Source organism: Synechococcus sp. H60.2 (assembly GCF_047462315.1).
GTDB lineage: Bacteria > Cyanobacteriota > Cyanobacteriia > Thermostichales > Thermostichaceae > Thermostichus.
Map to the genome: position 1 here is coordinate 1 of NZ_JANSIZ010000001.1, position 93,086 is coordinate 93,086.

General features: G+C 60.4%; 85 protein-coding genes, 2 tRNA genes and 2 pseudogenes. 52 read left to right on the forward strand and 37 right to left on the reverse strand.

What is annotated here, in order from left to right; all coding sequences use genetic code 11:
* Positions 1–174 precede the first annotated feature (174 nt).
* Positions 175–579 (forward strand): cation transporting ATPase C-terminal domain-containing protein, encoded by a 405-nt coding sequence (locus tag NW845_RS00005; protein WP_414376135.1) that lies wholly within the window; start codon positions 175–177, stop codon positions 577–579.
* Positions 580–726: 147 nt separating this feature from the next.
* Here the strand turns inward: NW845_RS00005 and NW845_RS00010 are convergent, their stop codons facing one another.
* Positions 727–1,656 carry a TIGR01777 family oxidoreductase gene (locus tag NW845_RS00010; protein WP_414376137.1) on the reverse strand — a complete coding sequence of 310 codons (930 nt, stop codon included), beginning with the start codon at positions 1,654–1,656 and terminating at the stop codon, positions 727–729.
* Positions 1,657–2,133: 477 nt separating this feature from the next.
* On the opposite strand from NW845_RS00010, the gene NW845_RS00015 reads away from it, so the two are divergent.
* Positions 2,134–2,496 carry a hypothetical protein gene (locus NW845_RS00015; protein ID WP_414376139.1) on the forward strand — a complete coding sequence of 121 codons (363 nt, stop codon included), beginning with the start codon at positions 2,134–2,136 and terminating at the stop codon, positions 2,494–2,496.
* 9 nt (positions 2,497–2,505) lie between these two features.
* On the opposite strand, the gene hemB is transcribed toward NW845_RS00015, so the two are convergent.
* A complete protein-coding gene (gene hemB, locus NW845_RS00020; protein WP_414371267.1) occupies positions 2,506–3,495 on the reverse strand; it encodes a porphobilinogen synthase in 990 nt (329 codons plus the stop codon).
* Between the two features lie 24 nt (positions 3,496–3,519).
* Entirely contained in the window at positions 3,520–3,768 is a 249-nt protein-coding gene (locus NW845_RS00025) for a serine aminopeptidase domain-containing protein (protein ID WP_414376141.1), read from the reverse strand.
* Between the two features lie 265 nt (positions 3,769–4,033).
* Here NW845_RS00025 and NW845_RS00030 point away from each other — a divergent pair, with 265 nt between their 5' ends.
* Complete coding sequence (locus tag NW845_RS00030) at positions 4,034–4,150, forward strand: photosystem II reaction center protein I (protein ID WP_011431538.1); 117 nt, start codon at positions 4,034–4,036, stop codon at positions 4,148–4,150.
* Between the two features lie 111 nt (positions 4,151–4,261).
* Here NW845_RS00030 and NW845_RS00035 read toward each other — a convergent pair whose 3' ends face one another.
* Together NW845_RS00035 and NW845_RS00040 are read right to left on the reverse strand one after the other, a co-directional pair.
* Positions 4,262–4,702 (reverse strand): hypothetical protein, encoded by a 441-nt coding sequence (locus tag NW845_RS00035; protein WP_414376142.1) that lies wholly within the window; start codon positions 4,700–4,702, stop codon positions 4,262–4,264.
* 141 nt (positions 4,703–4,843) lie between these two features.
* Complete coding sequence (locus tag NW845_RS00040) at positions 4,844–5,476, reverse strand: biotin transporter BioY (protein ID WP_414376144.1); 633 nt, start codon at positions 5,474–5,476, stop codon at positions 4,844–4,846.
* Between the two features lie 63 nt (positions 5,477–5,539).
* On the opposite strand from NW845_RS00040, the gene hisN reads away from it, so the two are divergent.
* The 5 genes from hisN (at position 5,540) to NW845_RS00065 (ending at position 13,329) form a co-directional block, all read left to right on the forward strand.
* Entirely contained in the window at positions 5,540–6,334 is a 795-nt protein-coding gene (gene hisN, locus NW845_RS00045) for a histidinol-phosphatase (RefSeq protein WP_414376146.1), read from the forward strand.
* 1,068 nt (positions 6,335–7,402) lie between these two features.
* On the forward strand, positions 7,403–8,317 hold the full coding sequence (locus NW845_RS00050; RefSeq protein ID WP_414376148.1) for a radical SAM/SPASM domain-containing protein: 915 nt from the start codon (positions 7,403–7,405) through the stop codon (positions 8,315–8,317).
* 9 nt (positions 8,318–8,326) lie between these two features.
* Positions 8,327–9,103, forward strand: a complete 777-nt coding sequence (locus NW845_RS00055) for a hypothetical protein (protein ID WP_414376150.1) — start codon at positions 8,327–8,329, stop codon at positions 9,101–9,103.
* A gap of 363 nt (positions 9,104–9,466) precedes the next feature.
* Entirely contained in the window at positions 9,467–10,621 is a 1,155-nt protein-coding gene (locus tag NW845_RS00060; protein WP_414376152.1) for a class I SAM-dependent methyltransferase, read from the forward strand.
* Positions 10,622–10,635: 14 nt separating this feature from the next.
* Positions 10,636–13,329 carry a tetratricopeptide repeat protein gene (locus NW845_RS00065; RefSeq protein WP_414376154.1) on the forward strand — a complete coding sequence of 898 codons (2,694 nt, stop codon included), beginning with the start codon at positions 10,636–10,638 and terminating at the stop codon, positions 13,327–13,329.
* A gap of 389 nt (positions 13,330–13,718) precedes the next feature.
* Here the strand turns inward: NW845_RS00065 and NW845_RS00070 are convergent.
* A tRNA-Gly gene (locus tag NW845_RS00070) sits at positions 13,719–13,789 on the reverse strand.
* A gap of 95 nt (positions 13,790–13,884) precedes the next feature.
* Positions 13,885–14,343 carry a 2TM domain-containing protein gene (locus NW845_RS00075; RefSeq protein WP_414366426.1) on the reverse strand — a complete coding sequence of 153 codons (459 nt, stop codon included), beginning with the start codon at positions 14,341–14,343 and terminating at the stop codon, positions 13,885–13,887.
* A 154-nt stretch (positions 14,344–14,497) separates the two neighbouring features.
* Between NW845_RS00075 and NW845_RS00080 the strand changes: the two genes are divergently transcribed.
* A complete protein-coding gene (locus NW845_RS00080) occupies positions 14,498–16,462 on the forward strand; it encodes a DICT sensory domain-containing protein (protein ID WP_414376156.1) in 1,965 nt (654 codons plus the stop codon).
* 218 nt (positions 16,463–16,680) lie between these two features.
* On the opposite strand, the gene NW845_RS00085 is transcribed toward NW845_RS00080, so the two are convergent.
* Positions 16,681–17,238, reverse strand: a complete 558-nt coding sequence (locus NW845_RS00085; RefSeq protein WP_414376158.1) for an SRPBCC family protein — start codon at positions 17,236–17,238, stop codon at positions 16,681–16,683.
* Positions 17,239–17,343: 105 nt separating this feature from the next.
* On the reverse strand, positions 17,344–17,589 hold the full coding sequence (locus NW845_RS00090; RefSeq protein WP_414376160.1) for a hypothetical protein: 246 nt from the start codon (positions 17,587–17,589) through the stop codon (positions 17,344–17,346).
* A gap of 126 nt (positions 17,590–17,715) precedes the next feature.
* On the opposite strand from NW845_RS00090, the gene NW845_RS00095 reads away from it, so the two are divergent.
* Both NW845_RS00095 and NW845_RS00100 read left to right on the forward strand, forming a co-directional pair.
* Positions 17,716–17,832, forward strand: coding sequence for a cytochrome b6-f complex subunit PetN (locus NW845_RS00095; RefSeq protein ID WP_414376162.1), 117 nt, complete (start codon positions 17,716–17,718; stop codon positions 17,830–17,832).
* 47 nt (positions 17,833–17,879) lie between these two features.
* On the forward strand, positions 17,880–18,044 hold the full coding sequence (locus tag NW845_RS00100; protein WP_414376163.1) for a hypothetical protein: 165 nt from the start codon (positions 17,880–17,882) through the stop codon (positions 18,042–18,044).
* Here the strand turns inward: NW845_RS00100 and NW845_RS00105 are convergent, their stop codons facing one another.
* The 3 genes from NW845_RS00105 to NW845_RS00115 form a co-directional block, all read right to left on the reverse strand.
* Complete coding sequence (locus NW845_RS00105; protein ID WP_414376164.1) at positions 18,045–18,458, reverse strand: DUF309 domain-containing protein; 414 nt, start codon at positions 18,456–18,458, stop codon at positions 18,045–18,047. It abuts the gene before it with no gap.
* 4 nt (positions 18,459–18,462) lie between these two features.
* Positions 18,463–20,982, reverse strand: a complete 2,520-nt coding sequence (locus NW845_RS00110) for a GAF domain-containing protein (RefSeq protein ID WP_414376165.1) — start codon at positions 20,980–20,982, stop codon at positions 18,463–18,465.
* 125 nt (positions 20,983–21,107) lie between these two features.
* Positions 21,108–21,926: a TatD family hydrolase gene (locus tag NW845_RS00115; RefSeq protein WP_414376167.1), complete on the reverse strand. Its 819-nt coding sequence runs from the start codon at positions 21,924–21,926 to the stop codon at positions 21,108–21,110.
* A gap of 198 nt (positions 21,927–22,124) precedes the next feature.
* Between NW845_RS00115 and NW845_RS00120 the strand changes: the two genes are divergently transcribed.
* The gene (locus tag NW845_RS00120; RefSeq protein WP_414366415.1) at positions 22,125–22,715 is read left to right on the forward strand and encodes a thioredoxin family protein; all 591 of its coding nucleotides are present in this window, start codon (positions 22,125–22,127) and stop codon (positions 22,713–22,715) included.
* Positions 22,716–23,208: 493 nt separating this feature from the next.
* Here the strand turns inward: NW845_RS00120 and NW845_RS00125 are convergent, their stop codons facing one another.
* Positions 23,209–24,513 carry an NYN domain-containing protein gene (locus NW845_RS00125; protein WP_414376168.1) on the reverse strand — a complete coding sequence of 435 codons (1,305 nt, stop codon included), beginning with the start codon at positions 24,511–24,513 and terminating at the stop codon, positions 23,209–23,211.
* Positions 24,514–25,137: 624 nt separating this feature from the next.
* Between NW845_RS00125 and NW845_RS00130 the strand changes: the two genes are divergently transcribed.
* Both NW845_RS00130 and NW845_RS00135 read left to right on the forward strand, forming a co-directional pair.
* Positions 25,138–26,490 (forward strand): ABC transporter substrate-binding protein, encoded by a 1,353-nt coding sequence (locus NW845_RS00130; protein ID WP_414376170.1) that lies wholly within the window; start codon positions 25,138–25,140, stop codon positions 26,488–26,490.
* 109 nt (positions 26,491–26,599) lie between these two features.
* Complete coding sequence (locus NW845_RS00135) at positions 26,600–27,802, forward strand: carbohydrate ABC transporter permease (protein WP_414376171.1); 1,203 nt, start codon at positions 26,600–26,602, stop codon at positions 27,800–27,802.
* A 72-nt stretch (positions 27,803–27,874) separates the two neighbouring features.
* On the opposite strand, the gene NW845_RS00140 is transcribed toward NW845_RS00135, so the two are convergent.
* Together NW845_RS00140 and rpsO are read right to left on the reverse strand one after the other, a co-directional pair.
* A complete protein-coding gene (locus NW845_RS00140) occupies positions 27,875–28,309 on the reverse strand; it encodes a photosystem II biosynthesis protein (RefSeq protein WP_414366575.1) in 435 nt (144 codons plus the stop codon).
* Between the two features lie 35 nt (positions 28,310–28,344).
* A complete protein-coding gene (rpsO, locus tag NW845_RS00145; RefSeq protein WP_414366576.1) occupies positions 28,345–28,620 on the reverse strand; it encodes a 30S ribosomal protein S15 in 276 nt (91 codons plus the stop codon).
* 89 nt (positions 28,621–28,709) lie between these two features.
* Here rpsO and NW845_RS00150 point away from each other — a divergent pair, with 89 nt between their 5' ends.
* Complete coding sequence (locus NW845_RS00150) at positions 28,710–29,390, forward strand: HEAT repeat domain-containing protein (protein WP_414371228.1); 681 nt, start codon at positions 28,710–28,712, stop codon at positions 29,388–29,390.
* Positions 29,391–29,441: 51 nt separating this feature from the next.
* Here NW845_RS00150 and apcD read toward each other — a convergent pair whose 3' ends face one another.
* From apcD to NW845_RS00170, 4 genes are all read right to left on the reverse strand, one after another.
* Positions 29,442–29,927 (reverse strand): allophycocyanin subunit alpha-B, encoded by a 486-nt coding sequence (gene apcD / locus NW845_RS00155; protein ID WP_414371226.1) that lies wholly within the window; start codon positions 29,925–29,927, stop codon positions 29,442–29,444.
* Positions 29,928–30,110: 183 nt separating this feature from the next.
* Positions 30,111–31,406: a type IV pilus twitching motility protein PilT gene (locus tag NW845_RS00160; RefSeq protein ID WP_414371297.1), complete on the reverse strand. Its 1,296-nt coding sequence runs from the start codon at positions 31,404–31,406 to the stop codon at positions 30,111–30,113.
* 307 nt (positions 31,407–31,713) lie between these two features.
* Positions 31,714–32,403: a GTP cyclohydrolase I FolE gene (folE, locus tag NW845_RS00165; RefSeq protein WP_414335003.1), complete on the reverse strand. Its 690-nt coding sequence runs from the start codon at positions 32,401–32,403 to the stop codon at positions 31,714–31,716.
* A 109-nt stretch (positions 32,404–32,512) separates the two neighbouring features.
* Entirely contained in the window at positions 32,513–33,238 is a 726-nt protein-coding gene (locus NW845_RS00170; protein ID WP_414376172.1) for an SDR family oxidoreductase, read from the reverse strand.
* Positions 33,239–33,451: 213 nt separating this feature from the next.
* Here NW845_RS00170 and NW845_RS00175 point away from each other — a divergent pair, with 213 nt between their 5' ends.
* The 4 genes from NW845_RS00175 (at position 33,452) to NW845_RS00190 (ending at position 37,755) form a co-directional block, all read left to right on the forward strand.
* Positions 33,452–34,612, forward strand: a complete 1,161-nt coding sequence (locus tag NW845_RS00175) for an ABC transporter ATP-binding protein (RefSeq protein ID WP_414364569.1) — start codon at positions 33,452–33,454, stop codon at positions 34,610–34,612.
* 466 nt (positions 34,613–35,078) lie between these two features.
* The gene (locus NW845_RS00180; protein ID WP_414364571.1) at positions 35,079–35,963 is read left to right on the forward strand and encodes a Tic22 family protein; all 885 of its coding nucleotides are present in this window, start codon (positions 35,079–35,081) and stop codon (positions 35,961–35,963) included.
* Between the two features lie 11 nt (positions 35,964–35,974).
* Positions 35,975–36,856: a peptide chain release factor N(5)-glutamine methyltransferase gene (prmC, locus tag NW845_RS00185; protein ID WP_414376174.1), complete on the forward strand. Its 882-nt coding sequence runs from the start codon at positions 35,975–35,977 to the stop codon at positions 36,854–36,856.
* 128 nt (positions 36,857–36,984) lie between these two features.
* The gene (locus NW845_RS00190; protein ID WP_414364574.1) at positions 36,985–37,755 is read left to right on the forward strand and encodes a sensor histidine kinase; all 771 of its coding nucleotides are present in this window, start codon (positions 36,985–36,987) and stop codon (positions 37,753–37,755) included.
* A gap of 164 nt (positions 37,756–37,919) precedes the next feature.
* Here NW845_RS00190 and psb27 read toward each other — a convergent pair whose 3' ends face one another.
* On the reverse strand, positions 37,920–38,321 hold the full coding sequence (psb27, locus tag NW845_RS00195) for a photosystem II protein Psb27 (protein WP_414364576.1): 402 nt from the start codon (positions 38,319–38,321) through the stop codon (positions 37,920–37,922).
* Between the two features lie 72 nt (positions 38,322–38,393).
* Here psb27 and NW845_RS00200 point away from each other — a divergent pair, with 72 nt between their 5' ends.
* Positions 38,394–39,134, forward strand: coding sequence for an NnrU family protein (locus NW845_RS00200; protein WP_414371218.1), 741 nt, complete (start codon positions 38,394–38,396; stop codon positions 39,132–39,134).
* A gap of 1 nt (position 39,135) precedes the next feature.
* The gene (locus tag NW845_RS00205; RefSeq protein WP_414364580.1) at positions 39,136–39,561 is read left to right on the forward strand and encodes a thioredoxin family protein; all 426 of its coding nucleotides are present in this window, start codon (positions 39,136–39,138) and stop codon (positions 39,559–39,561) included.
* On the opposite strand, the gene NW845_RS00210 is transcribed toward NW845_RS00205, so the two are convergent.
* The 5 genes from NW845_RS00210 to NW845_RS00230 all read right to left on the reverse strand — a co-directional run bounded on the left by NW845_RS00210 (position 39,498) and on the right by NW845_RS00230 (position 45,424).
* Positions 39,498–41,084, reverse strand: coding sequence for a hydantoinase B/oxoprolinase family protein (locus NW845_RS00210; protein WP_414376176.1), 1,587 nt, complete (start codon positions 41,082–41,084; stop codon positions 39,498–39,500). The two genes, NW845_RS00205 and NW845_RS00210, sit on opposite strands and share 64 nt — an antisense overlap.
* A 5-nt stretch (positions 41,085–41,089) precedes the next feature.
* Positions 41,090–41,296 (reverse strand): hypothetical protein, encoded by a 207-nt coding sequence (locus NW845_RS00215; RefSeq protein WP_414364583.1) that lies wholly within the window; start codon positions 41,294–41,296, stop codon positions 41,090–41,092.
* A 132-nt stretch (positions 41,297–41,428) separates the two neighbouring features.
* The gene (locus NW845_RS00220) at positions 41,429–41,950 is read right to left on the reverse strand and encodes a PDZ domain-containing protein (RefSeq protein WP_414376177.1); all 522 of its coding nucleotides are present in this window, start codon (positions 41,948–41,950) and stop codon (positions 41,429–41,431) included.
* 289 nt (positions 41,951–42,239) lie between these two features.
* Positions 42,240–43,190: a prolyl aminopeptidase gene (pip, locus tag NW845_RS00225; protein ID WP_414376178.1), complete on the reverse strand. Its 951-nt coding sequence runs from the start codon at positions 43,188–43,190 to the stop codon at positions 42,240–42,242.
* A 26-nt stretch (positions 43,191–43,216) separates the two neighbouring features.
* Positions 43,217–45,424 (reverse strand): glycoside hydrolase, encoded by a 2,208-nt coding sequence (locus NW845_RS00230; protein ID WP_414376179.1) that lies wholly within the window; start codon positions 45,422–45,424, stop codon positions 43,217–43,219.
* Between the two features lie 175 nt (positions 45,425–45,599).
* Between NW845_RS00230 and NW845_RS00235 the strand changes: the two genes are divergently transcribed.
* The 3 genes from NW845_RS00235 to NW845_RS00245 all read left to right on the forward strand — a co-directional run bounded on the left by NW845_RS00235 (position 45,600) and on the right by NW845_RS00245 (position 48,784).
* Positions 45,600–46,142, forward strand: coding sequence for an HNH endonuclease (locus NW845_RS00235; protein WP_414364588.1), 543 nt, complete (start codon positions 45,600–45,602; stop codon positions 46,140–46,142).
* A gap of 47 nt (positions 46,143–46,189) precedes the next feature.
* Positions 46,190–46,753 (forward strand): phycobiliprotein lyase, encoded by a 564-nt coding sequence (locus NW845_RS00240; RefSeq protein ID WP_414376215.1) that lies wholly within the window; start codon positions 46,190–46,192, stop codon positions 46,751–46,753.
* 141 nt (positions 46,754–46,894) lie between these two features.
* A complete protein-coding gene (locus NW845_RS00245) occupies positions 46,895–48,784 on the forward strand; it encodes an AAA family ATPase (protein WP_414376180.1) in 1,890 nt (629 codons plus the stop codon).
* On the opposite strand, the gene glcD is transcribed toward NW845_RS00245, so the two are convergent.
* Positions 48,781–50,271: a glycolate oxidase subunit GlcD gene (gene glcD, locus NW845_RS00250; RefSeq protein WP_414376182.1), complete on the reverse strand. Its 1,491-nt coding sequence runs from the start codon at positions 50,269–50,271 to the stop codon at positions 48,781–48,783. The genes NW845_RS00245 and glcD overlap by 4 nt on opposite strands.
* A 71-nt stretch (positions 50,272–50,342) precedes the next feature.
* Here glcD and NW845_RS00255 point away from each other — a divergent pair, with 71 nt between their 5' ends.
* The 4 genes from NW845_RS00255 (at position 50,343) to NW845_RS00270 (ending at position 53,167) form a co-directional block, all read left to right on the forward strand.
* The gene (locus tag NW845_RS00255) at positions 50,343–51,569 is read left to right on the forward strand and encodes a class I SAM-dependent methyltransferase (RefSeq protein ID WP_414364593.1); all 1,227 of its coding nucleotides are present in this window, start codon (positions 50,343–50,345) and stop codon (positions 51,567–51,569) included.
* Positions 51,570–51,686: 117 nt separating this feature from the next.
* Entirely contained in the window at positions 51,687–51,887 is a 201-nt protein-coding gene (rpmI, locus tag NW845_RS00260) for a 50S ribosomal protein L35 (protein ID WP_414333811.1), read from the forward strand.
* 123 nt (positions 51,888–52,010) lie between these two features.
* Positions 52,011–52,367 (forward strand): 50S ribosomal protein L20, encoded by a 357-nt coding sequence (rplT, locus tag NW845_RS00265; protein ID WP_414361790.1) that lies wholly within the window; start codon positions 52,011–52,013, stop codon positions 52,365–52,367.
* A gap of 17 nt (positions 52,368–52,384) precedes the next feature.
* Positions 52,385–53,167, forward strand: coding sequence for a transporter substrate-binding domain-containing protein (locus tag NW845_RS00270; protein WP_414376184.1), 783 nt, complete (start codon positions 52,385–52,387; stop codon positions 53,165–53,167).
* Here NW845_RS00270 and purH read toward each other — a convergent pair.
* Positions 53,164–54,777 (reverse strand): bifunctional phosphoribosylaminoimidazolecarboxamide formyltransferase/IMP cyclohydrolase, encoded by a 1,614-nt coding sequence (gene purH, locus NW845_RS00275; protein ID WP_414376185.1) that lies wholly within the window; start codon positions 54,775–54,777, stop codon positions 53,164–53,166. The genes NW845_RS00270 and purH overlap by 4 nt on opposite strands.
* 401 nt (positions 54,778–55,178) lie before the next feature.
* Here purH and NW845_RS00280 point away from each other — a divergent pair, with 401 nt between their 5' ends.
* Positions 55,179–55,871, forward strand: coding sequence for a MotA/TolQ/ExbB proton channel family protein (locus NW845_RS00280; protein WP_414364612.1), 693 nt, complete (start codon positions 55,179–55,181; stop codon positions 55,869–55,871).
* A 3-nt stretch (positions 55,872–55,874) separates the two neighbouring features.
* The gene (locus NW845_RS00285; RefSeq protein ID WP_414376186.1) at positions 55,875–56,300 is read left to right on the forward strand and encodes an ExbD/TolR family protein; all 426 of its coding nucleotides are present in this window, start codon (positions 55,875–55,877) and stop codon (positions 56,298–56,300) included.
* Between the two features lie 20 nt (positions 56,301–56,320).
* Here the strand turns inward: NW845_RS00285 and argF are convergent, their stop codons facing one another.
* Both argF and ctpC read right to left on the reverse strand, forming a co-directional pair.
* The gene (argF, locus tag NW845_RS00290; protein WP_414364614.1) at positions 56,321–57,238 is read right to left on the reverse strand and encodes an ornithine carbamoyltransferase; all 918 of its coding nucleotides are present in this window, start codon (positions 57,236–57,238) and stop codon (positions 56,321–56,323) included.
* 156 nt (positions 57,239–57,394) lie between these two features.
* Positions 57,395–58,690, reverse strand: a complete 1,296-nt coding sequence (ctpC, locus tag NW845_RS00295) for a carboxyl-terminal processing protease CtpC (protein ID WP_414364600.1) — start codon at positions 58,688–58,690, stop codon at positions 57,395–57,397.
* Positions 58,691–58,942: 252 nt separating this feature from the next.
* On the opposite strand from ctpC, the gene NW845_RS00300 reads away from it, so the two are divergent.
* From NW845_RS00300 to NW845_RS00315, 4 genes are all read left to right on the forward strand, one after another.
* Entirely contained in the window at positions 58,943–60,310 is a 1,368-nt protein-coding gene (locus NW845_RS00300; RefSeq protein ID WP_414376187.1) for a glutamate-5-semialdehyde dehydrogenase, read from the forward strand.
* A 269-nt stretch (positions 60,311–60,579) separates the two neighbouring features.
* Positions 60,580–61,125: an RNA-binding protein gene (locus NW845_RS00305; RefSeq protein WP_414364604.1), complete on the forward strand. Its 546-nt coding sequence runs from the start codon at positions 60,580–60,582 to the stop codon at positions 61,123–61,125.
* Positions 61,126–61,215: 90 nt separating this feature from the next.
* Entirely contained in the window at positions 61,216–62,010 is a 795-nt protein-coding gene (locus NW845_RS00310; protein ID WP_414376189.1) for a DsbA family protein, read from the forward strand.
* A 23-nt stretch (positions 62,011–62,033) separates the two neighbouring features.
* The gene (locus NW845_RS00315) at positions 62,034–62,747 is read left to right on the forward strand and encodes an HNH endonuclease (RefSeq protein WP_414376191.1); all 714 of its coding nucleotides are present in this window, start codon (positions 62,034–62,036) and stop codon (positions 62,745–62,747) included.
* Between the two features lie 42 nt (positions 62,748–62,789).
* Here the strand turns inward: NW845_RS00315 and NW845_RS00320 are convergent, their stop codons facing one another.
* Positions 62,790–63,851, reverse strand: coding sequence for an SPOR domain-containing protein (locus NW845_RS00320; protein ID WP_414364994.1), 1,062 nt, complete (start codon positions 63,849–63,851; stop codon positions 62,790–62,792).
* Between the two features lie 224 nt (positions 63,852–64,075).
* A complete protein-coding gene (locus tag NW845_RS00325) occupies positions 64,076–64,492 on the reverse strand; it encodes a hypothetical protein (RefSeq protein WP_414376193.1) in 417 nt (138 codons plus the stop codon).
* Between the two features lie 97 nt (positions 64,493–64,589).
* Here NW845_RS00325 and recJ point away from each other — a divergent pair, with 97 nt between their 5' ends.
* From recJ to NW845_RS00365, 8 genes are all read left to right on the forward strand, one after another.
* Positions 64,590–67,052, forward strand: coding sequence for a single-stranded-DNA-specific exonuclease RecJ (recJ, locus tag NW845_RS00330; protein WP_414376195.1), 2,463 nt, complete (start codon positions 64,590–64,592; stop codon positions 67,050–67,052).
* A gap of 22 nt (positions 67,053–67,074) precedes the next feature.
* Complete coding sequence (locus NW845_RS00335) at positions 67,075–67,740, forward strand: metallophosphoesterase family protein (RefSeq protein WP_414365000.1); 666 nt, start codon at positions 67,075–67,077, stop codon at positions 67,738–67,740.
* 70 nt (positions 67,741–67,810) lie between these two features.
* Positions 67,811–68,404 carry an RdgB/HAM1 family non-canonical purine NTP pyrophosphatase gene (gene rdgB / locus NW845_RS00340; RefSeq protein ID WP_414365002.1) on the forward strand — a complete coding sequence of 198 codons (594 nt, stop codon included), beginning with the start codon at positions 67,811–67,813 and terminating at the stop codon, positions 68,402–68,404.
* A gap of 194 nt (positions 68,405–68,598) precedes the next feature.
* The gene (locus NW845_RS00345; RefSeq protein WP_414376197.1) at positions 68,599–69,717 is read left to right on the forward strand and encodes a hypothetical protein; all 1,119 of its coding nucleotides are present in this window, start codon (positions 68,599–68,601) and stop codon (positions 69,715–69,717) included.
* Between the two features lie 46 nt (positions 69,718–69,763).
* Complete coding sequence (gene tmk, locus NW845_RS00350) at positions 69,764–70,411, forward strand: dTMP kinase (protein WP_414371189.1); 648 nt, start codon at positions 69,764–69,766, stop codon at positions 70,409–70,411.
* Positions 70,412–70,578: 167 nt separating this feature from the next.
* Positions 70,579–71,532, forward strand: coding sequence for a CHAD domain-containing protein (locus NW845_RS00355; protein ID WP_414376199.1), 954 nt, complete (start codon positions 70,579–70,581; stop codon positions 71,530–71,532).
* 154 nt (positions 71,533–71,686) lie between these two features.
* Positions 71,687–72,751, forward strand: coding sequence for a spermidine/putrescine ABC transporter substrate-binding protein (locus NW845_RS00360; RefSeq protein WP_414376201.1), 1,065 nt, complete (start codon positions 71,687–71,689; stop codon positions 72,749–72,751).
* Between the two features lie 75 nt (positions 72,752–72,826).
* On the forward strand, positions 72,827–72,997 hold the full coding sequence (locus tag NW845_RS00365) for a high light inducible protein (protein WP_414361756.1): 171 nt from the start codon (positions 72,827–72,829) through the stop codon (positions 72,995–72,997).
* A gap of 223 nt (positions 72,998–73,220) precedes the next feature.
* Here the strand turns inward: NW845_RS00365 and NW845_RS00370 are convergent, their stop codons facing one another.
* Positions 73,221–77,795, reverse strand: coding sequence for a GAF domain-containing protein (locus tag NW845_RS00370; protein ID WP_414376203.1), 4,575 nt, complete (start codon positions 77,793–77,795; stop codon positions 73,221–73,223).
* Positions 77,796–78,197: 402 nt separating this feature from the next.
* On the opposite strand from NW845_RS00370, the gene NW845_RS00375 reads away from it, so the two are divergent.
* Positions 78,198–78,575: a hypothetical protein gene (locus NW845_RS00375; RefSeq protein ID WP_414333939.1), complete on the forward strand. Its 378-nt coding sequence runs from the start codon at positions 78,198–78,200 to the stop codon at positions 78,573–78,575.
* 108 nt (positions 78,576–78,683) lie between these two features.
* Here NW845_RS00375 and NW845_RS00380 read toward each other — a convergent pair.
* Positions 78,684–78,766 (reverse strand) — tRNA-Leu (locus NW845_RS00380).
* 119 nt (positions 78,767–78,885) lie between these two features.
* Between NW845_RS00380 and tgt the strand changes: the two genes are divergently transcribed.
* From tgt to NW845_RS00395, 3 genes are all read left to right on the forward strand, one after another.
* Positions 78,886–79,989, forward strand: a complete 1,104-nt coding sequence (tgt, locus tag NW845_RS00385; protein WP_414376205.1) for a tRNA guanosine(34) transglycosylase Tgt — start codon at positions 78,886–78,888, stop codon at positions 79,987–79,989.
* A gap of 101 nt (positions 79,990–80,090) precedes the next feature.
* Positions 80,091–80,702, forward strand: coding sequence for a hypothetical protein (locus NW845_RS00390; RefSeq protein ID WP_414365014.1), 612 nt, complete (start codon positions 80,091–80,093; stop codon positions 80,700–80,702).
* A gap of 63 nt (positions 80,703–80,765) precedes the next feature.
* Positions 80,766–82,007, forward strand: a complete 1,242-nt coding sequence (locus tag NW845_RS00395) for a hypothetical protein (protein WP_414376207.1) — start codon at positions 80,766–80,768, stop codon at positions 82,005–82,007.
* A 178-nt stretch (positions 82,008–82,185) separates the two neighbouring features.
* On the opposite strand, the gene NW845_RS00400 is transcribed toward NW845_RS00395, so the two are convergent.
* On the reverse strand, positions 82,186–82,983 hold the full coding sequence (locus NW845_RS00400; protein WP_414365018.1) for a response regulator transcription factor: 798 nt from the start codon (positions 82,981–82,983) through the stop codon (positions 82,186–82,188).
* Between the two features lie 97 nt (positions 82,984–83,080).
* Between NW845_RS00400 and fni the strand changes: the two genes are divergently transcribed.
* Positions 83,081–84,157, forward strand: coding sequence for a type 2 isopentenyl-diphosphate Delta-isomerase (gene fni / locus NW845_RS00405; protein ID WP_414365021.1), 1,077 nt, complete (start codon positions 83,081–83,083; stop codon positions 84,155–84,157).
* A 2-nt stretch (positions 84,158–84,159) separates the two neighbouring features.
* Here fni and NW845_RS00410 read toward each other — a convergent pair whose 3' ends face one another.
* Positions 84,160–86,667: a sigma 54-interacting transcriptional regulator gene (locus NW845_RS00410; RefSeq protein WP_414376209.1), complete on the reverse strand. Its 2,508-nt coding sequence runs from the start codon at positions 86,665–86,667 to the stop codon at positions 84,160–84,162.
* A gap of 62 nt (positions 86,668–86,729) precedes the next feature.
* Here NW845_RS00410 and NW845_RS00415 point away from each other — a divergent pair.
* Positions 86,730–87,959, forward strand: a pseudogene (locus tag NW845_RS00415) (RNA-guided endonuclease InsQ/TnpB family protein).
* 118 nt (positions 87,960–88,077) lie between these two features.
* Here the strand turns inward: NW845_RS00415 and NW845_RS00420 are convergent.
* Positions 88,078–88,446, reverse strand: coding sequence for a hypothetical protein (locus tag NW845_RS00420; RefSeq protein WP_414366664.1), 369 nt, complete (start codon positions 88,444–88,446; stop codon positions 88,078–88,080).
* Positions 88,447–88,842: 396 nt separating this feature from the next.
* On the opposite strand from NW845_RS00420, the gene NW845_RS00425 reads away from it, so the two are divergent.
* A complete protein-coding gene (locus NW845_RS00425) occupies positions 88,843–89,562 on the forward strand; it encodes a response regulator transcription factor (protein ID WP_414366665.1) in 720 nt (239 codons plus the stop codon).
* A 28-nt stretch (positions 89,563–89,590) separates the two neighbouring features.
* Here the strand turns inward: NW845_RS00425 and NW845_RS00430 are convergent, their stop codons facing one another.
* Positions 89,591–90,496, reverse strand: a complete 906-nt coding sequence (locus NW845_RS00430) for an ABC transporter ATP-binding protein (RefSeq protein ID WP_414376211.1) — start codon at positions 90,494–90,496, stop codon at positions 89,591–89,593.
* A 184-nt stretch (positions 90,497–90,680) separates the two neighbouring features.
* Here NW845_RS00430 and NW845_RS00435 point away from each other — a divergent pair, with 184 nt between their 5' ends.
* The 3 genes and pseudogenes from NW845_RS00435 to NW845_RS00445 form a co-directional block, all read left to right on the forward strand.
* The gene (locus tag NW845_RS00435) at positions 90,681–90,959 is read left to right on the forward strand and encodes a hypothetical protein (protein ID WP_414366670.1); all 279 of its coding nucleotides are present in this window, start codon (positions 90,681–90,683) and stop codon (positions 90,957–90,959) included.
* Between the two features lie 52 nt (positions 90,960–91,011).
* A complete protein-coding gene (locus tag NW845_RS00440) occupies positions 91,012–92,640 on the forward strand; it encodes a TM0106 family RecB-like putative nuclease (protein WP_414376213.1) in 1,629 nt (542 codons plus the stop codon).
* Positions 92,641–92,991: 351 nt separating this feature from the next.
* Positions 92,992–93,086 (forward strand): annotated as a pseudogene (locus NW845_RS00445) (IS630 family transposase); the annotation flags it as partial.

Sequence of the window (93,086 nt, forward strand, 5' to 3'; positions counted from 1 at the left end):
CAGCAACCGGGGCTGGGAACCCGCCTCGTGAGTCTTGGATGCTTCAGCTCTACTTCAGAGACCCGGTACACGGGATCGATGAAGCAACTGGGGCAGAGGAAGAGACAAAAATCTCGCCGTCAAGCGGGTGAGGAAACCCCACCCGCCTGCGCGGTGGGGTAGTTCATCTGGATCTTGATTTTCGGGGTTTTCGAGTACATGGAACAAACCACTGGCAACCTCAACCTGGCCCGCAGCATGGCCATTCAGGCGCTGGTAATTGGGCGCATCCTCTACTTGCTCAGCCTTAGCCAGGCTATCCCTACCCTGTTGGGCCGCGGGCGCGCCAGCCAGTTGGAGCGCCACGAACGCTTAATGGATGTGGCGGCTATTGCCATTGGCATTGGGGCGGCCATCCTACTGCAGATCCTCTTTAGCCAATGGAGCCTGTTCAACACTCTCTTCGAGACAGCACCCCTGAGTTGGGCGCAGTGGGGCTTCTGTCTACTGGTGAGCTTGCCGATGATCGGGGTTGCAGCGCTGGCCAACCGGGTGGATCCGGAAGGCGCCTCGCTGGCCCGCTCCCCTAGGAAAGCCTAAAAGGTGCCTCCAGCTGGCCTGAAGTCACCCTAGGGATGGCTACTGTCTCCAAGAGGCTTTCTAGGGCTGGGATCCAGAGAGTCTTCCCCAGATCTTTGGCAAGGGGCGGTGAGGGCCTGCCTCTCGCTTTTTGCCAGAGAGCTGCGCCTAGCGGTTGGCCTGGGGAATGAGGATTTGCTGCAAGGCTTCTTTTAAGTGAGGATATTGGAAGGTGAAACCCAGCTGCAGCGCGGCCTGAGGGATCACCCTCTGCCCCGTCAGAACCACCTGAGCTGCTTCGCCCAGCAGCAGTTCTAGGGCCAGCTCTGGCACCGGCAGCCACGAGGGGCGGGCCAAAACTTGCCCCAAAGTGCGGCAGAACTCTTCCATCTGCACGGGGTTGGGGGCAGTGGCGTTGAAGACACCGGATCCCTGCTGCAGTAGGAAGCAGACCAGGCTTACCCAGTCGTCGCGGTGGATCCAGGAGACCCACTGCTTGCCAGAGCCAAGGGGGCCGCCGAGGAAAAACTGAAAGGGGGCAAGCATTTGGGCCAGGGCTCCCCCAGCGGGCCCCAGGACAATCCCCGTGCGCAGGATGGCCAGGCGGATCCCCAGCTCCTCCGCCGGGCGGGCGGCGGCTTCCCAGGCTTGACAGACTTCTGCCAAAAAGCCCTGGCCTGGCGGAGCCGCCTCCGTTAGGGGATCCCCTTCGGGTCGGGAGCCGTAGTAACCCACTGCCGAGCTGTTGATCAGCACCTGGGGCTTTGGGTCGAGGGAGGCAAGAGCCTGGACGAGAGCCTGGGTGGTTTCCACGCGGCTGCGGCGGATTTCTCTTTTCTTGGCTTCTGTCCAGCGGGAAGAGGCCAGGGGCTCCCCGGCCAGGTTGACAACGGCCTCGTACCCTTCCAGAGCTGAGGCCCAGGCTTGCGGTTGGTAGGGATCGTACCCCAGCAGCTTAAGGTTGGGGGATGCTCCCAGAACGCGGCGGGCCTGCTCAGGGCGGCGGCTCAAAACCAACACCTGATCCCCCCGCTCCAGCAGGCGGGCCACCAAGCGGCGCCCGATAAAACCACTCCCGCCCGTGATGGCAATGCGCATAGGACTTCCCTTCTCCAACTCCCTGGGATCTGTGCAGAGCATTCCCCCCTTGAACCTCTAGCCTAGCGCGTCTGCAGTCTTGGCCGTGGTCGTCTTGGGGGAATGGCAAAACCAGCCCAGGCCATGCCGAGTTGGCGCTGAAAAGACGGAAAAGAAAAAAGTCTGGGGCCAGCCCCTGACATACCTGGGAAAATCGGCTTCAATAAGCCCTAGCTGCGCTTCCTGGCAGCAGCAGCGGTTCCTTATCCCCTTACCTTCTTCCCTTTACCCGTGGCACCCAAGTCTTCTTCCCGCACTCCGGCTCGCCCCTTGCCTCTACAGGTGGAGCAGGTTGCTGGGCCTGGGCTGCCCCTTTCCAGTCGCTCCCAGGGATCCCTAGTCCGAGCAGGGAGGCAAGGAGCGCTGGTTGCCAGCCAGCCAACGATCCCCGTTCGAGCTTCTCGCTCCAGAAGCTTGTCCTATCTGCGGAAACGGCCGGTGCCAGAGCCGCAAACCTGGGAAGTGGTCTGTCGCATCGGGGTAAACTTCCTCTTTACCGCGGCTGCCCTCGGCGGCCTATATCGTCTCTTGCCAGTACAGTTGGCCCAGCACCACCGCCTGCAGGTTTTGGAGCATCACATCGAAATTCTCTCAACCCGGCTTTCTCGGCTGCAGGAAGAAGTGGATCGCGGCATGGATCCCCTTCAACAACAGGCTCTGATCAAAGAACGTCTCAACCGCGTGCCGCCCGATCAACTCCAGGTGCGCCTGGTGGATCCCAGTAGCCTGGTGGCCGATGAGGAGAAGAATGTTTCCCCTGCCTGGATCGGACAATCTCCCCAGCCGCTTGGGAGACCGTAGCTGACCTAGCTAGTAGGACTGCTTCAAGAGCAAGGCCACCTCTTTGGCAAAGTAGGTGAGGATCATGTCAGCGCCGGCCCGCTTCATAGCCAAGAGCGATTCCATCATCACTTTCTTGCCGTCGATCCAGCCCTTTTGCTCGGCAGCCTTAATCATGGCGTATTCGCCGCTCACGTTGTAGGCGGCCACGGGCAGATCCGTCGCTTCCTTGACCCGATAGATGATGTCCAGGTAGGCCAAGGCCGGCTTCACCATCACCATATCGGCCCCTTCGGCCTCGTCCAGCTCCACCTCCCTGAGGGCCTCGCGGGCGTTGGCGGGATCCATCTGATAGGTTTTCTTGTCCCCCCACTTGGGCGCAGATCCCAGGGCATCGCGGAAGGGGCCGTAGAAGGCAGAGGCATACTTGGCGGAGTAGGCCAGGATGGCCACGTCGGTATAGCCCTGCTCGTCTAGGGCTTCGCGAATGGCGCCGACGCGACCGTCCATCATATCAGAGGGGGCAACAACGTCGGTTCCCGCCTCTGCTTGGGAGAGGGCCTGCTTGACCAACACCTCCACCGTCTCGTCGTTGAGGATCACCCCATCCCGCACAATGCCATCGTGGCCGTCACTGTTGTAAGGATCCAAGGCTACGTCCGTTACCACCAGGATTTCGGGGATCTCCTGCTTGATCCGCCGCACCGCCCGCTGGATCAACCCTTCTGGGTTAAAGGATTCCCGCCCCGTGGGGTCTTTCTTTTCTTCGGGCACCACCGGGAAGAGGGCCACAGCCGGGATCCCCAAGTTGGCCGCCTCCTCCACTTCCTTCAAGAGCAGATCCAGGGTGTAGCGGTAGCAGCCGGGCATCGACTCCACCTCTTGCCGCTGGTTCTCCCCTTCCATAACAAACAGGGGGTAGATGAGATCCTGCACCCGCAGGTGGGTTTCCTGAACCAGTTGGCGAAGGGCCTCGGTGCGCCGCAGCCGGCGGGGACGGTAGATCAGGTCTTGGCTCATAGGAGCAGGAGAAAGAGGGCGTCTCTATTTTGCCATGAGGTCGCTAGGGGCTGAGTTATCGTGGATCTCTCCCTGAGGTAGCCGGCGGGCAAGCTCCACGGCGCCGGTAGGATTGACAACGATATCGGCGGAGGTATAGAGCACCAGAACCGGCAGTTCTGGCCAATGGGCTTGGTCAAGGCAGCGCTGCCCACTGCCCGCCAGCTCGGCTGTAAATCTGGCCCGCGTTACACCCCTGTCGCTAAGGGAGCGCGATGTTGCTTTTCGCTTCAAAACATTTCTTAACAATTTTGCCCCTTGCCAGGGATCCTTATCTGGCCGAGCTTTGCGGCCCTTTTCCGGCAAGTGTCCGAGGCGTTTTCGGGACAAATCGCGGCCAAGGGCGGGAATAACGAGCTGCTGGGGGGTATGATCTTGTGAAGAACTTTTGCTGAGCCTCAGGGTTGACGGGATCCCGTCTCTGTGGCAGTCTGTCTTTGCTCTACCATTGCCTTGTGGCTTGTTCGCTTCATCCACTTGGAAACGGGTTGCTGAAACTATGCTGTTACTGAAAATCTCTGTTTACGCGGTGGTAATCTTTTTTGTGGGACTGTTTGTCTTTGGTTTCTTGAGCAACGACCCTGCCCGCAACCCCAACCGTCGGGACATGGAATGAGGGATCCCGCGCTTGGGCGTTCCTGGTGAGCATGGCTAACGCCTTAAGGGGGTGCTTGATGCACCCTCTGCTTTCGCTTGGCTCTCAACCCAAAGCAGCGACTTAGTTTGCCTATTGAAAGACTGTAATCAGAAGAGTCTGGGATCCAGAGCGGTTCTGCTGATCGAAAGCGGTGATGCGGAACTGCCAAACGCCGGCAAGATCGCCAGGAGCAACCCGGAAGTCGGTGTTGAAGCTACAGAAAGTGGCACCTGGGCTGCAGCCAACCTGCTGCGGGTTAAAGACCTCTCTTTGGACGCGCGTGCCAAGCGGGTTAAAGGTTTCCAGTTCCACAAACTGGGTTGAGCGGGCGCCGCCGGGCACACTCACCTGCACCGTGAAAGCCGGTGTGGAGGTGCCTATGCGCACAGAGGTAGGCGGATTGATAAAGGCAACGGTTGGGCTTTGGGGTGGAACGATAATCGATCCGCCAGAGCTGCCGCTGTTGCCGCAGGCGGTCAGAGGGGTGGCTAGAAAGCCCGTTGCCAAGAGAGTTAGCACAGCGCGTCGCATTCTTGTCTCTCCTCACAAAACTTTGCAGAAACTTGGAAACCCCTTGTCCCCTCGCGGGGGCAAGTTTGCCTCTAGGCTAATCTTTGCTGCTCCAGCCCTAGAGCAGATGCGCAATCGCGCAAAGATAGAGAATCTCTTGCGCTAAAACAACAGCAAGCGCCGCAGGATCAAGGCCATGACAGCAACAAAGCCGGCTACGATGAGCTGCCCCGGCAAGGTGTAGCCTGAGTAGAGGCCAATCAATCTCAGCAACTCCCCATCCCAAGGTTGGGTGGCCAAAAGATAGACAATTCCGGTCAGGTGAACCAAGGCCAGAGCTGCCAAGCTGGCAGATCCCAAGTCCTGCAGGCGCACTGGCGCAGAGATGCTGGGCAGCACGTAGGGGTTGCGGCGAGGGGGAAAGGAAGCGGTCGGCAAGTGAGGATCCGTGTGTCGAAAGGCCATTGTCCCGCAGGCCCAGGCCGCGGGCAGGAAGCCCAGCAGGTAGCCGAAGGCGGGCTGGTACAGGTATTGCCATCCGCCTCCCTGGGCAAACACCTGCAGCCCCGCCAACCCCAATCCCAGATAGACAATCTGGGCACACACTGCCGCCACCGGCCCCGCTAGACAGGCCGTCAGCAGCATGCCGCCAATTTGTAGGGAAAAGCTATACCCTCCCACCCCTGGCCACTGAGACGGCAAGCTTACCTGGGTTAGGGTGCCCAAAATGGTCAAGATCACCCCAATCGCCGTCCAAAGCCATTCCAGAGGGGTTAGAAGCCGGCCAGGGCGCATAGCCGCTGGAAAATCTTTCCTTATGCTAGGAGAGGATACAGCCCCGATAAGGTAGGTAAGAGAGTGGTTAAGCCAGAGTGGATTGCCTTAGCCCAGGCCCTAGCCGACGCGGCCGGAGCGGTGATTCGCCCTTTGTTTCGCGGGGAGCTGCAGGCCGAGTACAAAGAGGCCAGATCCCCTATCGTAACGATAGCCGACCGGGAAGCCGAACGGGCAATGCGGGCCCTGCTAGCCGCCCATGTGCCGGAGCACAACATTCTTGGCGAGGAATTTGGTTTCCACCAGACCGGTTCCTCTTACACCTGGGTTTTGGATCCCTTGGATGGCACCATTGCCTTTTCCGCTGGCAAACCCACCTTTGCCACCTTGATTGCCCTTTTGGAAAACGACCGCCCTGTCTTGGGCATCATCGATCAGCCAGTGTTGGGTGAGCGCTGGCTAGGGGTGCAGGGACAACCAACCCGATGGATGACCCCCTCTACCCAACAGCTCACGCGCACCAAAGCCACCACTGACCTCAGCCGCGCCTACCTAAGCTGCACGACCCCCGATTTGTTCACCCAGCCTGACCAGCAGCAGCGCTTTCAGCAGCTCAGCCGCTTGGTCCACATCACCTCCTACGGCGGCGACGGCTACCAGTACGGCCTCTTAGCCAGCGGCTACATCGATCTGGTCATGGAATGTGGCCTTGCCCTCTACGATTTTGCCGCCCTTGTGCCGGTGATCGAGGGATCCGGCGGTGTGATTACCGACTGGGCGGGGGATCCCTTAACTCGCACCTCCAAGGGAGAAGTGCTGGCGGCGGCCAACTCCAACTTACATCGCCAGGCCTTAGCGGCAATAAGCTCCAAGGGGTAGTTCCTAGCCTAAATTGGTTGCGAGCCTTGGAGAGCGATTGTTAGTTCATTGCCGGATAAAGCTCTAGCTAAGTTCTCTGTCCGGCACCTCCCTCGACAACCAGTAGCGCCAGCTCAAAAGCAAAATCCCACAGGGAATGTATGTGGCTACTAACTTTTTCCACCCCTTAGACACTCTATTGGCAGCTTTCGACCCCAATTCAGAACCTAAATCTACCCCCAGCTAAGGTTTAAGGCTGAGAGTGCTCATCTAGAGTAGGCTTGTTTTCTGGAAGCGGGCGGACGGAATCGAACCGACAACAGCAGTTTGGAAGCCGCCGGTTTTATACCCGCAAACGCTTGCTGCGTAAGGCTTTGCGGCGTTCCTTTAGTCTTGCGGGCAAGTTGCGGGCAGCAAGTCCTACTGACCAGATAAGCTTCAGAAGCCAAGCGTTGTTGCTGGAGAGGAATCGAACAAAGAGCTGGCCGCCTCCTTCGTCGTGACATACCTAGCCATACTGAACCTTGGCTACCCTAATCTTTCTTTCAGCGCAGCTCGACCTATTGCTGGCTAGGTCAACAAAACGCGCGGAGTGCCCCCCTGTATAGACGGTGGGAATGGACAGCGCCCCTAGATTGACTTTGGGTGTACCAGAGCACCGCCGCACGAAACAATACACTTAGAGTCAAGCTGTACCGCCATCATGTCTGTGTCTGCTTGTGGTTTTGCGATAGAGAGGGACAGGGGGTCGGTGAGAGTTATGTTCGATGTTGCTACCAACCAGGGCTGGGAACCCGCCTCGTGAGTCTTGGATGCTTCAGCTCTACTATGGCTAGCGCCACGCTTTGCGAACGCAGACTCGGTACACAGGATGGACGCCGTCCCGCTGCCGCAAACGATGAAACAACTGGGGCAGGGGAAGAGACAAAAGCCTTGTCGTCAGGTAGGCGGGGGAACCCCACCCATGCGCTGGGGTAGCTCATGACAGACACAGGCAGCAGCCTTCCCGCTAATGGTGCAGAGCCCCTACACTAGAGCTTGCGTGGAAGTGTTGTAATCAGTAGGGAAGATATTGCAGGAGAAAATTCCATGCTTCAAGAGAACGTTGAAATGAGCCCAATTCCGCCTAACTTACTGGACTATCAGAGAAGAGCTCTGGCCATGCGGGAGAGTTCATACATTGACTTTCCAGCCCACGTCCATCTGGAAACGATGGCGCGCTGCAACGCTGCCTGCAACTTTTGTCCCTATCCTTCGCTAGAAAGAAAAGGGACAAAGATGGACGATGCTCTCATAGAGAAAATCGTCAACGACCTTAAAGACATTCCACGTCTTCATCGCTTTCAATTAAGCCCCTTTAAGGTCAATGAGCCATTTTTGGATGCACGGATTTTTGATTTGCTTACGTACCTCCAGTCTGAGTTACCACACGCTACCATCACCTTGACTACCAATGCTTCGCTCATCAACGAGCGGATCTTGGAACGATTGACTCAGTTCCCCAATCTTGGCTACTTGTGGGTTAGTTTTAACGATCATCGCCCGAGCGAATATGAGGCAACAATGAGGTTGCCCTATAGACGAACCCGCGAAAGCCTGGACATGCTGCACAAAACAAAAGCTGAAGGACGTTTGCCAATGCGCATTGTGCTGTCGCGTGTCGGTGACGGCACGGCAGTTGATAAAGATTTTGCTGTCTGGGTAAAGACAACTTATCCCTTGTTTGAAGTGAGCATTTTTCCACGTATGAACTGGCTTGGCCAGGTTGACATGCCCCCTTCCGCAGTGCCGCCTGTAGCCTGCACCCGCTGGTTTGATATATCGATCACAGCAACGGGTATGGTAGCCCATTGTTGCGCCGATGGCCAGGCACGCTACCCCATAGGCAACGTTCGGGAGCAGCATGTCCTCGACATCTACAACAGCCCAAGCTATCGCCGACTGCGCACAACAGTGGACAACCGTCTGCGTGTCGAGCCCTGCCGCCGCTGCAATTTTCTCTGAGAGAGATTTATGGCTATTACCGCCATCGAATACACCCTATTTCGCCAAATGCGGGAGCAAAACGCCATTCCACTTGGAGGAGACTGTTTGGAACTGGGCGAAGCCAACTGGTATGGCGACGTGGCTGTCGAGCAGCTTGGCCAAGACATTTATCGCTTTGCCAAAGAGGAAGAACGTACTGCCCTCTTCCGTCAGCTCGATGAAATGACTCAAGCCAAGCGCCCCGGAATGCTGTTCGAGATTGCCAAGATCTTTTGGCGCACCTTCTGGCAGCCGCGCTCCATGACGGCGGTGGATCTTCACGGCACGGAGACAGCTCTCAAGCTGAACCTCAATTTTCCTATCGAGTTGCCCCAGCGTTATGATGCTGTTTTTAACCTTGGCACAGCCGAGCACATCTTCAACATTGCTCAGGTAATGAAAACCATACACGACTACACACTGCCTGGTGGCTTGATGATCCATGGCCTGCCCTTTACTGGCTGGTTCGACCATGGTTTTTACAACGTGCAACCGACTTTTTTCTGGGATCTAGCTCAGGCAAATGGTTATACGATAATGGCTTATCTCTACGTCGAATACAACCCACTGAAGTTTGTGCAGCTATGGAAACGCGAGGATATTCTCGAACTAGCCACCAAAAATCAGATTGGCCACAATGCCCTGCTTTACTGCGTACTGCGCAAGCCCGCTGAAGATCAACCGTTTCACTTTCCGATTCAGGGCTACTATGCTGGCACTCTCTCCCAAGAGGCAGCACAGTCTTGGAAAGCTCTACGATCCTGATCCGCTTCCCCTACGCGACGTGCATGTCATACGCCGTGCTGGAGTAAACTCCTCCACGGCCATAGCTTGCTTCCCTGAAGCAGTAGCCTGCAGAGGACAAGCCAACTACGGGCCTCTGGGCTGGTTTACAGCAGCTCCAGATGGGGCAATCAGGTTGGCCGCGTTGGACTCCCCATCCCCTTCCCAAGGCCTTTCTTGACCGCCTGGACTGGGGTGGGGGCTAGCTTGCAGACTAGGGTCAGGGTTTGTTGCAGGGTAATAGTACGATAGCCTCAGTGCTGCGCTTTTCTAATGACACCCCTTTACTCCGACTCCTGCCCGGCATGCGGCGAAGTAGCGGCCCACCCTTTCTTTGACGGAGGGATGGCGCCGCTTGCCACCCTAGGCTGGCCGCGCACTGAACATGAGGCGCGGTCAATGCCCCGTTATCGGCTTGACTTTGTCCAGTGCGTTGCCTGTGGCCATGTCTGGAATCGCGCCTTCTGCTATGAGGATGTTCCCTACCCCAGCCAGCCCAACCTCATGTTCAACGCTGGGATCCTGTGGAACCAGCACCTGGCACAACTGGCTAATGAGGCGTTGACCTACCTGCCCCAGAAGCCAACAGTGGTTGAGATTGGGTGCGGCTGTGGTCACTTTCTGCGCGCCTTGGCTGCGCGTCGGCAAGGACACTACATCGGATTTGATCCCCACCAACCAGACGACTTCCCCCGCGACTTCCAGTTTGAGGCGCGGCTTTTTGAGCCGGTTGAGGATCTGCTGCGCCTTCAGCCAGATCTGGTGGTGATGCGCCACGTGCTGGAGCACTTTAGCCAACCAGCAGCTTTCCTGCAGCAGTTGGCGTGGGCTGCGAGTCAATGTGAGAAGACTGTCCGCTTGCTCGTTGAAGTACCTTGTATCGACCGGGTCTTCTCTACAGGCCGATTGGTTGATTTTTACTACGAACACCCCCAGCAGTTCAGTACCGAGTCACTGCGCACCCTGTTACAGCGCGTGGGTGCCATTGTGAGCTTGTGGCATGCCTACGATGGGGAAGTGGTGCTGGCCATCGTGGAGCTCCGGCTACCCCCCGATTGGCGGCTACGAGCAGAAGCAGCAGCTCAATTCCTGCAGCGCAGCCAAGCGGCCCGGCGCAGGATTGCGGCCCAGCTTCACGAGCTTGCCCGCAGTGGCCTGCGGGTTGCTATATGGGGAGGTACAGGGAAAGGGGCAGCCTTCATGCACCACTTTGGGGTTAGGGCCGAGCAGTTTCCCTTGGTCGTCGATTCGGATCCCAACAAGGTCGGCACTCATGTGCCCGGGGTAGGTCAGAGAATTGTGAGCCGAGAGGAACTGGTCAAGCAACCGCCAGACGTGGTCATCATTCCGACGCAATGGCGCGCTGCCGACATTGTGACAGAGATGGCCAGCCTTGGGATAGCGCCAAAGCAGGTTCTCATCGAGCACCAAGGGCAGTTGGTTGACTACTGGCACGCGACCCATCCCTATGCCCTTCCGGAAGGGAAAAAGAGCACTTGAGGAGTTTCCCTGCAATGTCAGAGTTGGACGACCTGCTGCAGCAAGCCCTCAACCATCACCAGCAGGGGCGCCTGGAGGAGGCGGAGCGGCTCTACCGAGCTGTTCTACGGTCTGTCCCTCGCCACCCAGAGGCACACCACAAGCTGGGGCAGCTTACCCGCCAGCGGGGGCAGCCTCGGGCGGCCCTGCACCATTTGGTAACCGCCGTCAGCGCCAATCCAACGGTTGGTCAGTATTGGCTGTCCCTGGTTGAGGCGCTGACGGAGTGTGGCGAATATGCGGAGGCCGAGCGGGTACTTGCCGATGGGCACACCCTCGGACTCCTGGAAGAGGCAGTGGTTGTCGAGTGGAGCGCGCGGCTGGCCGCTACCAAGCTGGCAGGAGAGGCCCCCCTCTCCAGCCCGGTGCCAGCGACTCGAACCCTTAGCGAGGAGGAGGTCAGCGAGCTGCAGGCAGCAAGTGAGGCCTACAACTGTGGCAACCTGGCCCTTGCTTTGCAAAAAGCCCAGGAGGTGCTGGCCAGAAACCCCAACTCTGCCCTGGCCTGGGCCCTTGTTGCCAACGTGCGCTGGAAGCAGGGGGAGTATGTTGCAGCAGAAGAGGCGGCTCGCCGCGCTCTGGATCTTGAGCCCCAAGAGCGCAACGCCCTGTTTGCCCTGGCGCTATCTCTGCAAGAGCAAGGGCGCTACGTGGAAAGCGAGGCGACCTATCGCCAGGCGCTCCAGGCCTATCCAGAGGATGCTGAGATATACAGCAATTTTTCAGCTCTATTGCAGCAGATAGGCAAATGGTCGGAAGCGCAAGCTGCTGCCTTGCGGGCCATCGAGCTCCGGCCGACCTATGCCGACGCCTGGTTCAACTACGGGAGTGCGCTGCTGGGGGGTGGCGAAAGAACGCGGGCCAAGAACGCCTACCAAGCAGCGCTGCAGTTCAATCCCCAACGGGTGGAAGCGCTCCTCTTGCTTGGGAGAATGGAGGTAGGAGAGCGCAACTTTTCCCAGGCCCTGGATTACTACGACAAAGCCTTGGCCCTTCGCCCCGACTTCCCTGAGGGCTTGCTGGGCAAGGTAGAAGTCTACCTCAATTTAGAGCTCTTTCAGGAAGCAGAGAGCTTTGCCCGTCTTGCCCTTCAAAAAGATCCCCACCACTTTGCTGCCTATCTGGGTCTAGCGCTTGCCTTGGCAGCTCAAGAAAGAGATGCAGAAGCAGAGGAAGTGCTGCAGGCCGCGCGCCAATGCAGGCCGCAACCCCCTAATGCTGCCGAGCAGATCCTTGCGGCGCAGATTGAGGGCCGGCTTTGGCTACCCTCCATCCTAGAGTCACAGGCCGCTATCGCCCACTGGCGGGCACGCTATCAGGAGGGTCTGCGGAGTTTGCTGGCCTTGCCTGGAACCCTGGAAGACCCGACCCAACTCTTCAGACGCTCCCTTTCCTTCGAGCTTGCCTACCACAACGCCGACGACCGGCCACTCATGGAGATGCTCTGCCAGCTCTTTCGAGCCAAGGCGCCGCAGCTCAATTTTGAAGCACCGCATGTTGCCCGTTGGCACTTCCCTGCTGGTCGGCGCATCCGCGTTGGCTTTTGCTCAAAGTTTCTTGTCGGCCACACCATCGGCAAGCTCTACCAGGGCCTTTTGCGTCAGCTTGACCGCTCGCGTTTTGAAGTTATCCTCATCTACCCACCGCAAGCCCGTCGCGACTCGGTGCGGGCTATGTTAGAGGCTGCTTGCGACCGAGTGGTGGTTCTCAGCGGCCTACTGCCCCAGTGGCAGGCGCAGGTTGCAGCCCTTGAACTGGACGCTCTTTTCTATCCCGACATCGGCATGTCGATGGCCACCTACTTCCTGGCCTATGCGCGGCTTGCGCCGGTGCAGATGGTTAGCTACGGCCACCCGGATACCACTGGCCTCGATACAATCGATTACTTCCTGGGGGCCGATGCGCCAATGGAGCCAGAAGGGGCGGAAGCGTACTACAGCGAGCGCTTGGTGCGCTTTGCCCGCCTGCCCTTCTGCTACCAACTTTTCAGCTTGCCACGGCAAATTCCCCCACGCGCAGAACTGGGCCTGCCTGAGCGCGGCAGGCTCTACGGCTGCCCGCAATCGCTTTTTAAGCTTCACCCTGACTTCGACGCGGTGCTAGCAGCCATTGCCGAGAGCGATCCCGATGGCCACATTGTCCTCGTCGACAGCTGGGCCAAGACTTGGAACGACCAGCTTAGGGCCCGCTGGGCAAAGAGCGCCCCCATCCTCAACGAACGGGTCTGCTTTGTGCCGCGCCAGCCCCTTGCTCGCTTCATGACGCTGGTGGCCCATTGTGACGTTCTGCTGGATCCTATCCATTTCGGCTCAGGCAACACTCTCTACGAGGCCATGGCCTACAGCAAACCCATTGTCACCTGGCCTGGGCGCTTTGCCCGTGGGCGTTTTGTGGCGGCAGCCTATGAGCAGATGGGGATTGCCGAGATAGCGCCCATTGCCCCATCCCTCGACGCCTATGCGGCCACAGCCCTTGCTTTTGGCCGCGACAAGGAGCGCTGTCTGGCTTTTGCCACCAAGGCCGTAGAAGCAGCCGAAGCGCACCTGTACAACGACCTGCAGGTCGTGCGTCAGTTCGAGACCTTTCTCCTGGCGGCGCTGGAAGCGGCTGCCCGTGGAGAGAAGCTGCCCAGCGGTTTTCGGGTGCCACCCCCCGACCCTGGGAGCTGAAATTCCCAAGGGGTGCGGAGTTGCTGCCTCTGCTCGTGGGCAGAAAACAAGCTCCCCCGTATCCTTACCAGCTACTCAACGGGACACCGGAGCAGTGCCAAGCTCTAGCTCCCTGTCTAGGGCCACCACCTGCTGCCATGTCCGGCACCCCCATCGACGTGCGGTAGCGCCGGCCCTGCTACGTTCAAGTCAGACGCAGCCAACCCTTGTCTTGAGTCACGTAGACAACTTCCTTTGGCTCTCTCCTTGCGATCATTTTGCGATCACTCTACGCACCCAACTTACCCTCTTCTACCCCAAACTTGGCTTTACCCTCAACTGAGGTTTTAGGTCTGAAAGGGCTTATCTGGAGCCAGTTTTGCGGCTTAGTTCAGGATCTACCGGCTGGAAGCGGGCGGACGGAATCGAACCGACAACAGCAGTTTGGAAGACTGCGGTTTTACCATTAAACTACGCCCGCACAGGCATCTGCCTCTGCCAAGTACCTATACTAGCATTTGCCGCTAGCCTCTTTCTAAGACCACCTCTGCTCAAAGCAGAGAGACGAGATGTTTCTCATCGACGCTGGAGCTGCTTCTTACGTTTCTTCTGCCACTGGCGAAACTCTCTCTCGTAGCGTTCCCCCTCCGTCTGGTAGGCGTTCCAGCCTTTGAGGGAAACTGTCAAGCCCCAGCCCATGAGTATAAACAGCGACCAAGATAGCCCCCCGCCGGAAAGCCAGTCCAAGCCCAGCAGAAAGCTGTTGACAATTGCGTATCGGCCCAGCAACTGGTAAAACTGCCGACGGCGGTAGCGCTGGAACTCGCGATGCTGGTTGTTCAGCTCTTGCCAAGCCTTCCATTCCTGCTCGGCCAAGTCCAGCTCTTGGGGTGAGATCCCCAGTTCGGCGGCCATCTCCTGCAACTGGGCGCGGGTAAACTCGCCCAGGCGCGGCTGGCGGGCAATGGCCCGCTGGAGGATCTGCTGCACGTCTTCTTGGCTGTACCGGGATCCCGACATTGAGTCTACACGCAACTTTACAATTCTTAGTCCAAGTTAGCCAGATCTTGCAGCTCGTTAAGTTCGCCTTGCTGCAGAAGCCAACCGCTAGACTAAACCTAGGCCAGCCCGCCAGGCGCTTTCTCCACGGCTAAGTTACTCCTTGCCAACCGAACTTGCCAATAGGGCTATGACTTCTACCCGCCCTAGATCCCGCCAGAGCCGTCAGAGTCGGACTTCCCTATTGAGCGATCTGCTACAGGCCGTGCCCCATCTGCGCCCGCAGCTTTATTTCAAGTCTTCTCTGGTTGCCCTTAGCCATGCCATCGAGGATCAGGTGTTGCAAGGTCAGGGATCCCCGTGGGTGTTCGCCAATTTTCAAAAAGAGCGCTACTACCGCCAGGAGGCGCGGCGCTACCGTCGCATCAGCGCGGTTGCCCAAGATGTGTTTGTGCTGGCTACCCCCGATGGGGCTCAGGCTGACCTGCCCCCTAACTTTATCCCCCTGGATCCGGAGGATCCACTGGCTCAGGAGTGGCATTTGATCGTTATCGACGCCCACTATGCCACCTGCTTGGTGTGTCGGGAGCGGCCCTGGCAAGGCAGCGATATCGATGCGGCGCGGCAGTTCGACGGCATCTGGTCATTTGAGCGCCTGATCGCCGCCCAGGCGGCTTTGGCTCTGTTGCCGAAGATCCTCGCTTACCGTCCGGATCTGGCTCCTCGCTTGGAGCCGGCTCGCCAGTACCTGGAGGGATCCCCGCAAAACTCCGCCAGCCAACTGAACCCAGGGCCCTTTACAGAGCGGCTGATCACCTATCTTCAGGCAGGCCAATACAAGCTGCAGCGGGCCTATCGCACCATTCAGGCTCAAGAGCGCAAGGAACGCTTGATCAACCGCATCAGCAGCGCCATTCGCCAGTCTTTGCATCCCGGCGATATCCTGACCATTGCGGTGCAGGAATTGGGGCAAGCGGCAGGAGTGGGGCGCTGTTTGATCTACCGCTACGATGGCCAGGTTCCTGCTGTCCAGATCGAGCACGAGTATCACACCCTGAGAATGGGCAGCCTCAAGGGATCCCTTTGGCCCGTGCAAAGTAACCCTTTTCTGCAGGAGGCAATGGCCTCAGCACACCTGGTGTGTTGCGAGGACAGCCAGAAGGATCCGCGTCTGCATTGCCTGCCGGAGCTGTGGCAGCCGGCCCAAATTCGCGCTTGGGTGGCTCTGCCGATTCTCTATCAGGGGCGGTTGCTGGGCCTCTTGGAGCTGCACCACGAACACCCTCGCCGCTGGCAGCCGGCCACTCTGGAGTTGGCAGAAGCCATTGCCAATCAAGTGGGGGTGGCCCTCTTACAGGCAGAAGCCTACCAGCACCTGGAAGAGCTGAATCGCCAATTGCAGGATCTGGATCGGGCCAAGTCGGAGCTGATCGCTGTGATCGGGCACGAGCTGCGCACCCCTTTGTCCACCATTCAAGTGTGTCTGGAGTCGTTGGCCAGCGATCCTCATATGCCCTTGGAGATGCGCCAGGAGATGTTGAATGCAGCTCTGCAAGATGCCGGTCGGCTGCGGGAGTTGGTGCAGGATTTTCTCACCCTCTCCAAGCTGGAAAGCGGTCGCGTTCGCTGGCATATCGAGCCGTTGTCTGCCCAAGAATGCGTGGAGCTGGCCCTGAGCAACGTCAAAGCGCGACGGCGGCACGAGGAGTTACCCACCATCGAGCAGGCGCTGCCCAGACGGCTGCCGATGGTCAAGGCGGATGGGGAATGGCTGGTGGAGCTCTTGCGCAAGCTGTTGGACAATGCCTGCAAGTTTACTCCTCCCAGCGGGCGGATCTGGATCCGGGCAGAGGTGGAGCCATCAGCCGGCGAACCTGGAGAAGCGATGGTGAGATTTACTGTGGCCGACAGTGGACGCGGCATTGAACCGGAGCGCTTACAGGTCATTTTCGAGCGGTTTTACCAGGCAGAGGGATCCCTGCGCCGTTCCGTGGGCGGGACGGGCTTGGGGCTGGCCATCTGCCGGCTGATCATCGAGGCGATGGGGGGGCGCATCTGGGCCGAATCGGGAGGGATCAACCAGGGCAGTGCCTTCCACTTCACCCTGCCGATAGCCAACCCACAAACCCAAAGACAACCCTCGATGGCCGCCTGAACCCTAAGAAGTGAAGGTCTGCTGCGCTGACCTGGGATCCCAGCCGGCAAATGTAAACTGCCAATATCCAACAAATCAGGCTACCGCAAAGCTCTGGCCTAGATCCGTAGCTCCCCTCTCCCAAAGGGAGAGGGGGCTGGGGGTGAGGGCAATTTCCCTTAGGGAGAGGGGCTGGGGGTGTTCGCGTTAGCGGCGCGGAGCGCTTGGGATGGCACGCCCTATTGGGAACATAGACTCAGGCAGCGCTCCCGAATCGCCTGGAGGTTAAAGGCCAAGTCCCGGCGGAGGCGCCGTTCCACCAGGCCGACCGGCATGCGACGCGGCGGCTTCACCTGCAGGTGGTAGGTGAGCAAAGTTTGATGGTTTAGCCACTCGGCCAGTTCCCAAAACCCCTCGAAGAGGAGAAAATCCCCTTCCACCTCCTGGAAGCGAAGCTGGTGGGGAAAGATTTCCTCAATGGCCAGCACCACTGCCGCCGAAAAGCGGGCAAATAAAACCTTTTGGGATCCCACTTGGCGCACCAGTTTGCGGCCATTCTCGCTGCCGAGGAGGCGGCTTTCCACCAAGTTGGGAATGAACTCCGCCAGATGGTCGTAATCGGTTAAAACCTGCCAAACCCACTGTCGCTCCACCGGAATAAGGACGCGGCCCTGCACATGGCGGCGGCGCTCCCCCAAGTCCTCCACCTCCACCTGGATATCTTCGGGAACTGGGATCCCGTCTTCCGGAGCAGGGTCTGGGAGGCCTTGGGGATCCTGTGGGGAGTCGGAAGGCATGGCCAGCAATCGGAGCGCGTCAGGGTTACAGAACCAAGGGGAAGGGCCGGCAGCCCCAACCCAAGCCCAGTTCATTGTACGAGGAATTGTATAGCAGATAACGCACTAGGGGAAAAGGGCCTGGAACCAGGCGACGATCACCTGCCACACTTGATCCAGAAGAGCAAAGGGATCCCGCAGCTCCTGCAGCACCTGCCGCGGGCCAATCCTAAAGACCACGTACAGCACGGCCAGGAGAACTACGATCCCCACCGCCGTCCAGATGGCCTCTCGAACCACCCGCACCCAGAAAACCAGCATAAAAATGGCGATGGCCACCGCGGCCACCAGCGGCAATGTCTCCAGTACCATCGGATCCCCCCCGTTTGGCTCAGATGTTTTGGATTTGACCCCACTGTAGCCAGTTTGAACTGAGAATAAGGTGCTCGCAAATGCCCGCTGACAAGGGATCCCATCCCGTAAAATGGGATCACCCCGATGAGCCTTCTTTGCTTGGCTAAACGTATGGACATCATCACCTTTGGCTGGGTTGCTGTTGCTGCTTTCTTTGCCCTTTCCATTGCCTTTGTGGTCTGGGGCCGTAACGGCATGTAGCGGATCCCGCCTGGCCCTGTTGTTGCTAAAGGACTTCGTCCTGCTCTATGGAAATTGACTTGCCCTGGGTTGTCCGCCTCGTCTACGGCAGCATCTTTTTGCTCTTGACGGCTGTCACTGTGGGCGTTGGCTACATCACCTTTATCGACTGGCGGGATCGGCGGCGGCGCAGCGAGGCAGAACGGCAAGCTCGTCGCTCCAAGCGGCGGTAGCTACTGGGGTTCTGGGAGATTCCAAGAAGCCTCGCGATCGGGCCTGTCGTCAACGGTTCTCAGGGCAGGAGGGGCCACCCAGGGCAAGGGATCCTCAGGCTGGAGGCAAAAGAGCTCTTGCAGGAGACTCTGGTTGGCTTCCCAGAGAGCTTGCAGGTTGTAGCCGGCGTAGGTGGGCAGAAAGTCGGCCAGCTTGCGGTTGGCCTCCCCCAGCAGGATCATGCAGCCGCGGCGGTTGCCGTTTTGCAGGTGGTAGTAGGCCACGGCGGTTTGCAACAGCCCCTGGTAGAAGCGCCGCTCCGGATCTGTTGCCTCCATCCACAGCGCCTCCAGGGTGTCGTGGCAGGCGTAGAACTCCCCCCGGTTGAATTGCACAACGGCTAGTTGCAGCGCTTCTGGGTGGCCATCGCTCATGGGTCTAGGCACAGTTGCGACTCAGGGGCGGCTGCTGCAGGGATCCCTGCGGCAACAGCAGGGCAAAGCAGGTCTTACCGTGGCCGCTTTGTACACAGACGCTGCCCCCCAGCCGCTGCATCCACTGCTTAACCAAAGCCAGCCCCAGGCCGGTGCCGCCCCGCTTCCAGGGATCCCCGCTGGGGATGCGGTAGAACTTCTCAAAAATGCGCTCCCACTCGCTGCGGGGGATCTCCACCCCCTCGTTGATAACTCGAATTTGCACTTGTTCAGGGCTGAGGCGGCGCGCCGTCACCGTGATGCGGTGGTGAGGCGGGGTGTACTTGCAGGCGTTGTTGACCAGCTCCTGCACCACCCGCTCCAGACCCACCTGATCCGTCACCACCTTGCCCACCGCTGGGTCAATCTGCCACCGCAACTGTTGCTGATTGGCCTGGGCCCGCTGCACAAAGGGCTGGAGCACAGTGGGCAGCCAGGCGGCCAGGGACACTTCTTCAAGATGAAGGGGTTTGGATCCCTGCTCCAGCCGCTGCAGATCCAGCAGATCGTTGACCAATTCCGCCTCGCGCTCGCACTCCTGCTCCAGGATTTGCAAGTATTGCTCCCGTTTTTGCGGGGTGCGGGCCAGCTTCAGCAGTTGGATGGCCATTTTCATGTTGGTGATGGGCGTGCGCAGCTCGTGGGAGACGGTGCTCAAGAAATCATCTTTGAGGCGGTTGAGGCGTTCCAGCTCGCTGATTTGCTGCACCGAGGCCTGGTAGAGACGGGCCTGGCGGATGGCGATGGCACAGTGATCCGCCACCTGCTGCACCACCCGCACCTCCAGCTCATCAAAGCACTCGTCTGCCGGCTTGGCCAACCACAGATCGCCCAACACGGCCTGATCCTCCCGCAGCGGACATACCAGCAGGGTCAGCCCTTCCCGCCGCGGGATCCAGCTTTGCCCCGACAAATGGCACAGTTGCGCCGCTTGCCCCCTTTGCAGTTGCCGGTAGAGATCCGGGTAGTCGGCTAGGGTTAGAGCGATCCCGCCTGCAGGCGGCAGGGCGGCGGTGTACTCGTAGCGCACCGTGGCCTGGCCGGCTTCCGGATCGTAGAGACAGAGATCGCAGCCTTGGATGGGCAGCCCCAGAGCCAACTCCTGCACCACTGCCCGCAGGATCTGGGCTTCGTCCAGGGTGGTGCGCACCTGGTCGGTGACCCGCTGCAAGAGGGCATCCATAGCCAGAGAGCGCTGCAGGGCCGCCGTCCGCTCCTGCACCTCCTGCTCCAGACGGGCGTTGAGATCTTGCAACTGCCGGTAGAGCTGGTTTTGCGTGATCGAGAGGGCCAGGTGCACGGCAGCGCGGCTGACGAGCTCCAGCTCTGGGGCCGACCAAGCCTTGGGCTCGTCAATTTTCAGCTCCCGCCAGGCGGCAAAAGAGATCAAGGGCAGTTGTTGACGGGGATCCTCCCAACCTTCCCCTTGGGCGGGCCAGCGGTAGCCGGCCCAGTGGGTCTCTTGGCAGATGGCGCCACGAAACACGCTCAGCCAGCCCACCACCTGCTCGTTCCAAAGCAGCGGCACCGCCAGCAGCCCGCGGATGAGCGTCTGCTGCACCTGCGACCGCAGTTCTGGCCACTTCTCCAATTGCGAAAGCGACCAGGTTCTCACCCCGTTCCCTGCCGACTTGCCTCTTCCCACCTGCTCCTGCAGCCAGGCGTCGTACCCTGCCGGCGGCTGGATTCCATAGCAGTGGAGAGTCTCCAAGCCCATGAACTGGATGCGCAGCCGCGCCCCGATCCCTTGGAGCTGGGCGGTAAGCTGCTCCAGGACGGTGCTCAGGGTGGTTTCGGGGTGAAGCGGCGAGTACACCAGCGCCGCAATTTGGTTAATCAAGCGTTCCTGCTGCGCCTTCCGCCGCGCCTGCTCCAGCAATTCCGCCTGGGCAATGGCAATCGACACCTGATCCGCCACCAACTGCACCACCTGCAGCTCCTCAGCAGAGTAGGAGCGCGGCTCGGTGTGGTGGGAGACCAAGAGCCCCCACAATTGCTGGTGATGCAGGAGGGGCACCACCAGGGAAGAGGCCACCCCCATGCACTTGAGGTAATGGGCATGGCAGGGATCCACCGGCCGCTGCGGCACCTCTCCCAGAGGCAAAGGCTGGGCCTGGGCAAAGCGGCCCAGGGGCTCCGGCTGGCTGAGGGAGCGGGTTTGGCCCTCCACATCCACGATGACCCGCACCTGAGCGAGGCGAAACAGGTGCCGCGCTTGCTCAGGAATATCCCCCGCCGGAAAAGACAAACCCAGGAGAGAGGGCAGCCGCTCAGCTTGTCGAGCTTCCGCCACCACCGTTCCATGACCTTCCGGGTCGAAGCGGTACACCTTGACCCGATCCGTGCCCAAAAAGGCGCGCACCTCCTCCACCGTTGCCCTCAGGATCTGATCCAGCTCCAGGGATTGCCGGATCTGGTGGGTAATGCGGTTGATGAGGGCATCCCGGCTGGTGCAGGCTGCAGGGGCCAAGTTCTCTATAGCCATCTCTACATAAGGAAGCGCAGAAGTATTGGAAGCTACACTCCCTCTTTCACGATAGCGCCCCCTGCCGGGAAGTTACAGAGCCGCAAGGGAAAAGCTTAAGGAATTCAAAAGTTCTCCACTCTCCTTCACAAAGGGGGCTGGGGCAGGCGGAAGAGGCGGGCGGCATTTTGGCTGGTCTGTTGGGCCAGGTCTTCCAAGGGGATCTGCAACAGCTCCGCCAGGGTTTGGGCCACCCGCTGCACATGGGCTGGCTCGTTGCGCTTGCCGCGGAAGGGGGTGGGGGCCAAAAAAGGGCAATCGGTTTCCACCAAAAGTTGGGACAAGGGCACCTCCAAGGCCGACCGGCGCACGGTCTCAGCGTTCTTGAAGGTCACGATGCCGCTAAAGCTGATGAAGCAGCCCAGCTCCACAAAGAGCCGCGTCTCCTCCGGGGATCCGCTCCAGCAGTGCATCACCACCCGCAGCGGCCCCCCGGTGGCCAGGGCCTCCTTGAGGATTTCGTAGGTGGCTGCTGCCGCCTCGCGGCAATGGACGATCAGGGCCAAATCCTGCTCCTGGGCAATGGCAATGTGGGCGCGGAAGGATGCTTGTTGCCGCTCGATGTCCGCCGGGTCGGACTTGTAAAAATCTAAGCCCGTCTCCCCGATGGCCACCACCCGCGTGTCGCTGGCGGCCAACTGGGCGATCTTTTCGGCCAGATCCGGCTGCCACTGGCGCGCCTCCAGAGGGTGCAGCCCCACCGACAAAAACACCTCCGGATACTGGTCGGCAATGGCCTGCAACTGGGGAAATTCCGCTGGCGTTACACAGGAGTGCACCAGTTGCCGGATCCCGGCCTGGCGCCAGCGCTCGGCCACCTGCGGTAGATCTTCTGTAAAGTCGGGATAGTTCAGGTGGACGTGGGTGTCCACCAGGGGGGCAGCGGGCAAGACGGCGGTGCTCAAGGCTCAGCTCCCGAACAAAATGTTGCGGACTCTATCCAATTTTGACACTCCCCCGCCGGGAAACCGGTGGCTTTACGCGGCTATTCGTAAAAGCGGTTCTCGGCCCGGTCGGGATCCTAAGGATCCCTTCTTGCCGGCAAGCCTGGGGGAGCAGGATGATCCATGATGATTAAAGAAATCTGACGCTGGAGGTTTGTTATGGCCCGTACTCCCTCGACCATGCTGCCTTTGGGCACCCCGGCCCCTGACTTCAGCCTGCCGGATGTGGTGAGCGGCCAAACCATTTCCCTCTCTACTTTTGCCGACAAGCCCGCTTTGCTGGTGATGTTTATCTGCCAGCACTGCCCCTATGTGAAGCACGTGCAAGAAGAGCTGGCCCGCATCGGCAGAGATTACAAGGATCGCGGCGTCGGCATTGTAGCCATCAGCGCCAACGATGTGGAGAACTACCCCGACGACAGCCCCGAGAACTTGAAGAAGATGGCCGAGACCTTGGGCTTTACCTTCCCCTTCTGCTACGACGAAACCCAAGAGGTGGCCAAAGCCTTTAGCGCTGCCTGCACCCCCGACTTTTTCCTATTTGATGCGGAGCGTAAGCTGGTCTACCGGGGCCAACTGGACGACAGCCGCCCCAGCCTGACGGATGTGCCGGTGACGGGCAAAGACTTGCGGGCGGCACTGGATAACCTGCTGGCGGGCAAGCCCATTGATCCTGACCAAAAGCCCAGCCTCGGCTGCAACATCAAGTGGAAGCCCGGCAACGAGCCCGACTACTTCAAGCAAGCCTAAATCCGCCGGAAGTCCTTGAGTATAACCCGAAGTTGCCGACCAGGGGTACAGCGCCTACCCTCAGAAAAAAGCGGGCAGCGATGTTAAAAAATTGCGCTGGCTCGCTGGTTTAAAGCTGCAGGGAATTGGGCAGGTGCTCCTGCCGTCCAGCAAAGCCGAGGTTGGCAAAGGCAATTCTGGCCATGCTCTAACAGCTACTCCCACTGCCTCTGCTCAAATGGCCAGTGTAGCCCATCAGTAAACTACCCGCTTCTGGCCGCTAAGCGGTACGGAGCGGGCTTAAGCGCTACGCGCCGCTGACGCGAATGGCAGCCCTGCAGTTGGCAAGCTAACCACGGACTCCAGGCTGGTTTACAGCAGCCCCAAAACGCAATCCCATGGGCGCTCCGCCTCTGACCAAACCTACTGGGTTTCTAGGGATCCCTTAAACTTAGCGGGACTAGCAGCATAACCTTCAGCAGCAGGGCTCAGCGCTGTTTACTGCATGTTTTTGTCAGGCATCCGCTGGCAGCAGCTCATTAAGAAACTCATCCTGCACTTCACCAAGAGCAGCTGTTAGCTTTGCCCGTGCTGCCAACCCTAGCGCACCTAGGATCTGTGCAGGCGTCCGCATGGTAAACTTCAGCGTTAGCTTCTGTTCTGAAAGAGGCAACCCATCTGGCTGTCGGTCGAAGACTCCTGCCGAGATGAAGCACAGGAGCGCTCTCTTTGTAGCCTCTGAAGATACAGCACTACCAAGGGCGCCGGTTGCCGTTTCGATGATTGTTCCCAGTTCAACGTTGTGCGGTGACACTTCGGCAATCCAGGCTGCAACCCTACTCAGGTCGGCAGGAGCCGGCAGCCGAAAAATTGGCAATCCCGTGGCTAGCAACGACCGGTAGTTCTCGACCGAATGCACAAAGTCGCTACTCAGATCGGGCAGTGCCTCAGCCGCCAGTCGAGCATTGGAGCGGGTTGCCAAAACGACAGCACCACCGCTGGAGCGAAACACGCACAGCTTCGTACCTGCACACAAATACTGAAGCAGCTCGACAAATTTCGCAAATCCGACCCGGCTTGCCTCAAAATCGGGTACTGCGTGACGAATGGCCTCACTCACGACCGACAAATGAAGGCCCTGGCCACTCAGATCGCGTTGGGCTTCCTCATCGTTTTCCAGCCAGTGAAGAATCTCCTTGGCCTTTGCGATCACAGCCTGTCGGTCGCCTGTCCCAACACGCCTTATGGCTCTTGCCATACGAACAACGAGGGGAGTTGTGATCTGCGGCCCCTCCCCAAGGCCTTGGAGTGTGGATGTGGATTCCCGGTCACTTCTGTCCTCCGGATCTGGGATAGGCACGAATTCATCGCAGATGGCTTGGAAGACACGGTTCGCCGCGCTCGTGTATGCACACCCAATGACGACCTTACCGTACTCATGAAGCTTCTTCGCCAGGGAGGCAAAGCCGCCGTCACCGGAGACTATGACGAACACCTCGATTGATGGTCTGATATGTGCCAAGTCAACCGCGTCAATTGCTAGCTGGATGTCAGCAGCATTCTTTTTTTGATCTCTGGAAAAACCGAACACTTGTACGGGCTCGATACCCAACTCGTTGATCTCTCCACGCATGACGCCAAGTCGCGGGTCACTCCAGTTGGCATAAGCGCGTTGAACCGCAATTGCCGATAAGCGGCCGGTCTTGCGGACGGATTCCAGTATTTCTCGGAGTGACAAGTTGGCCAGCGTCTGTGCAGAAAACGCATAACCCTTCAGGAGATTCTCGATATCGTAGAAGATTGCAGTGTTGAACGGCATCGCCTCCCTCCATGCAACATTAACGCCTAAACTCGCTTGCCACAACCCTACCAGGATTTCAACTAGTGACCTGTTCTGAAGTCAGGTGCGGTACTCCCAAAAATCTACCGGATTCCCACCGACGTAGATCCCAACATAGCCACCAACTAGGTAGCCTGCCTTATCCCGACAATCTTGCTTTTATTTCAGCTTTACCGGATGGCACTCCTTGTTGCACAGCGAGGTTACTTCCGTGTGCAAAGTACCACTGCTCACCCATCTGCTCCCTTAAATTAGTGATTTCCCACGCCGAGCTTCAGTTCCTTCTGCTACGGGGTGGCCGCCTCAAGCCTCCCTCCAAAACTGTCGCTGACACCCAAGTCACCCAAGCCGTCTGCTATTGTCTAGAGCACAGGGATCCCCCGCTCATTGCCTGGACTAGGCCGTGCCTAGGCACTCCAGACCCGCTGAAACCTGATGTTTTTCAAGCTTGGCACCATCTCTGACTCCATCCTGAAGGTTCAATTGGGGCATAGACACCGACGACAGAGCCCTGGCCAAGTTGACGAGGGGAATTATAACCTGCTCTTAATGTCGGTGCAGTATTCTCGGATGTGCCTTTAGTGAATGCAACTGCCTTTTTCTATGAACACCCGTCGTACTTTCCTGGCTTTCGCCGCTGGCTTGGTGGCTGCCGCCGGCGCTGCCTTCCTAGCTGCCGACAGCTTTGCCCAGTCTCCTGCCAACGTCAAAGTTTGGATTGCCTTTACCGATAACCGTCTCGATTGGGCCCGCGCAAAAGCGGCGGAGTTTAACAAGCAATTTCCTCAATACAACGTAACTGTTGAGGGCTACGGCAACTACGAAGAAATTCAACAGGCTACCGACCTCGCTATTCAACAAAATGCCGCTCCGGCGGTGGTGCAGTGGTTTGAGGTGGGCACCCAACGGGCACGGGATTTCGGCTACTTCAAGTCCATCGCCGAGGCGCTGGGCAACCGCACCGAGGTGAACGGGATCCCGGTGAACTTCGACGATTTTATCGAGCCGGTGGTGAGCTACTACACCCTGGATGGTAAGTTCACCTCCATGCCTTGGAACAGCTCCAGCCCCATCCTCTACTCCAACACCGCCATTTTGAAGAAAGCTGGGATCGAGAAGCCACCGGCCACCTGGCAGGAGCTGGAAGCCGCCTGCGAGAAGATCATGGCGCTTCCCGATGCGCCCCAGGGCTGCGTCACCTGGCCCAACCACGGCTGGTTCTACGAGCAGTGGATGGCACAGCAGAATGCTCTCTTGGCCAATAACGAAAATGGCCGCGCCGCTCGGGCTACCCAGGTCTTTTTGGACTCGGAGCCCTCGGTAGCCATCGCCACCTGGTGGAAAGGGATGTACGACAAACGCTACTACATCTACAGCGGCAAGCAGCGGGATTGGGCGGCCACGGAGCAAGCCATCCAAACCGGTACCGTCGCCATGGCCATCACCAGCAGCGCCGATGCGGCCAACATCACCAACGCCGCCAAGCAGAACAACATCGAGCTGGTCACCACCCGCATGCCCTACAACGCCGACAAGGGTTGGACGGGGAACTTGATTGGGGGCGCCAGCCTTTGGTTGGTGAAGGATCTGCCCAAAGAGGTGGAAGAGGGGGCACTGACCTTCATGTTGTGGCTGAATAGCACCGAAAATGCTGCCGAGTGGCACAAGGTAACTGGCTATCTGCCCATTCGCAAAAGCTCGGTAGCCTTGCTGGAGTCGCAGGGCTGGTTCAAGGAAAACCCCAACTTCTTCACTGCCATCGACCAAATCAACAACTCCAAGGTCACCCCTGCCACCCGTGGGGCGTTGCTGGGAGCCTTTCCTGAGATTCGCAACGTGGTGACCCAGGCTATGGAAGATCTCATGCTCAAGGGCGGGGATCCGGCCCAGGCCATGGCCAAGGCCAACGAGGAGGCCAACCGCCTGCTGGCCGAGTACAACTCCCTCTATCAGTAATTGGCCGGTAGCTGGGATGCTGTCGGATTGACGGCGAAATCCGAAGATGGGGAGTGGGCAGCCGCCTGCCCCTTTCTTGGCTTTTGCAAGGTTAGAGGGGAAAGAGAACATGGGGGAATGGATGCAAGTGCTGGTGCCACTGCTGGCAGGGTTGTCAGGGGCCCTCTGGGTGGGATCCCGTTTTCGGCACATCGAGCGGCCTGTGCTGCTGGGGGCGGCTCTGGGGGGTCTGGCAGGAGGGTTGGGATCCCTGATCTTCATGGTGCCGCTGGATTTTTGCACCTTTGCGCCGGAGCGCAAGGCCATCGACCTCGCTTTTGGCGTGGGGCTGGTGGTGGCGGGCATGGCCATCCCCCTCTGGCCGCTGCTGGCGTGGATCCGCAAGGAACAGGAGCGCCGCCTGGGGATCCCCAGTGCAGCCCCCCAAGAGAGGGGTATCTTCAAGCAGGGGTGGCTGGCCTGGCTGCTCTTGTTGCCCACCTTCACCATTTTGGTGGTGTTTCTCTACTATCCAGGGCTGGATACCCTGCGCCTTTCCACTCTGCTCACCTTTGTGGGTGCACCGCGCAGCCGCTTTGTCTGTGTGGATAACTTTACCGCTCTGCTGACAGATTCCACCTATCTGCGCAGCCTGGGGATTACCTTTGCTATTTCGGCGGCTATCGTGGTGCTAGGGCTGAGCGGATCCCTGTTGATCGCCACGTTGCTCTACCAGCCCATTCGCGGAGCGGCGATCTATCGCATCTTACTGATCTGGCCCTATGCCATTTCGCCAGCAGTGGCCGGCATCATCTTTTTCATCATCTTCAACCCCTTGGGCGGTGTAGCCAACTACTTACTGGGGCTGGTAGGGATCCCACGTTTGAACTGGCTGAGCGATCCCAATTTAGCCCCTTGGGTGGTGATCTTTGCCAGCGTTTGGAAGCAGATGGGCTACAACATTTTGTTTTATTTGGCTGGGCTGCAAAACCTGCCTAAAGATTTGCAGGAGGCGGCTGCCATCGATGGGGCAGGGGCCCTTCGCCGCTTTTTTGCCATCACCCTACCGCTGCTTTCCCCCATCACCTTCTTTTTGGTGATCACCAACATGACCTACGCCTTTTTTGATATTTTTGGCACCATTGATCTGCTGACTGCCGGCGGCCCTTCCGGATCCACCTCGGTGCTGATCTACGAGATCTACAAAATCGGTGTATCGTCGGGCAATTTGGGCAGAGCAGCCGCCCAATCAATTGTGCTCTTCTTAATTGTGGTGGGCCTGACGATCCTGCAATTCCGCACCACCGAGCGTCATGTAACGTATGGAGGATGAGAGTTGAGAGCCCCGCTCCCAGAGGAGAGGGGCTAGGGACGAGGGCTGGCCTTTTTTGAGAGAGAGCAAAATCTAGGACTCGTCGGCGTCCGAAGGCTCAGAAGGGGCAGACAACTCGCGCCACTGCTTGAAAACATTGCCTAGGTTGCGGCGGAACTCGCCAATTCCCAGCAGGGATCCCGGCTCTGGATCCCAAGAAGCCGAGAACACGCCGTAGCTAATACCCAAAAAGCCAAGGCCGAAAAAGGCCAGCGACTCCACTAGGGTAAAGTAAGGTGGCAGAGCCACCACATGGTTGGTTAAGAGATAGTAATTGACAAAAAAGCTGCTCAAGCCAAGGCCAGAAGGGATCCCGGAAAAGACCAAGATCCGCCGCACCATGCGCCGGCTCACCTCCGGAGGGATAACAGCAACCGGCTCTCTTTGGGTCGGCTGCTTCTCCACCTGAGCAGGGGTAGGGCTGGAGCGGCGGCGGGAGGCTTTGGAATAGCGGCTGGACTTGCCCACGAAGGTAGCTCTCCAACAGCGATTTAGCTAGCTGCCTACTTTCTCACGCGGATGTTCAACCGTTCGGCCAGCTCCCGGAAGCGGTCGGGAGAACGTTTGGCAATGTAGTTGAGCAGACGCTTGCGCCGACCGATCATCATCATCAGGCCGCGGCGGGAGTTAAAATCTTTCGGGTTTTTCTGAAGGTGCTGCGAGAGTTGGTTGATACGGCTGGTTAGAAGAGCAACTTGTACCTCCGCAGAACCGGTGTCGGTGTCGTGAAGTCGGTAGGTCTCGATAATCTCCTGCTTTTCTTGCTGCAGTAAGGCCATAAGTTCACAAAAACTGGATGCACTGCCTCAGAATGATAACATCGGCTTTTCGTCCTTTGCTATAGCCAGGTTAGGGGGAGAATAAGGAGATGACGACAACTTCTGGGGATCTGCCGGCCTTGCTGGAGCTGTTGAGCTCTCAGAACTTGGGGGATCGGCTGCGCGCCGTCAACAAAGCCAGAGAGCTCCCCCCGACCGCAGCCTTGACACTGTTGCAGCGAGCTGTAACCGACGAGAATGCCCGCGTCCGCTATGCCGCCATCAGCCAATTGGGCACCCTCTCCGGCGAAGGTGTCGATCCGGCTGCCCTTTTGCCGATTCTGCGACGGTTTTTGCGAGAGGATCCCGAGTTCGATGTGCGGGCTGCCGCCGCCGCCGCCCTGGGGGATCTGAAGCAGCCGCAGGCCCTAGACGATCTGCTAGAAGCCTACCAGCGAGAGACGGAGTGGCTGGTGCGCTTTAGCATTGTCGCCGCCCTGGGCGAGCTGGGTAACCCCGCCGCCTTCGATACCCTAGTGCAGGTTTTGCAGGAAGAAGACGAGCTGCTGACAACAGCCGCCGCCGCTGCCCTGGGAGATCTAGGGGATCCGCGAGCCATCCCCCATCTGGAGCCCCTCATCGATTCGGACGACTGGCAGTTGCGCTACCGCGTCTGCATTGCCCTAGCCCAGCTTGGCACCGAGGCAGCTCGCCCTGGCTTGACCCGCTTGGCTCAGGATCCCCAAGAGCAGGTGGCCGCCCACGCCCGCGCCGCCCTAGCATCTCTGTAGGCAGCCCACCTCTTGACACTCAGACAGGCTTTGCTCCCCAGCAGATACGAGCTAGCTCATGGCGTTGATGATGTAATCAAAGTAGGGAGCGGCCTCGGCGGCGGAGTCGGGATCCAGCAGGCTGAGGGCTGCTTCCTTCAAGAACACGATCGCATCGATCATACCGGCAATGGGCACGTTGAGGGCATTGTACATCTCCCGCACCCCTATCAGGCCGATGGACTCGATCGGCTCCTTGCTGCCAGCAATGATGCCATAGGTCACCAGACGTAGATACCAGTCGTAGTCCCGCAGGCACTGGTTGTAGCGCTTTTCGCCGTAGGCATTGCCGCCGGGTTGTATATATTCGGGTCGCTTGGCAAATAGCCGCTTTTGGGCCTCGTCGATGATGCGCTTTTTATTTTCTGTTAGCACCTGAGCGATTTGCAGACGCCTCTCGCCGCTGCTCATGTAATCTTTGATAGCTTCCAGTTCGCTGACTGAGAGGTAACGCAGTTGGTCATCCGCAGTCTCGATGATCTGGTTGATCACGCTCACGGTAGGGATTCTCCTGTTTTGTAACGCTCTTTCAATTCACTTAATCAAGCCAGCCCAGCAACCCATCCCCCTAGCCAAAGGCTGGCCCAGAAGATGAGAAGACAACTTAGCAAGCTAACTGCTCCCAGTTTAGGATAGGACAGACCTTACCCTCAAGCACCTGGCCCAGCCGGCAGACCGGCTCTAAATCCGGCCCCGCAGCCATTGGGCCATCTCGTTGCGCCGTGGAGCCGCCTCCAGACACACCTCCTCAGTAATCCGTCCCTCCTGGTAGAGCCGAAACAAAGACTGATTCATGGTACACATGCCCTCGTAGGAGCCGTCGGCAATCAGCTCCTCAATCTCGTCCACGGCGCCCCGCTTGATGTAGTCGCGGATAGCATCGGTGTTGCGCATGATCTCGTGGGCCGCCGTCCGCTTACCATCGGTGGTGCGCACCAGCGTCTGGGCAATAATTGCTACTAGAGTCTCCGCTAGTTGCAGACGCATCGGCTCCTGCTCCTCCGGCCGGTAGATCCCCAAGAGACGCTCGATGGTGCGGACGGCACTGTTGGTGTGCAGGGTTCCGAAGACCAAGTGGCCAGTCTGACCAGCCTTCAGAGCCGTATCCACCGTTTCCCGATCCCGCATCTCCCCAATCAGGATGATGTCTGGATCTTCGCGCAGCGAGGCCTTTAGGGCGTTGGCAAACTCCAGAGTGTGGATCCCAACCTCCCGCTGCCGCACCATCGATTTCTTGCTTTGGTGGACGAACTCGATGGGATCCTCAATGGAGATGATGTGCTTGGCGAAGTTGGAGTTGATGTAGTCCACCATCGCCGCCAGAGTCGTGGACTTACCGGAGCCGGTGGGGCCAGTTACCAGAACCAGGCCCTTGTGCTCTTCGGCAATGCGCTTCAACACCTCCGGCGCTCGCAACTGCTCCAAGGTCAAGATCTTGAGCGGGATCAGACGCATCACCATCGCCGGCCCCAGCAGGGAAACAAAGCAGTTGACCCGGCAGCGCACCAGGCCTTCGTACTGGATAGCGGTATCCAGCTCCAGGCACTCCTCAAATTGCCGGATTTGGTTTTCCGGCAGGCTTTCCCGCAGCCAGCCATAGAACATCTCAGTAGTGGTGACCGGGTAGTTACTCAAGACCATTTGCCCCCGATCCCGGAAACGGGGCACCTCTCCCACCCCTAGGTGAATATCCGAGTAGCCTTTTTCGTAGGCTTCCTGCACCAGTTGGCGCAGCGTCGGGCCAGCGGGGGCAGACTTAGGAGCAGCGGCGGCCACCGGGATCCGTCCAGCAGCCGTTGGTCGAGCCGGCGGCCCAAAAGGCGGAGCAGCCGGACTGGGGCTGGGGGGAGACACCTGAGGCCGGGCGGCAGGAGCTGGAGCGGGCGGTGGCATCTGCGAGGCAGTTGCAGGGCCAGGCATGGGCACTGGCGTCTGAGGCGGAGCGGCAGCCACACCCGGTGGAACGGGTCGACCCAAGATGGGTTTGGGAGCACTGGTGGCAGGACGCGATCTAAGCCCTTGAGGGGGAGAGGCAGCCAGTACCGGATCCAACTGGGTTGGGGGCTCCACCGGCGGCGTCTGCGCAGCCTCCCGCGCGGGGCGCTGGATATCAGGCGGGGTCGGCGGCTTCCAACCGGAGTCTAAGTCAGTGGGAAATTGGTTCTCAGGGCTGACCTCGCTCATAACAGGCCTCGCTTCTGGCAGGATCTGCGTCGATTTTAAGCTAGTATGCCCAGCTTGAGCAGAGGGTTAGCTTTCTTGCCGGCAAAGCGCTGCGGGATCCTTAAAAGTTGGACGGGTGGCGAATGAGGCTCAAGAACTCCTCCCGCGTGCGGGGATCCTCCTGAAATACTCCTACCATGGAGCTGGTGACCGTCCAAGAGCCGGGCTTTTGCACCCCCCGCATCACCATGCACATGTGGGTAGCCTCGATAACTACCCCCACCCCATAGGGATCCAGCATGGTCATCAAGGCTTCCGCGATCTGGCGGGTAAGACGCTCCTGAACCTGCAGGCGGCGGGAGTACATCTCGACAATGCGGGCAATCTTGCTCAGGCCAACCACTTTTTGGCGGGGGATGTAAGCCACATGGGCCTTGCCGATAAAGGGCAACAGATGGTGCTCACAGAGGCTAAATAGGGTTACGTCCCGCAGCAGCACCATCTCGTCGTGGCCCTCGTCGAAGATGGCGCCGTTGATGAGATCTTCCAGGGACTGCTGATAGCCGCTGGTCAAAAACTTCAGCGCGGCCACCACTCGCTCCGGGGTTTTCTTGAGACCCTCCCGCTGGGGATCTTCCCCAATTCCCCGCAGCAACGTCTCCACTGCGGCCACCATCGCCGGATCCAGGCTTTCTGAGCCCCTGGGCTCTTGCTCTGCCGAGTGGGACAGATCGCGAATAACCCGAGACTTGAGGTTGGCTTTGTCGTTGAGTCGCAATTCGGCACCGGATCCAGGCTTGGCAAGAGTCATAGCAGGATATTCCTTTGGTTGAACGAAGGGTTGAAGGAACTTGTCGAGGGAGACAGGGCCGGGAAACCCTCAAAACTGGGCTAGCAAGGCCACTCCAGGAAGAGCCAGCCTAAAAGGCCCCCGCCGCCGGCATGAGGGTGAGATCTTCCACCACAGCACCCCTGGGCAGGCGAACGATGTGGGCAACCAAGTCCGCCACCCACTCCGGCGAGAGCATTTGGGAACGGTCGAAATCGACCTGAACTGTGTCCCAAAGGGGGGTATCCACAGCTCCGGGACACAGGCTGGTCACCCGAATGCCATGCTGCCGTTCCTCTGCGGCCAGGGCTTGAGAAAAGCCCAGCAGGCCAAACTTGCTGGCGCAGTAGGCCCCCCAATTGGGAAAGGCTCGCTTGCCCGCAATGGAGATAATGTTGACAATCGTGCCGCAGCGCTGCTGGCGCATCCCGGGCAGAACGGCTTGGGCACAGAGAAAAGCTGCCGTCAGGTTCAAGTCGATCACTCGCTGCCAATCGGACAAAGATAAGGTGGCCAAAGGCCCAACCTGGGCTATGCCGGCGTTATTGACCAAGACATCACAAACACCAAATCGATCCAAAAGAGCTTGCAACCGCTGCGGTAGAGCGGGCAAGTCGGCCAAGTCGATGGGAAAAACCTCCGCCTTTCCTCCTTTTGCCTGGATCTCCGCCTGCACTGCCAGCAAATCGGGGTGGGAACGGGCAACCAAAGCAACCGCTATCCCTTCCTCGGCCAGTCTCAGAGCTACCGCTTTGCCGATCCCTCGACTGGCCCCCGTGATCAGGGCACGTTCAGGGAACTTTCTCTCAAAACTCATCCAGAACAGAGACCCTGGAAGGCGCTATCGAGAGCAAGCGCCGCCAAAGTCTGGGAAACTTCGTTAACTAAGTGTAACACTGATTTCTGCCACCCAAAACAAATGGTCGAAGCTGGGATCCCGACCCCTCTCTATCCCGAGCCGACCGGCCTCAACACAACTTGGGGTATGGTAGTCTACTAAAAGTAGTGAAAATCTTTTGCAACAATCGCCATGGCCGAGTTCTTGGTTTCCTCAACGTCCACTGCTGCCCGGGCGGATTCTCCCTACATTCTTCAGGTTGAGGGCATTAGCAAGAGGTTTCCTGGCCAGCGGCAGTGGGTTTTGCAGGAGGTGGAGTTTCGCCTGCCTCAGGGAGACATTCTGGGGATTGTGGGCCCGTCGGGCTGCGGAAAAACCACCCTCTTGCGTACCATTGCCGGTTTTGAGCAGCCAGACAGCGGGCGGATCCTGCTGGGAGGACAGGTTGTGGTTGGGGATGGGCAGTGGATCCCGCCGGAGCGGCGGGGAGTGGGGCTGGTGTTTCAAGATTTTGCCCTGTTTCCGCACTTGGACGTGTTGGCTAATGTGATGTTTGGCCTCCGGTCCACCAACGCGACTGCGGCAGGGGCGCAGCGGAGCCATCACCCTCCCTTGACGGAGTGGCGAGGTACTGCCCAACAGGCGCGGGAACGGGCTTACGAGGTGTTGCGCTTGGTGGGCCTAGAAGGCTACGTCCACCGCTATCCGCACGAGCTCTCGGGCGGTCAGCAGCAGCGAGTGGCTCTGGCCCGGGCTTTGGCCCCCAGGCCCAGCCTGATCCTTTTGGATGAGCCGCTGAGCAACTTGGATGTGCAGGTGCGCTACTACTTGCGGGAAGAAATCCGCAAAATCCTCAAGCAAACCCAGACCTCGGCCATTTTCGTTACCCACGACCAAGAAGAGGCCCTCTCCCTTTCCGATTGGGTGGCGGTGATGCGGGAGGGCCGCATCGAGCAATGGGGATCCCCGGAGGAAGTTTACCGGGAGCCGGCTACCCGTTTTGTGGCAGAATTCATCGCCCAGGCCAACTTTCTGCGCTGTGAGCGGCGGGAGTCTGGTTGGCAAGCTAAGGAGCTGCTGCAGATTCCCTCCCAGTTTCTCCGAGATCAGCCCGATCCCCATCTGCGCGAGGGAGAGTTGATGATCCGGCAGGAGGAGTTACGTCTGCATCCGGATCCGCAAGGGAGAGTTACCATTCGGGATCGTCAGTTTTTGGGGCGGGAGTATCGCTATTGTCTGGTCACAGAGACGGGCAAGGAATTGCACGCCCTGGCGCGGGAAGCTTTGCCCGTGGGCACGCGGGTTCAAGTTACCGTCGAGCAGGGCCGTCTGTTCCCCCTTTCCCAACCTTAGGCAGTAGCGGTCCCCCAGCAAAACCGATCGGGAAGCAAGAGCTTTGCCTAGTGGGAATTGGCCTTCTCAGCCCAGACTCTGCATCCAGAGGATGGAGGGGCGATCTGTATTTGGTGTGGATCCGCTTTGTTGGACTCCGTATATAGTAGGAGGTGATGCGGGATCCCCACCCAAAACAGGGGCTTTACCCCTCGACAGGGGTTGAGCAAATGCTTTAACCTTGCCTTCTAGGGTGGCCCAGGGGCGCTCGTCAAAAAGGGTAGAGGGGGGGTAGTGTCAGCAAGGGCCAGTTCGCCAGGCGCTGTCCCCAAAGTCCCAAGAGTGTGCCGCATCGCTCGCCCGAGCTGTGTTGAGCAAGGTAAGCTTGGTCAGCTCTTCTTGGGCAGAGGCCGTCGGTTAGGGTCTTAGGGATCTGACCCCATAGCAACGAAGACAAGGCGCAAGGCCGGGAGTAGAGATGAAAAGGATGCGCAGTAATGCAGTGCCGCTTTTGGGATCCCTTTGCCGCCGCGCAGCTCAGGCAGGTGGGCGGGCTGTGTTCGTAGCAGCAGTTCGCAGCACTCTCCTGCTGGGGGTGGCGGGGGTAATTTGGGGGGGAGTTCCTATTTTTGCTCAAGGGGGGCTCCTCTTGACTCAGGCAGTGGCAGCTCCCATGAGTCGTCAAGAAGTGGCGGAGCGGCTGAATCTGGTGCCGGTTTTTGCCATCGTGTCTCAGAACGGCACCCCTGTGGTCGCCAACGTAGAGCGGGAGGGGCGCACCATCCAGGTGGCTTCTTTTTGGCTGGATCAGAACCAAGCCCAGCAAGCGTTGCAGCAGGTGAAAGCCAAGAACCCTGAGGTGGGTCAGCAGGCCCAGGTGGTGCCCATTCCCTTGGGCTACGCCTACGAAAAGTCGGAAGAAGAGCGGGCCAAGAATAGCGATCTGTACTTTGAGGTGGTGCCCCGGGCTGCTGATGTAGAGGCGGCCAAGCAGGTGCTGAAAGAAACGGGTCAGGAGGTGCCGCCGGAAGTGATCGGCGTGCCGCTGTTCTATGGCCGCTCGGGAGAGGGGCTGCTGACCATCGAGCAGGATGGCCAGGAGGTGGTGCCTTTCTTCTTCGACCGCAACGACCTGAAGGGGGCTTTGGATCGGGCGGCGGCGCAGAACCCAGAGGTGGTCGGCAAAACCCAGATCGAGGTCACTTCCTTGGCCATCGTGGTGGAGCGCATGTTAGCCCCTGACGCCCAGGAGGATGTGCAGAAGATTGCTTTCATCCCCCCGCGCGCGTCGCTGGAGTACGTGCAATCGTTAGTTCGCTCTGCCACTCCTCAGCCCAATTCACCTGCCACTCCCCAGCCTCAGCGGCGCTGACCTAGCTCCTGATGGGATCCCCGCTGGTGCAGCAATTGCTGGCCTGGCGTGCCCAGGCTTTGCGGGCGGCGCAAGCTGCCGGCATCTCTCCTCAGGAAGTGGAACTTTTGCTGAGGGAACGGCTGGGCTGGGGATCGTTGGAGCGCTTGCTGGGTCGGCCCCCGACGGTGCAGGGGGATCCCCTGGCGGAGGTAGAGGAGCTGTGGCGGCGCCGGCTGACAGAGCGCATCCCTCTACAGTACCTGCTGGGAAGGGTAGAGTGGGCGGGTTTGAGCTTGCGGGTAACGCCAGCGGTGTTGATCCCACGCCCGGAGACCGAGCTACTGGTGGAGCAAGCCTCCCTTTGGTTGAGGTCTAACCCGCTGCCGCCGGGATCCCTTTTTGCCGACCTGGGCACCGGTAGTGGGGCAATTGTCATCGCTTTGGCCCAGGGGCATCCCCAGTTGCAGCTTCTGGCGGTGGACGTGAGCCCAGAGGCTTTGGCCGTTGCGGCAGTCAATGTGGCGGACTATCATCTGCAGGAACGGGTGAAGCTGTTGCAGGGATCCTGGTTTGCGCCTTTGGATCCCTGGCGAGGCCGGCTGCGTGGCCTGGTTTCCAACCCGCCCTACATCCCCACTGGAGAGCTGGCCTACCTCATGCCCGAGGTACGGCTACACGAGCCACGACAGGCCCTCGATGGGGGGGAAGATGGGCTGGTGCACTTGCGCCTTTTGATTCAAAAGGCACCGGATTACTTGGCCCCCAACTCCTTTTGGGCGGTGGAGGTGATGCAAGGCCAAGCTCCTTGGGTGGTGGAGCAGTTGCAGGCCAGAGGCGGCTATCAGCAGATCCAAGTCCACAAGGATCTGGCTGGAATTGAGCGGGTGGTCAGCGCCCATTTCGTCGGCTAGAAAGTTGGAAAGAAAAAGGTAGGATCCAGGAGCGCGCTGCTGTCAAATTAGCTAAAACCCAAGGCTCTCCATCCGAACACATCACCAGATCTCCTACCTTTCGTCCAAAGTACCTCTTGAGGAAACCCTTGCCTGCAGCAAAACCCGATCCTCCCTCCCAGCAGGCCGCTGCTGCCGCCGGGCAAGAGGCGGTGGACTGGCAGTTTGCGTTTGAGCGCTCGGAGGTGATGCGCGCCTTTCAGCAGGAGCTGCTCGTCAGTATTGGCCACGAGCTGCGCAACCCCCTCAGCAGCCAGATGGGATCCCTGCAGTTGGTGCTGTCCGATCTGTGCGATTCCCGCGAAGAAGAGCGGGAGTACCTGCAAAGTGCCAAAGAAGCGGTGGAGCGCCTGATCAAGTTGCTCGAGGAGTACACTCGCCTGGCTCGCCACGACCTGCCCATTCAACCCTTGCAACCGGAGCCGACCCGACTCCGCCCCCTCCTTCAGGATGTGTACAGCCTAACTCGCCTACAGGCCCAGGATCAGGGCATTCGCTACGAATGGCCGACCCTACAACCGCCTTCTGCCTCTGAGCTGCCCGCCTTCTCGGAGAGCCTTATGGTTTGGGCAGATCGCCACGGTTTGGTGCAGGCCCTGCTGGGGGTGTGTCGCTGGGGTATTCGCACCCTACGCTATGGTTCGATGACTCTGCACCTCTACCCCATCGCAGCAGCAGAGGGGCGCCTTTGCCTAGAGTGGAATCTGGAAGGGCGGTGCCATGTGCCCATCCAAACAAAGGGTTGCGCTGCTTGGCGGGTGAGCGAGCGGCTCCTGAGAGAAATGGGGGGCGATCTGGAGCTTTGCGAAAGCAGCCTCCACCGGGTTGTTATCAAAGTAACCCTGCGCCTTGCCCAGTAAATCTCAGACAAAAGAAGATACCCTTTCCTGCGAGGGAGAACTACTCTTCCTCCTCGCCTTTGGAAAGAGCGCCGTGGACGACCTCGACTTTTGCAGGCCGACAAGAGCTTGGCTGCACTAGGGGCAATTTGCCTGTGACTTGGATCTGGGATATCTAACAAAGCTTAACCTTCGCGGCGCAGGGCCAGCTCAGCGCGATCCAGTTGCATCAGCACCCGCTCCACCTTCTCCGGGTCAAGAGGCCGGTTGGAGGTGCGGTAGTGGGAGGCCACGGTGTTGAACACGGTGCGCAGAGTAGTGAAGGATTGCAGCTTGTCGTAGCGATGGCCATGGTAGCGCCCTGCGAATTCTTGCATAGCCTCCATCACTTCCGCCCGCGCCTCTGCCGGGTTCATCACGGGATCCGCTTCCGAAAGGACGGTGCGCAGCGTCTGAATCAGAGTCATGCTGTCTTCGTAGTACTTGCCGGTGAGACGGGCCGCCTGAGCACTTGCGGTCGTCCAGCCCAGCACCAGGATGACCGAGAGCAACAGGCCGAGAAGGCGTAGAAAAAAAGTTTTCAGCATGGGAAGCTTGCCTTATGTAACTTATCTTTAAGCATAAGTCACAGCGACGCCGGAAGAGGAGCCATTGAGAAGATGCCGTCCACCTTCTTCAACCACTTGCTGCCGGAGCTCGCCCAGTACAGATCCCACGCGATCATGTTGGCCCTGATTTTGGGGTTTGCTTGTGCTCACAGTGGGCTGGCCTACTTGCGCCCCTGGGGAGAAGCTTGGCTGGGATCCCGTCTGTACCGCCTTCTTTTTGCGCTGGTCAGCCTCAGCTTGGCGCCGCTGCTGCTGATCTACTTCTTTAACCATCGCTACGACGGCGTGATCCTTTGGGATCTCCATGCTGTCCCCGGCATTCACACCACCGTTGTTCTTTTGTCGGCGCTCTCGTTTTTCTTTTTGTATCCGGCCACCTTCAATTTGCTGGAGATCGCTGCCATTCAGAAGCCGGAGATCCACCTGTTTGAGAGCGGGATCATCCGCATCACCCGCCACCCTCAAATGGTGGGCCAGGTGATCTGGTGTGTGGCCCATTCCCTTTGGATTGGCTCCAGTTTCATGCTGGTCACTTCCCTGGGGTTGGTGGCCTATCACCTGTTCGCCGTCTGGCACGGGGATCACCGGCTGGAGCGGAAATACGGTCAGGCCTTCCGCGATCTCAAGGCCCGTACTTCTGTGATCCCCGGCTTGGCCATTCTGCAGAAGCGCCAGCAACTGCAACCGCGAGAGTTTCTACGCTGGGCCTACCTGGGAGTGTTCAGCTTCGTAGTGATTCTTTACGCCCTCCACCCGCAAATGATATCTGCAGCCAGCAGAGTTGCCTGGTAGCATGATCCCAAAGAACTTCTTTAGTTTGGGAGTGGCGATCTTGCAAGTTGCACTTGATGCTTTTAATCAAGAACTTTTGACAAGCGATGGATGGGTTTTGGTGGATTTTGGCGCCCCTTGGTGTGGCCTGTGTCGTTTCATTCAGCCGATTACCGATCGCCTCGCCTCCGAGTGGGGAGGGTCGATCAAGGTGCTGCGGGTGAATGTGGACGACAATTTTTGGCTGCCGCGCCGCTATCGGGTGCGCTCGCTACCAACCTTAATTTTGTTTGAGAAAGGTCAAGAAGTGCATAGGTTAGAGCACTTCGCCAGCCGTGATGATGTGCTCCGCCGTTGCGAGCAGTTGTTTCTCGCTCATCTGCGCTATTTGGGCCCGCCAGGCCCCTCTTCTTCCCTAGCTCCCCAGGCACCGCCGCCAGGGGTGTAGAGGGTGAGCACATCGCCGGCTTTTAAGGGGCGGCTGATCTTGCTGGGCAAGGGATCCCCGTTGACGAGGTTGATCCCCACCTGGCCAGGCTCGCCGCCTTCTTCCCCTTGGGGGGCATGGTGACGCCGGTCGGTGAGCAGGGAGAGGGTGCAATCTTGCAAGGTCTGGAGGGAGCGGATCAGCCCCCAGCCGCCCCGCTGGCGGCCATGGCCGCCGGAATCCGGGCGTAGCTCATAGCGCAGCACCCGCAGGGGATACTCCAGCTCCAGAGCTTCGATGGGGGTGTTGAGGGTATTGCTCATGCCCACGTGGACACCGTCCAGGCCCGGTCGCTGCCGGCTGGCTCCTTGGCCGCCCCCCAGGGTTTCGTAGTAGGTGAAGTGGCGGTTGCCCAGCACACAGTTGTTCATGGTGCCCTGCCCCTGGGCAATGGCACGGGATCCGGCCACCGGGGCTAGGGCTTTGAACACCACATCGGCAATGCGCTGCGAAGTTTCTACGTTGCCCGCCACCACCGCCACCGGAAATTGGGCGTTCACCAGGCAACCAGGCGGGGCCACGATCTCGATGGGATCCTCCAGGCCGACATTGCTGGGCGCCGTGGGATCCAACAGGCAGCGCAGGGCAAAGAGCACTGCCGAGCGGGTCACAGCCAAAGGTGCGTTCAGGTTCCCCGCGGTGGCCGGGGCTGTGCCGGCAAAGTCCACCCGTAGCCTCTCCCCCCTTACCTCAATCTGCACCTGGATGCGGAGCGGCTCGGGCGGATCCCCGTAGCCCTCCAGGTAGTCGCAGGCGGTGTAGATCCCAGCGGGCAGAGCCTGGATCTGGGCCTGCATCCGCCGCCGGCTGTAGGCGATCACCCCGGCAATCAACTGCCAGGTCTCCTCCTCGCCAAAGCGGGCCAGCAGCTCGCGAAACCGGCTCACCCCCACGGCGCTGGCTCCCACCTGGGCCTGCAAATCCCCCTGCCGCTGCTCAGGGTTGCGCACATTGGCCAGGATCAGGCGCAGCAGATCGCCCTGCCAGCACAGCTCCCCCGTCAGGGTCATTTGGGCCAGCCGCAGCGGCGGGATCACCAGCCCCTCCTGCCAGATTTCCGTGGAGTCGGCCGGCATGGAGCCAGGGCGCATCCCCCCAATATCGGCATGGTGAGCCCGGTTCACCGCGTAGGCGCAGACCTGCTCTGGATCCCGCAGGCCGGGGATGGCTGTAACCACCGTGATATCCGGCAGATGGGATCCCCCCTGGTAGGGATCGTTGAGGACGAACACATCACCCGGCCGCGGGCCGGTTGCCACCACTGCCCGCACTGCTTCCGCGAGAGCTCCCAGGTGCACCGGAATGTGGGCCGCCTGGGCAATACAGGCCCCTTGGGCATCGAACAGGGCCGTCGAGCAATCCCGCCGCTCCTTGATGTTGGCCGAGTAAGAACCGCGGATGAGGCGCGCCCCCATCTCCTCAGCGATCCCCGCCAGCGCATTGGCCATCACCTGCAACCGGATGGGATGGGAGACGCTATCCATGCTCCTCACAGCCTGCGCCCCAGCCAAACAGCCACCCTGCGGATCCCTTGCCAAAACTGGAGACGCCGCTGCCAGCGGTCGAGGTTAGTGCGATTCTCCCGCAGCCGATCCCGTAGGCGCAACAACTCAGCCGGCGTGGGAGCCAAAGCCCGCTCAGCTGCTTCCCGCCAGTCGGCCATGGCCCGCTCCGTAATCCAAAGCGCCGATCGCAAGCTCAAGACAGTAGGAATAAGAGCAACCAGAGCAAGAAACAGCAGCCCATTGAAGCTGCAAACCGCCCAAACTGCCCACTCTGTCCCTGATGCAGCAGTCACAGAGAGCTCAGCAAGGGATCCCGACAAAGCTTACTGCTGCTGCAGCATCAAGGGGCGCAACACACGGCCATCGCCGACCACCACCACCGTGGACAATACCTGTCTGCCGCGCCGGAAGGTAATGGGTACCCGCTGGCCCACCGGGGTGTTTTGGATAATTTGCTGGACGTGCTGCACCGAGGTGACCCGCTGCCCGTCCACCCCAATCAAAATATCTCCCTGGGCCAGACCCGCTTGTTGAGCCGGGCCATCCTGGAGCAGACCAACCACCTGTACCCCTTGGATTTGAGGCGCGGGGCCAAACAGGCGACGACTGATGGCGCCTTGAGCTGGCTGTCCATCCACCGTTTCGATGGCAACCCCGATAAAACCGTTGCCTGCAACAGCAGGCGACGCCTGAGCCCCGAAACTGTCAACCTGAACCGTGGGGCTGTAGAAGTTGTAAGCTTCACCCCCAACCGAGTCACAGGGGTAGGCCACAACTGCATCTGCCAGCAGGAGGGAGGCGGGCAGGGCAAGGGCAAGCTTGAACAGAGTGTTCGGTTTCTGCATAGTTCGACCCTGGAAACGGCGAAGAATGACAAGTTGGGATCCGCAAAAGCACTGGGATGGATCGACCAGCCCGCGGGAGACAGCGGAAGTCATCAACCGGGCAGCTTGCACCGCCCTTCCCTCAGTGATAAACCCAAAATCCGCAACTGTCGATAGGTTGGGGCGCTTTCCTGGAAGGTATCCCAGTTTTCAAGGTGTTGCCAACCAGTCCAAAACCGTCTCCCTGCGCCCCAGCCTCTCTCCCGAAGGCTGCAAGTTGAGCTCCTTCCCCAAAGGTGAGCGACAAGACCTAGAGGTCAGCGCAGCGATCCGTGGCCTGCACCAGGGCGGTGCGGATCCCGGGCTCGGTGATGGAATGGCCGGCATCGGGAATGAGGTGAAACTCTGCCTCTGGCCAGGCCTGGTGCAGCTCCCAGGCGGAAATGGGCGGGCAGACCACGTCGTAGCGTCCCTGGACGATCACAGCCGGCAGATGGCGCAGGCGCTCCACCCCCCTAAGGAGCTGGTCTTCAGGATCCAAAAAACCCCCATGGACGAAGTAGTGGCACTCGATGCGGGCAAAGGCCTCGGCAAAGGTCTCCTGGCCAAAGCGCTCGATGAGCTCAGGGCTGGGGATCAACTTGCTGGTGCTGGCCTCCCAGATGGCCCAGGCGCGGGCCGCTCTCAGCCGCACCTGGGGATCCGGGTCGTTGAGGCGGCGGTGGTAGGCTGTCAGCAGGTCATCCCGCTCTTCGGGGGGGATGGGCTCCAGGTAATGTTCCCAAGCATCGGGGAACAGGTAGCTGGCCCCCGACTGGTAAAACCAGCGGATCTCAAAAGGGCGTAGCAGGAAAATGCCCCGCAAGATAAACCCCAGGCAGGAGTGGGGGTGGGTTTGCCCATAGGCCAAGGCAAGGGCGCTGCCCCAACTGCCCCCAAACACCCACCAGCGCTCAATGCCCAGGTGTTGGCGCAGCTTCTCGATATCGGCCACCAGATCCCAGGTGGTGTTCTCCCGCAGCTCGGCGTAGGGGCGGCTCTTGCCGCAGCCGCGTTGATCGAACAGCACCACCCGCCAGCGGCTGGGATCAAAGTACTGCCGGTAGAGGGGATCGATCCCACCCCCTGGCCCCCCATGCAAAAACACCACCGCCTTGCCCGCCGGGTTGCCGCACTGCTCGTAGTAGAGGGTGTGCAGGGAAGAGACGGGGAGAAAGCCGTGATCGTAGGGCTCGATGGGCGGGTAGAGATCGCGCTGCATAGGCAGATCTGGAAACAAGCAGCTCTCTAGGGCCTGCGCAGGGCGATGGTGGCCTTGGGGGGGATCCCTTCTTGGAAGGTCTCGCCATCGGCGGCCACGATGATAAATTGCAGCTCCTGCCCCGGCTGGGCGCCCAAATTGCTCCAGGGAATGGCCACCTCCAAACAGGCATCCACCACCGCCTTCACCTGATGGTTGATGGGGTGCCAGCTATGGTACTCCCCTGCCTGCAAGAGCTGAGCCTCGACGGGTGCGGGATGCTGGCCGGTGCCAGGCGGCGGCAGCGACAGCTTCAACAGGTGGCGGTAGAGATAGTTGAGGGGGGCTTCTGCCGGCAACCCCTGCAGGGGAATGGGGCTGTTGACGGTAACGCGGTTGGGATAAAACCACAGCACCTGCAATTGCTCGGGCCGCTGCACCACCGAGTTAAAATCCAGCCGCAGATAGAGGTTGAAGTGATCGAACCCGTACCAGAGGCGGCGGACGACGCTGTTGCGGTGCATGGTTCCTCGGGCTGCGCCGATCTCCACCCGCCCGGCCTGGCTCCACTCCCGTTCGGCGGGGCGACCGTTGATGGTGGGATGGATAAACCCCTGCGGCAGGCGATCCCCCAGCCCGTCGTGATCCTCGAGGGGAAACTGCAGCGCCGCCGGCACCGCCTCTCCCAAAGCGGTGTAGAGGGCCTGTAGATGTTCCCGAAACAACTGGTCAAAAACGGCATCGTGGGCGGAAGAGTGGCCTGCCCCAAACCACCAGAACCAATCAGATCCCTCAGCGGCCCAGAGGGCTTCCCAGGCCTGGGGGGTGGCGTGAGGGTGATCCTGGATCACCTGGCGGGCTTGGGCAAGGAGCTCCCAGGCGCGGTTTTTGACGGGATCCCCAATCCAAGTGGTAAAGTCGGCCTCAATCCAGGAGCCGCTGTGCAATTGTTCGGCTGGCAGAAACTCCGTGGGGGGAAACTGATCCAAAAACTCCGACACCTTCACCAAGCGCAACGCCGGGTGCTGGCTGAGGCGGGCATAGAGGTTTTCCAGGAAGGGGCGGCCATCTTGGGGGTAGTACTCCCAGCAATTTTCCCCATCCAGGGCAATGGTGACCAGCCAGGGCTGGTCTTGGGGTAGGCGGTTGCGGATGCTCTCCAGGTGGCCGATGAGATCTTTGGCGGCAGCGTCGGCAGGCATGGCGCTGTAGCTAAAGCCAATGAGATCGGAAAGGCGGTGATCCCGAAAGATGATGGCCAAATCCCCTGCCTCGCTCTCCAGACGGTAGGGGCGGTAGAGCTTTTCCGGCTCGAGGATATGGCCCTGCCCGTCGCGATGAAAGGGTTGGCCCAAGCTCCAGCCCAGCACTCCCTCGTCGGAGATGATCCAATCAAAGCCTTGTTTCTGGATCAGGGGCACGATGGCGGGGCTGACCGCCTGCTCTGAAGGCCACAGACCCCGCGGATCGCGGCCAAAGCGCTCCCGGTAGATCTGCTTGGCCCGCTCCAGTTGGCTGTGGACATCCTGCTCCCAGTGGAAGGGGTAGCGGGGCAGGGGCAAGCCGGGCCGGGCCACCCGCGCCGAGCGCTCGCTCACCAGCAGGGGCAAGATGGGGTGGGTGTAGGGGCTAGTGGTCAACTCCAGTTGGCCGCTACTTTGCAATTTGGCGTGCTGGGGCAGGATGGCGGCCAGGATCTGCTGTTGCTTGGCGTAGATCCGCTGCCGATCCGCCAGGGTAAAGCCGGATCCCATCTTGATCCAGCTCTCGATCTCAGGATCCTCCTGGAAGAGGGGATCGAACCAGGAGAGGTTGTGCCAGGCCAGCAGGTCGCTGAAGTCTTGGGGCGTCCAGTACTGTAGGCACCAGTTGATCCCTTGCGATTCCCGCTGTTCGTAGAGCTGGCGGTAGCGGGGGTAGGGCTCAATCATGGTGGGGTAATGGCTGTCGAAGAAACGCTCGACAATGAAGCGCCGCTGCTCCGGGGTCAGCTTTTCGACAGGAGATAAAGTCAGCTCCAAATAGGGATCGAAGGCCGAGCCGGCCACGTAGTCTTCGATTTGCACAATGAGAGAGGGCACTAGGTTAACCGTTTGGTGCAGGCGGGGATAGCGCTCCAGCAGCAAAATTAAGTCCAGGTAGTCTTTGATCCCGTGCAGGCGCACCCAAGGCATGCGATATTTACCCGCCAGCGGGCTTTTGTAGAGGGGCTGGTGTTGGTGCCAAACCAGGGCAACATGCAGCGGGTAGGTCATGGGAGGCACGGGATCCAACCATCACCCGGATACTAGCCCATCTGTCCGGCTCCCGATCGTAAGAAACTCTGGAATGTTGAATGGTGGGGCTCCACCTGGATGGTGCCCACTGCGGGAAAACCTTGTCATTTGCCAGATTTCTCAGGACAATGGCGGCAAATGGAAGAGCTAAGTCATGACTGCTGCTACCCACGTCCTGGAACAGTCGATTGTTGTCTTTTCCCAAAACTACTTGCCCATTAGCCGGGTCAACATTAGGCGGGCGATTGTGCTGCTGCTGACGGGCAAGGCAGAGCCGCTGGCGATGATGAATGTGCCGGTATGGAAAGTGCGCTCCCCCAGCCAGGTGATCGAGGTGCCCGAGCACATCCGCCTGACCATCAAAGGCAAGGAGCGATCCTGGCGGGTGCCCCCTGTCAACCGGCGGGAGGTTTTGCGGCGGGACCACCACACCTGTCAGTACTGCGGCAGCACCCATAACCTAACCCTGGATCATGTCGTGCCTCTTTCTCGCGGGGGATCCCACACTTGGGACAATGTAGTCACGGCCTGCGAGCGCTGCAACCAGCGCAAGGGCAACCGCACTCCTGAAGAGGCCAATATGCCTCTGCGCAGCAAACCCCGCGCCCCCCTCCACCCGACGGTGGCTTTTGCCGAGCAGTTTTGGCGCGAACAGCAGAGCCGGCAAGAGCAAATCTACGGCTACAGCACAAGCTAGAATCAGCAAATCCCGGTTGTTATCGATGAGGATCCGCGTCGGCCATGATGACCGTAATGGAGTTTTTTGCCCTCAGCGCTGGCGAGTGGATGTGTCAGCGTACCAGCCATCACTTGGCCTTTCGCCGCTCTGAGGGGGGGAGATCGCGGGTACAAATTGCCACCCTTTCGCCCGCCGATCCGGCAGTTATCCGGGTTTGTGAGCTGTTCAAGGTGGATCCACGGCGGGCCGTGGGGGCGGCGCGAGTGCAGTGGAATGGGGAGCAGGAGTGGGACAACGAAGAGTACAAAGGCGATGTGGTGCTGGTTCCCATCCCCGATCCCGATAATCCCATGCGGGGGCAACTGTTGCGGGACCAGGGCTATGCCGAGAAAGTGCCGGTGGCCGGCACCTACGTCATGGGATCCGACGGCGCCCTCACCCTCTACACCGAATATGAGATGACTGAGTCAGAGGAGCGCATCTGGTTTGCCAGCCCGAACCTGCGCCTGCGGGCCAGCACCGTCAAGCGCTTTGGCGGCTTCAGCATGGCCTCTTTCTGCTCTGAGGTGCGCAAGCTCTCCGCCAGCCCTTCCCCCCTCTCGGCCATGGCCGAGTCCCGCTCTCCCTAGGTGTGTGCTGACCAGAAAGCTTGCCGGCGTCGGATCCCTGGCTGAAAGTTGCCTGCTTTTGGGTCGGGGGAGAGCCTCAGCCGGCAAGGGATGGGCTAAAACCTCTGTTGGTGGGTTATTTGTAGACGGAAAACCCCGGCTGTGGCGGATCTAAGCGATTTTATCCAGGGTATTGAGCAGCTTATCGAGCTAGCCCAGAAACTGGACGAGAAAAGAAACACGGGGGAGCTGCGAACTGAGGTGCGCATCCAGGCCCGTCCTTTGGGCAGCTCTATTCCCCCTTCCGGCTCCATCCCCCGTCGCCGCAGCAGCGCCCAGACGGGGGATCCCTCCTGGAGCAGCGAGCCTCAGGTGATGTCCACAGCAAGCTGGCGCGAACAGCCCAAGGCTGCTCCCTCGCCTGATTTGGCCGCCGACCGCCTCAGCGGGACGGAATCCGGCCCAGGGCCGCGCCTCAGGGATGTGGGGGGGCTGAGGGAACAGCTCCAAGCTTTGCGGGAAATGGTCGAGATCCCCCTCAAGCGGCCCGATCTGCTGGCCAAGTTAGGTTTAGAGCCGCCCCGTGGCGTGCTGTTGGTAGGCCCCCCTGGCACCGGCAAGACTCTGACGGCCCGCGCCCTGGCCGAGAGCCTGGGGGTGAACTACATCGCCATTGTCGGCCCAGAGCTGATCGGCAAGTACTACGGGGAGGCGGAGGCGCGCCTGCGGCAGCTTTTTGAGAAGGCGGCTAAGTCGACTCCCTGTCTGGTGTTCATTGACGAAATCGATGCTCTTGTCCCCAACCGCGCCGCCGTTGAGGGGGAGGTAGAAAAACGCCTGGTGGCTCAAATGCTGGGGCTGATGGACGGGTTTGCGGCTCAAAAGGGGATCGTGGTGCTGGCAGCCACCAACCGGCCTGAGGCCCTGGATCCGGCGCTGCGGCGACCGGGGCGCTTTGACCGGGAGATCATCTTTAAGGTGCCGGATCGGGAGGGGCGGCGGGAGATCTTGGCCATTCACACCCGTGGCATGCCCCTGGCGGAGGATGTGGATTTGGACAGCCTAGCAGAGCAAACGCTGGGCTTTGTAGGCGCGGATCTGCGCGGCCTGTGCCAGGCGGCCGCCTATGCAGCTTTGCGGCGTCAGGTGCCGGATTTGGAATCCCCCATTCCCGAATCCCTAAAAGTTACGGCAGCGGACTTTCAAGAAGCTCTGCAACAGGTAAAGCCGGCGGTGTTGCGCTCGGTGGAAATTGAGTCGCCCCAGGTGAGCTGGGATCAGATCGGCGGCCTGGAGCACGCCAAGCAGATTTTGCAGGAGGCCATCGAGGGATCCCTGCTGCACCCGGAGCTGTACGAGCAGGCCCGGGCCCAGGCCCCCAAAGGGATCCTCCTCAGTGGGCCCCCCGGCACCGGCAAGACGCTGCTGGCCAAGGCCATCGCCTCCCAGGCCAAGGCCAATTTCATCGCCGTCTCCGGCCCGGAGCTTTTGAGCAAATGGGTGGGATCCTCCGAGCAGGCGGTGCGGGAACTCTTTGCCCGCGCCCGCCAGTGTGCCCCTTGCGTCATCTTCATCGATGAGATCGACACCCTCGCTCCCGCGCGAGGCAGCTACTCCGGCGACAGTGGCGTCAGTGACCGGGTTCTGGGGCAACTGCTGGCCGAACTGGACGGGATCCGTCCCAGCCAGGGGGTCTTGCTAGTGGCGGCCACCAACCGCAAAGCCAGTTTGGATCCCGCCCTCACCCGCGCTGGCCGGCTGGAGCTGCACCTGAGTGTGGAGCTGCCGGATCGCGCCGGGCGGTGGGAAATCTTATCTGTACATAACCGCAAGCGTCCCCTGGGGCCAGATGTAAATCTGGAGGTGTGGGCCGAGCGCACCGAAGGCTGGAGCGGCGCCGACCTGGCCCTGCTCAGTAACCGTGCCGCCATTGCTGCTATTCGCCGCCACCGCGCCACTGCCGAGACGGTGGAGGCCAAAACCTTGGTCATCTGCCAGGAAGACTTTGCCCAGGCCTTTGCCGAGCTGCAGCAGCAGCGGCAGGCCAGCTAGAAGACAGGGATCCCTTGCCATTCCGGCCGCCGGTGGGCATGGGCCGCCTCGCCGCAGGTGCGGGGAGTGGGAAAGATCTTGTCGGGGTTGGCGATGTGCTGCGGGTCAAATACCTGCCGCACCCACTGCATGCTCTCCAAATCCGTGGGCGTAAACATCTCCGACATGTAGCAGCGTTTCTCCGCCCCGATGCCGTGCTCGCCAGAAAGGCTACCCCCCAGGCGCACACAGAGTTTGAGAATCTCGCCCCCCAGTTTCTCCACCTGCTCCAGGGATCCCGGCACCGACTCGTCGTAGAGGATCAGCGGATGGAGATTGCCGTCGCCGGCATGGAACACATTGGCCACCGGGTAGCCGTATTCGCGGCTGAGGCGCTCGATTTCTTTGAGGACGTAGGCTAGCTGGCTGCGGGGGATCACCCCATCCTGGACGTAGTAGTTGGGGCTGAGCTTGCCCATTGCAGCAAAGGCCGCCTTGCGCCCCTTCCACAGCCGCGCCCGCTCTTCTGGGCCGGCTGCCACTTGCACCTGGCGGGCCCCGTTTTTGAGGCACAGCGCCCTCACCTGTTGGCCGGCTTCCTCCACCTCCAGCTCCAGCCCGTCCACCTCCACCAGCAAGATGGCCGCCGCATCCCGCGGGTAGCAGCCCAACTGCACCACATCCTCGACGGCGTTGATGCTGAAGTTGTCCATGATCTCCAGGCCGGCGGGGATGATCCCGGCAGCGATAATGTCAGAGACGGCGGATCCCGCTGCTTCTACACTGTCGAAGTCCGCCAGCAAAACCTGAACCTGGGCCGGGGTTTTCAGCAGGCGCAGGGTAATCTCGGTAGCGATGCCCAGGGTGCCCTCGGAACCGACAAACAGACCTACCCAGTCGTAGCCGGGCATCTCCGGGATCTTGCCCCCCCAGCGCACCACTTCCCCATCCGGCAGCACCACCGTCAAGCCGAGGATGTGGTTGGCTGTTACCCCGTACTTGAGGCAGTGGACGCCGCCGGAGTTTTCCGCCACATTGCCGCCGATGGAGCAAACCGACTGGCTAGAGGGATCCGGCGCATAAAAATAGCCCTGGTCGGCCACCGCTTGGGTAATCCAGGCGTTGATCACCCCCGGCTGCACCACCATGCAGCGGTTGTCTAGGTCAATCTCCAGGATCTGTTTCATCAGGGTGGTGGCAATGACGACGCTATTTTCCAGGGGTAGCGCCCCTCCCGAAAGGCCAGTGCCGGATCCCCGCGCCACAAAGGGCACCTGGTAGTGGCTGCACAGCTTCACCACCTGCGCCACCTCTTCTGTGGTGCGCGGCAACACCACCAAAGCCGGCCTTTGCCGGTAGCTGGTCAGCCCGTCACACTCGTAAACCAACAGCTCCTCCGGCTTGCTGATCACTCGCCGGGGATCGAGAATTTTTTTGAGCTCAGCCGTCAGCTTGATCCAGTTAAAGGTGAGGCCAGCTTGCAGAGGATGGGAAGCGCGGACAACCATAGAGCGTTGGCGAGAAATGTCCTCAGGGGAGATATCGTCACTATAGTCTGGATAGTCTGGCTGGAGAGCCTATGCAGTCCCGCAGCGCCGAACAGATTCTCAAACAAGTGCGGCAGCTCTACGACCTCTACCCCTTCCCGCCACAGCCCATCGGCACCGTTCCCCCGCCGGGGTGGAACTGGCGCTGGAGCTGGCCCCAGGCCTATGCCTTTTGCACAGGTGCTCATCCAGGCCGCCGCCCAGTGCGCATCCTGGACGCCGGCTGCGGCTCTGGGGTGGGGACGGAGTATATCGCCCACCAAAACCCCAACGCCGAAATCTGGGCTTTTGACCTGAGCAGCCGCGCCCTGGAGATTGCCGAGGCCCGCTGCCGGGCTTCCCAGGCACCACCGGTGCACTTTCGCCAGCTCAACGTTTACGACATTGACCAACTGCCGGGGCAGTTCGACTTCATCAACTGCGTAGGCATGCTCCACCACCTCCCGGATCCGGTGGCGGGGCTGCAGGCTCTGGCAAACAAGCTGGCTCCCGGCGGGATCCTGCATCTATTTGTGTACGGCGAGCTGGGCCGCCACGAGATCCGCCTGATGCAGAAGGCCATCCGCCTCTTGGTCACTGGCTCAGAGCATCAGCCGCTAGCTTCCGCAGAACACCTACAGCAAGGGCTCCAGGTGGGCCGCCGCCTTTTCCAGATTTTGCCAGACAGCAACCGCATCCAGCAGCAGGAACGCGCCCGCTGGGCCATCGAAAACGTGGACGACGAATGCTTTGCCGATATGTACCTGCACCCGCAGGAAGTGGACTACACCATCGAGACGCTGTTTGAGCTAATTCAGGCTTCAGGGCTGCAGTTTTTGCGCTTTTCCAACCCAGAGTTCTGGCGGCTGGAGCGGGTGTTGGGCAAAGATGAAACCCTACTGGCCCAGGCAGCTCAACTGCCGGAGCCGGAGCGCTACCGCCTAATCGAGCTGTTGGATCCGGTGGTGGCCCACTACGAGCTCTTTCTCGGCAAGCCCCCTATTCGCCGCTGGGAATGGACCCATCCAGAGGATGTGGCCGCGGCAGTTGCCCACCTCAGCCCCTGCCTGGGCCTGTGGCCGGGGCGGAGCCTCTTCAACTACGCCTATGAGGCCATCTCCCTCAGCGAGGAAGCCTTCGCCTTCCTGCAGCAGGTGGACGGGATCCGCACCGTCCAAGCCCTCCAAGAAAGCCTAGACTCTCCCCTGAGCTGGCCGCAGTTGCAGCAGTTGCTGCGCTGGCAAGTGTTGCTTTTGGAGCCGCAAGAGAACAGTTTTTGAGGGCTCTTGGCGGCTTTGAGACAGGAAGAGGCCATTGCGGCATTTGCTTTCTTGGTCTTCCCTAGCTTATGCTAGGAGACTGTGACCTTTCCCCTGGCCATTTCTGGGGTTATTGCCATGCCCAAAATCAAAACTCGCAAGGCAGCCGCCAAGCGCTTTCGCCTCACCGGCAGCGGCAAGTTCATGCGTCGCCGGGCCGGGCACAACCACTTGCTTGAGCACAAAACCACCAACCGCAAACGCAAATTGGCCGGCGTGGCCCTGGTGGATGAACGGGATCTGGCCAACGTGCGCCTGATGCTGCCCAACACCCACTAGGTGGGATCCCGTTGCGCCGCTTCCTCCACTCCCTCAGCCTAGGGTGAGCCGATCGCCACGACAGGCCAAAAGTCTCAAGGCTTGTTCGCCCTTGTATCCATCTGTCTGTATTGAGTTACCGCCATGAGAGTCAAACGGGGCAATGTTGCCCGCAAGCGTCGCAAGAAGATCCTCAAGCTGGCCAAAGGCTTTCGCGGAGCCGGCTCTAAGCTGTTCCGCACCGCCAACCAGCAGGTGATGAAGGCCCTGCGCAGTGCCTACCGGGATCGCCGCCGCAAGAAGCGGGATTTTCGCCGCCTCTGGATTGCCCGCATCAACGCCGCCACCCGTGCCCAGGGCCTGCGCTACAGTGAGTTCATCGACGGCCTCAAGAAAGCCAATATCCAGCTCAACCGTAAAATGTTGGCCCGCCTGGCTTTCCTGGATCCCGAAGCCTTTACCCAAGTGGTGGAGGCAGCCCGCCAGGCTCGCGCCTCCTAATGGAAGCGCGGTCTCCGTTGGCCACGGCGGTCGGGAAGGTTTGCTTGGCGGCCAGCCTAGCTTTAGCTGGCGGGGGGATGGGGATCCCTGCTGCTGCCCGCCCCTGGCTGGAGATTGTTCGGTCGGGGCAGTTGCGAGTGGCGGTCAAAGACAACCTCCGGCCCTTGGGGTTTCGCGATGCCGAAGGCAAGCTGCAGGGGTTTGAGATTGACCTAGCCCGCGAGCTGGGGTCCCGGCTGCTGGGATCCCCGGCGGCGGTGGAGCTGGTGCCGGTGAGCAATAGGGAGCGGCTGCAGGCAGTGGCCACTGGGAGGGTGGATCTGGCCATTGCCCAAATTGGCATCACGCCGGATCGGGCGCGCCAGGTGGAGTTGACCTCGGCCTACTACCTGGATGGCTCCAGCTTGGTTGTGGCCCGTTCCCAAAACTGGACGAGCTGGTCGGATGTGGGCGGCGCGCGGATTGCCGTCCTGCGCGGATCGGCTGCTATTGCTTACCTCCAGCGCTACCTCCCAGGGGTTGAGTTGGTGGCGGTGGATTCCTACCGGGAAGGGGCGGAGTTGCTCCTAAAAGGAGCGGTACAGGTCTGGGCAGCGGATCGCTCGGTGCTGGCGGGGTGGCTGGCGGAGCACCCCCAGTTTCAGTTTTTGGGATCCCCGTTGGCGGCGGTGGGGCTGGGCATTGCCCTGCCCAAGGGGCTGGAGCATGCTGAATTGCGGCTGCGGGTGCGCCGCGAGCTGGAAAACCTGCGCGCCGAGGGCTGGCTGGCGGACCAGGCCAGAGCCTGGGGTCTGCCCTAGTGCAAAAAGTGACGGATGCCAGTGCAGACCATGGCGATGCCGGCAGCATTGGCAGCAGCAATGGAGTCGGCATCGCGGAGACTGCCTCCCGGCTGGATGATGGCGCGGATCCCGGCACGGGCTGCCGCCTCCACGCTGTCGGCAAAGGGGAAAAAGCCGTCGCTGGCCAAAACCGCTCCTGCCGCCTGTGAGCCGGCCTGGCGAAGGGCAATCTCGACGGCACCCACCCGGTTCATCTGGCCTGCCCCAATGCCGAGAGTCTGCCCCTGCCGGGCAACGACGATGGCGTTGGATTTGACGTGTTTGCAGACTATCCAGGCAAACTCCAGATCCGCCCACTCTTCCAGTGTCGGCTGGCGCTCGCTCACCACCCGCCAGGAGGGTTGGCGAACGGATCCCTGCAGCCGGTCGGCTTCCTGCACCAGAAAACCCCCAGCCAAGGTGCGGAGGCTTTGGGTTGGCCCAACCTCAAAGTCCGGCAAAACCAAAAGCCGCAAGTTCTTTTTGGCTGCCAGTTGCTCAGCCGCCTCAGAGGTGCAGTCCGGGACAACCACGCACTCCAAAAAAGGCTCCGCCAGGCGCTGGGCAGTCTCCCTGTCCAAAGTTTGGTTGAGGGCAACGATGCCCCCAAAGGCGGAGACGGGATCGGCAGCCAAAGCCGCCTCAAAAGCGGCAGCCAGGGTTGGGCGAACGGCTACCCCACAGGGGTTGTTGTGCTTGACAATCACCGCCACCGCTGGCTTAGGGCCGTTGCCAAGCCCTAGGCTGAGTTCTGCTGCCAGGGCGCGAGCCGCCTCCAGATCCAGCAGGTTGTTGTAGCTCAGCTCTTTCCCCTGCAACTGTTTGGCCCGATGCCAACCGGGAGCAGCCGCATCCACCACATACCAGGTGGCGGCTTGGTGAGGGTTTTCTCCGTAGCGCAAGCGCTGCCAAGGGATCCCTTGCAGTTGAAAAACCTCTGCGGCAGCGGCTGCAGGAGCTGGAGGTGGAGAGGAGTGGGACAGCTCGGAGCAGGCCAGGTAGTGGACAATGGTGCGGTCGTAGGCCAACACCTGCTCAAAGGCGCGGCGGGCGCACTGGAAGCGAAAGGCCAGCCGCTCCGCCTCGCTGGAGGAGCTAGAGAGCAGTTGCAAGTACTGAGGGTACTGGCTGGGATCCGTTAGCACGGTAACGTGGGGATAATTTTTGGCTGCCGCCCGCGCCAGCGTGGGCCCGCCGATGTCAATCTGCTCGCAAGCCTCCTCCAGCGACACCCCTGGCTGAGCCACCGTCTGCTCGAAAGGATAGAAATTGACCACCACCAGTTGGATGGGAGGGATCCCCAGGGCCTCCAGATCCGCCCGGTCTTCGCGGCGCTCCAGGCGGGCCAAAATGCCCCCGTGAATGCGGGGGTGCAGCGTTTTCACCCGTCCCCCCAAGATTTCCGGGGCGCCGGTATGGTCCGAAACAGGGGTGACCGGGATCCCGGCCTCTAAAAGCGCCTTGGCGGTGCCTCCGCTGCTGAGCAGTTGAAAGCCGTGCTCCTGCACGAGGGCCTGAGCCAGCGGGATCAGGCCAGTTTTATCGGAGACACTTAGGAGAGCCAAAGGGGGGAAGGACTGAGCAGACATCGGTTTTGAGCTATCCCAAGAGATCGAGATCAGAGTTGCCTAACAAACCCCAACAGGTTAATATCCCACGCCCCAGCATAGCGCCCTTACCAGAAAATCAGCAGCGCAGGCCCAGGTATGGATGCCGACTGCTCCGCGTTCCTGCGGCGAGGGAGATAGGAGGCTGTTGCCAGTGCCAAGAGTCAGAGAAATGGCTGGGGTTGACTTGGGAGAGGCGCACCTGGCTGTGGCTCACCCCAGCAGTCAAACCGTCAAGAGATGGTTCAGGATGCCAGGAGGTGCAATCCCAGCCGCTCAAAAGGGATCCCAGCCCTGCTGAGAAAGTGCTATGACAAGATGAGCGTGAGTTGCCGCTAGAAGGGGGTAATCAGGATCGCATGGATAGAGTCTTGCAGCTCATGATCCAGGGTTGGTACTATTCCATCCCCCTGTTGACGTTCTCGGTCTTCTCGGTTGCCTGTTGCATCGAGCGGGCCTTGTTTTGGTGGAAAGTCACCCATCGGCAGGAGGAGGTGGTGCGACAAGCCCTGAGCCAGTACCGCCGCAACCCCAGGGCCGCCCAGTACCTGCTGGAGCAAAATGCCGACCTGCCTATTGCGCGCATCTTTTTGGCCGGCCTGGAGCTCAACGAAGCCAGCCCCGAGGATTTTAAATTGGCCCTGGAGACAGCCCTGGCGGCAGAAGTGCCCCTGCTCAAACGCTTTAACACCCTCTTCGACACCGTCATCACCGTTGCCCCCTTCCTGGGCTTGCTGGGCACGGTTACCGGCATCATCCAGATCCTCAGCTCCATCCAACTGGGGGATATTGGCGGCACCAATACTCAGGGGGTAGGGCAGGGGATTGCCGAGGCCCTCTACTCGACCGCCTTTGGGCTGATCGTGGCCATTCCCACCTTGTTGATCTCCAACGCCTTCCGCTCCCTGTACCTGCGGCAGCTCTCCAAGATTCAGGAGTACGGCGGCGAGCTGGAGTTGCTGCATCGCCAGCGGCAAGAGATGCAAGCCCAACAGCTTTCCCAGTACCCCTACGCAAAGTCCAGCCCCAGCGGCAGCTCCACCCTTCCGCCCTACTCCTCGCTTGATCCCTCCTAGCCTATGCGCATCCCAGAAGAAAACTTTCGACCCGCCGAGATCAACATCGTGCCTCTAATCGATGTCATCTTCTCGATCTTGGTGTTTTTCGTCATCGCCAGCCTGGTGCTTACCCGCTCCGAGGCTCTGGAGGTCAATTTGCCAGAGGCCTCCACAGCCGAAGCCCGCCGCCAGCCAGACGTTACGGTGAGCATCACGGCTGAGGGCCAAATTGCCGTCAACCAGGAGAAAATTGCCGATCTCTCCGCTCTGCTCCCGGCAGTGGAACGCATCCTGACCGAGAAGCCGGCTGAAGGGCGCCGCCTGGTGGTGATCAACGCCGATTTGGCCCTCTCCCACGGCAAAGTGGTAGAGGTGATGGATAGCCTGCAGCGGCTGCCCAACGTCAGCCTGGCCATTGCCGCCCGCCGCCCCGCCAATAACCGTTGACACCTCCCCTGTCTCTGGGGTCACCCTGCCCCCAGCAGTTGGATCAGCAGTGCCTTTTGCACGTGGAGGCGATTTTCTGCCTGATCCCACACACGGGACTGGGATCCCTCCAAAACCTCGGCCGTAATCTCCTCTTCCCGGTGAGCGGGCAGGCAGTGGAGCACGATGGCCTCGGGATCCGCCAGTTTCATCAGCGCGGCGTTGACCTGGTAGGGCAGAAAATGGGCTTTGCGGGCCTCGGCCTGATCCTCTTGGCCCATGCTGGCCCACACGTCGGTATAGACCACCTGGGCTCCCGAGACGGCCTCATGGGGATCCTGCAAGACCCACACCTGGGATCCCTGGGCCAAGGCCTGTGCTTCTGCTACTACTGCTGCATCCGGCTCGTAGCCGGGGGGCGTGGCGACGCGGATGTGAATCCCGCTCATGGCACAGCCCAGCAGCAGGGAATGGGCAACATTATTGCCATCACCGCAATAGGCCAAGGTCAGGCCTGCCAGTTGGCCGAAGTTCTCCTGGATGGTGAGCAGATCGGCCAAAACCTGGCAGGGGTGAAACTGATCCGTGAGGGCGTTGATCACCGGGATCTCGGCATATTCGGCAAAGGTTTCCAGCTCCCGCTGGTCGTAGGTGCGAATGGCAATCGCGTCCAGGTAGCGGGAGAGGACGCGGGCCGTATCCGGCAAGGGCTCGCCGCGGCTCATCTGCATCGCCGTCGGCACCAGATCCAGGGTGCTGCCCCCGCACTGGGCCATGGCAGCGGTAAAGCTGACGCGGGTGCGGGTAGAAGCCTTCTGGAACAACAGCCCTAGCACCCGTCCGCGCAGATCCACCCGATAGGGATCCCGCTTCAGTTCCGCCGCTTGAGCCAGCAAGGCCGCCAGCTCCGCCGGGCTCAGGTCGCTGAGTTTGAGCAGATCCCGCCCGGCCAAGTTGATGGATTCTACAGCTTGCAACCCCGCCATAGCGCTTCACCACCTCCGCCAACAACTTCCAGCCCCGCGTCGCCTCAACCTGCCTGCCGAAGCTGCTGCCTGCTCACCAGCGCAAGGTCGCTACTCAGCAAGGTCTCGCAGCCTGGGCCCCCACACTGGCTAGAGGGAAGAGGAACGCATTGGCTCCTTGGCCTGTTGCTGGCGGGCCGAGATCTGTGCCTGGAGGGCCTGGATGGCGGCGGCATATTGCGGGTCGGCGGGAGTGGCCACCAACTCGCGATCCCGGCTGAGGCGATTGAGATCTTCTTCGGACAGTTCCACGACAATATCCGGGGTGATGCCTTTGTGATCGATATCGGTGCCTTTGGGGGTGCGATAGCGGGCAATGGTCACCGCCAGGCCCGACCCATCGGAGAGGGGATGCACCGACTGCACCAGGCCCTTGCCGAAGGTTTGCGTGCCGATGATCACGGCGCGACGGTTATCTTGCAAGGCTCCCGACAGGATCTCGCTGGCGCTGGCGGATCCCCCATCCACCAAAACGGCCAAAGGCTTGTCGGTAAGGGCGGTGTTGTTGGCCGTGAGGCGATCCTGCTCCCCTTGCCGGTTCACCGTCGAGACAATGCTGCCTCGGTCGATCCACATGCGGGCAATCTCGGCGCTGGAGTAGAGCAGCCCCCCTGGGTTGGCCCGCAGATCCAGCACATAGGCAACTACGCCTTGCTTTTCCAGCTCGCGAATGGCCTGGCGCACCTTGTCGGCGGCATTGCCGGAAAACTGGGTAATGCGAATGTAGCCGATGGGCAGGCCATTTTCCTGGTGAACCGCATAGCGCACAGTGGCCAGCTCAATTCTCTCCCGCACCAAGTCGAATACCTTCAGCCCTTCCCCCTCGCGACGGATGGTCAGCCGCACCCGCGTGCCCGGCTCGCCGCGAATGAGGCTGACGGCGGTGTTGGTGTCCATGCCTTCGGTGGATTTGTCGTCGATGCGCACGATCACATCTTTGGACTTGATCCCAGCGCGATCGGCGGGAGACCCTTCGATGGGGGAGATCACCACCAGCTCGTTGGTCTCTTGATCCAAGCCAAGGGTAATCCCCACCCCCGTCAGCTCGCCAGAGGTGTCGATCTGCATGCTGGCAAACTGATCCGGATCCAAGAAGCGGGTGTAGGGATCGTTCAGCTTCTTGAGAGCCTCTCGAATCGCCTCGTAGGCCTCCTCGCGGGTGGCATACTCGCGGCTGAGCAGATCGCGGCGCACCGCCTCCCAGTCGACGGAATTAAAGGAAGGATCGACGTACTCCCGATTGACAATCTGCCAAACTTCGTCCACCACCTCTTTGGGATCCCGGCGAAACCCTGCCCAACCCGGCATGGATAGCTGCACCCCGACAAGCGACACGGCTGTGACCACCGCAGCCGTTGCACTAACCACAAACCCGCGCTTTCTCATTGGCTCTCCTGGCAGACAAGGTCTAAAAGTCGAGGTTGATCTCCAGCCTCTAGGGGTTTCGCACAGAGGCCTTTCTCTGCCCCAACTTTATCTCAGGGACAGAGCAATGCCCCCTGCCACGGCAGGTGGGATCCAAAGTTTGGTAGGCTGCAAATGGTACAGCCCAACTGTGCCCAACGTAGCACAGGGATCTCTGCAAAGGTGCTCCCGGGATCCCATTTGCAGGAGCGTTTTCGTCTTCTTCTGGAGTCTATGTCTCTTGTAACCGACTCTCCCAGCCTGCCGGAAGCTGCTGCTGACTCGCCCCTGCTGGCCCAGGTGCAGTTGGCTCGCGCTGCCGCTCGACGCACGGCTACCTTGCCCACTGCGGTAAAGAATGCCGCCCTAGAGGCCATGGCCACCGCTTTGCTGGCGCAGCAGGAGACTATCTTGGCAGCCAATCAAGCGGATCTGGCCCGGGCAGCGGAGCAGGTCAAGGCCGGCGAGCTGTCCGCCTCGGCCTACGCCCGCTTGAAGTTGGACGCCCAGAAATTGGCCGAGATGGTGGCTGGGGTGCGGCAGGTGCTGCGGCTGCCAGATCCGGTGGGGCAGGCCTTGCTGATCCGGGAATTGGACGAGGGGCTGGTGCTGGAGCGGCGCACCTACCCTCTGGGAGTGCTGGGGGTGATCTTCGAGTCGCGGCCCGATGCCTTGGTGCAAATTGCTGCCCTGGCCGTGAAGACAGGCAACAGCGTCCTGCTCAAAGGCGGATCGGAGGCGCTACTCTCCTGCCAGGCCCTGATGGCTGCCATCCAGGCGGGGCTGCAGCAGATCCCAGACTTTCCCCAGGGATCCCTGCAATTGCTCACCAGCCGCGAGGAGATCAAAGCCCTGCTGCAACTGGAAGGGCTGGTGGATCTCATCATCCCGCGCGGCTCCAGCAGCTTTGTCCGCTACATTATGGAAAATACTCGCATCCCGGTGCTGGGCCATGCCGATGGCCTGTGTCACCTGTACGTGGATCGGGCCGCCGATGTGGACATGGCGGTGAGGCTGACGCTGGACAGCAAAACCCAGTATCCTGCCGCCTGCAACGCCATCGAGACCCTGCTGGTGCACGCGGCCATCGCCCCTCGATTTTTGCCCCTGGCTGTGCAGGCGCTGCGCGAGAAAGGGGTAGAGCTGCGCGGGGATCCCCGCTGCCGCGAGCTGGTACCCGATCTGATCCCGGCCACTGAGGCCGACTGGAGCACTGAGTACGCCGACCTGATTCTAGCTATCAAAATGGTGGATTCCCTCGACGAGGCCATTGCCCACATCCAACGGTACGGATCCCGGCACACCGAGGCCATCGTGACCGAAGACGCCGCCGCTGCCCAGCGCTTTCTCGACGAAGTGGACGCAGCAGGGGTCTTTCACAATGCCTCCACCCGCTTTGCCGATGGCTTTCGCTATGGCTTCGGGGCGGAGGTGGGGATCAGCACCCAAAAGCTGCCGCCGCGCGGCCCGGTGGGTCTGGAAGGCCTAGTAACCTACCGCTACCAACTGCGGGGGCGAGGCCATCTCGTAGCCGACTATACCGGGCCCCAGGCCCGTCCCTTTCTCCATCGGGATCGCTTGAGCAGCGCTGGTTGGACCTAGGCAGGAACCGCCGGCCAACGCCGCTCCCTGCAAAAGCTGCCTGGGTCAGCCAGCCAATCGACAAAGCCGTTTTGCTCAGCTTTTTGGCTTTGGCCTGAGGTAAATTGAAAAATAGCTTTATGCTTTGCAAAGGTTGCGGTTTGTGCTGCGCTGGGATGGGACAATGAACTACTGAGTTCTGGGTTTCCTAATCTGGCAGCCTCAATGCTTTTGGATTGACCCGTTGCATTTTGGCCTTCTGTTATTTCGATAAGGAGCTTCGCTGCATCATGCCCGTTCGTCTGTATGTCGGAAATCTGCCGGAAGAGGTGGATCGTCAGGCATTGGAGAAGCTCTTTAGCTCTGCAGGTGAGGTCATTTCCACCAAGGTGATTCGGGATCGGCGGACAGGCAAATGTCGCGGCTTCGGGTTTGTAACCGTGAGCACCGAAGAGCAGGCGCAGCAGTACATCGAGAAATTCAACGGCCATAGCTTTGGCGATGTCAACTTGCGCATCGAGATTGCCCAGCCGCGGGAGAAACGGGAAGACGCCGAAGCCAAAGCAGCAGCCTCCGGCTCCCCAGCTAAGGAGTCTGCCAAAGACGCTGGCAAGGATTCCAGGGCGCCCGGGGATCCTGAGCCCCGAGGTTCTTCCAAAGGCTCCAAAGAGTCGGGGGACAAGTCCGCCCCCAGCAAGAAGCAACGCCAGCGGGGCCACAAAGGCGGCGGAGGCAATGTCGTTGCCGAGACCGAAGGGGCCTCTGAGCCGGATCCCCGTTGGGCCAGCCAGTTGCAGCGGATTAAGGAGCAGCTTCTCCAAGCGACCAACTCCTGATCCCCCCGAAAGCGTGGTAGACATCGCCGCCATCTGGCGTTAGCTTGGTTGAGCTGTACAGCTCTGGGCATACCTGGAGGGGGTTTTGGAATGGATAGGCTGGCAAGGGTTTTTCGCGTGTGGGGACAGCACTTGGCCAAGGCTGGGTTCCTCGGCGCGCTGCTGGTTTGGCTGGGGATGAGCAGTGTTGTCCAAGTTGCCCTCGCAGCTCCAGCCGATTTGGAGGAGCAGGTGCTGCAGATCATTCGCAAGAACCCCCAGGTGATCCTTGAGGCTGTGCAGGAGTACCAGCAGCGGCAGTACCAAGAGCAGCAGCAACAACAGCAGCAGTTGGCGGAAGAATTTGGCCGTCAGTTGCGGGAGAACCCGCGTGCTGTCATCGGAGACTCTCCTCAACTGGGATCCGACACTTTGCGGCTGGTGTTGGTGGAGTTTTCTGATTTCCAATGTCCCTTCTGCGCCCGCGCCCACGACACCCTCAAACAGTTCATGGCCGAGCACGGGAAGGAGGTGACCTTGGTGTATAAGCACCTGCCCTTGACCAGCATCCACCCGGAGGCGATGGCGGCGGCTCGCGCGGCTTGGGCTGCCCACCGCCAGGGCAAGTTCTGGGAGTTCCACGACGAGCTCTTCGCCAACCAATCCCAGCTTGGAGATGCGTTTTATGTGGCCACTGCCGAGAAGTTGGGCCTGAACGTGGAGAAGTTCAACCGGGATCGGCGCAGCCGGGCGGCAGAGCGCGCCATTCAGCGGGATATGGAGCTGGCCTCTCAACTGGGCATCAGCGGCACCCCTCATTTCATCTTGAACGGCATTGCCTTCTCGGGGGCACAGCCGCTGGAGGTGTTTGAGCAGACGTTGCAACAGGCCAAGCAAGCTCTTTAGCCCGTTCAGGGCCTTAGATCCTGATGTCGAGTCCCTATCGTTGCCCGGAGTGTGGGGATGAGTTCCTGTTTCGACCGGATCCCTGCCCCACCTGTGCAAGACGACAACGCCAGAAGCGACAGGCCGCTCGTGCCAAGGAAAAGCGGGGCAGCTACGACCTGACGGGCCAGGTGGCCGCTGCCGAGTTCTGGCAACTGTTGCGCTGGTACCCCTGTTGCCCCTGCTGTGGCAGGCCATGGTCACAGGTGGGATCCGCCCCTGTTCAGGATCACATTATCCCGCTCAGCCGCGGAGGGCCCAACACGGCTGCCAACTTGCAGCCCCTCTGCCCGGCCTGCAACGGCTGGAAGGCAGACTTTCTCATCTATTTTGACAGGGCTGTGCCGGGTCAGGTGCGGGCTTTGCCCCCACAACTCTGGCCCAGCTTTCGGTGTTGGCTCCGCCTTACCGGGGCCGATCCAGGGGTGGAGGATATCCACAGCACCCCGTCCAACCCCTGCGAAAGGCAACTGGACTGGTTGGATCCCAGCCTAGATCTTGGCGGTGGGAATTGCCCCCAAGTGATGCAACAGTTGGCCTATCCCCTGGCCAGCCCGGCCCAGTTACAGGCGGAAACCCTGCGCCTCACCCTGGCGGCGATCTCACTTGTAGAAGGATCCCTGGTGATTCCAAGAAGTGGTGCAAAGGGCAACGAGGCCCAATGGGGCTATTCTCAACAGCCGCGAAACGGTTTCTGACCTCCCCTCTCCCTCAGGGAAAGGGGCTGAAGCCGGCTGCTGCTACTCGACGGGCAGGACGCGGGCGTCAAACCCCGCCTCGGCCAGGGCACGCCGCGCCTGTTCGGCATTGGCCCGCTGCCGGTAAGTGCCCACCTGAATCACAGAGCCGCGCACAAAAGCGTCAGGGGCAAACTGCTGCAGCTTAGGCAGCGCCTCTGCCCCGGCGGATACCACCACCCAAAATCCACCTGTGCCTTCTTCGCGCAGGGATGCGGGAGAGGGGGTGGGATCCTGAACCAGAAGCGGTCGAGAGCGGCGCAGGTCGGCGGGGAAGATCCCGGCTTCGTAGCCTTGGCCGGCCAGGTACCGCACTTGTTCGGCGGCAGCAGCCGGGTCGGCAAACCCGCCCGTGCGCACCACCCGCAGGTCGTCGTAGATCAAGGGCAGGGATCCCTCTAGCAGTTGTTTGAGTGCAGGCCATTTCTCCCCCCTGGGATCCGCCACCAACACCCAGTAGCGCTCCCCCTGAGGTGGCTGGGAGTCGGGATCCCTTCCGGATCCCCCTTCAGCCAGCGACACCGCCACCGCCGGCAAGCCCTGGGCAGTTAGCCAGCGGGCCTGATCCTGGGCCAACGACAGGCGGGAGAAGGTGCCCGTCTGCAAGGCGGCCTGGCCGCGGTATTGCACCACAGCAGCCCCTGGAAAGAAGCGGCGTACCCGCTCCTCTAGCCGGGGATCCCTGCTGGGGTTGGGCACATAGGTGGCAAAGGGCCGCTGGGGATCGGAGGGGGGAGCCGTTGGCGCCGGTGGGACAGGGTTTTCAGAACTGGCGGAGGGGCGGTCGGGCGCTGTTTGGGCGGGAAAAGCGGGCGGAAGGGGCGGATCCGTATCTTGACGGCTCACCACCCGCACCGGCAAGCCCAACCGTTCCAATTCGGCCTGGCGGCGTTGGGCGTGGTTGCGGTTGATGAAGGTTCCTGCCAGAATGAATACCTGTCCATCCCCTTGCACGAAATAGGCGTCCGGTACCTGGGCACGCACCTGAGCCAAGGCGGCTGCCTCGGCGGCCAAGACGTGGACTTGGTAGCGGGTTAAGGCCAAAGCAGCGGGCAGGGCAAGCATGCCAGCCGCCAGGGATCCAGCCAGGAGGGCTGCCGTCCTCCCCACTTGGGGCCATGGGGCGGCAGGGATCCCCTGCCACCCTGGAGCAGCCCTTGGGTTTATAAGCCATCTGTGGCACTGACACAGCCCAGCGTTCACGGGAGAAGCACAGATTTAGCGCATCTCTAGTATAGACAGGTCGGCAGAACTCCACTGCTGGTCGGAACGGTTTCAGCCAGGGGTTTTTAGAAGCGGCGGCGACGATAGCTCTGGCGGCGCGGCGCTCCGAGGGCGCGGGATCCTCCCAGGGCAAAGCGGAGGATCTCGGTTTTGTAGTGCTGGGAACCTTCGGTGTAGCGGGCAAGCTGAATGGTGGATTCCTGGCCGGAGGGGAGGGCCGGCAAAGACTGCTCCGGCGTTGCAGCTTCGATGGCGATGAAAAACCGCAAGCGCAGCAGCACCTCCAACTTAGACAGGCGCTCGCTCTGTTCGGGCACGAGGCGGCCCAGAGAGATTTGGAGTCGCGGCCTGCGGCGCCGGGATCCGGGGCGGCCCCAGAGCTGCTGGATCAACGTCCACAGGGAGGCCTGCTCAGGGGATTTGACCAACAGCTTCAGTCCCGTCAGCGGGTTGAGGCCATAGGTAAGCAGCAGAGAATACATGGGCAGCGCACTGAGGAGCAGAGAGGCGTTTTTAGGTTAGGGTCAAAAGATAGCTTACAGGCCAACTGTAGCACTGCTACCCGCTAGCTGAAGACCAATGGCCATGGCCGGGATCCCCGACCAACGCTGGCTGTTCCATCCTGTGGATGAGCCGACGGCCCGGCGTCTGGCTGAGGTCGTGGGGATCTCGCCCCTGTTGGCCCAGATCCTGCTCAACCGCGGCCTGTCTGGCCCCGCCGAGATCCAACACTATTTGCAGCCGGATCCCACCTACCTGCCCCCGCCCAGCCATGACTTTGCCGAGCTGCCCCTGGCGGTAGAGCTGTTGGAGAGGGCGATTTGCCGGCAGGAGCCCATCGCCATCTGCGGCGACTACGATGCCGACGGCATGACCAGCACGGCCCTGCTGCTGCGGGCTTTGCGGGGCACACCGGTGGTTTACCGCATCCCCAGCCGCCTCAGGGAGGGCTATGGCCTCAACAGCCGCATGGTGCAAGAGCTGCACCGCGAGGGGGTACGCCTCATTCTCACCGTAGACAATGGCATTGCTGCCCACGAGCCCATCCAACTGGCCAAAGAGTTAGGGCTAACGGTGATCGTGACAGATCACCACGACTTGCCCCCCCAGTTGCCCCCTGCCGATGCCATTCTCAACCCCAAGCGGATCCCGGCATCGTCTCCCTATCGGGGGATGGCCGGGGTGGGGGTGGCCTACCTCCTGGCCCAAGCCTTGGCAGAGCGCCGCGGCGACGAACAGTTGGGGCGGGTAGCCCTGGAACTGTTTACCGTGGGCACCATTGCCGATTTGGCGCCGCTGACGGGGGTGAACCGTCTTTGGGTGCGGCAGGGGCTGGCTCTCTTGCCCACTTCGCCGCTGGCCGGGATCCGCGCCCTCTTGGCAGTGATGGGAATGACAGGATCCCTAGAGGAGCTGCGGCCAGAGTGGGTAGGGTTTGGCTTGGGGCCCCGCATCAATGCCATTGGGCGAATTGGCCGACCGGAGATGGGGATCCGGCTGCTGACCACCGACGACCCGCAGCAGGCAGAGAAACTGGCCCGCCGCTGTGAACGGCTCAACCAGGTGCGGCAGCAGATGTGCAGCCGCATTGAGGCGGAGGCTTTGGAGCAGATGGCCCGGCAAGAGCGGGATCTGGCGCAGGAGCGGGTGTTAATCCTTTTGGGAACTCCCCAGCAGCGCTGGCACAAGGGGGTGATTGGCCTGGTGGCTTCGCGGCTGGCGGAGCGCTTTGGCTGTCCAGTGTTTATCGGCAGCCAGTCGCGCCAGGGGGAGATCACTGGCTCGGCGCGGCAGGGGATCCCGGAGTTCGACGTGTTTCAGGCCCTGGAGTTTTGCAAGGATCTGTTTATCAAACATGGCGGCCACCCGGCGGCGGGGGGGTTTAGCCTGAAAGCGGAAAACTGGCCTCTTTTGGAAGAGCGGCTGCGGCAATTGGCCCAACAGCGTCTGCAGCCGGAGCAAATCCGGCCCCTGGTGCAGATCGACGCGGAGGTGGCGCTGGCGGATCTCACCCTCGACCTCTACCGAGAGCTGCAACGGTTGCAACCCTGTGGCATCGGCAATCCTGAGCCGGTCTTTTGCAGCCGCAACCTGCAGGTGCTGCAGCAGCAGCGATTTGGCCCGCAGCCTGCCCAGGGGGAGGAGGATACCGCCGGCCACCTAAAGCTGCTGCTCCGGGATCCCGTCAGCCGGCGCCTGGACGGGGCAGGATCCTCGCTTGCCGCACCAGCCAAAGTCCCCAGCCGTCCCCTGTGGGCCATTTGCTGGCGAGGGGCCGCCGCCTATCCCCTGCCGGAGCAGATTGACATCGCCTACACCCTCAAGGCTAAAAGGTGGGGGGAAGAAACCCAACTGGAGCTGGAAATTCTTGGGATCCGGCCTGCCGCAGAGGCCAGCTCTGCCAATCTTTCGCCCGCCGCCGTTGCTCCCACCATGTCCGATGCCAAAGCTGGGGCCCAGACAGCACCCTCGCCCCTGCTGATCTATCGCCCTGCCCCCCAGCCCACCCAACCGCTGCGTTGGCAGGCTGCATCTCGATTTTCTGCCCTCCTGCCCCAGGCGCGGGGAACGATCCTCCTCTACGGCTTCCGGCGCCCTACGTTTGTCCTTCTCCCGAAGCAGCATCCCTCCCTAACCCTCCACTACGACCGCCCCCAAGCTGGCCATCGCTACGACCAACTGTGGCTGTGGAGCTGGCCTCCCTCTTTGGATCACCTCAAGTGGCTGCTCTACTGCACCCCTAGCGACGCGCTGCTCGTTGTCCTGCACCACCAGGCGGTGCCTCTGCCCTCCGCCGCTGTCTTACAACGGCAATTGCGCCACTACCTGCAAAACCAAGCCCAGGTGGATCTGTTACGCTTGGCCCAACAATGGTGGCTGTCGCCAGCACTGTTGGTGGCGGGCCTGCGCTCCCTGGGGTATGCCTGTCCGGAGTTTGGCCCGACAGGATCTTTAGAAGAGGAGCTGGAGGCCCAACGGGCCTGGTACCGCAGCTCCTGGCAACAGGTGGCTGCCCTGCTGCAGGGATCCCGTCCGCAATAGACCCTTTGCTTCCCGCCAGCCTATGGGGATTAAACTGCTCCTCGGCTCCGACTACCACGGCAGCAACCGGCTGATCCAGCAGGCCCTTGACCATCTGCCCCAGGTGGATGCCTACATCAACTGCGGCGACTTCTGCTCCAAGGCTGGCAAGCCCTCCCTCAACGCCACCCAAGGCTTTTACCCAACAGCCGAAGCTGAGGTCATCCAGTTGCAATCTTTCCTGGCGGCAGTAGACGGCCTGGGCAAGCCCTGGCTCTTTTTGCCCGGCAACCACGACCCAGCCGCTGCCGTGTTGGATGCCCTAGCTGGCAGGTGGGGACGGGCCATCACCCAGTCTTGTTACTTTGAGTGGCTAGGGCTGCAAGTGTTGGCGGTGCCCTGGACTCCCCCTTGCGGCTGGAGCTGGACCCTTACCCGCAGCCATCTGCAGGAGCTGCTTACCCTCTACAGCCAGCCTCCTCGCCCCATTGACCTGCTGCTTAGCCACGCGCCGCCGCGGGGCCTGTTGGACGAAGGCGGCAAATGGTACCACCGCCGCATGCCCACCCTGCGCCCCCTGTTGGATCACCTACAGCCGCGCTACTACATCTGCGGCCACATGCACTGGGACGGGGGAAAGGTGGAACGCTGCGGCTCCACCCTGGTGATCAACACGGCCTTGCACAACATGGTTCTGGAAATCCACTGAGGACCTGGGCAGCCCTCTGCTGTCTGCTTTCTTCCGCTAAGATACCTGTGTTTCCCGCGATCCCCAGCCTATGGCCCGCCCCTTGATCTTGGCCAGCAGCAACCCTGGTAAATGGCGGGAGTTCAACACCTTCTTCCAGGCCCATGCTCCCAGCTGGGATCTGCGTCCCCTGCCGGCGGCGATAGAAGTGGAAGAAAGCGGCAGCACCTTTGTCGAAAATGCCCTTCTCAAGGCCAAGGCTGTAGCAGCCGCTCTGGGGGAGTGGGCCATTGCCGATGACTCTGGGCTGGCGGTGGCAGCCCTTGGCGGCGCCCCGGGGATCCATTCGGCCCGCTATGCCCCTGACGATGCCGCCCGCATTGCGCGGCTGCTGCGGGAGATGGAAGGGATCCCCAACCGCCAAGCCAGCTTTCACTGCGCCATTGCTGTGGTGGATCCCCAGGGGCAGGTGCGGGCCTTGGTGGAGGGCATCTGCCACGGGGAGATCCTGGCTCAGCCCCGGGGAGCAGGAGGATTTGGCTATGACCCGCTCTTTTGGGTGCCGGAGGTGGGGCTGACCTTTGCCGAGATGAGCCCGGCGCAAAAGGAAGCCGTCAGCCACCGCGGCCAGGCCCTGAGGGCCTTGAAAGAACAGCTCCTGATCTTGGAGCGCAGTCTAGGCTAGCTTGGAGGTACGGCGGCATTTGTCCACGACAAGAGCCCGAGATCACGGCAGCAACCTGGGCCAGAAAAGGCTGCACAATGCCGCTGAGGGGATCCCTTGAACCCCAAGGCTGCAGCTCTGTGGATCCTACCTGCCAAAAGGTTTCCTCGGTACAGGAAGATGGGAATGCCAGTTTTGCGTTGGGAGCCTGAAGAATGACCTTCTCTGAGGAGCGCGATCCAAACCGTTTTCCAGACTCAACGGCTGCTGCCGGTGAGGGAAGCCGCGGCCAAGCTCCCAGCAGCTCAGAGTCCCAAGGCCGGCGTTCCCCGCCCCCCTTGCCGGAGGACAGTTCTGCCCCCTCCGCTGGCGGTGCCCAAGACTGGCTAGAGGATGAGGAGAGGCAAAACAATGGGAAGGCGTCTTCTGCTCGTCTCTCTGGGCGCGCCCTGCAAGCGGAGGATGCCAGGAGAGAACAGAGGGCTAGCTCAGCCCGAGAAGCTGCCGCCGGATCTTCGCGGGGTGAGGAGACAGAGTCCTCTCGGCCCCGGGCCAGGCGTGCCGGACAAGCCTTGGTTCCCCGGCGCTCTATCTCCAGCAACTGGGGCTACGACGGATCGGCCCGCTCTTCCGCCTATGCCGGCTCCTCCCGGTCTGCAACTTACGGCTACACCGCCGGCTCCGGGGGCAGTGGGGGATATGGAGGTGGAGGGCGCAGCAGCAGCTCCTCAGGGGAAGTCTCCTCTTCGGATCTGACAATCTTGCTGGTGGTGGCCCTGCTGGCTTTCTTTGGTGGGTTTGCCATCCGCAACCTCTTCGCGGAGTCGGGCGGCTTTGACGATGAGCGTCCCATCCGCGCGGCCAACGTGCCGGCGGCCTTCCGGGACTTTTGCTTTGCCTACAACGGCACGGCTTCCTTTACCGTGGTGCAACTGACCAGCGTTTCCGCCCTCACCATGGCCTCGGTGCCCATTTACAAGATGGACACCTGCACCATCCCCGTCAGCCAAACCGCCAACGCCCTGCAGGCCTTGGGCATCCGTGGCCGAGCCAACACCTTAGGCCCGCAACTGGGCGGATCCAACCTCACCCTCATCCAGCTCCCCTTGGCCAGCGGCTTGGCCCGCGCCATCTACAACCAGTTTCCTAGCTTGGCCAGTCAGGGTAATGAGGCCCAGGTTCTCTCCCAGCTGGAAACCACCATCAACGACGCCCTGCGCTCCAACGTGGAGGGGCTGGCCCTGCAAGGCCTGGAGCCTACCAACATCCCCGACGTGTACGTGGTGATCCCGGGCCACTCCTTCAATTTGCAGCCTCAACTCAACCTGCGCTAGCCATGCCCCTCAAACAATCCTTTGACACACTCTCCTGGGCGAGGACGTGTTCATCACCTTAGAAGGTGGAGAAGGAGCGGGCAAAACCACTCAGCAGTCCCTTTTGGCCGAGCAGCTTCAACAAGAGGGCTATGCTTGCCTGTGTACCCGCGAGCCAGGGGGCACAGCACTGGGAAAGGTGCTGCGGGAGCTGCTGTTGCACGGGGATCCCATAACGCCGCTGGCTGAGCTGCTCCTGTACGCGGCGGATCGGGCTGAACACGTGCAAAGATGCCTCCTTCCCGCCCTGGCGGCAGGGCAGGTGGTGCTCTGTGACCGCTTCACCGACTCTACCCTGGCCTACCAGGGGTATGGTCGCGGGCTGGACCTGGAGAAGATCCGCCAGCTCAACCACTTGGCTACCGGCGGGCTGCAGCCGCACCTTACCCTGTGGTTGGATCTCCCCCCTGAGGTGGGGCTGGCGCGTTCGCGTCAGCGTCGCGTAGCGATTACCCGTTCCCTACAGTCAGAGGCCGACAAACTCGAGCGAGAACACCTGGAGTTTCACCGCCGAGTTTACCGTGGATTTCAGGCTCTAGCCGCCGAGTTCCCGCAGCGGATTGTCCGCATCGACGCCATGGGATCCCCGGCAGAGGTGGCCACCCGCATCTGGGCAGCGGTCAGGCCCCGCCTACCAAAGGCTCCGCCCTGCTAGCTCGAAGGGCGGTCTCAACCGTTTCCCTGGCCATACCCTGCTCAGAGGTTAAGATTAGGTTAAAAAAGAAGAGGGCGCGGGTGACCTCAGGGTAAGGTAAGCAGGCTATGCAGGGAAAGCCTTCTGCCCTTTTTAGGCCCCGTTTTGAGAGGTAGAGGAGATTTGCCGTGAATGCCATTGCTGCTGAGCAGAAAAGCGAGCACTCGATCCTGCTGGCGTCTTCCCCTTCACCCACCGTGGCCGCTTGGGCTCACCAACTATTGAGCCAGCAATGGCAGCGGCTGCAGAAGCACGTGGGGCGGGTTCTCAACCAACACCCCGACGCAGCAGAATCCCTCCATCAAATCCGAGTGGGCCTGCGCCGCATCGGCACCTGGGTGGAGGTGTTTCAGGGATCCGTGCGCCTGCCCAAGCCGCTCAAGCCCAAACGTCTGCAAAAGTTGACCAGAACCCTGGGCCAGCAGCGGGATTTGGACGTGTTGCTGGAAATCCTCCAAGAGCCCTATTGGCAGGGGATCCCAGCAGCCGAGCTGGAGGAGCTGGAGGAAGACCTGCGGCAGCGTCAGGCCCAAGCCGAGAAACGTTCCCGCCGCATTTTGGAAGATGCAAACTTCCAAGAGTTTCAGGCAGCCTGCGCGGAGTGGCTGGAGCACCCCCGCTACCGGCCTGCGGCCCAGCTTCCCCTCCAGGAGAGCTTGCCTCACCTGTTGGCTCCTTTGCTGGCCGCCTGGTTCCTGCAGCCGGGCTGGCGGATCCCGTCTTTTCCCGAGACAGAATCTCAGGCCAAACAGCTACACGATCTGCGCAAAGCCACCAAACGCCTGCGCTACCAGGTGGAGTTTTTCGCCCCCTTTTACGGGGAAACTGTGCAGGAGTGGATCAAAACTCTGAAAGGCCTACAGGAGCAACTGGGCCGCTTCAACGATTTACAGGTTTTGCAGGCCAAGTTGCCCGCCGACTCGGCCCTACAGCCTAGGTTACGTGAGCAACAAGAGCTGGCTTTGCAGGATTGGCCGTTGCAGCAACAGCGCTACCGCAACCCTGCCGAGCAGCAGCGGCTATATCAACTGCTATTCTCGGCTGGGGAAAGCAGCAACGGGGAAGCCCAGGTGGTAGGCTAGGGCGTAGGGTTGGACAAGCCTGCTCTAGGTCTAGGGGAGGGACAGCGGTGAGCTCCGCTTTTGCCTCAGGGCTAGAGGGAAGTCGGCTATTGTCTAAGTCTTTCCCAGAGCAGGAACTCCAGCCCCTTCACTGCTGCTCCTGCCCCTCCTGCCTATGAAAAAGGGAATTGCCACGGCCATCGCTTTGCTTTGCTGTTTGCTGCTCCTGCTTTTCTTCTGGCCCCTGAGAACGACTGCCCAAAAACAAACCCTTCAACTCTACATCTGGTCGGAATACATTGACCCGGCCATTCTCACTGCCTTCGAGAAAGCCACCAACAGCCGCGTGGTGGTGAGTGTGTACGAGTCCAACGAGGACATGATCGCCAAGCTGCGGGGGGGCGGCGTGAGCCAGTACGACGTCGTTGTGCCCACGGACTACGTTGTGCCCAACATGGTGGAGCTGGGCCTGCTGCAGCCTCTCAACAAAGCCCTGATTCCCAATCTCCGCAACTTGGGGGAGAAGTTTGTCGGCTTGCCCTTTGACCCAGAAAACACCTACACAGTTCCCTACCAGTGGGGCACCACCGGCATCGGCTACCGCAAAGACCGCCTGCCGGAAAACTTTGAGCGCTCCTGGGGTCTGATTTTCGACCCGCAGCAGCAGTACGGCCCCTTTGTGATGATCGATGAGATGCGCTCCATGATTGCCGCGGCGGCCCTCTACCTCGGCTTCGATATCAACACCACTGTTCGCTCCGAACTGCAGCAGATCCAGCAGCTTCTCATCGACACCAAACGCCGCAGCGCCGGCCTCATTGGCGGGGTGGGCGGCAAAAATCAATTGGTCTCCGGAACAGCCAACGTGGCGGTTGTCTACAGCGGCGATGCCCTGCAAGCTGCTGAGGAAAATCCCAACATTGGCTACTTTGTCCCTCGCGAGGGCGCTCACATCTGGCTAGATGTGATGGCCATCCCGGCCAAAGCTCCTAACCCGGAGCTGGCCAACCGCTTCATCAACTTCCTTCTGGAGCCGGAAATTGGCGCCCAACTGAGCAACTACAACCGCTTTGCCACCCCCAATGCTGCCGCCCTGCCTAAGATTAACCCGCAGGATCGCCAAAACCCAGCTATCTATCCCGATGAGGCAACCTTTGCTAGGCTGCAGTACCTCAAAGTGCTGTCGCAGGAGGAGCTCCGTCTCGTAGACGCTGTCTGGACTGCTGTCAAAAGCAGCTAGGGATCCTTGTCGACCTCGCCTTGTTAGCTCTCGACACAAAACTTGACACTTTTTAATATCTGAGCCACATTGGAGATGTCACCCCTTGATGGAGTTGCAACCATGGAAAACCAAGAAGCTAAGTTTGGCTTTACCACCTTCGCCGAAAAATGGAATGGCCGTCTGGCAATGTTGGGCTTTGTGATTGGCGTTTTGACCGAGCTGCTTACGGGCCAAGGCATCCTCTCTCAAATTGGCCTGATGTGATCCCAGCCCGCCTGATTGGGTAGAAGCACTAGCTAGACACCTTTTTGCCCGGCTGTCCCCTTGCAGCTTGCTCAAGCAGCCGGGCTTTTGCTGCGGTTCCGAGCCAGAGCGAAGCCAAACAGCCGCGCCAATTTGTTCCTCCTACCTCCAACGGTTCGCCGCTTGATCCCCATCTCCTTTTGGGAGAGGGGCTGGGGGTGAGGGCGACAAGTCTGGGATTGCCCTAGCCTTCCAATTCCTGCAGGTACTGGCAAATGTCGGCCAAGATGCGCTCCAGCTCCTCCAGGCCCTGGGAAGCGCTTGCCCATTTTGGGTCATCAGCCGGGGATCCCGGCTGCGCCAGTTGCACCCCCAGGTGTTCTAGCTCGCGGGCTACTTGACAAAAGGCATTGGCTCCCACGTTGGCGCTAGCTCCCTTGAGGCGGTGGGCAATTTTCCTCAAGTCTTCGGCATTACCCGCTGCAAGAGCTTGGCGCAGCCGCGGCAACTGGTCCTGGCCATCTTGGACAAACACCTGCAGCAGCTCCCGCTGAAACTGGCGGTCACCTCCCGTAACCCGCTCCAAGTAGGCGGCGTCGATGGGGTAGGGCAGCGTGGGAGCAGGGTCACCGCCGGCAGCTTCAGGAGAAGGCGGATCGGACGAAGCCGCCCCGTTGGCTGCTCCTGCTGCGGAAGGGGCGATCCTTTGGCTCCAGTGGTTGAGCACTTTTTCCAGATCCTCCTTTAGCACCGGCTTACTGAGATAGTCGTCCATGCCCGCTTGCAGACAGCGCTCCCGATCCTCCTGCATGGCGTTGGCCGTGATGGCAATCACCACGGTGCGGTGGCCGGATCCCCGCTCCTGCTGGCGCAGGCGGCGGGTGGCCTCGTAGCCATCCATCACCGGCATCTGGCAATCCATGAGGATGAGGTCGTACTTGACTTGCTGCAGCAAATCCAGCACCTCCTGGCCGTTGGCCACTACATCCGCCAGGTAGCCCAAGCTCTGCAGCTGGCGCAGGGCCACCTTCTGGTTGACGGGGTTGTCCTCGGCCAAGAGGATGCGCAGGGGTTGCTGGGGGCGGCTGGCCGAGGGCGCACTCTGCGAAAGGGGTGGGCCCATGCCCAGCAGCGCGGTGGCCAGGCCGGAAGACTTGCCCAGGGCCATGATCAGAGCTTCTTGCAATCGCGTTTGCTTGACCGGCTTGGTTAGGTAGGCAGCAAAGCCAATCTCGGCGGCGCGGCGGGAGTGCTCCCCCAACCCCAGCGAGGTCATCATCACCAGTTGCGTCGGGGACAGTTCGGGATCCGCCTTGATCCAGCGGCCCAGGGTTTCCCCATCCACCTCCGGCATCTGCATGTCCAAAACCGCCAAGGGGAAGGGGATCCCTTCCCGCACGGCCTGGCGCAGTTTGTCCAGAGCTTGGTAGGCATTTTCGGCTTCTTCCACCACCATGCCCCAAGCGGTGGCCTGGCAGCGGACGATCTTGCGGTTGGTGGCGTTGTCGTCCACCACCAACAGCCGCTTGCCCTGGAGATTGACAGGGATGCGGGCAGGGTGCTGGGAGATTTGTCGGGCGTAGGGTTGTCTTTCCAGGGTAAGCTCGAGGCTGAAGGTGCTGCCGCGGCCCACCTCGCTCTCTAGGAAGATCTTGCCCCCCATCAGCTCTGTCAGTTGCTTGCAAATGGCTAGGCCCAGCCCTGTGCCCCCGTACTTGCGGGTGGTAGAAGCATCCACTTGGGTGAAGGGCTGAAACAGCTTGGCTTGCGCTTCCTTGGGGATCCCGATCCCTGTATCCCTTACCGAGAGCCGCAGTTGGACATGGGTGGCCGTTTTTTGCAGCAGCTCGGCCTGGATGACCACCTCCCCTTGATGGGTGAACTTGATGGCGTTGCTCACCAAGTTGTTGAGGATTTGGCGCAGACGCGACGCATCCCCCCGCAGATAGCGGGGCACTTCCGGCGGCATGAGCACCGCCAGCTCCAGGCCCTTGGCGTGGGCAGTGGGGGCAAAGAGATCCGCCACCTCCTCCAAACAGGCCCTCAGGTCGAAGTCCAGGATCTCCAGCTCCATCTCCCCGGCTTCCAGCTTGGAGAAGTCCAGGATGTCGTTGATGAGGGTCAGCAGGGCATCGCCGCTGATGCGGATGGTCTCGACAAAGTCCCGCTGCTCGGGGGTCAGGGGCGTCTCCAGCAACAAGCCCGTCATCCCCAGCACCGCGTTCATGGGGGTGCGGATCTCGTGGCTCATGGTGGCCAAGAAGCTGCTTTTGGCCTGAGAAGCCTGCTCTGCCGCTTTGCGGGCTTGTTCTAGCTCAAGGCTGCGCTGGCGCTCCCGCTCCAGGAGCTCTGCCTGGGTGAGGGCAATGCCGATTTGGTTGGCCAGTTGTACCAGCAGCTCGATCTCAAACGGCTGCCACTGGCGGGGTGCAGAACACTGGTGGGCCAACAACAGCCCCCATAGCCGCTGCTCCATGAAGAGGGGCACCACCAGGTTGGCCTTCACCTGCATTGTTTGCAGCAGCTCCAGGTAGCAGGGCTCCAGCCCTTCGGCCTCCACGTCGCTGATGGCGCGAACCCGGCCCTGGCTGTAGAGCTCAGCGTATTTTTCCTGAAAACAGGGATCCTCAATCACCTCGCCCAAAAGGGAAGGGATGCCGGGCTGGGTTTTCTCGTTGGAGATGATCCCGGATCCATCCGGCTGGAAGCGGTAGACCAAAACGCGATCCGCCCTGAGCAGGGCTTGGATCTCCGTTACTGCCGTTTCCAGGATCTCGGCAATATCCAGCGATTGGCGGATCTTTAAGCTGAGATCGGCCAGCAGTTGGGCCCGCCGGCTCTGCCGCTCCAGCTCCTCGGCAGCTTTTTTGCGCTCGGTGATGTTGCGGAAAATGCCCCGCGTGGAGACCATCACCCCATCTTCAAGGCGGCAGTTAACACTTCCCTCCACCCAGATGGTTTCGCCCTTGGCAGTCACAAAGGCCGTCTCCACCTTGTCCAGAGGTTGGCCAGCCAAAAGCTTCTGGAAAGCGACCTGGCAGTGCTCTCGATAGTCGGGGTGGATGATGTCGAAAACCCTCATTTGGTGGATTTGAGCTTCGTCGTAGCCCAGGGTCTCTTTCCAGGCGCGGTTGACGTAGAGAAAGTACCCTTCGGCATCGACAGCCTGAATGAGATCGCTGGCATTTTCAAAGAGATCCCGGTAGCGTTCTTCGCTTTCTTTGAGAGCCAGCTCCGCCAGCTTGCGCTCGGTGATGTCGATGCCGGTGCCGATGATAAACTCCACCTCGCCCTCGGCGTTGACCAGGGCGGTGTTGGTCCAAGCAATGAGCCGCAGCGCCCCCTGCTTGGTGCGCCAGAAGTTTTCATGGCGGTTTAAGAAAAGGGAGCGACTGCCCTTAAGTTGTTGAAAAGCTTGCTCCACGCCGGCCATCTCCTCCGCCGGGATCAAGCCCAAGTCCCAGAGCAGTTGGCCCTTGACTTCTGCCAGCGAATAGCCAGAAAGCTGCTCGGCAGCGCGGTTAAAGCGCAGGATGCGCCCCTTGGGATCCATGACCACCACCACAGCGCCTGCCGTGTCGAGGATGGCGCTGGTAAAGTCCCGCTCCTGCTTGAGGAAGGTTTCCGCCCGCTCCCGCTCGGCAGTTTCGCGGCGAATGAGGGCATAAACTGCGGCCAACAGCAAGTAGGTAAAAGCCAGCCCCCCCAGCAGGATGGCATTGGTTCTAACCCAAGCAAGCTGGAACTGCTCGCTGCGCTGCTGCAACAGAAGCCGCTCTTGCTCCTGGATCGCCTCCACTAGGTTGGCGATCCGCTCCATCAACCTTTGCCCTTCGCCCTTCTTCAAGGCTTCTTGAACAGCGGCCAGCCCCTCTTGATCCCGGAGCCGGATAAGATCTTGGGCAAGGTTCAGACGCTGTTCCAAAAGCAGCTCCAGCCACTTCAGGCGCCCTTGCTGGAGAGGGTTGTCGGCTGTCAACTCTTGCAGCCGGCTGAGGCGAGTGGGAATGGCCTCAAGGCTGGCCTTGTACTCGTCGAGGTAGCGAGTCTCGTTGGTCAAAAGGTAACCCCGTTTACCTGCCTCGGCAGCACGGATCTCTGAGAGCAATCCTTCCAGGTTCTGGATCACTTCCAGGGTATCGGCCACTTGCTCCGTCAGTTGGGGCAGGCGACTGGCGTTGCGCTGGGCAGAGTAGGCGATCCCGCCCAAGATCAGGGCAGCCAGGCCCAGGCCAGCACTGACCTTGAGGAGAAAGCGGTTTTTGCGAGCAGGCTTGCTCTCGCCAGCTTTGGGAAGCAAGGGAGCCTTGGCCAACTCCCGCAAGGTGCGGCGCAGCTCCAGTTGGGCTGTCACCTGATGGGCCAGGGCCTTGAGCTGCTCCAATTGCTCCGGGCTGAGCTGGCGGGGTTGGTAGTCCACCACGCAGAGGGTACCCAGCGCCTGCCCTTCCGGCGTTACCAAGGGCACACCGGCGTAAAAGCGAATATGCGGCTCTTGGGTTACAAAAGGGTTGTCGGCAAAGCGCGGATCCTGGGTGGCATCCGGCACCACCAGCGGCTCTTTGGGCGAGAGAATGGCGTGGGCACAGAAGGCCACATCCCGCGGCGTTTCCTCGATACCCTCAATGCCGAACTTGGCCTTAAACCACTGGCGATGCTCGTCAATAAGAGTTACTAGCGAAATGGGCGTGCCGCAGATGTAAGCAGCAAGCCGGACGATCTCGTCAAAGGCAGTTTCAGGGGCTGTATCGAGAACTTGATACTCTCGTAGGGCAGCCAGCCGCTCTTCTTCGTTAGGGGGAAGGGGAGCCTTGGGCATGGGTCAAGCTGGAGAGACGGGATCCCGCGCTGCCGTGGGTGAACCTCAGCAGCCTGGTAAAAGAGACAACCCCAGCATAACTCCCCGACCGCCTTGCCGAAATCCTCAAGGATCTATGCCCCCAAACGAACCAAGCGGGAGCCGTACTGCCTGCCTTGGGGGAGATGCCCTTGTTTTCATAGAAAGCCAGCGTGATCTCAGGGACTTGGCTTTCAAGAAGCTATACAGATACACGTAAAGGCAAGAAAATCTCGACGACCCTCGCTTAACACATTTAGCATTTAGTTTTACTTATCTTAAAAATAAGCAGGTTCTAGTACTTTTAAGTTGAAACTTTCCAATTAGAGACTTATGATGGTCGGACAGACTTCAGGATCAGGCTTTTGGGGATAGGGCAGTCTTATGAACAAGCTTCAAGACAGTCTGGTGAAGGCTCTCACCATTGACGGAGCACTGGGCGTGGCTTTGGGGGACTGGAAGACCGGAATGTGTCTGGGGTTTAAGGGCACCAACAGCCCTGCCTTTCCCGAAGCTAATCTGGAGTTGGCCATTGCCGGAAACACAGAGGTGATCCGCGCCAAGATGCGAGTTGCAGAGTCTCTTAAGTTCACCGACAGAATCGAAGAGATACTTATTATTCTGGAGACTCAGTATCACCTGATGTATCTACTTAAGCACATACCTGGGCTATTTTTCTATCTGGCTTTGGATCGAGAGAAAGGCAACTTGGCTCTTGCTCGTATCAAGCTCTCCCAAATCGAAAAAGAGCTGACTCTCTAAAAGTTACGGCCTTTTCCGGCCTCACAGGAGTTGCGCAGCCAAGCAAGATTCTTTTAGGGCTTGCTCTACGTTGAGGTGATGGAGTAGTTAGCAACCAAGCCAAAAGAATGCGGAACCGGGGACTTGAACCCCGATGGCATTGCTGCCACTAGAACCTGAATCTAGCGCGTCTACCATTCCGCCAGTTCCGCGGCGATCTATAAGAATGCCCAAGAAAGGGGATCCCTGTCAAGGGCTGGGGGGTTTTAGAAGGGGATCCGACTCTTATGCTAAGCTCGGCTGCGCACGCAGTGGATCCAGAGCGCTAACCTTGGCGGCTTTTACTTTTGTTTGCGAGGGCACCTGCCCCAACACGCAGGCACGGGCGGGTTATTTCATTACCCCCCACGGCGAGATCCCAACCCCCTGCTTTATGCCGGTGGGAACGCTGGCCAATGTGAAAACCCTCACGCCTGCTCAACTCAAGGAAACCGGCGCCCACATTATCCTCAGCAACACCTATCACCTGCACCTACAGCCCGGCGAAGAGATCATTCAAGGGGCGGGGGGCCTGCACCGCTTCATGGGCTGGCCAGGCCCCATCCTCACGGATTCAGGCGGCTTTCAAGTTTTTAGCCTCAGCGCCATCCGCCAAATCGACGAGGAAGGGGTAACGTTTCGCTCGCCTTACGATGGGCGAATTATTCACTTCACTCCTGAGCTCTCCATCCAGATCCAAAATGCTTTGGGGGCAGACATCATCATGGCTTTTGACGAGTGTCCGCCCTATCCTGCCAGCCCTGAGGCGGTGGCAGCAGCGGTGCGGCGGACTACTCAATGGCTGAAGCGCTGCGTGGAAGCCCACCGCCGCTCCGATCAGGCTTTGTTTGGCATTGTTCAGGGGGGGGTTTACCCGGAGCTGCGTCGGCAGGCAGCGGAAGAAGTCTGTCGGCTGGATCTACCCGGCTATGCCATCGGCGGCGTCAGCGTAGGAGAGCCGGTGGAGCTAATGCACGCGGTGGTGCGACAAACAGCCCCCCTCTTGCCAGCCGATCGCCCCCGTTATCTCATGGGGGTGGGCACCTATGCCGAGATGCGGGCGGCAGTGGCTGCCGGCGTGGACTTGTTTGACTGTGTCATTCCCACGCGCTATGCCCGCCACGGCACCGTGATCAGCCGCGGCCAACGCTGGAACATCAAGAATGCCGAACACCGCCGCAGCCTGGATCCCATCGATCCTGAGTGCCCTTGCTACACCTGCCGCCACTTCAGCCGCGCCTATTTGTGCCACCTCATCCGCGCCCAAGAGATCCTGGGCTACACTCTGCTTTCCATCCACAACATCACGGAGCTCGTGCGCTACACCCAAAGAATGCGCCAGGCCATTCTGGAAGGCAAATTTCACGAGAACTGGGATCCGTGGCGCGAGGGCTGAGCCTCCTCGGGGAGCTTCGTTAACATCAGTAAACATTCGTAGGTTAGGCTTCCTAATCGCTACAATAAGGGGATAACCTAGTCTTAACCTCAGAGGAGAGCATGGCTGTCCGCACCCTGCAAAGTGTAATTGAGCAGCATATTGCTGGACTCCCTGGCCTCATTGCCGTCTTGATAGGGCGGGTCACTGACGGTGCCACAGTAGCCAAAGTAACCTATGCCAGCGACTCCCAAGAGGAGCAAGCCCTAGAACGTTTAGGCACCTACGCCGGCGACTTGTTGCAGGCCAATAGCCGCCTTTGTCAAACCGTTAGCCCCGGCCAAGAGGCGGACTACCTTTTGGCAGGTACTCCGGCGTTGCGGGTTGTCATCAAAGCCTTTCCCAAAAGCCCCTACTTTGTTTTGTTTCTGACCCGTTCCATCACCGACCTCAAGGCGATTTCAGACCGGATTAAGGCCATCCTCATCGACGGCAAACCACTGCTGCCCCCTGTTCAAGACGACACTCTATCCACTGCTCAGGCTTTGATTAGCTACACCAAGCGCTACGCTCCGGATCCCAACTTTGTCATGCTGCGCTTGTCTCTGAAAACGGGCATTGACCGCAACCGCCTTGAAAAAGGCACCCTGAACCGACAGGAGCTGCGCATTCTCTACAAAGCGGTGGCCGATCTTTTGGGCAGAGAACATCTGCCGATTGCCTTGCCTAGCTAAAGGCTAAAGTTGTGGGAGTTGTTAACTGTTGTCCCTTCCTATCCCCTCGAGATCAGGCCATCTATGTTGGAGCATTTACGCCTTGACCGCGCTCGCAAGCTGCTCTCTCTCTTTGGCGAGCCGGTGATTTTCCACTGCCACCACTACAACCTATTTCTGCAGCAGACCATTGAGGATCCCGACTGGATCGATGGGGTGAGCATCCTGCGTACGGCAGCTCAGGAGATTTTCTACAGCTTGCTCCAGGGCGCTTTTAAAACCTTGGGAGTGCAGCAGGCAGCGGAGCGGCTGGCGGTGGCGTGCCAGTTATTCGGCTTTCTCGGCTTGGGGCGACTGGAGCTGCAGGCCAGCCCCAGCGGCGGCGAAGCCCAGCTCACCCACTCCCACTACGCAGAAGGCTGGCTGAGCAAGTACGGGGATCAGGCTAACCGCACTCGTCCCATCGATCATCTAGCCGTGGGCTATGTGGCAGCGGCGCTGGATGCCACTTTTGGCGAGCTGGGCAGCTACACAGCAGAGGAAACGGAGTGCATGGCGGTTACGCGCAAGGATCGCTGCCTGATCCAGGCTACTCGGCTGCCACGGCCTCAGACTTTGGTTCCTAGCCCCGGCATGGGCAAGCTCATTGAACGTCCAGCCGATCTGCCCAAGCCGATAACAGCGGTGGACTATGACGCGGTCAACGAAGCTCTGTGGAGCCTGCCTTTGGCAGGAGATGAACGGGGGCAGATTCGCGCCTTCAACGTGCTGCTCACGCGCATGCCTGCCAATTACTACAACCGCATCCAGTACCGCTTTTTGGAAGAGCTGAAAGCAGTGCAACCCGGTCTGCAGCAGGTGGCAGAGGATCTAATTCGCGAATCGGGCCATGTCTGTGTCTTCTACACCTTGGGCAACATCATGGAGTCGCTGGAGTGGGAAACCCTTGTGGGGCCAATGCTGGAAAAGGATACCGACTGGATCCACGGGGCCTATGCCGTAACCAGCAGCTTGGGGTTCGGTCGTTGGCAGGCTTTGGAGGTGGTGAGCGATCATTCCTGCCGGGTGGCTATTGACGGCAACTACGAGACCAACTACTTTTTGGCTTCCTACCCACGGGCAGACTATCCGAGCTGCTATTTTGCCCAAGGGGCGGTGCCGGCGCTGATGAACCTGGTTTACAACGGCAACATTCAGCAGAAGCCGATTCTGGATCAAGTCTTCTACAACCGCCTCTTCCAGCGGGGTGGGCTGTTTTACGGGAAGGAGACCAAAGCCAGAGAGAAAGGGGATCCCTGGTGTGAGTTCTACGCCGAGCGGATTTAGGGATCCATGCAGGTGCGCATCCTGAGGCGGCGAGAGTGTGGAAGGGGCTGGGCCACAGACCTGCTGCTGCCGCGCTGCCTGAGCTGGCCGGAGGTGGAAGAGCTGGCGCAGGAGATAGGGGCCACCTGCCGCTGCTTTCAAAAACAGCTGGTGTGGTTGGATCTGCCGGCAGGGCGAATTACCGCTTCCTTGCGGGTGCCTCGCCTAACTTTGCGGCTCTACGACGCCGCTGTGGAAGCCCAGATCCTGGAGCAGCTGCGCCGCTGGCTCGACTCGGCTGCTGCGACGGAGGAGGCGGCTTTAGGCCAAAGCAGTAGCCAACCTGGCGCACAGTGTGAATGAGGCGGGGTTGGTGCGGATTCCCCTCTAGTTTTTTGCGTAGGGAGAGGATGTGGGTATCGACGGTGCGGGGGTTGGCGGTGGAATCGGGCCAAGCCCGCTCCAGCAGCTCTTGCCGCGAGAGAGGATCCCCATCGGCCTGGATCAGCACCATCAGTAGGCTAAACTCCTGCGGGGTGAGGTCGATGCCTTGACCGGCCAGGGTGACGCGCCGCTGCACCAGATCGATTTTCAGATCCCCATACTGCAGGAAGGTGGGGGGAAGGCTGCGCCACAGCCGACGGGTCAGGGCCTGAATGTGGGCATCCAGAAGGGGCAGGCTAAGGGGCTTGGTGAGGTAGTCGTCTGCGCCTGCCTCCAGCCCAGCGATGATGTCGGCTTCGGATCCCCGTTGGGAGAGGAGCAAAATCAACACATCGCAATGGCGATGCGCCCAGCGGCATAGTTGGAGCCCGGCACGGCTGGACAGCTCCGCATCCAAAATCAAGAGGTGGACAGGCTGCTGTTGCAGCAGGGTTTTGGCCTGGCGAATGGTCTCCGCTTCCCAAACCCGGTGCTGCGCCTGTTGCAGATGCCAACCCAGCAAGCTGCGCAGATGAGGGTTGCCTTCTGCCAGCAAGATGTGCAAAGGTTGCATGGCTACTAGGTTGGATCCCGCCCTCATCATAGACAGCGGGCCACCTTCGGACAATGTGGTTCGCCCGCTACCGGTTGGACAACCCTCTATCCAGACCATGGCCGATTCTCCATCCCCTATCTCCGAACGTAAGCAGGATCACCTAGACATTGTTTTGCAGCAGGACGTCAACGCCAAAGGGATCCGCACCGGCTTTGAGCGCTTTTTCTTCGAGCATGTGGCGTTGCCGGAGCTGCTGCTGCCGGAGATCGATCTCAGTTGCCAGTTTCTGGGAAAGCGCCTGCAGGCCCCTCTGCTGATTAGCAGCATGACCGGGGGGACAGACACTGCCCAGGAGTTGAACCTGTACCTGGCGGCTGCCGCTCAAGAGCTGGGCATTGCCATGGGGGTGGGATCCCAGCGGGCAGCTCTAGAACACCCGGAGCTGGCCCGGACTTACCAGGTGCGGCAAGTAGCTCCGGATATTCTGCTTTTGGCCAACCTGGGCGCTGTGCAGCTCAACTACGGCTATGGGCTGGAGCAGGCGCGGCGGGCGGTGGAGATGATCGAGGCAGATGCGCTGATTTTGCACCTCAACCCACTGCAGGAGGCGGTTCAGCCCCAGGGGGATCGCGATTGGCGCAACCTCTATTGCCGCATCGAGCAGTTGGTGAACCAGTTGCCGGTGCCAGTGCTGGTCAAGGAAGTGGGCAATGGTCTCAGCGCCCAAGTAGCCCGACGGCTGGCCGAGTGTGGTGTGTCCGCCCTGGATGTGGCCGGGGCAGGGGGGACGAGCTGGAGCGAGGTGGAAGCCCATCGCCAAAGGGATCCCCTCAAGAAACGCATTGCCCACAGCTTCCGGGACTGGGGGATCCCGACAGCCTTGGCTCTGCTGGAAATCCGCCGCTTCCTGCCCAACCTGCCTCTGGTGGCCAGCGGCGGCATCCGCACTGGCATCGATGCAGCCAAAGCCATCCGCTTGGGGGCCGATGTGGTCGGCATGGCCGCTCCCGCTCTCCACGCCGTCTTCCAAGGGCGGGCCCAGGCGGTGGTGGACAGCTTCCGGGCCGTAATCGAGGAGCTGAGGATCGCCGCTTTTTGCACCGGATCAGCCAACTTGGCGCAGCTACGGCAAGCGGCTTTGCGCTGGCAAGATACCTGGGATCCGCTGCCCCCTGTCGGGGAAAGGGGTTGAAATCAAATTCCCAGCACCTGCCACAAGCTCACCTCCAGCCCTAGGGCGGCCAGATGGTAGGGCCACTGCAAACTGCGGCGGGCAATTTTGCCGGTGAGGGCCCACGACAGGAGCAAAGCCAGGATCAGGGTGGATCCCTGAAGAAACCGGATCACCGCTGGGTGGGCCTGCCACAGCACGGGAAGAGCGGATCCCGTCTGGAAGAAAGTTGCCCAAGTTACCGGCAGCACCTGGCCTGCCTCCGTCAAAAACAGGGGCCAATAGAAGGCCAACGTTCCTCCCAAAACCAGCGGCAAATAGCCGTAGATCATCTCCGCAAAGGGTCGGGGTCGCGTCCCCTGGCCTAGCTTATAGGCCAGCCCCGCCAGCCCCCAGGCTGCCAAGGGCACGAGGCTGGGGAGGCTCAAAGCCAGCAAGGCAGCCCCCAGGTGGGGCCAAAACTGCCGTAGATCCCAGCGCAAGCCCCAGCAGGAGAGGCGCTCCGCTATCTGGGGCAGGCAATGGAGATAGATGCCCCCCAGCAGCAACAGCAACAGGGCAGTTTCAGAGGTGCGCGGCGTATGGGTGGTCCACAGCTCGATCCCAGGCGGGCGCAGGTTGAACTCCACCGAGCGATGGGGACAAGCCTTGAGACAAGTCATGCAAAGGACGCAATCTTTGTTGTCTTGCAGTTGCGCCGGATGGGAGTAGAGAGGACAGCCTCCCGTCGCCATGCCTTCCCCTTTCTCGGGCCCACCTTTGTAGCACTGGTAGGTGGTGCATTCTGCCGAACAGGTGCCCTGCTGGGCCCGCAGCTCTGTCATCGAGAGCTTGGCATAAAGGCCGTTCATGCCCCCAATCGGGCAGAGGTAGCGACACCAAAACCGCCGCTCAAACACCAGTGAGCAGACCACCGCTCCGGCGGTAATCAGCAGCAGCAGCCACCCCGACAGGTAAGCCGTGTTGGGCAGATCCCAGATCTCCTCCCACAGGAAAATCAACGCGAACCCGGCAAACAGCACCCAGCCCCCCCAGCGCTCCGCCGGCTGTCGCGGCCATTTCCGCAACTGCCGCGGCCAAAGCGACAAAGATAGCCGCTGAACCAGCTCCCCGTAGATCATGAAGGGGCAGATGGCGCACCACACCCGCCCCAAAAAGGGGAACACCAGCAGCACCACCGGCCACCACCAGGCCCAGAAAAGATTCAACCCCACATTGTGGGCCCGATCCTGAGGCCCCCAGAAGAGGAGAAACACCACCAGCGTGTAGAGAGGCAGCACCAGGCCGTAGTTGAGGCGATCCGGCCACCAGGGACTGCGCAGCAGGCGGCGCAAGCGAGGATAGGCGTTGAGCAGGTTGAGGCGAAACCGCTTGCCCCGAGGCTGGGAAGCCCAAAACACCTCTTCCCCCAGCACGCTTGCCCCCGCGGCCTGCACTGCCGCCCGCTCGACCAGGCTGCGCAGCTCCCGCGAGTTGCCGGGAAAGTCGTAGCTCTGCAAGCGGCGCAGCGCCTCCGGCGAGAGCTTGGGCTTGGGGATCCCCCGCCGGCGGCTGTAGAGGCTGAGAAAATAGTCGGCCATGGCTTTGATATCGGCCTTGCGCACCCGCAGCGGCGGCACTTTGATGGCCATCACCCAGGGGTCGAGGGCGGGGATGGGCCGTTCTGACACCATCAGCAGACGACAGCGACAGGGGCGCTCCTCTCCCGGATCCCCTTCCCCCCGCTGCACAGGGGTGTAGGATCCCGTCTCCAGCAGGCGCAGCAACTTGGGCATCAGCTCGGCAGGCAGCTCATGCAGGTTGTTCAACAGCAGCGTGCCCTCTCCCAGCCACTCCAGCAACCCCGGTTTGCCCCCCGCCCGTCCGAACAAGTCTGCCCCACTGGCCTGCAGGGCGCTGCAATCCACCTTGATCATGGGCTGGCGCCGCCGCGGGGATCCAAAATGGATCAGGGCGGCGACGTTGTCTTTTTCCAGGCCCGGCTCCCCAAAGATCAACACCGGCTTGCTGCTCTGGGCTGCCTCTTTAATCTGCTGCCGCAGGCGCACCGCATAGCGGCTGGAGCCGACGATCCCCCGCTCCACCTTCGGCACCAGGTAGGGGCGCAAAGCCACTTGCCGCTCCTGCTCGTAGCTGAGGCGCTCTTGAGCCTGGGCCAGAGCCTCGGCCAATTGCCCCGAGTGCTCTGCCAGCCAACGACGTACCACCGCAGCCGGGATCCAACCCCGGATCCCTGGGGAAACGGCCACCAGATCCCGCCGCAGCGGCTGCTCCCCCAGGACTTCCCCCAGATGAGCCACCGCGCCAGGCAGCAGGTTGAGAACCTCCCCGGAATGGGGATCCCGTTCTTCCCAGCGCCCCTCTAGCAAAATCTGGATCCCAGCCGGGGTGGTTCCTGCCTCCGCCAAAACCTCTCCTTGGCAAAAGGGTTGCTCCTGGAGGTGCTCCGCCAGAGGATACAAGCTCTCCAGCGCCAGGCTTTGAAACAGGGTTTGCCCCTTCAGCCACTGGGCACGCTCAACAGGGGTCATCTGAATGCGCTGGATACTCCAGCGTCTATACGGCGGGGAGGGATAACGCTAATAGGCTTGGCATGACCCAAGTCCTGACTATCTCCTGCAAGCTCAAGGTGTCTGCGTCACAAGCCGCCAAGCTGGATGCGACCTTGTCTGCTTTTGCACAAGCACTCCTCGCGCCCGCGGGCCGGAGGCCTTACTGGGTCAACCAAAACACGCCAGAGAATATAGCCAACCTTGTCAAGCTCCACTTCTTATGCTATCGCGAAGTCCGTGCACGGTTCGGGCTGTCCAGTAATCTCACTCAACAAGTGTTCCGACGGTTAGCCGGTGCCCGCAAGCTTGCCCAGCAGAAAAACCGTCCCGTCAAGGCGTTCAAGTCTGGCTTTGTTACCTACGATGCCCGCATCTTCTCTTTCCGGGAGAGGGACTGGACGGTGTCGCTGACCACCGTTGAGAGACGCGAACGCTTTGAGCTGGATGTTGGCTCCTACTAGCGGGGCAGGCTCACAGGCTCTCATCCCAAAGCAGCCACGTTGGTCAAACGCCAAGACGGTTCCTCCTTCATCCAGATTGGCGTGGAGTCTGAGGTGCCGGAACCGGAGCACGCCGTCAAAACAATGGGCGTGGATTTGGGTAGGAGGGATATTGCTCATACCTCTGAGGGGGATAACTGGAATGGACAGCAGCTAAATAAGGTGAGGGATCACTACTCCCGCTTGAGAGCGGTTCTCCAACGCAAGGCCAGTCAGGGCACACGCAGTTCTCGACGGAGATGTCGGGAGCTGCTGCAACGGCTGTCTGGTCGGGAGAGACGCTTTCAAGCTTGGGTGAACCACTGCATCTCTAAAACCCTTGTTGCTCGAGCACTGGCCACCCACAGCTTTATTGCCTTGGAAGATCTGACGGGGATCCGTGAACGAGTCAACCAACAGCCACGCAGCAAGACGGAGCGGCGCCGGGCCAATAGTGAGGCCTACGGCCCGCTAGCGCGAGGGGCGTTCTACCCGTTACAGCGGTTCTTGGAGTACAAGGCAGCAAGAGCGGGGGTGAAGGTGGTGGCAGTACCACCTGGCTACACTTCGCAAACTTGTCACCGCTGCTTGTGGCTTGGGCAACGGGAAGGGAAGCATTTTCGCTGTGTCAACCCGGCCTGTGGCTGGGAAGGGGATGCAGATTTGAACGGTGCTAACGGGATTGCGCTTTTGGGGGTCGCTGTAAGCCGGCCTAGAGGCCCGTGGTTGGCTTGCCAACTGCAGAGCTACAGGAAGCCCACTCCGTACCGCTTAGCGGTCGGAGCCGGGTAGTTTACATTTCTCACTCTGGCAGGGCTTGGGAGCAACTGACGGCTGCACGAATAGCTGGACATCCTAAACCCTTTGCGGCTACAAGTCGGCGTGGGCCAGTTGGCAACTCTGCTCCTGCCTAATTGGTGAACATATTTTTCCAGTCGGTGGTGAGAACCTCGTGGCCAAATGTCCACCCGGCCAGGAGCAAGGGCAAGGCTAAGCCCAGGAAGCCGAAGAAACCGATGACCTGAGCAATTTGCCGCTGCGCCCTTTTCCTTTTCGGGTCGGGGATGTTATTAGCAGCTACTGTGAGCTTTGAACAAAAGGCCACCACCACCGCCCCCACTGGTCCCAAAACTAGCGATGGCCACAACCACTCCGCTACCTGCGCATACTCGTAGGCCCGGGTGAACGGCATGATGACAAAACAGGCCAGCTCCAGGATTCCCCAGGTGAAGAGGGCCAACTGGATATCTTTGCGAAAGACTTCGTTGGGATCGTACATAGGCTTCTGGGATAAACCGGCATGCAACTTTAAGGTTTGGCCTGCAAGTGAAGAAGTGGCAAGGTTTTTGAATGGGCTTCCCTCTGCGGGCAAGAAGCTGCTGCGCGAGTCCCTTTTACCTTACCCTTTCCCTTTCCTCCGGACAACCCAGTAGAATAATGCTTGAGATGTTTAGGTTAGCCTTCCTTGATTTACCCAGAGAAAGGGGGTTCCAGAAAGGCCAAGCTCCTGGTGCAATCCGATGTGCAATGTAAAAACCTGAAGTTGTCTGTTGTAGTCTGGGCGGGCTGTCTGGGTTTGCTGTCCTCTCCAGCCCCGGCGCAAAATGCATTTGCCCTACTGTCAGGGCTTTTCTGCAACTCTGCCTCCTGCTGACTATGAGAGCGCCAAGCCGCTATGTCACGCATTCTCATCATCGATGACGATCCCAGCATTTGTACGCTGCTCAAGCGGTATTTGCAGCGGCAAGGGTACGCAGTTGAGGCGGCCGTGACCGGCGCCGAGGGCTTACGACAGTTGCGCACTTTTCAGCCAGGCTTGGTGATTTTGGATTTGAATTTGCCGGATGTGAGCGGTTACGACCTCTGCCAGCAGATGCAAAAAGAGACCGGCGTTTATGTGTTGATGTTAACCAGCCGAGTGAATCCTGCCGACAAGCTGCAAGGATTTCAGCTAGGCGCAGATGACTACCTGACCAAACCCTTCAGCCTGCCGGAGTTACAGGCGCGGGTACAGGCCATCCTGCGCCGAGGGCGGAGGAGAACGGAAACAGGCAGCGCGCCGGTTTTGACCTTTCCCTCTTTGGTGATCGACCCAACCACCCGAGAAGTCACCCGTGACCGGCGCCCAATTCACCTGACAGCTTTGGAGTTTGACCTGCTCTACGCCATGGCCCGACACCCAGGGCGGGTCTGGCGACGGGCTGAGCTGATTCAAGAGGTGTGGGATTTCAACCACGAGGCAGATGAACGGGTGGTCGATGTCCACATCGGCCAAATTCGCAAGAAGTTAGAAACCGATACCAGCCAACCGGAACTGATCCGCACCGTGCGCGGCGTTGGCTACAAGTTCGAGCCCCCCACTCCCAAAGAGGGGTGGGGAGAGGAAAAACCGTAACCTCCCTCTTTCAAAGGGAGAGAGCGCGCTAATCCAGGCGACGGCCTGTCAGACGCACAAAAATGTCTTCTAAGTTGGCAGGGCGCACCATCAGGCCAGTTTTGTCGGGTTCGGCTTCCAACTGCCGCTGAGCCTCCGCCAAGCTAGGGAAAAAGGTGTAGCTCACCTCCTGTCCGGGGCGGGAGCGCACCAGCAGAGCTTCCCCGTACTTCGCCCGCAACTGGTCGGTGCTGCCCAGCTCGATCAACTTCCCGCCATCCATGATGCCGATGCGGTCGCACAGCTCCTCAGCCTCCTCCATGTAGTGGGTGGTAATCAGCAAAGTCATCCCCTGCCGGTTGAGATCCCGTAGGATCTCCCACAACAGGCGTCGCGCCTGGGGATCCAACCCAACGGTCGGCTCGTCCAAAAACAAAATTTGCGGCCGGTGCAACAGTGCCCTGGCCACCTGCAGGCGTCGCTTCATGCCGCCGGAGAGGGTCTTCACCTTGTCGTGCCACCGGTCGGCCAGCTTCACGTATTCCAGCCACTCATCGATGCGCCGCTGCCGCTCCGGGTTGGGAATGTGGTGCATGCGCCCATGAAACTCCAGGTTTTCCCAAACTGTCAGCTCTGCCTCCAGGGTGATGGGCTGCAACACCACCCCAATCTGCCGCCGCACTGCCAAGGGATCCCGCACCACGTCGTAGCCCCCCACGTAGATGGATCCCTGGCTGGGACGGGTGAGGCTGGTGAGCATGCGGATGGTGGTGGACTTCCCAGCCCCGTTGGGGCCCAGCAGAGCAAACACCTCCCCCTGTGGGATCCGCAGGCTCAAGTCCTGCACGGCCACCTGCTGCCCAAAGCGCTTCCACACCCCCTGCATTTCCACTGCTGCCGGCTGGGTCTGAGGCAGGGCCGGGGCCATCGAAAGAGCGGTTACAGTCGGCTCCATCTGCGGGTGTAAAGAAATCTTTCTTCTCCAGCATACGTCAGTTGAGCCACAGGTCTTACTGGGGATCCCTGCTGTGTGATCTCTCGAGCTCTTCCGTGGCTGTGATCCCATCCTCTGTCAATTCTGCTGGAGCTTGCAAAATAGTAGACACTGCCCCTGAAAACTGCACTTACAAGGTAAAAAAATGCAGAGCAAAGACCGATTTGACCAAATTGACTTCCGCCTGGATCGCCTAGTTGGTGCCGTGCTGACCCTAGCCGAGAGCGTCAGCTCCATCAAAGACGACTTGTCTTATTTGAAGGACATTGCTCAGCAACAGGTGCTGATGACCCAGGAGCAAACTGCCTGGCTGGGAGAGCTGAAGGCCGTTTGCCAGCGGCAGGCGGAGACGGCTCGCCGCCAAGCGGAAACAGTTGACCGCCTCATCGCCCATCTTCTGTCAGCTCAGGATCCCAGGTCGTAAGGGATCCCCAAAAGGCGTGCCAAAATGGCAGCAGAGCTGAGGTCGTCCGCCGTTGGAGTTTCAGGTTGCAGCAGCCCAGCAGGGTTCTATTGACGCAGAAGAGTTGCTGGCCTTTTTTCGCTGTCGGCGCCTGCCCTACCTAGATCGGTTTGGGCCTCAAGAAGCCAAGCTGCCGCCGGAAAGCCTGCTGGAGCAATGGCGTCGGGATCGCCAAGCTTTACAAGCTGCTGTGCTGGAGCAATTCCCCGGCGAACAGGTCGCGCCGGGTAATGAAGCCCTTTTGGCAGCCATGGCAGCAGGGACAGAGCGGATCTACGGCGGACAGGTCGTAGCAGAGCTCTTCTGGGAAGTGGATCCCGAGGGAGTTGCTGAGGCAGAGCCTGCCGGCTCTGCAGTTGCCCTTGCCCCTTCCCCTGAGACAGAGGTTGCGCTCCCTGAAGAGGACTCCACCGACAAGACACCCTCCAACTCTGGACTGCCGCCTGCGGCTCTTCCAGAGTTTCGTTCCCTTTGGGTAAGCAGCTCCCTGGATCTCCTGATTCGGGATTCCGCCCTTCGCAGCCAAGGCCGGCCCGCCTACCTGCCGGTTCACATTCGCATTGGCAAGCGACCCAAGCCGGAGTACGAATTGTTGCTGGCGCTGCAGGCCGAATTGCTGGGATCCCTGCAGGGGCAGGTGCCCAAACGCGGCTTTTTGATTCTAAAAGATGGGAAGTGGCACCCTGTCCACCTCAGCCGACGCCGCGTCCAGCTGCGCCGCCTGCTGCAAGACTATCTGCGCTCCCTCGACCAGCCGGAGCTGCCCCAGGTGTTGATGGCCCGCAGCCGCTGTCATCTTTGCCACTGGCGGGAGCACTGTCGGCAGTTGAATGCCGTTGCCCAACCCCTCAGCCTGCTACCGGGTGTAACCGGATCCCGCTATCCCCTTTTGCAAGAGGCAGGGATCAACTCGATTGAGGCCTTAGCCAACGCCCGCCTGGAGATGCTCCAGGCCATCCCCAAGCTGGGAGCCGGCGTGGCCCTGCAACTGCAGCTTCAAGCCCGTGCCACCCTCAGCTGCAAGCCCCTTTGGCTGCAATCGCCGCCGCAAGCTCTGCCGACAGCGCCCGTGGAGCTGTACTTCGATATCGAGGCGGATCCCCGTCACAACGTCGCTTACCTGTTGGGCTTGCTGGTGGTGCAACAAGCCGAGGGGGAAAAGCTGGTGAGCTACCACAGTTGCCTGGCTGTCGAGCCCCAGGAAGAAGGGCAAGCTTGGAAACAATTTTTGCACCTGGTTCAACGCTACCCTGAAGCGCCCATCTACCATTTCCATGGCTTTGAAGTGCAGACCTGTCAGCGGCTGGGGGAGCGATACCCTACGGATTCGCGGCAGGTGCGGCAATTGTTGCAGCGCTTCGTAGATTTACACGCCTGGATCCAACGCTCGGTGGTGCTGCCCATTGAAAGCTATTCCCTGAAAAACATTGCCCGCTGGCTGGGGTTCGAGTGGCGGTTGCCCAATGCCAATGGAGCCCAGTCCATCTACTGGTACAGCCAATGGCTGGAAACTCGAGATCGCCGCTATTTGGAGCAGTCGCTCATCTACAACGAGGACGACTGCCGGGCCACCCATTGCCTCAAAAACTGGCTAAGCCAAAGTGCGGTTCTCGCCCCTGTCGAGGGCCGAAGCTTCGATTAGAATCGGGTGAGACTAGCGGATTGGCCAGAGGGATCCCATGCGGCTGAAATCTCACGAATCCCCCCGCCGCCAGGGCAGGAACTATCGTGGTCGTGGGGGAACGGCACGGAAGCGCCAGATTAACAAACGTAATCGCGCCTTGCTACAGCGATTGCAACAGAAGGAGCAGGGGCTCAGCTCTCGATCTTCTTGGCAGGGACAACTCAGCCCTGCCTTTTTTCTTCCTCAGCTTGTATTTAAGGGATCCCAGCCCACCGTCTCGGCCACCTGAGCCGCCAATCTGGTGGCATCGAAGGGCTTGGTAATCACTTTAGAGTAGGGTACAGGTCTCAAAAAGAAGGAGAGAAGGGGATGCCAACCCCTTCTTTAGGATCTACGGCAAAGAGTTGTAGCAGCTTATCAGGCAGGTCAGACCTCTATCCGCCAGGTAGCCGAACGGTTCATGG

Bases quoted from the DNA above. Each gene is read 5' to 3' on its own strand.
- NW845_RS00010 (WP_414376137.1), bottom strand. From the start codon at position 1,656: ATGCGCATTGCCATCACGGGCGGGAGTGGTTTTATCGGGCGCCGCTTG.
- hemB (WP_414371267.1), bottom strand. From the start codon at position 3,495: ATGAGCCAAGACCTGATCTACCGTCCCCGCCGGCTGCGGCGCACCGAG.
- NW845_RS00030 (WP_011431538.1), top strand. From the start codon at position 4,034: ATGCTGTTACTGAAAATCTCTGTTTACGCGGTGGTAATCTTTTTTGTG.
- NW845_RS00035 (WP_414376142.1), bottom strand. From the start codon at position 4,702: ATGCGACGCGCTGTGCTAACTCTCTTGGCAACGGGCTTTCTAGCCACC.
- NW845_RS00040 (WP_414376144.1), bottom strand. From the start codon at position 5,476: ATGCGCCCTGGCCGGCTTCTAACCCCTCTGGAATGGCTTTGGACGGCG.
- NW845_RS00050 (WP_414376148.1), top strand. From the start codon at position 7,403: ATGCTTCAAGAGAACGTTGAAATGAGCCCAATTCCGCCTAACTTACTG.
- NW845_RS00055 (WP_414376150.1), top strand. From the start codon at position 8,327: ATGGCTATTACCGCCATCGAATACACCCTATTTCGCCAAATGCGGGAG.
- NW845_RS00060 (WP_414376152.1), top strand. From the start codon at position 9,467: ATGGCGCCGCTTGCCACCCTAGGCTGGCCGCGCACTGAACATGAGGCG.
- NW845_RS00065 (WP_414376154.1), top strand. From the start codon at position 10,636: ATGTCAGAGTTGGACGACCTGCTGCAGCAAGCCCTCAACCATCACCAG.
- NW845_RS00080 (WP_414376156.1), top strand. From the start codon at position 14,498: ATGACTTCTACCCGCCCTAGATCCCGCCAGAGCCGTCAGAGTCGGACT.
- NW845_RS00085 (WP_414376158.1), bottom strand. From the start codon at position 17,238: ATGCCTTCCGACTCCCCACAGGATCCCCAAGGCCTCCCAGACCCTGCT.
- NW845_RS00090 (WP_414376160.1), bottom strand. From the start codon at position 17,589: ATGGTACTGGAGACATTGCCGCTGGTGGCCGCGGTGGCCATCGCCATT.
- NW845_RS00095 (WP_414376162.1), top strand. From the start codon at position 17,716: ATGAGCCTTCTTTGCTTGGCTAAACGTATGGACATCATCACCTTTGGC.
- NW845_RS00100 (WP_414376163.1), top strand. From the start codon at position 17,880: ATGGAAATTGACTTGCCCTGGGTTGTCCGCCTCGTCTACGGCAGCATC.
- NW845_RS00105 (WP_414376164.1), bottom strand. From the start codon at position 18,458: ATGAGCGATGGCCACCCAGAAGCGCTGCAACTAGCCGTTGTGCAATTC.
- NW845_RS00110 (WP_414376165.1), bottom strand. From the start codon at position 20,982: ATGGCTATAGAGAACTTGGCCCCTGCAGCCTGCACCAGCCGGGATGCC.
- NW845_RS00120 (WP_414366415.1), top strand. From the start codon at position 22,125: ATGGCCCGTACTCCCTCGACCATGCTGCCTTTGGGCACCCCGGCCCCT.
- NW845_RS00125 (WP_414376168.1), bottom strand. From the start codon at position 24,513: ATGCCGTTCAACACTGCAATCTTCTACGATATCGAGAATCTCCTGAAG.
- NW845_RS00130 (WP_414376170.1), top strand. From the start codon at position 25,138: ATGAACACCCGTCGTACTTTCCTGGCTTTCGCCGCTGGCTTGGTGGCT.
- NW845_RS00135 (WP_414376171.1), top strand. From the start codon at position 26,600: ATGGGGGAATGGATGCAAGTGCTGGTGCCACTGCTGGCAGGGTTGTCA.
- rpsO (WP_414366576.1), bottom strand. From the start codon at position 28,620: ATGGCCTTACTGCAGCAAGAAAAGCAGGAGATTATCGAGACCTACCGA.
- NW845_RS00150 (WP_414371228.1), top strand. From the start codon at position 28,710: ATGACGACAACTTCTGGGGATCTGCCGGCCTTGCTGGAGCTGTTGAGC.
- folE (WP_414335003.1), bottom strand. From the start codon at position 32,403: ATGACTCTTGCCAAGCCTGGATCCGGTGCCGAATTGCGACTCAACGAC.
- NW845_RS00170 (WP_414376172.1), bottom strand. From the start codon at position 33,238: ATGAGTTTTGAGAGAAAGTTCCCTGAACGTGCCCTGATCACGGGGGCC.
- NW845_RS00175 (WP_414364569.1), top strand. From the start codon at position 33,452: ATGGCCGAGTTCTTGGTTTCCTCAACGTCCACTGCTGCCCGGGCGGAT.
- NW845_RS00180 (WP_414364571.1), top strand. From the start codon at position 35,079: ATGCGCAGTAATGCAGTGCCGCTTTTGGGATCCCTTTGCCGCCGCGCA.
- prmC (WP_414376174.1), top strand. From the start codon at position 35,975: ATGGGATCCCCGCTGGTGCAGCAATTGCTGGCCTGGCGTGCCCAGGCT.
- psb27 (WP_414364576.1), bottom strand. From the start codon at position 38,321: ATGCTGAAAACTTTTTTTCTACGCCTTCTCGGCCTGTTGCTCTCGGTC.
- NW845_RS00200 (WP_414371218.1), top strand. From the start codon at position 38,394: ATGCCGTCCACCTTCTTCAACCACTTGCTGCCGGAGCTCGCCCAGTAC.
- NW845_RS00205 (WP_414364580.1), top strand. From the start codon at position 39,136: ATGATCCCAAAGAACTTCTTTAGTTTGGGAGTGGCGATCTTGCAAGTT.
- NW845_RS00210 (WP_414376176.1), bottom strand. From the start codon at position 41,084: ATGGATAGCGTCTCCCATCCCATCCGGTTGCAGGTGATGGCCAATGCG.
- NW845_RS00220 (WP_414376177.1), bottom strand. From the start codon at position 41,950: ATGCAGAAACCGAACACTCTGTTCAAGCTTGCCCTTGCCCTGCCCGCC.
- pip (WP_414376178.1), bottom strand. From the start codon at position 43,190: ATGCAGCGCGATCTCTACCCGCCCATCGAGCCCTACGATCACGGCTTT.
- NW845_RS00230 (WP_414376179.1), bottom strand. From the start codon at position 45,424: ATGACCTACCCGCTGCATGTTGCCCTGGTTTGGCACCAACACCAGCCC.
- NW845_RS00235 (WP_414364588.1), top strand. From the start codon at position 45,600: ATGACTGCTGCTACCCACGTCCTGGAACAGTCGATTGTTGTCTTTTCC.
- NW845_RS00240 (WP_414376215.1), top strand. From the start codon at position 46,190: ATGACCGTAATGGAGTTTTTTGCCCTCAGCGCTGGCGAGTGGATGTGT.
- glcD (WP_414376182.1), bottom strand. From the start codon at position 50,271: ATGGTTGTCCGCGCTTCCCATCCTCTGCAAGCTGGCCTCACCTTTAAC.
- NW845_RS00255 (WP_414364593.1), top strand. From the start codon at position 50,343: ATGCAGTCCCGCAGCGCCGAACAGATTCTCAAACAAGTGCGGCAGCTC.
- rpmI (WP_414333811.1), top strand. From the start codon at position 51,687: ATGCCCAAAATCAAAACTCGCAAGGCAGCCGCCAAGCGCTTTCGCCTC.
- rplT (WP_414361790.1), top strand. From the start codon at position 52,011: ATGAGAGTCAAACGGGGCAATGTTGCCCGCAAGCGTCGCAAGAAGATC.
- purH (WP_414376185.1), bottom strand. From the start codon at position 54,777: ATGTCTGCTCAGTCCTTCCCCCCTTTGGCTCTCCTAAGTGTCTCCGAT.
- NW845_RS00285 (WP_414376186.1), top strand. From the start codon at position 55,875: ATGCGCATCCCAGAAGAAAACTTTCGACCCGCCGAGATCAACATCGTG.
- ctpC (WP_414364600.1), bottom strand. From the start codon at position 58,690: ATGAGAAAGCGCGGGTTTGTGGTTAGTGCAACGGCTGCGGTGGTCACA.
- NW845_RS00300 (WP_414376187.1), top strand. From the start codon at position 58,943: ATGTCTCTTGTAACCGACTCTCCCAGCCTGCCGGAAGCTGCTGCTGAC.
- NW845_RS00305 (WP_414364604.1), top strand. From the start codon at position 60,580: ATGCCCGTTCGTCTGTATGTCGGAAATCTGCCGGAAGAGGTGGATCGT.
- NW845_RS00310 (WP_414376189.1), top strand. From the start codon at position 61,216: ATGGATAGGCTGGCAAGGGTTTTTCGCGTGTGGGGACAGCACTTGGCC.
- NW845_RS00315 (WP_414376191.1), top strand. From the start codon at position 62,034: ATGTCGAGTCCCTATCGTTGCCCGGAGTGTGGGGATGAGTTCCTGTTT.
- NW845_RS00320 (WP_414364994.1), bottom strand. From the start codon at position 63,851: ATGCTTGCCCTGCCCGCTGCTTTGGCCTTAACCCGCTACCAAGTCCAC.
- NW845_RS00325 (WP_414376193.1), bottom strand. From the start codon at position 64,492: ATGTATTCTCTGCTGCTTACCTATGGCCTCAACCCGCTGACGGGACTG.
- recJ (WP_414376195.1), top strand. From the start codon at position 64,590: ATGGCCATGGCCGGGATCCCCGACCAACGCTGGCTGTTCCATCCTGTG.
- NW845_RS00335 (WP_414365000.1), top strand. From the start codon at position 67,075: ATGGGGATTAAACTGCTCCTCGGCTCCGACTACCACGGCAGCAACCGG.
- rdgB (WP_414365002.1), top strand. From the start codon at position 67,811: ATGGCCCGCCCCTTGATCTTGGCCAGCAGCAACCCTGGTAAATGGCGG.
- NW845_RS00345 (WP_414376197.1), top strand. From the start codon at position 68,599: ATGACCTTCTCTGAGGAGCGCGATCCAAACCGTTTTCCAGACTCAACG.
- NW845_RS00360 (WP_414376201.1), top strand. From the start codon at position 71,687: ATGAAAAAGGGAATTGCCACGGCCATCGCTTTGCTTTGCTGTTTGCTG.
- NW845_RS00365 (WP_414361756.1), top strand. From the start codon at position 72,827: ATGTCACCCCTTGATGGAGTTGCAACCATGGAAAACCAAGAAGCTAAG.
- NW845_RS00370 (WP_414376203.1), bottom strand. From the start codon at position 77,795: ATGCCCAAGGCTCCCCTTCCCCCTAACGAAGAAGAGCGGCTGGCTGCC.
- NW845_RS00375 (WP_414333939.1), top strand. From the start codon at position 78,198: ATGAACAAGCTTCAAGACAGTCTGGTGAAGGCTCTCACCATTGACGGA.
- NW845_RS00390 (WP_414365014.1), top strand. From the start codon at position 80,091: ATGGCTGTCCGCACCCTGCAAAGTGTAATTGAGCAGCATATTGCTGGA.
- NW845_RS00395 (WP_414376207.1), top strand. From the start codon at position 80,766: ATGTTGGAGCATTTACGCCTTGACCGCGCTCGCAAGCTGCTCTCTCTC.
- NW845_RS00400 (WP_414365018.1), bottom strand. From the start codon at position 82,983: ATGCAACCTTTGCACATCTTGCTGGCAGAAGGCAACCCTCATCTGCGC.
- fni (WP_414365021.1), top strand. From the start codon at position 83,081: ATGGCCGATTCTCCATCCCCTATCTCCGAACGTAAGCAGGATCACCTA.
- NW845_RS00410 (WP_414376209.1), bottom strand. From the start codon at position 86,667: ATGACCCCTGTTGAGCGTGCCCAGTGGCTGAAGGGGCAAACCCTGTTT.
- NW845_RS00420 (WP_414366664.1), bottom strand. From the start codon at position 88,446: ATGTACGATCCCAACGAAGTCTTTCGCAAAGATATCCAGTTGGCCCTC.
- NW845_RS00425 (WP_414366665.1), top strand. From the start codon at position 88,843: ATGTCACGCATTCTCATCATCGATGACGATCCCAGCATTTGTACGCTG.
- NW845_RS00430 (WP_414376211.1), bottom strand. From the start codon at position 90,496: ATGGAGCCGACTGTAACCGCTCTTTCGATGGCCCCGGCCCTGCCTCAG.
- NW845_RS00435 (WP_414366670.1), top strand. From the start codon at position 90,681: ATGCAGAGCAAAGACCGATTTGACCAAATTGACTTCCGCCTGGATCGC.